This is a genomic window from Modestobacter versicolor (assembly GCF_014195485.1).
GTDB lineage: Bacteria > Actinomycetota > Actinomycetes > Mycobacteriales > Geodermatophilaceae > Modestobacter > Modestobacter versicolor.
Genome location: NZ_JACIBU010000001.1, coordinates 225668 through 341010 on the forward strand (window position 1 = coordinate 225668; position 115343 = coordinate 341010).

At 74.2% G+C, this 115343-nt stretch carries 103 protein-coding genes and 1 riboswitch (2 of these 104 running past the window's edge); of the genes, 48 read left to right on the plus strand and 55 right to left on the minus strand.

Features of this window, described 5'->3' with window-relative positions:
* The 4 genes from FHX36_RS01040 to FHX36_RS01055 form a co-directional block, all read right to left on the minus strand.
* On the minus strand, positions 1-603 hold the 5' portion of the coding sequence (locus FHX36_RS01040; protein ID WP_258372922.1) for a glycosyltransferase family 2 protein. It extends 255 nt beyond the left edge of the window; only the first 603 of its 858 coding nucleotides appear in the window; it begins with the start codon at positions 601-603; its stop codon lies off the left edge, out of view.
* A gap of 61 nt (positions 604-664) precedes the next feature.
* Complete coding sequence (locus FHX36_RS01045) at positions 665-1738, minus strand: glucosidase family protein (protein WP_183513435.1); 1074 nt, start codon at positions 1736-1738, stop codon at positions 665-667.
* Positions 1731-2570, minus strand: a complete 840-nt coding sequence (locus tag FHX36_RS01050; RefSeq protein WP_183513436.1) for a methyltransferase domain-containing protein — start codon at positions 2568-2570, stop codon at positions 1731-1733. The genes FHX36_RS01045 and FHX36_RS01050 overlap by 8 nt, the downstream gene beginning before the upstream one ends.
* On the minus strand, positions 2564-3892 hold the full coding sequence (locus FHX36_RS01055) for a glycosyltransferase family 4 protein (protein WP_246405376.1): 1329 nt from the start codon (positions 3890-3892) through the stop codon (positions 2564-2566). The genes FHX36_RS01050 and FHX36_RS01055 overlap by 7 nt, the downstream gene beginning before the upstream one ends.
* Positions 3893-4013: 121 nt before the next feature.
* Between FHX36_RS01055 and FHX36_RS01060 the strand changes: the two genes are divergently transcribed.
* From FHX36_RS01060 to FHX36_RS01070, 3 genes are all read left to right on the plus strand, one after another.
* Positions 4014-4307, plus strand: a complete 294-nt coding sequence (locus FHX36_RS01060; RefSeq protein WP_110552088.1) for a Dabb family protein — start codon at positions 4014-4016, stop codon at positions 4305-4307.
* Positions 4308-4355: 48 nt separating this feature from the next.
* Entirely contained in the window at positions 4356-5114 is a 759-nt protein-coding gene (locus FHX36_RS01065; protein ID WP_110552089.1) for a hypothetical protein, read from the plus strand.
* Positions 5115-5266: 152 nt separating this feature from the next.
* Complete coding sequence (locus FHX36_RS01070) at positions 5267-6346, plus strand: DUF4192 domain-containing protein (protein ID WP_110552090.1); 1080 nt, start codon at positions 5267-5269, stop codon at positions 6344-6346.
* 4 nt (positions 6347-6350) lie between these two features.
* Here FHX36_RS01070 and FHX36_RS01075 read toward each other — a convergent pair whose 3' ends face one another.
* Positions 6351-8432 carry a S9 family peptidase gene (locus FHX36_RS01075; protein WP_110552091.1) on the minus strand — a complete coding sequence of 694 codons (2082 nt, stop codon included), beginning with the start codon at positions 8430-8432 and terminating at the stop codon, positions 6351-6353.
* A gap of 162 nt (positions 8433-8594) precedes the next feature.
* Complete coding sequence (locus tag FHX36_RS01080; protein ID WP_110552092.1) at positions 8595-9314, minus strand: iron-dependent transcriptional repressor DtxR; 720 nt, start codon at positions 9312-9314, stop codon at positions 8595-8597.
* Between the two features lie 191 nt (positions 9315-9505).
* Here FHX36_RS01080 and FHX36_RS01085 point away from each other — a divergent pair, with 191 nt between their 5' ends.
* Positions 9506-10690, plus strand: a complete 1185-nt coding sequence (locus FHX36_RS01085; RefSeq protein ID WP_110552093.1) for an acetoin utilization protein AcuC — start codon at positions 9506-9508, stop codon at positions 10688-10690.
* A gap of 66 nt (positions 10691-10756) precedes the next feature.
* A complete protein-coding gene (locus FHX36_RS01090) occupies positions 10757-13453 on the plus strand; it encodes a bifunctional acetate--CoA ligase family protein/GNAT family N-acetyltransferase (protein WP_110552094.1) in 2697 nt (898 codons plus the stop codon).
* A 93-nt stretch (positions 13454-13546) separates the two neighbouring features.
* Here the strand turns inward: FHX36_RS01090 and sigB are convergent, their stop codons facing one another.
* Positions 13547-14530: an RNA polymerase sigma factor SigB gene (gene sigB, locus FHX36_RS01095; protein WP_181428753.1), complete on the minus strand. Its 984-nt coding sequence runs from the start codon at positions 14528-14530 to the stop codon at positions 13547-13549.
* Between the two features lie 224 nt (positions 14531-14754).
* Entirely contained in the window at positions 14755-15219 is a 465-nt protein-coding gene (gene dtd, locus FHX36_RS01100; protein ID WP_110552095.1) for a D-aminoacyl-tRNA deacylase, read from the minus strand.
* A gap of 42 nt (positions 15220-15261) precedes the next feature.
* On the opposite strand from dtd, the gene FHX36_RS01105 reads away from it, so the two are divergent.
* Positions 15262-15855 carry an HhH-GPD-type base excision DNA repair protein gene (locus FHX36_RS01105; protein WP_110552096.1) on the plus strand — a complete coding sequence of 198 codons (594 nt, stop codon included), beginning with the start codon at positions 15262-15264 and terminating at the stop codon, positions 15853-15855.
* Between the two features lie 156 nt (positions 15856-16011).
* Positions 16012-16356 (plus strand): DUF3099 domain-containing protein, encoded by a 345-nt coding sequence (locus FHX36_RS01110; RefSeq protein ID WP_110552097.1) that lies wholly within the window; start codon positions 16012-16014, stop codon positions 16354-16356.
* Positions 16357-16359: 3 nt separating this feature from the next.
* On the opposite strand, the gene FHX36_RS01115 is transcribed toward FHX36_RS01110, so the two are convergent.
* Both FHX36_RS01115 and FHX36_RS01120 read right to left on the minus strand, forming a co-directional pair.
* Positions 16360-17244: a PfkB family carbohydrate kinase gene (locus tag FHX36_RS01115; protein ID WP_183513438.1), complete on the minus strand. Its 885-nt coding sequence runs from the start codon at positions 17242-17244 to the stop codon at positions 16360-16362.
* Between the two features lies 1 nt (position 17245).
* Positions 17246-18178, minus strand: a complete 933-nt coding sequence (locus tag FHX36_RS01120; protein ID WP_110554040.1) for a pseudouridine-5'-phosphate glycosidase — start codon at positions 18176-18178, stop codon at positions 17246-17248.
* A 68-nt stretch (positions 18179-18246) separates the two neighbouring features.
* Here FHX36_RS01120 and FHX36_RS01125 point away from each other — a divergent pair, with 68 nt between their 5' ends.
* The gene (locus FHX36_RS01125; RefSeq protein ID WP_110554039.1) at positions 18247-18474 is read left to right on the plus strand and encodes a DUF3039 domain-containing protein; all 228 of its coding nucleotides are present in this window, start codon (positions 18247-18249) and stop codon (positions 18472-18474) included.
* A 75-nt stretch (positions 18475-18549) separates the two neighbouring features.
* Here the strand turns inward: FHX36_RS01125 and FHX36_RS01130 are convergent, their stop codons facing one another.
* The 5 genes from FHX36_RS01130 to ppgK all read right to left on the minus strand — a co-directional run bounded on the left by FHX36_RS01130 (position 18550) and on the right by ppgK (position 25248).
* Entirely contained in the window at positions 18550-19632 is a 1083-nt protein-coding gene (locus FHX36_RS01130; protein WP_110554038.1) for a YihY/virulence factor BrkB family protein, read from the minus strand.
* Between the two features lie 77 nt (positions 19633-19709).
* Positions 19710-22058: a VanW family protein gene (locus FHX36_RS01135; RefSeq protein WP_183513439.1), complete on the minus strand. Its 2349-nt coding sequence runs from the start codon at positions 22056-22058 to the stop codon at positions 19710-19712.
* Positions 22059-22204: 146 nt separating this feature from the next.
* On the minus strand, positions 22205-22429 hold the full coding sequence (locus tag FHX36_RS01140; RefSeq protein WP_246405378.1) for a DUF7455 domain-containing protein: 225 nt from the start codon (positions 22427-22429) through the stop codon (positions 22205-22207).
* 398 nt (positions 22430-22827) lie between these two features.
* Positions 22828-24195: an RNA polymerase sigma factor gene (locus FHX36_RS01145; RefSeq protein ID WP_220035990.1), complete on the minus strand. Its 1368-nt coding sequence runs from the start codon at positions 24193-24195 to the stop codon at positions 22828-22830.
* A gap of 309 nt (positions 24196-24504) precedes the next feature.
* Positions 24505-25248 carry a polyphosphate--glucose phosphotransferase gene (gene ppgK, locus FHX36_RS01150; RefSeq protein ID WP_110552876.1) on the minus strand — a complete coding sequence of 248 codons (744 nt, stop codon included), beginning with the start codon at positions 25246-25248 and terminating at the stop codon, positions 24505-24507.
* 63 nt (positions 25249-25311) lie between these two features.
* Here ppgK and FHX36_RS01155 point away from each other — a divergent pair, with 63 nt between their 5' ends.
* A complete protein-coding gene (locus FHX36_RS01155; RefSeq protein ID WP_181428828.1) occupies positions 25312-26139 on the plus strand; it encodes an inositol monophosphatase family protein in 828 nt (275 codons plus the stop codon).
* An 18-nt stretch (positions 26140-26157) separates the two neighbouring features.
* Here the strand turns inward: FHX36_RS01155 and FHX36_RS01160 are convergent, their stop codons facing one another.
* Both FHX36_RS01160 and FHX36_RS01165 read right to left on the minus strand, forming a co-directional pair.
* On the minus strand, positions 26158-26691 hold the full coding sequence (locus tag FHX36_RS01160) for a LytR C-terminal domain-containing protein (protein ID WP_110552878.1): 534 nt from the start codon (positions 26689-26691) through the stop codon (positions 26158-26160).
* 58 nt (positions 26692-26749) lie between these two features.
* Positions 26750-27796, minus strand: a complete 1047-nt coding sequence (locus tag FHX36_RS01165; protein ID WP_110552879.1) for a phosphotransferase family protein — start codon at positions 27794-27796, stop codon at positions 26750-26752.
* 353 nt (positions 27797-28149) lie between these two features.
* Between FHX36_RS01165 and FHX36_RS01170 the strand changes: the two genes are divergently transcribed.
* From FHX36_RS01170 to FHX36_RS01200, 7 genes are all read left to right on the plus strand, one after another.
* The gene (locus FHX36_RS01170) at positions 28150-28452 is read left to right on the plus strand and encodes a DUF4193 domain-containing protein (protein ID WP_110552880.1); all 303 of its coding nucleotides are present in this window, start codon (positions 28150-28152) and stop codon (positions 28450-28452) included.
* 94 nt (positions 28453-28546) lie between these two features.
* Entirely contained in the window at positions 28547-29467 is a 921-nt protein-coding gene (locus FHX36_RS01175; protein WP_183513440.1) for a hypothetical protein, read from the plus strand.
* A gap of 53 nt (positions 29468-29520) precedes the next feature.
* Complete coding sequence (gene dut / locus FHX36_RS01180; protein WP_181428829.1) at positions 29521-30042, plus strand: dUTP diphosphatase; 522 nt, start codon at positions 29521-29523, stop codon at positions 30040-30042.
* Positions 30043-30044: 2 nt separating this feature from the next.
* Complete coding sequence (locus FHX36_RS01185; protein WP_110552883.1) at positions 30045-30764, plus strand: DUF3710 domain-containing protein; 720 nt, start codon at positions 30045-30047, stop codon at positions 30762-30764.
* Positions 30761-31558 (plus strand): alpha/beta fold hydrolase, encoded by a 798-nt coding sequence (locus FHX36_RS01190; protein WP_183513441.1) that lies wholly within the window; start codon positions 30761-30763, stop codon positions 31556-31558. Before FHX36_RS01185 ends, FHX36_RS01190 begins: the two co-directional genes overlap by 4 nt.
* Positions 31555-31968, plus strand: a complete 414-nt coding sequence (locus FHX36_RS01195) for an OB-fold nucleic acid binding domain-containing protein (RefSeq protein ID WP_110553366.1) — start codon at positions 31555-31557, stop codon at positions 31966-31968. Before FHX36_RS01190 ends, FHX36_RS01195 begins: the two co-directional genes overlap by 4 nt.
* Before the next feature lie 37 nt (positions 31969-32005).
* Positions 32006-32779 (plus strand): DUF3159 domain-containing protein, encoded by a 774-nt coding sequence (locus FHX36_RS01200; protein WP_258372925.1) that lies wholly within the window; start codon positions 32006-32008, stop codon positions 32777-32779.
* A gap of 8 nt (positions 32780-32787) precedes the next feature.
* On the opposite strand, the gene FHX36_RS01205 is transcribed toward FHX36_RS01200, so the two are convergent.
* Both FHX36_RS01205 and FHX36_RS01210 read right to left on the minus strand, forming a co-directional pair.
* The gene (locus FHX36_RS01205) at positions 32788-33456 is read right to left on the minus strand and encodes a potassium channel family protein (protein ID WP_110553368.1); all 669 of its coding nucleotides are present in this window, start codon (positions 33454-33456) and stop codon (positions 32788-32790) included.
* Positions 33456-34124, minus strand: a complete 669-nt coding sequence (locus FHX36_RS01210) for a potassium channel family protein (RefSeq protein ID WP_110553369.1) — start codon at positions 34122-34124, stop codon at positions 33456-33458. The genes FHX36_RS01205 and FHX36_RS01210 overlap by 1 nt, the downstream gene beginning before the upstream one ends.
* Positions 34125-34387: 263 nt before the next feature.
* On the opposite strand from FHX36_RS01210, the gene FHX36_RS01215 reads away from it, so the two are divergent.
* Together FHX36_RS01215 and FHX36_RS01220 are read left to right on the plus strand one after the other, a co-directional pair.
* Entirely contained in the window at positions 34388-36352 is a 1965-nt protein-coding gene (locus FHX36_RS01215; protein WP_246405380.1) for an APC family permease, read from the plus strand.
* The gene (locus FHX36_RS01220) at positions 36345-37673 is read left to right on the plus strand and encodes a class I SAM-dependent RNA methyltransferase (RefSeq protein WP_110553371.1); all 1329 of its coding nucleotides are present in this window, start codon (positions 36345-36347) and stop codon (positions 37671-37673) included. The genes FHX36_RS01215 and FHX36_RS01220 overlap by 8 nt, the downstream gene beginning before the upstream one ends.
* Position 37674: 1 nt before the next feature.
* Here the strand turns inward: FHX36_RS01220 and FHX36_RS01225 are convergent, their stop codons facing one another.
* Positions 37675-38328, minus strand: a complete 654-nt coding sequence (locus tag FHX36_RS01225; RefSeq protein ID WP_110553372.1) for a class I SAM-dependent DNA methyltransferase — start codon at positions 38326-38328, stop codon at positions 37675-37677.
* Positions 38329-38424: 96 nt separating this feature from the next.
* On the opposite strand from FHX36_RS01225, the gene FHX36_RS01230 reads away from it, so the two are divergent.
* The 3 genes from FHX36_RS01230 (at position 38425) to FHX36_RS01240 (ending at position 41108) form a co-directional block, all read left to right on the plus strand.
* Complete coding sequence (locus FHX36_RS01230; protein ID WP_183513442.1) at positions 38425-38793, plus strand: hypothetical protein; 369 nt, start codon at positions 38425-38427, stop codon at positions 38791-38793.
* 105 nt (positions 38794-38898) lie between these two features.
* Complete coding sequence (gene dxs / locus FHX36_RS01235) at positions 38899-40821, plus strand: 1-deoxy-D-xylulose-5-phosphate synthase (RefSeq protein WP_110552185.1); 1923 nt, start codon at positions 38899-38901, stop codon at positions 40819-40821.
* A complete protein-coding gene (locus FHX36_RS01240) occupies positions 40818-41108 on the plus strand; it encodes a thiamine-binding protein (RefSeq protein WP_258372715.1) in 291 nt (96 codons plus the stop codon). Before dxs ends, FHX36_RS01240 begins: the two co-directional genes overlap by 4 nt.
* Before the next feature lie 80 nt (positions 41109-41188).
* Here FHX36_RS01240 and FHX36_RS01245 read toward each other — a convergent pair whose 3' ends face one another.
* Both FHX36_RS01245 and FHX36_RS01250 read right to left on the minus strand, forming a co-directional pair.
* Positions 41189-43273, minus strand: a complete 2085-nt coding sequence (locus FHX36_RS01245; RefSeq protein WP_110552186.1) for a 3-hydroxyacyl-CoA dehydrogenase NAD-binding domain-containing protein — start codon at positions 43271-43273, stop codon at positions 41189-41191.
* Positions 43270-44475 carry a thiolase family protein gene (locus FHX36_RS01250; RefSeq protein ID WP_110552187.1) on the minus strand — a complete coding sequence of 402 codons (1206 nt, stop codon included), beginning with the start codon at positions 44473-44475 and terminating at the stop codon, positions 43270-43272. Before FHX36_RS01250 ends, FHX36_RS01245 begins: the two co-directional genes overlap by 4 nt.
* Before the next feature lie 301 nt (positions 44476-44776).
* Here FHX36_RS01250 and FHX36_RS01255 point away from each other — a divergent pair, with 301 nt between their 5' ends.
* The 4 genes from FHX36_RS01255 (at position 44777) to FHX36_RS01270 (ending at position 48240) form a co-directional block, all read left to right on the plus strand.
* On the plus strand, positions 44777-45853 hold the full coding sequence (locus FHX36_RS01255; protein WP_246405382.1) for a sugar ABC transporter substrate-binding protein: 1077 nt from the start codon (positions 44777-44779) through the stop codon (positions 45851-45853).
* Positions 45854-45926: 73 nt separating this feature from the next.
* A complete protein-coding gene (locus tag FHX36_RS01260; RefSeq protein WP_110552189.1) occupies positions 45927-46727 on the plus strand; it encodes an ATP-binding cassette domain-containing protein in 801 nt (266 codons plus the stop codon).
* Between the two features lie 8 nt (positions 46728-46735).
* Entirely contained in the window at positions 46736-48022 is a 1287-nt protein-coding gene (locus FHX36_RS01265) for a sugar ABC transporter permease (RefSeq protein ID WP_110552190.1), read from the plus strand.
* 26 nt (positions 48023-48048) lie between these two features.
* Positions 48049-48240: a hypothetical protein gene (locus tag FHX36_RS01270; protein ID WP_110552191.1), complete on the plus strand. Its 192-nt coding sequence runs from the start codon at positions 48049-48051 to the stop codon at positions 48238-48240.
* A gap of 92 nt (positions 48241-48332) precedes the next feature.
* On the opposite strand, the gene FHX36_RS01275 is transcribed toward FHX36_RS01270, so the two are convergent.
* The 3 genes from FHX36_RS01275 to FHX36_RS01285 all read right to left on the minus strand — a co-directional run bounded on the left by FHX36_RS01275 (position 48333) and on the right by FHX36_RS01285 (position 51127).
* Positions 48333-49658, minus strand: coding sequence for a ribonuclease D (locus tag FHX36_RS01275; RefSeq protein WP_258372716.1), 1326 nt, complete (start codon positions 49656-49658; stop codon positions 48333-48335).
* Between the two features lie 20 nt (positions 49659-49678).
* Positions 49679-50386, minus strand: a complete 708-nt coding sequence (locus FHX36_RS01280) for a response regulator transcription factor (protein ID WP_110552193.1) — start codon at positions 50384-50386, stop codon at positions 49679-49681.
* A 120-nt stretch (positions 50387-50506) separates the two neighbouring features.
* Positions 50507-51127 (minus strand): DUF3000 domain-containing protein, encoded by a 621-nt coding sequence (locus tag FHX36_RS01285; protein WP_110552194.1) that lies wholly within the window; start codon positions 51125-51127, stop codon positions 50507-50509.
* A 119-nt stretch (positions 51128-51246) separates the two neighbouring features.
* Here FHX36_RS01285 and hemE point away from each other — a divergent pair, with 119 nt between their 5' ends.
* The 3 genes from hemE to hemQ all read left to right on the plus strand — a co-directional run bounded on the left by hemE (position 51247) and on the right by hemQ (position 54580).
* A complete protein-coding gene (gene hemE, locus FHX36_RS01290) occupies positions 51247-52293 on the plus strand; it encodes a uroporphyrinogen decarboxylase (RefSeq protein ID WP_110552195.1) in 1047 nt (348 codons plus the stop codon).
* Complete coding sequence (gene hemG, locus FHX36_RS01295; RefSeq protein ID WP_183513443.1) at positions 52290-53642, plus strand: protoporphyrinogen oxidase; 1353 nt, start codon at positions 52290-52292, stop codon at positions 53640-53642. The genes hemE and hemG overlap by 4 nt, the downstream gene beginning before the upstream one ends.
* A gap of 221 nt (positions 53643-53863) precedes the next feature.
* Positions 53864-54580 carry a hydrogen peroxide-dependent heme synthase gene (hemQ, locus tag FHX36_RS01300; protein WP_110552308.1) on the plus strand — a complete coding sequence of 239 codons (717 nt, stop codon included), beginning with the start codon at positions 53864-53866 and terminating at the stop codon, positions 54578-54580.
* Between the two features lie 72 nt (positions 54581-54652).
* On the opposite strand, the gene msrB is transcribed toward hemQ, so the two are convergent.
* Complete coding sequence (gene msrB / locus FHX36_RS01305) at positions 54653-55072, minus strand: peptide-methionine (R)-S-oxide reductase MsrB (protein WP_110552307.1); 420 nt, start codon at positions 55070-55072, stop codon at positions 54653-54655.
* A 114-nt stretch (positions 55073-55186) separates the two neighbouring features.
* Entirely contained in the window at positions 55187-57763 is a 2577-nt protein-coding gene (locus FHX36_RS01310; protein WP_110552306.1) for an ExeM/NucH family extracellular endonuclease, read from the minus strand.
* A 222-nt stretch (positions 57764-57985) separates the two neighbouring features.
* Between FHX36_RS01310 and FHX36_RS01315 the strand changes: the two genes are divergently transcribed.
* Complete coding sequence (locus FHX36_RS01315) at positions 57986-58444, plus strand: hypothetical protein (protein ID WP_110552305.1); 459 nt, start codon at positions 57986-57988, stop codon at positions 58442-58444.
* Between the two features lie 91 nt (positions 58445-58535).
* On the opposite strand, the gene FHX36_RS01320 is transcribed toward FHX36_RS01315, so the two are convergent.
* The 3 genes from FHX36_RS01320 to FHX36_RS01330 all read right to left on the minus strand — a co-directional run bounded on the left by FHX36_RS01320 (position 58536) and on the right by FHX36_RS01330 (position 59716).
* Positions 58536-58739 (minus strand): cold-shock protein, encoded by a 204-nt coding sequence (locus FHX36_RS01320; protein ID WP_014741881.1) that lies wholly within the window; start codon positions 58737-58739, stop codon positions 58536-58538.
* Between the two features lie 148 nt (positions 58740-58887).
* A complete protein-coding gene (locus FHX36_RS01325) occupies positions 58888-59304 on the minus strand; it encodes a hypothetical protein (RefSeq protein ID WP_110552304.1) in 417 nt (138 codons plus the stop codon).
* 139 nt (positions 59305-59443) lie between these two features.
* Positions 59444-59716, minus strand: a complete 273-nt coding sequence (locus FHX36_RS01330) for a YciI family protein (protein WP_110552303.1) — start codon at positions 59714-59716, stop codon at positions 59444-59446.
* A 176-nt stretch (positions 59717-59892) separates the two neighbouring features.
* Here FHX36_RS01330 and FHX36_RS01335 point away from each other — a divergent pair, with 176 nt between their 5' ends.
* Complete coding sequence (locus FHX36_RS01335) at positions 59893-62034, plus strand: MMPL family transporter (protein ID WP_110552302.1); 2142 nt, start codon at positions 59893-59895, stop codon at positions 62032-62034.
* Here the strand turns inward: FHX36_RS01335 and FHX36_RS01340 are convergent.
* A complete protein-coding gene (locus FHX36_RS01340; protein ID WP_258372730.1) occupies positions 62021-63448 on the minus strand; it encodes an MFS transporter in 1428 nt (475 codons plus the stop codon). The genes FHX36_RS01335 and FHX36_RS01340 overlap by 14 nt on opposite strands.
* A complete protein-coding gene (locus FHX36_RS01345) occupies positions 63445-64212 on the minus strand; it encodes an IclR family transcriptional regulator (protein WP_110552301.1) in 768 nt (255 codons plus the stop codon). The genes FHX36_RS01340 and FHX36_RS01345 overlap by 4 nt, the downstream gene beginning before the upstream one ends.
* Positions 64213-64334: 122 nt before the next feature.
* Here FHX36_RS01345 and FHX36_RS01350 point away from each other — a divergent pair, with 122 nt between their 5' ends.
* The 3 genes from FHX36_RS01350 to FHX36_RS01360 are packed head-to-tail and all read left to right on the plus strand — an operon-like array spanning position 64335 to position 67316.
* Complete coding sequence (locus FHX36_RS01350; protein WP_181428766.1) at positions 64335-65081, plus strand: SDR family NAD(P)-dependent oxidoreductase; 747 nt, start codon at positions 64335-64337, stop codon at positions 65079-65081.
* Between the two features lie 31 nt (positions 65082-65112).
* On the plus strand, positions 65113-66270 hold the full coding sequence (locus tag FHX36_RS01355) for an acyl-CoA dehydrogenase family protein (RefSeq protein WP_110552299.1): 1158 nt from the start codon (positions 65113-65115) through the stop codon (positions 66268-66270).
* Entirely contained in the window at positions 66267-67316 is a 1050-nt protein-coding gene (locus FHX36_RS01360; RefSeq protein ID WP_183513444.1) for an acyl-CoA dehydrogenase family protein, read from the plus strand. Before FHX36_RS01355 ends, FHX36_RS01360 begins: the two co-directional genes overlap by 4 nt.
* Positions 67317-67354: 38 nt before the next feature.
* On the opposite strand, the gene FHX36_RS01365 is transcribed toward FHX36_RS01360, so the two are convergent.
* The 7 genes from FHX36_RS01365 to FHX36_RS23740 all read right to left on the minus strand — a co-directional run bounded on the left by FHX36_RS01365 (position 67355) and on the right by FHX36_RS23740 (position 75309).
* A complete protein-coding gene (locus tag FHX36_RS01365) occupies positions 67355-68971 on the minus strand; it encodes a thiamine pyrophosphate-binding protein (protein WP_110550546.1) in 1617 nt (538 codons plus the stop codon).
* Positions 68972-69017: 46 nt separating this feature from the next.
* Positions 69018-69821, minus strand: a complete 804-nt coding sequence (locus FHX36_RS01370; RefSeq protein ID WP_110550547.1) for an ABC transporter ATP-binding protein — start codon at positions 69819-69821, stop codon at positions 69018-69020.
* Positions 69822-69838: 17 nt separating this feature from the next.
* Positions 69839-70765, minus strand: a complete 927-nt coding sequence (locus FHX36_RS01375) for an ABC transporter permease (protein ID WP_110550548.1) — start codon at positions 70763-70765, stop codon at positions 69839-69841.
* A 1-nt stretch (position 70766) separates the two neighbouring features.
* A complete protein-coding gene (locus FHX36_RS01380; protein ID WP_110550549.1) occupies positions 70767-71567 on the minus strand; it encodes an ABC transporter permease in 801 nt (266 codons plus the stop codon).
* Positions 71568-71661: 94 nt separating this feature from the next.
* Positions 71662-73179: an aldehyde dehydrogenase family protein gene (locus tag FHX36_RS01385; RefSeq protein ID WP_110550550.1), complete on the minus strand. Its 1518-nt coding sequence runs from the start codon at positions 73177-73179 to the stop codon at positions 71662-71664.
* Positions 73180-73292: 113 nt separating this feature from the next.
* Positions 73293-74264, minus strand: a complete 972-nt coding sequence (locus tag FHX36_RS01390) for an ABC transporter substrate-binding protein (RefSeq protein ID WP_110550551.1) — start codon at positions 74262-74264, stop codon at positions 73293-73295.
* Positions 74265-74481: 217 nt separating this feature from the next.
* On the minus strand, positions 74482-75309 hold the full coding sequence (locus FHX36_RS23740; protein WP_110550552.1) for an IclR family transcriptional regulator: 828 nt from the start codon (positions 75307-75309) through the stop codon (positions 74482-74484).
* Between the two features lie 301 nt (positions 75310-75610).
* On the opposite strand from FHX36_RS23740, the gene FHX36_RS01400 reads away from it, so the two are divergent.
* Both FHX36_RS01400 and FHX36_RS01405 read left to right on the plus strand, forming a co-directional pair.
* Positions 75611-76690, plus strand: a complete 1080-nt coding sequence (locus FHX36_RS01400) for an amidohydrolase family protein (RefSeq protein ID WP_110550553.1) — start codon at positions 75611-75613, stop codon at positions 76688-76690.
* A gap of 19 nt (positions 76691-76709) precedes the next feature.
* A complete protein-coding gene (locus FHX36_RS01405) occupies positions 76710-78296 on the plus strand; it encodes an FAD-dependent monooxygenase (RefSeq protein ID WP_110550554.1) in 1587 nt (528 codons plus the stop codon).
* A gap of 16 nt (positions 78297-78312) precedes the next feature.
* Here the strand turns inward: FHX36_RS01405 and FHX36_RS01410 are convergent, their stop codons facing one another.
* Complete coding sequence (locus tag FHX36_RS01410) at positions 78313-78951, minus strand: TetR/AcrR family transcriptional regulator (protein ID WP_110550555.1); 639 nt, start codon at positions 78949-78951, stop codon at positions 78313-78315.
* 86 nt (positions 78952-79037) lie between these two features.
* Between FHX36_RS01410 and FHX36_RS01415 the strand changes: the two genes are divergently transcribed.
* Positions 79038-80429 (plus strand): serine hydrolase domain-containing protein, encoded by a 1392-nt coding sequence (locus FHX36_RS01415; protein ID WP_146251495.1) that lies wholly within the window; start codon positions 79038-79040, stop codon positions 80427-80429.
* A gap of 36 nt (positions 80430-80465) precedes the next feature.
* On the opposite strand, the gene FHX36_RS01420 is transcribed toward FHX36_RS01415, so the two are convergent.
* The 5 genes from FHX36_RS01420 to treZ all read right to left on the minus strand — a co-directional run bounded on the left by FHX36_RS01420 (position 80466) and on the right by treZ (position 86874).
* Positions 80466-81533, minus strand: coding sequence for a DNA polymerase domain-containing protein (locus tag FHX36_RS01420; RefSeq protein ID WP_110550557.1), 1068 nt, complete (start codon positions 81531-81533; stop codon positions 80466-80468).
* A gap of 17 nt (positions 81534-81550) precedes the next feature.
* On the minus strand, positions 81551-83113 hold the full coding sequence (locus tag FHX36_RS01425; RefSeq protein WP_110550585.1) for an alpha/beta hydrolase: 1563 nt from the start codon (positions 83111-83113) through the stop codon (positions 81551-81553).
* Positions 83114-83199: 86 nt separating this feature from the next.
* Positions 83200-84273 carry an ATP-dependent DNA ligase gene (locus tag FHX36_RS01430; RefSeq protein WP_110550558.1) on the minus strand — a complete coding sequence of 358 codons (1074 nt, stop codon included), beginning with the start codon at positions 84271-84273 and terminating at the stop codon, positions 83200-83202.
* Positions 84274-84403: 130 nt separating this feature from the next.
* Positions 84404-85117: a dihydrofolate reductase family protein gene (locus tag FHX36_RS01435; RefSeq protein ID WP_258372562.1), complete on the minus strand. Its 714-nt coding sequence runs from the start codon at positions 85115-85117 to the stop codon at positions 84404-84406.
* A gap of 2 nt (positions 85118-85119) precedes the next feature.
* The gene (gene treZ, locus FHX36_RS01440; RefSeq protein WP_110550560.1) at positions 85120-86874 is read right to left on the minus strand and encodes a malto-oligosyltrehalose trehalohydrolase; all 1755 of its coding nucleotides are present in this window, start codon (positions 86872-86874) and stop codon (positions 85120-85122) included.
* Positions 86875-87099: 225 nt separating this feature from the next.
* Here treZ and FHX36_RS01445 point away from each other — a divergent pair, with 225 nt between their 5' ends.
* From FHX36_RS01445 to FHX36_RS01455, 3 genes are all read left to right on the plus strand, one after another.
* The gene (locus FHX36_RS01445; RefSeq protein WP_110550561.1) at positions 87100-88131 is read left to right on the plus strand and encodes an efflux RND transporter periplasmic adaptor subunit; all 1032 of its coding nucleotides are present in this window, start codon (positions 87100-87102) and stop codon (positions 88129-88131) included.
* Positions 88128-88856 carry an ABC transporter ATP-binding protein gene (locus FHX36_RS01450; RefSeq protein ID WP_110550562.1) on the plus strand — a complete coding sequence of 243 codons (729 nt, stop codon included), beginning with the start codon at positions 88128-88130 and terminating at the stop codon, positions 88854-88856. Before FHX36_RS01445 ends, FHX36_RS01450 begins: the two co-directional genes overlap by 4 nt.
* A 73-nt stretch (positions 88857-88929) precedes the next feature.
* Positions 88930-90141, plus strand: a complete 1212-nt coding sequence (locus tag FHX36_RS01455; RefSeq protein WP_110550563.1) for an ABC transporter permease — start codon at positions 88930-88932, stop codon at positions 90139-90141.
* Positions 90142-90185: 44 nt separating this feature from the next.
* Here the strand turns inward: FHX36_RS01455 and FHX36_RS01460 are convergent, their stop codons facing one another.
* From FHX36_RS01460 to glgX, 3 genes are all read right to left on the minus strand, one after another.
* Positions 90186-90794, minus strand: a complete 609-nt coding sequence (locus FHX36_RS01460; RefSeq protein ID WP_110550564.1) for a LysM peptidoglycan-binding domain-containing protein — start codon at positions 90792-90794, stop codon at positions 90186-90188.
* A 3-nt stretch (positions 90795-90797) separates the two neighbouring features.
* Positions 90798-90957, minus strand: a riboswitch (cyclic di-AMP (ydaO/yuaA leader).
* 201 nt (positions 90958-91158) lie between these two features.
* Positions 91159-93492: a malto-oligosyltrehalose synthase gene (gene treY, locus FHX36_RS01465; protein ID WP_181428603.1), complete on the minus strand. Its 2334-nt coding sequence runs from the start codon at positions 93490-93492 to the stop codon at positions 91159-91161.
* Positions 93489-95597, minus strand: coding sequence for a glycogen debranching protein GlgX (glgX, locus tag FHX36_RS01470; RefSeq protein WP_110550565.1), 2109 nt, complete (start codon positions 95595-95597; stop codon positions 93489-93491). The genes treY and glgX overlap by 4 nt, the downstream gene beginning before the upstream one ends.
* A 547-nt stretch (positions 95598-96144) precedes the next feature.
* Between glgX and uvrB the strand changes: the two genes are divergently transcribed.
* The 4 genes from uvrB to FHX36_RS01490 all read left to right on the plus strand — a co-directional run bounded on the left by uvrB (position 96145) and on the right by FHX36_RS01490 (position 101612).
* Positions 96145-98262, plus strand: a complete 2118-nt coding sequence (uvrB, locus tag FHX36_RS01475) for an excinuclease ABC subunit UvrB (protein WP_110550566.1) — start codon at positions 96145-96147, stop codon at positions 98260-98262.
* Positions 98263-98664: 402 nt separating this feature from the next.
* The gene (locus FHX36_RS01480) at positions 98665-99840 is read left to right on the plus strand and encodes a TerC family protein (RefSeq protein WP_246405384.1); all 1176 of its coding nucleotides are present in this window, start codon (positions 98665-98667) and stop codon (positions 99838-99840) included.
* Positions 99837-100409 carry a helix-turn-helix domain-containing protein gene (locus tag FHX36_RS01485; RefSeq protein WP_110550567.1) on the plus strand — a complete coding sequence of 191 codons (573 nt, stop codon included), beginning with the start codon at positions 99837-99839 and terminating at the stop codon, positions 100407-100409. The genes FHX36_RS01480 and FHX36_RS01485 overlap by 4 nt, the downstream gene beginning before the upstream one ends.
* Before the next feature lie 126 nt (positions 100410-100535).
* Positions 100536-101612 carry a TerC family protein gene (locus FHX36_RS01490; protein ID WP_110550568.1) on the plus strand — a complete coding sequence of 359 codons (1077 nt, stop codon included), beginning with the start codon at positions 100536-100538 and terminating at the stop codon, positions 101610-101612.
* A 52-nt stretch (positions 101613-101664) separates the two neighbouring features.
* On the opposite strand, the gene FHX36_RS01495 is transcribed toward FHX36_RS01490, so the two are convergent.
* On the minus strand, positions 101665-102909 hold the full coding sequence (locus tag FHX36_RS01495; protein WP_110550569.1) for a metal-dependent hydrolase family protein: 1245 nt from the start codon (positions 102907-102909) through the stop codon (positions 101665-101667).
* An 80-nt stretch (positions 102910-102989) separates the two neighbouring features.
* On the opposite strand from FHX36_RS01495, the gene FHX36_RS01500 reads away from it, so the two are divergent.
* Both FHX36_RS01500 and FHX36_RS01505 read left to right on the plus strand, forming a co-directional pair.
* Complete coding sequence (locus tag FHX36_RS01500) at positions 102990-104327, plus strand: MFS transporter (RefSeq protein ID WP_110550570.1); 1338 nt, start codon at positions 102990-102992, stop codon at positions 104325-104327.
* A 48-nt stretch (positions 104328-104375) separates the two neighbouring features.
* Complete coding sequence (locus tag FHX36_RS01505) at positions 104376-106445, plus strand: S9 family peptidase (RefSeq protein WP_110550587.1); 2070 nt, start codon at positions 104376-104378, stop codon at positions 106443-106445.
* A gap of 16 nt (positions 106446-106461) precedes the next feature.
* Here FHX36_RS01505 and FHX36_RS01510 read toward each other — a convergent pair whose 3' ends face one another.
* Positions 106462-106896, minus strand: a complete 435-nt coding sequence (locus FHX36_RS01510; protein WP_110550571.1) for a hypothetical protein — start codon at positions 106894-106896, stop codon at positions 106462-106464.
* Positions 106893-107141 (minus strand): hypothetical protein, encoded by a 249-nt coding sequence (locus FHX36_RS01515; RefSeq protein WP_220035789.1) that lies wholly within the window; start codon positions 107139-107141, stop codon positions 106893-106895. Before FHX36_RS01515 ends, FHX36_RS01510 begins: the two co-directional genes overlap by 4 nt.
* A 208-nt stretch (positions 107142-107349) precedes the next feature.
* Here FHX36_RS01515 and FHX36_RS01520 point away from each other — a divergent pair, with 208 nt between their 5' ends.
* The gene (locus tag FHX36_RS01520) at positions 107350-107631 is read left to right on the plus strand and encodes a hypothetical protein (RefSeq protein WP_110550572.1); all 282 of its coding nucleotides are present in this window, start codon (positions 107350-107352) and stop codon (positions 107629-107631) included.
* A 153-nt stretch (positions 107632-107784) separates the two neighbouring features.
* On the opposite strand, the gene FHX36_RS01525 is transcribed toward FHX36_RS01520, so the two are convergent.
* The 4 genes from FHX36_RS01525 to FHX36_RS01540 all read right to left on the minus strand — a co-directional run bounded on the left by FHX36_RS01525 (position 107785) and on the right by FHX36_RS01540 (position 112514).
* The gene (locus tag FHX36_RS01525) at positions 107785-108429 is read right to left on the minus strand and encodes a response regulator (RefSeq protein ID WP_110550573.1); all 645 of its coding nucleotides are present in this window, start codon (positions 108427-108429) and stop codon (positions 107785-107787) included.
* Positions 108426-109574 (minus strand): sensor histidine kinase, encoded by a 1149-nt coding sequence (locus tag FHX36_RS01530; protein ID WP_220035790.1) that lies wholly within the window; start codon positions 109572-109574, stop codon positions 108426-108428. The genes FHX36_RS01525 and FHX36_RS01530 overlap by 4 nt, the downstream gene beginning before the upstream one ends.
* Before the next feature lie 24 nt (positions 109575-109598).
* Complete coding sequence (locus FHX36_RS01535) at positions 109599-111716, minus strand: MMPL family transporter (RefSeq protein ID WP_110550589.1); 2118 nt, start codon at positions 111714-111716, stop codon at positions 109599-109601.
* Positions 111717-111845: 129 nt separating this feature from the next.
* Entirely contained in the window at positions 111846-112514 is a 669-nt protein-coding gene (locus tag FHX36_RS01540; protein WP_110550575.1) for an MBL fold metallo-hydrolase, read from the minus strand.
* Between the two features lie 96 nt (positions 112515-112610).
* Between FHX36_RS01540 and FHX36_RS01545 the strand changes: the two genes are divergently transcribed.
* Together FHX36_RS01545 and uvrA are read left to right on the plus strand one after the other, a co-directional pair.
* Positions 112611-114020, plus strand: a complete 1410-nt coding sequence (locus FHX36_RS01545) for an amidase (RefSeq protein ID WP_258372563.1) — start codon at positions 112611-112613, stop codon at positions 114018-114020.
* Between the two features lie 183 nt (positions 114021-114203).
* Positions 114204-115343, plus strand: partial view of an excinuclease ABC subunit UvrA gene (gene uvrA, locus FHX36_RS01550; RefSeq protein ID WP_110550577.1) — the beginning only. The gene runs 1794 nt beyond the window's last position; only the first 1140 of its 2934 coding nucleotides appear in the window; the start codon lies at positions 114204-114206; its stop codon lies off the right edge, out of view.

Consider the following 115343-nt stretch of genomic DNA (forward strand, 5'->3'; position numbering starts at 1 on the left):
GGTGACCTCATCGACGTAGGCCAGCCCCCAGCCGGCGGCGGCGAGGTCGAGGGCCAGCCGCTCCTCCTCGCCGGGGAAGCGGACGACCGGGTCGAAGCCGCCGACGGCGGTGAAGGCCTCAGTTCGCACCAGGGCGGCGCAGGCGACGAAGCCGAGCAGCGAGGGGCCGGGCAGGTCGGGATCGGTGCCGAGCGGGCTGGCGGCCATCTCGGTGCAGACCGGGTCGAGCTCCTCCTCGGTGCCGACCAGGATCCGGGCGGCGAGCAGGCCCAGCCGCGGGTGCGCGCGCATGATCTCCGCGGCGCGGGCCAGGTCGCCAGGCGCCCACCAGGAGTCGTCGTCGGTGAAGGCCACGAAGGGGGTGCCGGCCCGGGCGGTGCCCAGGGTGCGGGCGACGGCGCCGGCGTTGCGGTCCAGCGGGACGACGGTGACGTCGGGGTGGGCGGCGCGGACCGCCTCGACCGTGCCGTCGGTGGAGGCGTTGTCGACAAGGACGACGGGGGCCTCGTGCCGGGGCAGGCTGGCGAGCAGGTCGGCGCGGCGGTTGCGACTGGCGACCACGCAGGTCACCGCCGGGCGCGGTGGGTGGAGCTCAGTGATCACCCCTGCAGCCTGCCCCATCCGTGCTCCAGTCAACCCAGGAGCTGCCGCACACCCCAGCTGTTCACCGGCCGGCGCCGGGTTCGGCGACCGGGGCGGCCGGCCGGTCGAGCGCCGCTGGGTCGGCGAACAGCGCGGCGGCCGGGCCGGTGCCGGCGATCGCGTCGGCGGCCAGCACCACGGCGGCCGCCGTCCAGGTGGTGCGCTCGACCGGCCAGCGGGCGTCGTCGGCGTAGACCAGGCCGGTCCAGTAGGAGCCGTCGTCGGCGCGCAGGTGCTGCATGGACGCCAGCTGCTCGGTGGCGTCGTCGACCCGGCCGACGGCGGCGAGGGCCAGGGCGAGCTCGCAGGTCTCCGCCCCGGTCACCCACGGCCGGTCGGCGACGCAGCGCACGCCCAGCCCGGGGACGACGAAGGTGTCCCAGCCCGCCGCGAGCCGCTCGGTGGCCGCCGGGCCGGTGACCGCGCCGGCCAGCACCGGGTAGTACCAGTCCATCGAGTACCGCGACCGGTCGGCGAACGCGGCGGGGTCCTCGCGCAGGGTGCGGCCGAGGTCGGCGGCGGCGAGGTCCCAGTCCGGCTGCTCGTGGCCGACCAGCCCGGCGAGGGCGATGCCGGCCCGCAGCGCCTGGTACAGGCTCGCGTTGCCGGTGAGCAGCGCGGTGTCGTCGGGGGTGCCGTCGGGGCGCAGCGCCCAGCTGATCGCGCCGCTGGGCAGCTGCATGGCCGTCACCAGGTCCAGCGCGCGGCGCACGGCCGGCCAGAGCCGGTCGACCAGCTGCTCGTCGCCGGTGCACAGCCAGGAGTGCCAGACCCCGACGGCGAGGTAGCCGGCGTGGTTGCTCTCCACGGCCGGGGCGGTGACCGCGCCGTCGCGGTACTCCGCGGCCCACGAGCCGTCGGGGCGCTGCCGGCCGGCCAGCCAGGTGTAGGCGGCGCGGGCCCGATCGTGCCGGCCGCCGACGTCGAGGGCCATCGCGGCCTCGACGGAGTCCCAGGCGTCCAGCTGCCCGCCGCGGAACCAGGGCAGGGCTCCGTCGGCGGCCTGCTCGGCGGCGATCGCGGCGACGGTCTGGTTCAGCTGGTCGGCGCTGAGCACCCCCGGCACCTCGGGCAGCGCCGGGACGAGCTCAGGCACTCGCCAGGGCCTGGCCGGGGTCGGCCGGCTGCGCCGCCGTGGCCGCCGTGGCCGCCGTGGCCGCCGTGGCCGCCGTGGCCGCCGTGGCCGCCGTGGCCGCCGTGGCCGCTTGCGCCGCCGGGGTCGCCGGCTTGTCGGCGTAGATGACGAAGCTCTTGCCGAGCAACGGGTCGAGCAGCCGCTCCGCGGTGCGGGTCAGCCACGGCCGCCGGGTGAGGTCCCAGACGAGCAGCCGGTGGTAGGCGCGCACGGCAGCGGTGTCCCGGTCGACCCCCACGGCGCACTTGAGCCACCAGTACGGCGCGTGCAGGGCGTGCGCGTGGTGGGTGTCGGTGGGCTGCAGCCCGACGGTCGCGAGCCGCTCCCACAGCTGGTCGCCGCGGTAGATGCGGATGTGCCCGCCCTCGTTCGCGTGGTACGCGTCGGACAGCGCCCAGCAGATCCGCTCCGGGCCGTACCGGGGCACGGTCACCGCCACCCGGCCGCCGGGGCGGAGCACCCGGGCGATCTCGGCGAACGCGGCCCGGTCGTCGGGGATGTGCTCCAGGACCTCCGACGCGATGACCCGGTCGACGCTGGCGTCGGGCACCGGCAGCGCGCGCAGGTCGCCGCGGGCCACGGCGGCCGAGGCGCCCGCGGGTGCCTCGCCGGCTGCCGCGATGGCGCCGAGCCACTCTTGGGTGGTGGCCACCTCGTGCTGACCCCAGTCGACGGCGAGCACCGAGGCGCCGCGGCGGTAGGCCTCGAAGGCGTGCCGGCCCTCGCCGCAGCCCAGGTCCAGGACCCGCATGCCGGCCCGGACGTCGAGCAGGTCGTAGTCGACGGTCAGCACGCGGCGCTCCCGGTGGCCCGGCCCGTGCCAGGTCCGGTGCCGCCGTTCGCTTCGCCGGTGCTGCCGGTGCTGCCGGTCGCCGCCCGGCGGTCGAGGACCTCCGCGTACCACTCGGCGGTGCGCTCGGCCGTGCGCCGCCAGGTGTAGGCGCCCAGCACCCGGGCCCGGCCGGCCCGGCCCAGCTGCTCCTGCAGGGAGGGGTGGTCCAGCACCAGCTGCAGGGCCTCGGCCAACCGGCCGACGTCGCCGGCCGGCACCTGCACCCCGGCGTGCGAGCCGACGACCTCCGGCAGGGCACCGGCGTCGGTCGTCACCAGCGGGGTGCCGCACGCCATGGCCTCGACGGCGGGCAGCGAGAAGCCCTCGTAGAGCGAGGGGATCGCGACCACGGTGGCGGTCTGCAGCAGCCGCACCAGCTCGTCGGTGGGCACCGGGCCGGTGAAGCGGACGGCGTCGCCGAGCCCCAGCCGGTCCAGCGCCGTGGCCGCCGGCCCGCCCGGGCGGGCGGTGCCGACGACGGTCAGCCGGACGTCGCGCTCGGTGCGCAGCTTCGCCACCGCCTCCAGCAGGTGCACCAGCCCCTTGAGCGGCACGTCGGCGCTGGTGGTGACCACGATGGAGGCCGGCTCCCGCACGGCGTCGTCCGCCGGGGGCCGGAAGACGTCCGGGTCGATGCCCACCGGGATGACCTGCACCGCGGAGCCGGGCACGCCCATGTGCCGGGCGATGTCGCGGCGGGAGCTCTCCGAGACGGTGGTGATCCCGTCCAGCCGCTGCGCGACCCGGGCCTGCATGGCGGTGAAGGCGTACCAGCGGCGCAGCGTCAGCCGCTTGCGCAGGCCGGCGGCCGCGGCCAGCTCCAGGTCGCGGTCGATGGCGATCGGGTGGTGCACCGTCGCGACGGTCGGCAGCCCGCGGCGGCGCAGCTGCAGCAGGCCGTAGCCCAGCGACTGGTTGTCGTGGACCAGGTCGAACTCGCCGGTGCGCCGGCCGAGCAGCCGGGCCGCCCGCAGGGTGAAGGTCAGCGGCTCGGGGAACCCGGCGGTGCACATGGTCGCCCACTCTGCGACGTCGACCAGGCTCCGGAACTCGCTGGGACGCGGCGTCCGGAACGGGTCGGGCTCCCGGTAGAGGTCCAGGCTGGGCACCCGCGTCAGCGGGACGCCCTCGTCGAGCTCGGGGTAGGGCTGGCCGCTCAGCACCTCGACCCGGTGCCCCAGCTCGCGCAGCTCGCGGGACAGCGCCCGGACGTAGACGCCCTGGCCACCGCCGTGGGGCTTGCTCCGGTAGGACAGCAGTGCCACCCGCAGCGACCGTCCCATGCCCGGACTCTAACCAGCCGCGCCCGCCGCTCCCGGAGCCCTCCCGGACGCCCCGGCCGCCGCGCCGGGCCGCCGGGGACCGCGCTCGCCGGCGGCCGACCGGGCCTGGCAGGGTGCGGGCATGCTGCGTCACGTCGTGCTCTTCACCTGGACCGAGGACACCGACCACGAGACCCGGGAGGCCACGCTCGCCGCGCTGCGCCGGCTGCCCGAGGAGGTCGGCGGGATGACCGCCCTCGCCGTCGGCCCGGACGCAGGCCTGGTTGAGGGCAACGCGCACACCGCGCTGGTGGCCGACTTCCCCGACGTCGAGGCCTTCCGTGCCTACGCCGGCGACGCCCGGCACCTGGAGGTCATCGCCGAGCACGTCAAGCCGCACCTGGCCGGCCGGACCGCGGTCCAGTACGAGGTCTGAGCGGTGGTCCGCTGGCCTGACGCCAGCGGACGGAACTAGGGTCCGGGCATGATCACCACTGCTCGGCGCCGTCAGCTGGGACTGCTCTCCGCCGGCCTGCTGGGCGCCGCGGCCCTCGCCGGCTGCGGCTCCGAGGTGGCGGGTGACGCCTCGGAGGGCACCCCGTCCAGCTCGGCCGGGTCCTCGTCGGCGGGTGGGAGCACCGGCGCCCTCGACGACGTCGAGGACCTCTCGGCCGGGCTGCTGCCCGCCGACGCGTTCGGCGCCGGCGCCCAGGCGACCCCGATCACCGCCGACCAGCTCGAGGGTCAGACCCAGCTGGGGATCGGTACGGAGGACCTCACGATCACCCCGGAGAGCTGTGCCCCCGCGGTGAAGTCGGTGCAGCCGGGCCTGGAGGACATCGAGGGCCTCGGCGCGCAGACGGTGACGGTCGGCTCCGGTGCGACGGTGCAGGTCCTCGCCTCGGGCGAGGGCATCACCGAGGGGGTGGACCAGCTGGCCGGCACGGTGGACTCCTGCCCCGAGGCGACGATCAGCTCCCCGGAGATCGGCACCGCCACCGTCACCTTCGCCGCGCTGGAGGTGCCCGACGTGGGCGACGGGTCGGCCGGGCTGACCATGACCGTGTCGATCCCCGGACCCGGTGGCCAGCCGGTGACCGTGCCGGTGCTGCTCGGCATGGCGCGGGACGGTGACCGGCTGGTCAGCCTGACCTCGACCGACCCGACCGGTGCGCTCGACGCAGCCGCGTTCGCCGACCTGTTCCAGCAGGCCTACGACCACCAGGCCGATGCGCTCGACTGAGCCGGCGGGCCGGTGGCGGGGCGGGGTGCGCATGTCCCGACCCTGCCCCCACCGGCCACCCCGGTGCTGCCCGCCGTCCACAGGCGGGGGCTCCGTCCACAACCTCGGCTGAGCCCTCCCGCCGCGGCGGCCGCCGCAGCAGCGTCTCCGGCATGCCCGATGCCGACCCGCCGCTCACCGTCCGCCTCACCGACCCCGGGGACGTCGCCGCCGCGCTGCCCCACCTGCTCGGCTTCCGCCCGGAGGAGTCGCTGGTGGTGGTGAGCCTGCGCGGCGCCACCGGGCTGCGGCTCGGTCTCACCGCACGGGTCGACCTGCCCGCGCCCGAGCACCGGGAGCTCGTGCTTCGCGGGCTGGTCCGGTCCCTGGCCACCGACCGGCCCGACGCCGTGCTGCTCCTCGTGGTGAGCGAGGACGAGGACGACTCGGCCGTCCCGCCGGAGCGCCCCTGGGCCGGTCGCCTCCCCGAACTGCCGCACCGGCCACTGGTGCACGAGGCGGTGCTGGCCTTCGACGGCGCGGGGATCGCCGTGCGCGAGGCGCTGCTGGTGCGGCGGGGTCGGTGGTGGTCCTACGACTGCACCGGCGGGTGCTGCCTGCCGCACGCCGGCACACCGCTGCCGGCCGGCACCAGCGAGCTCGCCGCGGCCGCCGCGTTGACCGGTCAGGTCGTCGAGCGCGACCGGGCGGCGCTGGTCCGGCGGATCGCCCCGGTCGGCTTCCTGGCCGCCGCCGGGATGGCCCAGGCGTGCGACGAGGTCGGCGACGACCTGGCCCGCCGCGCCGCCGAGCTGGGCTGGGACGAGGTGGTCGAGGAGGGCTGGGCCGCGGTGCAGGCTGCCGTCGAGGCCGCCGGGCCCGGCTCGGTCGAGCGGTTGACCGACCGGCAGGTCGCCCGGCTGGCGTGGGCGCTGCGCGACGTCGACCTGCGCGACCGGGCCCTGGGCCTGGCGCTGAGCCGCTCGGCCGCCGCCGCCGAGGCGGTGTGGACCGAGCTGACCCGGCGGGCGCCGGCACCGCTGGACGCGGCGCCGGCGACCCTGCTGGCGGTGACCGCCTGGGTGCGCGGTGACGGGGCGCTGGCCAACGTGGCGCTGGAGCGGGCGCTGGGCAGCGAGCCCAGCTACAGCTTCGCCGTCCTCCTCCGCTCGGCGCTGGACGCGTGCCTGCGACCGGCCGAGATCCGCCGGCTCATCCGGGAGGCGGGTGCGCCCCGGGACGCCCGGCGGTGACCGGTCACAGCAGCTCGGGGCGCTGCCACTCCTCGCCGAGCACGTGCTCGGCCAGGAACGCGATGACCGTCTCGTACCAGACCTGGGCGTTCCCGGGGGTGAGCACCCAGTGGTTCTCGTCCGGGAAGTAGAGGAACTTCGACGGGACGCCGCGCTTCTGCAGGTCGTACCAGAGCCGCAGGCCCTCGCCGATCGGCACGCGGTAGTCCTTGTCGCCGTGGATGACCAGCATCGGCGTCCGGATGGCGTCGGCGTACCGGTGCGGCGAGTTCTGGTCGTACCGCTTGGGCTCGGTCAGCGGGTCGCCGAACTCGCGCTGCCAGTACCAGGCCGCGTCGGTCGTGCCGCTGAAGCCGTCCAGGTGCCAGAGGCTTGCGTGGGTCACGATCGCCTTGAACCGGTCGGTCTGGGTGGCGACCCAGTTGGCCATGTAGCCGCCGAACGACCCGCCCATCGCCGCGGTCCGGGTCTCGTCGATCTCCGGCAGCTGCTCCGCGGCGTCCACGGCGGCCATCAGGTCGGTGTAGGGCTCGGCGCCCCACTCGCCCCAGCCACGGCGCACGAAGTCCTGGCCGAACCCCTGCGACAGCCCGGGGTTGGGCAGGAGCACCGCGTACCCCCGGGCGGCGAGCACCCAGGGCGTCCAGCGCCACGACCACGAGTTCCAGCTCATCAGCGGGCCACCGTGGATCCACAGCAGCAGCGGGGCGGGCTGCTCCGCGCTGGCCCCCTCCGGCAGCACCAGCCAGGACTGCACCCGGCTGCCGTCGGCGGCGGTGGCGTCCAGCTCGCGCAACGTGCCGGGCAGGCTGCTGATCGTGCCCGGGTTGGGCAGCGGCGCCGGGTCCTGCCCGGTGGCGTGCGGGTCGAGCCGCACCGGCACCGGCGGGGTGTCGTAGCCCGAGCGCAGCGCGTACAGGGCGCTGCCGTCCCGGGCGACCTGGAGGTCGCTGTAGGCGCCCTGGTCGGTCAGCCGCACCGGGGTGCCGCCGTCGAGGTCCACCCGGAACAGCGCGTGCCGGCCGTCGTCGTCGGCCAGGAAGTACACCGCGTCGCCGTCCGCCGCGAACTGCGGAGCGCTCGGCCAGCGGTCGAAGCCCGGGGTCAGCTCACGGGTCTCCGCGCTCGCCAGGTCGACCAGCAGCAGCGTGTAGTCCGGCGGCTCGGCGAACGAGGACCGGGACTCGCGGACGCAGACGACCCGGCCCGAGTCGGGGGAGAAGGCGGCCGAGTGGACGTCGGCCTGCGGGTCGTCGACGAGCACCCGGGTGTCCCCGGTGGCGACCTCGACCACGACCAGCCGCGAGCGACGGCCGGCGGGACCGTCGGGCACGTCCTCGCTGCGGACCAGGGACCGGCCGTCGGGGGACAGCGCGACGTCGTCACCGGCGCCGAGCGGCGGCCCGGCGTCCGGGGTGAGGTCCCGCCACTCCGGGGCGTCGGCCGTCGCGCCCGGGCCCGGCTCCGCCGGCAGCTGCCCCACCCAGTAGACGTGCGGCACGGCGGGGCCCAGGTCGTGGTCCCAGAAGCGCACCGGGTAGCTCTCGTGCAGCACCGCGCTGACGCCGGCGTCCTTACGGGCGGCCCGGCGCTCCTTGTCGGCGTCCGCGTCGGCGGCGCCCGGCATCGTGGAGGCCACCACCGCGAGGTCGCCGGTGTCGGCGGCGACCGCGACCCCGCTGATGCCGTGCGGCCGCTGCAGCACCAGGCGCGCCTCGCCGCCTCCGGCGGGCAGGCTCCACAGCGACCCGGTGGGCTCGCCACCGTCCTTGCCGGCGTCGGGGTCCGGTCGGGTCGAGGTGAACAGCAGGTCCCCGTGCGGGGTGAACTGCGGGGCGGACTCGCCTGCGGCCCCGCGGGTGAGCCGGCGTGGCTCCCGCTGCCCGGCCGGGTCGACCTCCCACAGCGCCGACTGCCACTTCTTGCCCTCGGCGTCGAGGGTGGCCACCGAGGTGACCAGCCGGGTGCCGTCGGGGGAGAGGGCCAGACCGCCGAGCCGCGGCAGGGCGACGAAGTCGGCCAGCCGGTGGAAGGGGCTGGGCGGGGGCGTCTCGACGGTCTCGTCGGCAACGGGGGAGTCGCTCACCGGGGCCTTCTCTCTGCGCGTCCGGACGGGTCGGGGCCGAGCGTAGTGAGCCAGGTCGTGAGCGGTGCGAACGACCTGGCCGGAGGAGCTGCCCGGGACGACGAGAGCCGCGGTCCCGGAGGGGACCGCGGCTCTCGTGGAGCGGTGCTGGGGGGTGCTGCGTCAGCCGACCGCGGCGGTGGCCTCGGCGGCCTCGACCGGGGAGAGGTCCTCGTCGACCGCGCTGACGAACACGTGCTGGGCCACCCCGGGCTGCAGCGCGACGCCGTCGACCAGCACCGTCCCGTTGGCCAGCGTGGCGGTCACCGTGGAGCCGGGGCGGACACCCTGGTCGGACAGCGAGCGCAGCAGCGTCGCGTCCTCCTGCAGCTGCTCGCTGATCCGCCGGACGACCACCTGGCGCCCCTCGGCCGTGGCCGTCGTGGAGAGCAGGGTGAGCGCGTCGAGCACCGCGGAGGTGTCACCGCCCAGCGCGTCCAGCCCGGGGATGGGGTTGCCGAACGGGGAGACCGTCGGGTTGTTGAGCAGGCTGAGCAGCTTGCGCTCGACCGCCTCGCTCATCACGTGCTCCCAGCGGCACGCCTCCTCGTGGACGTCGGCGTAGTCCAGGCCGATGACGTCGACGAGCAGGCACTCGGCCAGCCGGTGCTTGCGCATGACCGCCGTCGCCAGCTCGCGGCCCTCGTCGGACAGCTGCAGGTGCCGGTCGCCCTGCACGGTCAGCAGCCCGTCCCGCTCCATCCGGGCGACGGTCTGGCTCACGGTCGGGCCGCTCTGGTGCAGGCGCTCGGCGATCCGGGCTCGCAGAGGGACGATGCCCTCCTCCTCGAGCTCGAAGATCGTCCGGAGGTACATCTCCGTGGTGTCGATGAGGTCGTTCACGTCCACTCCTCCGTCAGGTGCCCACGATCTTACGAGGACCGCGCCAGCTCACGGGGAGATCGAGACCGACGCGTTCCACCGGGGCGGTGCCGCCCGCCCACCGGTAGCGTCGGCGCGGTGACGGAGCCTGCCTGCTCGACGACGAGCACAGCGGCACCGGCGTCCTCCCCGGTCGCGGCGGAGGACCTCCGGTGAGCGACGCGGTGACGGTCGTCTGGGACGACAGGCTGCTGGGCTACACGATGGGTGGCGACCACCCCATGCACCCGGTCCGGCTGGACCTCACGGTCCGGCTCGCGGAGTCCCTCGGCGTGCTGGACCGGCCGCGGCTGCAGGTGGTCGCCCCGACCCCGGCCGCCCCGGAGCTGCTCGAGCTGGTGCACGACCGGGCCTACCTCGAGGCCGTCCGCCGCGCCCCGGAGGACCCCTACGGCGTCGGCCACGGGCTGGGCACCGCGGACAACCCGGTCTTCCCCGGCATGTACGACGCCGCCGCGCTGATCACCGGCGGCAGCGTGCTCGCCGCAGAGCAGGTCTCCAGCGGCCGGGCGCAGCACGCGGTGAACATCTCTGGCGGCCTGCACCACGCGATGCGGGACGCCGCCTCCGGCTTCTGCGTCTTCAACGACGCGGCCGTGGCGATCGCCTGGCTGCTCGGCCAGGGCTGGGAGCGGATCGCCTACGTCGACCTGGACGTCCACCACGGGGACGGCGTGCAGGCCGCCTTCTACGACGACCCGCGGGTGCTGACGGTCAGCGTCCACCAGACCCCGCTCACCCTCTTCCCGGGCACCGGGTTCCCCGAGGAGACCGGCGACCCGCAGAAGGCGCTGGGCAGCGCGGTGAACCTGGCCCTGCCCAACGGCACCGACGACTCCGGCTGGCTGCGCGCGTTCTCCGCGGTGGTGCCCAGCGTCGTCCGGGCGTTCCAGCCGCAGATCCTGGTCACCCAGTGCGGGTGCGACGCCCACCACGAGGACCCGCTCGCCGACCTCGCCCTCACCGTCGACGGCCAGCGGGCCTCCTACCGCGCGGTGCACGACCTGGCGCACGAGGTCTGCGAGGGCCGGTGGGTCGCCCTCGGCGGAGGTGGCTACGGGGTGGTCCGCTGCGTACCGCGGGCCTGGACGCATCTGATCGCCGAGGCCAGCGGCGACCGGCTCGCCGCGGACACCGAGATCCCGCAGAGCTGGCAGGACGACGTCCGGGCGCGGGGTCTGCGCACGCCGCCGCCGGTCAGCATGACCGAGGGCGCCTACGTCGGCTTCCACCGCTGGGACCCCTTCACCGAGAACCGTGTCGACCGGGCGATCCTGCGCACCCGGACCGCCTCCTTCCCCTACTTCGGACTCGACCCGGACGACCCCCGTGATTAAGGACCATCCAGCCCCCCACCACTCGCGAGCTCGCGGTGGGCCCCTGCTGGACGGCCGGGAGAACCTGTGACGACGAGCGATCAACCGACCGCCCCCGCCCCGCCCCCGCCGCACTGGGAGGCCGACGTCGTGGCCGCCGACGGCGGGACCGTGCACCTGCGCCCGATCACCCCCGAGGACGCCGACGGGATCGTCGGGCTGATGGACCGCAGCTCCGACCAGACCCGCTACTACCGGTTCTTCGGGCCGATGCGCCGGCTGTCGGACAAGGACCTGCACCGCTTCACCCACGTCGACCACGACGCCCGGGTCGCCTTCGTCGTGCTGCTGGGCGACCGGCTGATCGGCGTGGGCCGCTACGACCGCTACCCCGACACCGACGACGCCGAGGTCGCCTTCCTGATCGAGGACGCCCACCAGCGCCGCGGCCTGGGCTCGGTGCTCCTCGAGCACCTGGCCGCGGCCGCGCGGGAGCGGGGGATCACCCGGTTCGTCGCCGAGGTGCTCAGCCAGAACAGCCAGATGGTCCGGGTGTTCATCGACGCCGGGTACTCCGCCGAGCGCTCCTACGCCGACGGCGTGGTGCACCTGACCTTCCCCATCGCCCCCACCGAGCAGTCGCTGGCCGTCGCCCACGAGCGCGAGCAGCGCAGCGAGTCCCGGTCGATCGGCCGGCTGCTCAACCCCGGCTCGGTCGCGGTCGTCGGAGCCAGCAACGACCCGGCCAAGGTCGGCTACGCGGTGCTGCACAACCTGCTGCAGTACGGCTTCGCCGGCCCCATCTACCCGGTCAACCCCGCGGTCCGGCACGTCCGCGGGGTGCCGGCCTACGCCGACATCGAGTCGATCCCCGACGACGTCGACCTGGCCGTGCTCGCCGTCCCCGCCGACGAGGTGCCGGGCGTGGTGGAGGCCTGCCGGCGGAAGAACGTCCGCGGGCTGGTGGTCATCTCCGGCGGCTTCGGCGAGACCGGGCCCGAGGGCCGGGCCGCCGAGCGGGCGCTGGTCGCCTCCGCCCGGGCCTCCGGCATGCGGGTGGTCGGACCCAACTGCCTGGGCATCGTCAACACCGACCCGGCGGTGCGGCTCAACGCCAGCCTCGCCCCCGACGTCCCCGGCCGTGGCCGGGTGGGGTTCTTCGCCCAGTCCGGTGCCCTCGGGGTCGCGCTGCTGGAGCGGGCCCGTGGCCGCGGCATCGGGCTGTCCAGCTTCGTGTCGGCGGGCAACCGGGCCGACGTCAGCGGCAACGACCTGCTGCAGTACTGGGCCAGCGACCCGGGCACCGAGGTGGTGCTGCTGCACCTGGAGAGCTTCGGCAACCCGCGCAAGTTCGCCCGGCTGGCCCGCGGCATCGGCCGCACCAAGCCGGTCGTCGCGGTCAAGAGCGGCCGGCACGTCAGCATGACGGCGGGCCTGGCCGGCACCAGCGTCGCGGTGCCCGAGCAGTCGGTGGCGGCGCTGTTCGCCTCGGCCGGGGTCATCCGGGTCGAGACGCTCGCCCAGCTCTTCGACGTCGGCACCCTGCTCGCGCACCAGCCGCTGCCGGAGGGAGACCGGGTGGCGATCGTCGGCAACTCCACCGCGATGGGGGTGCTGGTCGCCGACGCCGTGCTGGAGCAGGGGCTGCAGCTGGCGCACGAGCGCCCGGTCGACATCGGGACCCAGGCCGGCCCGGGCGACTTCCGGGTCGCGCTGGAGGCGGCGCTGGCCGACGACGGCGTGGACGCGGTGGTCGCGGTGTTCCTGCCGCCGCTGCTGCGCGGCGAGCAGCCCTTCGGCCGGGTGCTGCGCGAGGTCTCCCGGAACTCCACCAAGCCGCTGGTCGCGAACTTCCTATCCACCGACGGCATCCCCGACGAGCTGGTCGTCCGCGACGAGCAGGGCATGCCGGGCCGCGGCTCGGTGCCCTCCTTCTCCACCCCGGAGCGCGCCGTCATCGCGCTGGCCAAGATGAGCGAGTACGCCCGCTGGCGCCGCCGCCCGCTGGGCGTGGTTCCCGAGCTGGACGGCGTCGACGAGGCGGCCGGCCGCGCGGTGGTCGAGCAGGCGCTGGCCGGGTCACCGGCGGGCCGGGAGCTCACCGACGACGAGACGATGGCGCTGCTGCGCGCCTACGGCGTCCCGATGCTCGGCACCCAGCGGGTCGAGGACCCGGACGCCGCGGTGGCCGCCGCCGAGCAGATCGGCTACCCGGTGGTGCTCAAGTCGACCGCCCCCTGGCTGCGCGACCGCCGCGACCTGGGCGGCATGCGCTTCGACCTCGCCGACGCCGACGACGTCCGGGCTGCCTACGCCGCGATCCCGGCCGGCGACCCGGTGATCGTGCAGGAGCAGGCCGCGCCCGGCGTCGGGACGGTCGTCGAGATCGTCGACGACCCGTCCTTCGGTGCGCTGGTGAGCTTCGGGGTCGGCGGCGTGGCCACCGACCTGCTCGGCGACCGGGCCTACCGCACGCTGCCGCTCACCGACCTCGACGCCCACGAGCTGGTCCGCGAGCCGCGGGCCTGGCCGATGCTCAACGGCTACCGGGGCAGCGACCCGGTCGACACCGACGCCCTGGAGGACCTGCTGCTGCGGGTCGCCCGGCTCGGCGACGACCTGCCCGAGGTGCTGTCGCTGAGCCTCGAGCCGGTCATCGTCGGACCGGCCGACGCCTGGCACGGCGGCCGGTCGCTGGTGGTGGCCGGCGCCGCTGTGCGGATCGGCCAGCCCACCGCCCGGCTCGACGCCGGCCCGCGCCGGATGTTCCGCCCCGGGACGTGACAGAGCCGGGTCGCCCTCAGGGCGGCCCGGCTCTTGGCCCCGTCCGGAGGCTTCCCCCGAGCCTGCGAGGGGTGAGAGGGACGGGGTCCTTCCTCAGCCCAGGTAGTCCCGCAGCGCGTCGGCGCGCTGGGGGTCGCGGAGCTTGGTCATCGTCTCGCGCTCGATCTGCCGGACCCGCTCGCGGGAGAGACCGAACTGCTTGCCGATCTGCTCCAGCGTCCGGGGCTGGTTGCCGTCGAGGCCGAAGCGCATGATCACGACGTCGCGCTCCCGCTCCTCGAGGGTCTCCAGGACGTTGCGGACGTCGCCCTTCATCATCTGGAAGGCGACGGCGTCCTCGGCCACCGCGGCGTCGGCGTCCTCGATGAAGTCACCGAGGCGGGACTCCTCGTCGGCACCGACGGTCTGGTCCAGGGAGACCAGGTCGCGGGAGTACTCGAGCAGCTCGGTGATCCGCTCGGGCGTCATGTCCAGCTCGAGGCCGAGCTCCTCGGGGGTGGGCTCGCGCTCCAGCTCCTGGTGGATCCGGCGGCGGGTGCGCACGACCTTGTTGACCTGCTCGGCCAGGTGGACGGGCAGCCGGATCGTGCGGCCGGAGTCGGCCATGGCGCGGGTGATCGCCTGGCGGATCCACCACGTCGCGTAGGTCGAGAACTTGAAGCCCTTGGTGTAGTCGAACTTCTCGACCGCCCGGATCAGGCCGACGTTGCCCTCCTGGATGAGGTCCAGGAACGTCATGCCGTGGCCGGTGTAGCGCTTGGCCACCGAGACGACCAGGCGCAGGTTCGCCTCGAGCAGGTGGGCCTTGGCGGCCTTGCCGTCCGCGGCGAGGGTCTTGTAGTCACGCTGCAGCGCCGGGGTCAGCTGCTTCTCGTTGAGCAGCCGCTCCGCGTACAGGCCGGCCTCGATCCGCTTGGCCAGCTCGACCTCCTGCTCGGCGGTCAGCAGCGCGGTCTTGCCGATGGTGTTCAGGTAGACGCGCACCAGGTCCGTCGACACCAGGCCACTGGTGTCCGGGGCGCGGCGCGGGGAGCGCACTCCGAGGGTGTCGGTGGGGGAGGACTGCAGCACGGTCACGATGAGTCTTCGTCCTTGCTTCGGGGTCCGGATGCGTCGGCGCCAGATGTGGCGTCCGGTGCACCCCGGTGGAGGCGGTCAGAGCGTCGACCCGGGATCGTCCGGGGGGCTCTCCAGCCGTTCTGTCCGGTGTGGTACGTCGTGTGCAACGGACCGCACCCACGGGGTGTTCCGGGGCGGCGCAACTCACAGGCAACGTCCAGGTGTGTTGCTGCAACGGCGAACTACATCGGTGTGATACCCGGACCGGCCGGGGCCGGAACCTCCAGCTGCAGGGTCATCGGGCCCTCGTTCACCGACGCCACCGACATCCGGGCACCGAAGCGGCCGGTCGCCACCTCGGTGCCGCGCCGCCGCAGCTCCGCGACCACCTCGTCGACCAGCGGCTCGGCCAGCTCACCCGGCGCTGCATCGGCCCACGAGGGACGGCGGCCCTTGCGGGTGTCGGCGTAGAGCGTGAACTGGCTGACCACCAGCACCGGCAGCCCCAGGTCGCCGATCGAGCGCGCCCCGTCGTCGGTGGGGAACACCCGCAGCTCGTGCACCTTGCGGGCCATCGCCCGGGCCCGGTCCGCGTCGTCGTCCCGGCCGACGCCCACCAGCGCGAGCAGGCCGGGCCCGATCGCGCCGACCACCTCGCCGGCCACCGTCACCGACGCCTCGCTCACCCGGGTCACCACAGCGCGCACCGGGCGATCCTGCCCGGTCCCGCGTCCGGCAGGATCTCCGGCGTGCCGAGCCTCCACATCGCCCAGGACGACGCCGCCGACGAGCTGCTGGGCCGCGACCCGCTGGCCCTGCTGATCGGCATGCTGCTGGACCAGCAGTTCCCGATGGAGCGGGCGTTCTCCGCGCCCCGGCTGCTCGCCGACCGGCTCGGTGTCCAGACGCTGTCCGCGGCGGAGCTGGCCGACTGCGATCCCGAGGTGCTGCAGCGCCACTTCCAGGGCCCGCCGGCGCTGCACCGCTACCCCGGTTCGATGGCCGCCCGCGCGCAGGACCTCGCCCGGGTGCTGGTCGAGCGCTACGACGGCCGCGCGGACGGGCTCTGGGCCGACGTCCCGGACGGCGCCACGCTGCTGCGACGGATCGGCGAGCTGCCCGGGTTCGGCGCTCAGAAGGCGAAGATCTTCGTGGCCCTGCTCGGCAAGCAGTACGGCGTCACGCCGCCGGGCTGGCGCGAGGCCGCCGGCGACTACGGCCAGGAGGGCTCCCGCCGCTCGGTCGCCGACATCACCGGGCCGGTGTCGCTGGCCGAGGTGCGCGCGTTCAAGCAGGCGGCGAAGCAGGCCGCCAAGGACGCGAAGGCCGCCGCGCAGGGCTGATCGGCAAGGTCACACCCCGGGTCCCCGGAGCCGCTGCATCGCGCACGATCGAGTGGCACGATGGGCCGCAGGAGCCGGGGGCTCCGGGGGCCGGTCGAACCATCGACGCACCGACCACCGCCGCCCTTCCCCCGGCCAGTCCAGGGAAGGGCGACCGTGGCCTCCAGCCAGTCCTCGAGCCGGTACGACCGGAGCGAGCCCCTGCTCATCACCGTGGCCGAGCCGAGCCAGGCCGACCAGCACGCGGCCCGCAAGAGGCGCTACTCGATCACCATGGCGATCCGCTGCACGAGCCTGGTCATCGCCGCGTTCACCGCGCAGTACTCGCTGTGGCTGATGGCGGTCTTCGCCGTCCTCGGCACGGTGCTGCCGTGGGTCGCCGTGGTCATGGCCAACGACCGGCCGCCGAAGAAGCAGGTCGACCCCAACCGGTACCGGCCGCCGGCACCGGACCGGATCCTCGAGTCCGGCAGCAGCAAGGCCCGCGTCATCGACATGTGATCCTCAGCGGGCCCCGGGCCGCCCCACCACGGTGGCGGCCCGGCCCAGCCCGGCCTCGAGGGCCTCGGCGGGATCGGGCCGGCCGCCGGTCGCCGTCCACACCGAGAGCACCCCGGCGGTGAAGGCGTCCCCGGCGCCGGTCGTGTCGACGACGTCGGCCGGGTGCGCCGGCCGGTGGAGCAGCAGCTCGCCGGCCGCCCACAGCGCGCCGTCGGCGCCCAGGCTCACCACCACGACCGGGTGCCGCTCGGCCAGCACCCGGGCGGCCTCCGCCGGGTCGGTGCACCCGGTCAGCAGCCGCGCCTCGTCGGCGTTGGGCAGCAGCAGCGTGGCCGCGGCGGTGTCGGCCAGCCACCGGTCGACCCCGTACCACCGCAGCGGGCCGGTCGAGGCCGGGTCGACCGAGACCGTGCAGCCCGCGTCGCGGGCCGCGGCCAGCGCGGCGAGCCCGGCCGCCCGGGGGCCGTCGTCCAGCAGCGTGTAACCGGACAGGTGCAGGTGCCCACCGCGGGCGGGGACCGGCACGTCCGCCGGCCGCAGCGCCAGGTTCGCGCCCCGGTCGGCGAGCATGCTGCGCTCCCCACCCGGCTCGACCAGGCTGATGATCGTGCCGGTCGCCGCCCCGGGCACGGTGCGCACGGCCAGCGTGACCCCGCCGTCGGCCAGGTCCCGGCTCAGCGCCTGACCGGGCACGTCGTCGCCGACGCAGCCGGCCAGCACGACCGGCGTCCTCAGCGCGGCCAGGTGCGCCGCGACGTTCGCCCCGGCGCCGCCGCCCCGGGTGGCGATCGCCGCCGGCCGGTCGGAGCCCGGGCTGGGCTCGCCGGCGAGCAGCGCGACGACGTCGGTGCAGACGTCGCCGACGACGACGACCCGCGGAGCGGTCACGTCAGCGGGGGAGCGCGGCGAGCTCGGCGGCGATCTGCCCGGCCAGCTCGGCGTTGCGCAGCACCAGCCGCACGTTGACCTCGAGCGAGGCGCCCTGGCTGGCCTCGTGCAGGTGCCCGAGGATGAAGGGGGTGACGTCCTTGCCGCGGGCCCCGGCGGCGTCGGCGGCAGCGAGCGCGTCGGCGATCACCCGGTCGTGCAGCTCGGCGTCCAGCTGCTGGTCGACCGGCAGCGGGTTGGCCACCACGACCGCACCCGGGGCGAGCTCGCGGCGGGCGGCGAAGACCCGGGCCGCCTCGGCCGGCGTCTCGACCGCCCAGTCGATCGAGGAGCCCGAGTCGGCGACGTAGAACCCCGGGAAGCGGAGCGTCCGGTAGCCGACGACCGTGACCGACAGCGACTCCAGCCGCTCCAGGGTGGCCGGGACGTCGAGGATCGACTTCACGCCGGCGCAGACCACCACCAGCGAGGTGCGGGCCAGCGCGGTCAGGTCGGCGGACTCGTCGAAGGTGTCGCTGGCGTGCCGGTGCACCCCGCCCAGCCCGCCGGTGGCGAACACGCCGATCCCGGCCCGGGCGGCCAGCAGCGCGGTGCTGGAGACCGTGGTGGCGCCGCTGCGGCCCAGCGCGGCGGCCACCGGCAGGTCGCGGACGCCGAGCTTGGCCAGCTCCGGGTCGGCGCAGACCCGGTCGACCTCCGCCGCGGTCAGGCCGACGTGCGGCACGCCGTCCAGCACGGCGATGGTCGCCGGGACGGCCCCGCCGCGGCGGACGGCGTCCTCGACCTCGTCGGCGGCCTTCCGGTTCTCCGGGCGGGGGAGCCCGTGGGCGAGCAGCGTGCTCTCCAGGGCGACGACCGGCCGGCCGGCGGCGAGCGCGTCGGCGACCTCGGGGGAGAGCACGGGAACGGAGACGGGGGAGGACGAGTTCTGCACCCTGTCATCATGGTGGGCGGTCCGCAGCCGACCGGTCACCGGTCCTGCCCCCGAGCCAGGGAGAAGACGTGAGCAGCAGCGACATCCTCGAGCGGCCCGACGTCCGCGACGCCGACACGGGCAACGCCAACGAGGTCTTCCACTACGTCAAGAAGAACAAGATCGCCGAGAGCGCGGTCATGGGCACCATGGTCGAGGCGCTCTGCGGCGAGGTCTTCCCGGTCACCAAGACCCCCAAGCCCGGCAGCCCGGTGTGCCCGGCCTGCAAGGAGGTCTACAACCAGCTCAAGAAGTAGAAGGACCCCCGTGCCCCCCCCCCGACCCTCGCTCCGCTCGGGCCGGGGCCCCTGCACGGGGGCCGATCCAGTTCGTCACCGGAGGCCGAGCTTCTGGGCCTCGAGCTCGATCTTGGCGGCGCGGCGCTGTTGGCGGCGGGCGTCGTGCCGCCGGCGCTGCGAGGGCCAGCGCGCCTCGATGGTGGCGTTGAGCTCGGCGCCGAGCAGCAGCGACATCCCGAGCAGGAAGCAGAACAGCAGCGCCGCGATCGGGGCGGCCAGCGCACCGTAGGGCAGCGCCGTGGTCAGGATGTCGGCCACGTAACCGCGCAGCACGACCGCCGCGACGACGAAGAAGACGACGGCGAACATCGCCCCCGGCAGGTGCCGGTGCCACGGGATCCGACGGGGCAGCATCACGTGGTAGAAGCTCGTCAGGAACACGATCAGCCCGACCACCACGATCGGCCAGTACACGGCGTTGACCAGCAGCGTCGCGGTGTCCTGCCAGTCCCGGGGCAGCAGCCCGACCAGGGTCTCCCGGCCCAGCACCAGCAGCGGCAGGGTGATCACCGCGGCCACCAGGCCGATGATGAACAGCCACAGCGCCATCAGCCGGGTGGCGATCGGTCCGCGCACGTCGCGCTGGCCGTAGGCGATCACCGAGGTGTTCATGAACGTCGCCGTCGCCGAGGAACCGGCCCAGAGCGAGAGCAGGAAGCCCAGGCTGACGACGTCGAGGCGCCCGGAGCCGAGGATGTCGTCGAGTGTCGGCTGCACCAGGCTCTCCACGACGCCCGGTGTCAGCGCCTCGGCCGACGCGCTGACCAGCTGCTCCTCGATCTCGGCGACCGCGTCCTCGCCGATCCAGGCGCTCAGGTAGCCCAGCGAGCCCAGCAGCCCGATGAGCAGCGGTGGGATCGAGAGGATCTGCCAGAAGGCGGCCTCGGCCGACAGCCCCAGGATCCGGTCCTGCCAGGCCTTGGCGATGCTGCTGCCCAGTACCTGCAGGGGCACCCGGATCGGCGCCGGCCACCGGCGCAGCCGGCCGGTGGGTGCCGGTCGGGGTGCAGGCTCGGCGGCACGGGTGGGGGCCTCCGGCGCGTGCGGCACCACCGGTGCACCCTCGGCGAGCTCACCGGCGGGCGCCGTTGAGCTGCGGGGGACGGCGGAGGCCACGCCCCCAGTGTGCACGGCGCCCCCCGCGGGCGGGCGCTGCTGACCTGCGGACACCCACCCCGAGGGGGGTGGCGGGGTCAGGGCCGTCGCCGGCGCACCCGCGCGCGCACGTCCTCCGCCGTCCGGGCACCGGGCCGGCGTCCGGTCGGCGTGGCCGGCGGCGTGGCCCCACCGGCGGCCGGCGGGGTCGCGGCCGGATCGGCCGGCGGGATGCACCGGATGACCGCCTCGGCCGCGTAGGTGGTGTTGAAGTTCTCCCGGCGCAGCTCCGCACCGGTCTCCAGGTCCTTGAACACCCGGGTGACGGTGATGTCGAAGCCGGTCGACCCGGACTGCGGGATGCAGCTGCCGTCGTCGACCTTCTCCTGGGTGGCGGGCTGGCGCAGGTTGCGGCGCTCGCTGCTCACCGACTCGATGTCGTAGTACCGGGTGCCCCAGAAGGTCACCGTCAGCGCCCCGGGCACCCACTCGGTCTGCACGTAGATGCCGGTCTCGGTGTCGTTGCGCCACTGCAGGTCGATGGCGCCCTCGTAGACCGTGGCCTCGCGGCCGGCGGGGTAGCGGCTGATGTAGAAGCTGTGCGGCTTGTGGTAGACGTCCTCGAGGCCGGCGAAGAAGACGGCGTTGAACATCGTGGTGGCGAACTGGCTGATCCCGCCGCCGACGGCCTGGGAGAGCTGCCCGCCGCTGATCACCGCAGCCGGCACGTAGCCCTGGGCCGTGCCGCGCGGGCCGGTGTACTCGTTGAGGCTGAAGGTCTCACCGGGCCGCACCAGCGCACCGTCGACCTCGGCGGCGACGACGCGGATGTTCGTGCCGCTGGCCGAGCTGGTGAAGTTCGTGGTGAAGGTGCTGACCTGCTCGGTGATGCCGAGGGCCTGGGCCTGCTCGGTGGTGAACTCCGCCGGCACCGGGCCGAGGGTGGCGGTCACCGACCGGGGCTCCGGGTCGTCGAGCACCGGCAGCAGCTGGGCGGCGAGGTCGGTGGGGTTGATGCCCTGGCCGTCCACCGAGGGGACGACGGCGATGGTGTCGCCGGAGACCTCGAAGCGGGCGTCCTGCGGCGGCGAGCCGAAGGCGGAGAAGTCCTCGCCCATCGCGGTCTGCAGCGCCGCCGGGTCGACCGCCACGGCCAGGGTGCCGTCGTCCTGCGGGGTGAAGGTCAGCGAGGCGGCGATGGCGGTCTCGGGGACGTCGACGGACTCGGTGCCGTCGGTGCCCACCACCGTCACCGGCGCGGCCAGCGCCGGGGTGACCGTCTCGTCGAGCACGCGCTGGGCCTCGGCGGTCTCCACCCGCACCGGGGCGATCTCGACGGGCAGCTCGATCGGGGTCGTGGGGTCGCCACCGGACGCCAGCGCCGCGGTGATCGCCTCGGCCGCGGCATCGCGGTCCAGCGTGCGCCCCTCGACGGGCTCGACCAGCGACGCGGTGGTGCCGTCGAGGGTGATCGTGGCGTCCACCGGGGCGCGGTCGACCGTGGTGGCCAGCTGCTCGATCTGGGCATCGAGCGAGGTCGCGTCCGCGGTCAGCACCGGGTCGACCGAGCGGTCGGAGAACAGCGAGGTGAGCCGGGTCCAGGGGTTGAGCGGCTGGTCGTCGACGGCGTCCACGGTGCCCGGGACGTCGAGGCTGATGCCGGCCGACGGCGGGTGCAGCACGCCCTGCACGTCCGCGGCGACCAGCGGGTGGTCGGCGGCGACGCGGGGCGCGAGCTCGCTGGTGAGCCGCTCGGACGCCGCGGCGGGGGAGAGCCCGCCGACCTCCACGCCGGCCACGACCGTCCCGCGGGGCACGTCGTCGCCGGCGGCGAGCAGGTCGACGCCGTAGACGGCGCCCAGCGCGAGCACCGCGGCGGCCGGCACCAGGACCGCGCGGCGGCGCCACCACGGCCGGCCGGCCGGGCGGTCGTCGGCCGCCGGGGGCTCACCGGGGCCGTCCCCGGAGCCGTCGCCGGCGGAGGGACCGTGAGCGGGGGAGGAGGGCGCAGCGGGGAAGGGGTCGGCGGCCGGGAGGCCGGCGTCGGTCGCCGGGCCGCTGGCGGCGGGGCCGATGACCTGGGTCTGCGAGGCGGCCGGCTCGTCGACCGGGCGGATGACCTGGGTCTCCGAGGGTGCGGGCTCCTCGACCGGCGGGATGAGCTGCGTCTCGGAGGCGGCCGGCTCCTCGACGGGGCGGATGACCTGGGTCTCGGAGACCGGCCGCTCCTCGACCGGGGCGACGGCCGGCGTGCCGGCCGGTGCGCCGTCGTCGACCGGCGGGATCAGCTGGGTGTCCGACGCGTCGGGTGCAGCGGCTGCGTCGTCCGGCGCCGGGGCGGCGGGCGCGCTCGACGGCGGGACGGACGGCGGGCCGGAGCGGCTCCGACCGAGCGTGCCGTCGGGCTCGAGGCGAACCGTGTCGTCGCGAGTGGGGTCCTGCGGCATCGGTCGTTCTCCGGCTCGGCGGGGACCGGAGCCCGGTCCCGAGGACGACGAAGCCGCCGACTCCCCGTTCCCGCGGTGCGGGTCAGGGAGGTCGGCGGCTTCGTCGGGTGAGGGCTTCATCGCTGGCGCGACGATAGTTGCCTCGCTCAGCTGGAGACGCGCGCCTCGCCGTCGGTCTCGATGATGTCGACGGCGATGTCGCGGAGCTTGCTCTCGTACTCACGGGCGTGGTGCCCGCAGAAGACGAGGTCGCTCCCACTCGGGAGGACCACTCGCACCTTGGCCAGAGCACCGCAGCGGTCGCAGTGGAAGGGAACGACGAGGTCTTCGGTGGGCGGGGTCGTCGTCAGCGTCTGGGTCATCTGGCTCATCACTCGCTCTCTACCGCACGGACCCGCGGCTGCGGATCGGCCTCCTGCACAGCGCCAGGATGGCCCCTCGTGTTCCCGTTCCGACACCTGGTGTGCACGGACTCGCCGAAAGAGATGAGCTCGTGACACGGGAGGTGCTGGTGGAGCGGTTCAGCAGGGGACGTCACTGGTTCGGAACTGGGTCCGGGTGGTGCACGTGCTGGTGGTGCTGGTCACCGGCCGGGCCGGTTGTGGGTCCGCTGCTGTTCTGACACCGCCCACGCTACGCCGTCTACCCGGCCCGTGCCGCCGTACACCGATCCGTCACCCCTTGGGAGCGAGAGGTTCCCGGAGGCCGGACAGCGCAGTGGCCGGCGACCCGGGTGGGTCGCCGGCCACTGCGGACGTTCGTGCCGCCGCTAGTCCAGGTAGTCGCGCAGGACCTGGGACCGGCTGGGGTGGCGCAGCTTGGACATCGTCTTGGACTCGATCTGCCGGATCCGCTCGCGGGTGACCCCGTAGACCTGGCCGATCTCGTCCAGCGTGCGCGGCTGGCCGTCGGTGAGCCCGAAGCGCAGCCGGACGACGCCGGCCTCCCGCTCGGAGAGGGTCTGCAGGACGCTGGTGAGCTGGTCCTGCATGAGGGTGAAGCTCACCGCGTCGACGGCGACGACCGCCTCGGAGTCCTCGATGAAGTCACCGAGCTGGCTGTCGCCCTCGTCGCCGATGGTCTGGTCGAGACTGATCGGCTCCCGGGCGTACTGCTGGATCTCCAGCACCTTGTCCGGGGTGATGTCCATCTCCTTGGCCAGCTCCTCCGGGGTGGGCTCGCGGCCCAGGTCCTGGAGCAGCTCGCGCTGGATGCGGCCGAGCTTGTTGATGACCTCGACCATGTGCACCGGGATGCGGATGGTGCGGGCCTGGTCGGCCATGGCGCGGGTGATGGCCTGCCGGATCCACCAGGTGGCGTAGGTGGAGAACTTGTAGCCCTTGGTGTAGTCGAACTTCTCGACCGCGCGGATCAGACCGAGGTTGCCCTCCTGGATCAGGTCCAGGAACGCCATGCCGCGGCCGGTGTAGCGCTTGGCCAGGGAGACCACCAGGCGGAGGTTGGCCTCCAGCAGGTGGTTCTTGGCGCGCTCGCCGTCGCGGACGATCCAGTTCAGGTCGCGGCGCATCTGCGGGGAGAGCTTCTGGCCCTCCTCCTCGACCTGGCGCAGCCGCTCGGCGCCGTAGAGCCCGGCCTCGATCCGCTTGGCGAGGTCGACCTCCTCCTCGGCGGTGAGCAGCGCGACCTTGCCGATCTGCTTGAGGTAGGCGCGGACGGAGTCGGCCGAGGCGGTGAGCTCGGCGTCCTTGCGCGCCTGGCGCAGCGCCTCGGACTCCTCCTCGTCGTCCCACTCGAAGTCGGTGCCGCCCTCGGCGTCCTTCTCGTCGGTCTCGGCGACGGCGACGCCGTCCTTGCCGGTGACGACGGTCTCGTCGAGCTTGAGACCCTCGGGGCCGCCGTCGACGACGGCGACGGTCGAGCCGTCGGAGGCGACTGCGGTCAGCACGGTGCCCTCGCCGGAGCCCGGGGAAGGGGCGATCGTCGGCTTGCGGGCTGCGGTCTTCTTGGCGGCGGCGCCGGCGGACTTCGCCGGGGCCTTCTTCGCCGGGGCCTTCTTGGCTGCCGTGGTCACCGGGGCGGTGGCGGGCGACGAGGCGCTGGAACGGGCGGCGACCGTCCTCGGGCGACTCGGGCTGCTCACCGTGGTTGCTTCCGGTCCTGGCTGGTCGGCGGGCACTCAGGTTCCTTCCCGTACTACTGCGGTGCGTTCCTCGAGGACCGTGTGGCCCGCGGGCAGCGGCCCCGGGCCGCACCCGGCAGCTGCGGCCCACCGACGCGCCCGGCGGGGTGACACACCGAAGGGCGTTTCACCGTGCTGGGAGAGGGGGATGACCTGCTGGCTGGGGGTTGACGCGGTGGGGCTCCTCCATTGTAACGGCGCGCACGCGACGGTCCACCGGTTCAGTGCCGGAAGCGGCCCGACGACCCGCGCGCTCCCCCCGCCGAGGGAGACCGGTCGGTGGCCGGCCCCCGCGGCGGAGCTGCCTCACTGCCCGATGTGCTGCTCCGCGGCGAGCGCGGCACCCACGATGCCGGCGTCGTTGAGCAGCTCGGCGGCGACCACCCGGGTGCGGGTGGACAGCAGCGGCACCCACTTCTCGGCCTTCTTGCTGACCCCGCCGCCGACGATGATCAGGTCCGGCCAGATGCTCTTCTCGAGCGTGTCCAGGTAGCGGTCGACCCGCTTGGCCCAGTGGGGGTAGCTGAGCTCCTCGCGCTCCCGGGCCGAGGCCGACGCGCGCTTCTCGCCGTCCTGGCCGTCGACCTCGATGTGCCCGAACTCGGTGTTGGGCACCAGCCGGCCGTCGATGAACAGCGCGCTGCCGATGCCGGTGCCGAAGGTCAGCATCAGCACCAGGCCGCGCTCGCCCTTGCCCGCGCCGTAGGCCATCTCGGCGATCCCGGCCGCGTCGGCGTCGTTCAGCGTCTGCACGGTGCCGGGGATGACCGCCTCGAGACCGGCGGCCATGTCGGTGCCGATCCACGACTTGTCCATGTTCGCGGCCGTGAAGGTCACGCCGTGCTTCATGACGCCGGGGTAGGTGACGCCGATCCGCCCCTCCCAGCCGAACTGGCCGACGATGTCGGCCACCACCCCGTAGACCGGGTCGGGGAGGGCTGGTTGCGGCGTGGGGATGCGCACCCGCTCACCGACCAGCTCGCCCTTGTCCAGGTCGACCACGCAGCCCTTGATGCCGCTGCCACCGATGTCCACTCCGAAGCCCTGCACGCGGCAGAGGCTAGCGACCGGCGACGGCGGTGGCGCGGAGGTCCGGCAGGATCCCTCTCCGTGATGACCTCCGGCACCGCCCAGCCCGACCTGCCGACCGAGCTGCTCGAGCTCGCCCGGGCCACCGCGGAGGAGGCCGCGCTGCTCGTCGGTGCCGGTCGCAGCACCGCCGCGGACCAGGTCGACACCAAGTCCAGCCCGGTCGACGTGGTCACCGCCGTCGACACCGCCAGCGAGGCGCTGATCGTGCGCCGGCTGACCGAGGCCCGGCCGGACGACGGGGTGCTGGGGGAGGAGGGCGCCGCCCGCGAGGGCACCAGCGGCGTCCGCTGGGTGGTCGACCCGATCGACGGCACGGTGAACTTCCTCTACGGGCTGCCCGCCTACGCCGTCTCGATCGCCGCGGAGGTCGACGGCGAGACCGTGGCCGGGGTGGTGCTCAACGTGGCGACGGGGGAGCTGTTCACCGCCGTCCGGGGACGGGGCGCCTGGCTCACCGCCCCGGGTGCCGCCGCGATGCAGTTGCACGGCAGCGCGCCGGTGTCCCTGGAGCAGACCCTGGTGGCCACCGGGTTCGGGTACCGGGTCGAGCAGCGCCGGGCGCAGGGCGCCGTGGTCGCCCAGCTGCTGACCGAGGTGCGCGACATCCGCCGCAACGGGTGCGCCTCGCTGGACCTGTGCGCCGCCGCCGCCGGCCGGGTCGACGCCTACTACGAGCTGGACCTCAAGCCCTGGGACCACGCGGCCGGTGCGCTGGTGGCCGCCGAGGCGGGGCTGGTGGTCACCGGGCTGGCCGGCCGGCCGTTCGCCGAGCCGATGGCGGTGGCCGCCGCGCCGAGCGTCGCCCAGCCCCTCCTGGAGCTGCTCGAGCGGCTGCACGCAGCCGGCTGAGCCGGACGCCGGAGGGCGTCAGCAGGCCCCTTCGGCGTCGGCGATCGGCACGAGCGCCGCGTCGACCTGCTCCTGCGAGGCCAGGCCGGCGAAGTCGGGGCCCAGGACGACGTCGACGACGGCGGTGGCCCGGGTGTCGGGGCGGCTGGTCGCGCCCGGCAGGTACAGCGCCATGAACTCCGCGGTGCTGGCGCCGCGCGGACCGAACCGCAGCTCGCCCACGCCGACCACCTCGTTGCCGCTGGCGTCGTTCGCGATCTCCTCCACGACGAACCCGCGGCTCTGCAGCGTGGTGGCGACCTCGCCGGCCCGGCCGGCCACGTCGCTGGCGTTGAGCACCCGCAGCGTCACCGTCGCGGGGTCCAGCGCCGAGGGGGCGGCGCTCGCGCTGCTGCAGGCCGCGGCCTGCGCCTGGTCGCGGGCGTTCTCGTCGCTGAGCACGTTCCACCACACCGCCAGTGCGGCGAGGGCGAGCACCAGCAGGAAGATCAGCGCCGGGAGCGGACGACGCCGGCGGCTGCCCGCGGGGCGCCGCTCGGCGGTCTCGCTCACGGTTCGCTCACGTCGGCGAGACTGCACACGGGGCAGACCCTAGCGGCGTGCGGGACTGCTACAGCGCACCGTCCTCGAGCGCGGCGCGTCCCAGTTCGACGCACGGATCGATCTTGTCGGCGTAGCCCGTCGTGTCCTTGCCGGCCATCGCCCCGGCGGCGGAGCGGGCGACGATCCCGGCCACGATCGCGGCGAACTTGAAGTAGGCGAAGCCGACGTACCAGCTGAGGTCGGCGAGGTCGGCGCCGCTGCGGACGGCGTACCGCTCGGCCAGCTCCCGCCGGGTCGGGAACCCGGGCAGCGTGGTCACCGAGGACACCGACACGTCGCGGTCCTCACCGGCCTGCGGCCAGTAGACGAAGAGCATGCCGAGGTCGGTGAGCGGGTCGCCGAGGGTCGACATCTCCCAGTCGAGCACCGCCCGGACCCGGCCCGGCGTGGCCGGGTCGAGCAGGCAGTTGTCCAGCCGGTAGTCGCCGTGGGTGATCCCCGAGCGCGCGGAGGCGGGCACGGTCGCGGCCAGCCGGGCCGCCAGCGCGTCCAGCGCCGGGCGGTCGGTGTCGCGGGTGGCGTCCCACTGCTTGGTCCAGCGGCGCACCTGCCGCTCCAGGAAGCCCTCGGGGCGGCCGAAGTCGGCCAGGCCCACGCCCGCCGGGTCGACGGCGTGCAGGTCGGCGAGGGTGTCCATCAGGCCGTCGGCCACGGCCCGGCGCTGGCCGGGCTCGTCGGCGTAGCCCGGGGGCAGCTCGCCCACCACGTGCACGCCGACGACCCGCTCCATCACGTAGAAGGGGGCGCCGAGCACCGAGGTGTCGGTGGCCAGGTGCAGCGTGCGGGGGACCGGGACCGGGGTGCCGGCCAGCGCGGAGATGACCCGGTGCTCGCGCACCATGTCGTGCGCGGTGGCCAGCACGGCGCCGGTCGGCGGCCGGCGGAGGATGACCGCGTCGTCGGCCGGACCGCCCGCCGGGGTGACCACGTAGGTCAGGTTGGACATCCCCGCGGCGATGAGCTCGACGCTCACCGAGCGCCACTTCTCGTCGCCCAGAGCGGTCGCGAGGTAGGGCCCGACGACCCCCGGATCAGCACCCACGGTGGTCGCCACGGCGGCAGGGTAGCCTCTGGCGCTCCCACCCTCGGCCGGCCTCCCGGCAACCCTGATGTGTCGCCTTCGGGGAGGCGGGCACAAACGGGGGCCTGGCGACGTTGGGCGGCTGGCCGGAGCGCGCACAGGAGCGCGCCAGGGCGGTTCTGGAGGTGCACGTACCGACGGAGCGGCCCCGGATGCGTCCGGTGCACGACCGTGCGAGACCGGCCGGGAGACCCACCACTGGGCCACCGGGCCGGGGACAGACCACCGGCCGCTGCGGCGGCCGGCACCACCGGCCGAGGCGCTCCGGCGCCGGCGGCGAACGAGCGGGCCGCGAGCCCGCGCTGAGAGAAGAGAAGGGGCACACCATGGCCACCGACTACGACGCCCCCCGACGCAACGAGGCCGACGAGCTCGGCGAGGACTCCCTCGAGGAGCTCAAGGCCCGCCGGGCCGAGGCGCAGAGCTCCTCGGTCGACGTCGACGAGACCGACTTCAACGAGAACCTCGAGCTCCCCGGGGCCGACCTCTCCAACGAGGAGCTCACCGTCCGGGTGCTGCCCAAGCAGGAGGACGAGTTCACCTGCTCGCGCTGCTTCCTGGTGCACCACCGCAGCCGGCTGGCGACGACCCGCAACGGTCAGCCCGTCTGCCGCGACTGCGCAGCCTGAACAAGGACCCCCTCGCCCCCCACCGCTTGCGAGCTGGCGGTGGGCCCCTGCGAGGGGGCCGTTCCAGCACCTCACCTCGAGGGGAAGGCCTCTGATGACCTCGAAGCAGCCGCGGGACGTGCCTCCGCCGCGGCCGGTGCAGGAGCCGGTCGAGGGCGAGGTCGTCGGGGGCGAGTCCGGGCTCGGTCCCGCTGCCCGGGCGCTGGCCGACGCCGTCGCCGGGCTGCTGGGCCGGGACACCCCGGCCGGGCAGTCGGCGACGGGGCAGCGCGCCGCTGCGGGGGCGAAGGCCGCCACCGGTGTGCTCACCGACGTCATCGCCGCGGTGGCCGCCGCGGCGCGGTCGGCCGGCAACCCCAGCGGCTCCGGCAGCGGGTCGGGCAGCGGGTCGGGCTCCGCGGGCAGCTCCGGTCGGGGCTTCGCGCCGGGTGGGCTGCTCGGCGACCTGCTCGACGCCGCGGCACCCCGGTTGCCGATCCGGGACCGCGACCGGCTCCGCCGGGCCCACCCCGGGCTGACCGACGCCGAGATCGCCGACGCGCTGGTGGCCCGGGCCACCCGGCTCACCGGCGGGATCGGCGCGGCCACCGGCGGCCTGGCCGCTGCGCAGTGGTTCGCCCCGCCGTCGATGGTCGCCGTCCCGCTGGAGCTCGGCGCCCAGACCGTGCTGGTCGCGGCGGTCGAGGTCGTGCTGGTGGGCGAGCTGCACGAGCTGGCCGGCCGGCGGGCACCCGGCGACGCCCGGGCGCGGGCCGGCGCCTACCTGAGCAGCTGGACCACCCAGCGCCCGGTCGGCAGCACGCGCTCGGCCGGCCTGTTCTCCGTCATCAGCACCGCCGGCGCGACGGCCCTCCGCCGCCGGATCACCCAACGGCTGGCCCGCAGCACGACGTCCATGGCGCCGCTGCTGGTGGGCGCCACGCTGGCCGCCCGCGGGAACCGCAAGGCGACCGCCGCGCTCGCCGACCGCCTCCGGTCCGAGCTGGGGATCGGGCCGGCCGACCGGTCGTCCTGACCGCGGTCGGCCCGCCCCCCGTGCGCCGGTCCGCCGCGGCTAGCCTCGCCGCCGTGCCCGTACCCCGCTCCGACCCCGCGCCGCCGGTGCCGGACGTCGAGGTGCCCGTCCTGCTCACCGCGCCGGACGGCGTCCTCCCCGCCTACGCCCTGCCCGGCGACGCCGGCGCCGACCTCTGCCTGGCCGAGGACGTCGTGCTCGCCCCGCACCAGCGCGCGCTCGTCGGCACCGGGGTCGCGGTCGCCATCCCCGACGGGTTCGCCGGCTTCGTGCACCCGCGCTCCGGGTTGGCGCACCGGCTCGGGCTGAGCCTGGTCAACGCGCCGGGCACCATCGACGCGGGCTACCGCGGCGAGATCAAGGTCAACCTGGTCAACCTGGACCCGAGCGCGACGATCACGCTGCACCGCGGCGACCGCGTCGCCCAGCTGGTGGTGCAGCCGGTCGTGCGGGCGCGGTTCGTGCCGGTGGCCGAGCTGCCGGCCAGCGAGCGGGGCAGCGGCGGGCACGGTTCCACCGGTGGGGCCGCGGCGCTCGCCGCCCCCACCTCCTCATCCCTGGAAGGACGGGCCTGACGATGCCGCTGGGACGCCGGCGCAACCGGATCGACCGCAGCCTGCGCGAGCGCGGGGTGCCCCCCGAGCCGCAGCTGCGGGAGCGCGAGGAGACCGGCACCACCGGTCCCTGGGACGACGCCGACGCACCCGACGACGGCGTCACCCGGATCGACCTGGGCTCGCTGCGGGTGCCCGCGGTCAGCGGCATGGAGCTGCGGGTCGACGTCAACGCGTCGCAGCAGGTGGTCGGCGCGAGCCTGCGGTCGGGCGACTCGCTGCTGCAGCTGTCGGTGTTCGCCGCCCCGCGCGCCGGGGGCCTGTGGGACGACGTCCGGGCCGAGCTCGCCCGCGGCGCCAGCGGCCAGGGCGCCTCGCTGCAGGAGGTCGAGGGCCCGTTCGGTCCCGAGCTCGCCGGCACCGTGCTGATGCCGGTGGCACCCCAGCCGGGCCAGTCCGGCACGCCCAAGCCGGTGCGCCGGCCGGCCCGCTTCCTCGGCGTCGACGGGCCGCGGTGGTTCCTGCGCGGCATGCTCACCGGCCCGGCGGCCGCCGACCCGGCCGGGGCGGCCGCGCTGGAGGCGGCGTTCCGCGCGGTCGTCGTCGTCCGCGGCTCCGGCCCGATGCCGGTGCGTGACCAGCTGCCGCTGACCCTGCCACCGCAGGCCGCCGAGCAGATCGCCCGGCAGCAGGCCGCCAACCGGGCCGCGGGCCCGGGGCCCACGCCCGGCGCGGCCGGGTGACCGGCCCGGTCGCCACCGCCTACGGGCCGGGGCCCGACCAGTTCCTCGAGGTCACCCTGCCGGACGGCGACGGGCCGGCGCCGGTCGTCGTGGTGCTGCACGGTGGGTTCTGGCGGGCCCGCTACGGCATCGAGCTGGCCCGGCCGCTGGCGGCGGACCTGGCTGCCCGCGGCTGGGCGGCGGTGGCCGTGGAGTACCGCCGGGTCGGCGCCGGCGGCGGCTGGCCGACGACCCTGGAGGACGTCGCCGCGGCGCTGGACGCGCTGCCCGACGTGCCCGGTGCCGCCCGGATGGACCTGGCCGACGTCACCGTGGTCGGCCACTCCGCCGGTGGGCACCTGGCCGCCTGGGCGGCTGCGCGGCACCGGCTCCCCGCAGGCGCCCCCGGTGCCGCGCCCCGGGTCTCCGTCACCGCCGCGGTGCTGCAGGCCGGCGTGCTCGACCTGGCCGCCGCGGTCGCCGCCGACCTGGGCGCCGGGGCGACCGTCGAGTTCCTCGGCGGGACACCCGAGCAGCTGCCCGAGCGCTACGCCGCGGCGGACCCGGTGCGGCTGCTGCCCACCGGTGCGGCCGTCCTGTGCGTGCACGGCGCCGACGACACCACCGTGCCGCTGGTGCAGAGCGAGCGCTACGCGGCCGCCGCGGGAGCCGCCGGCGACCGGGTGGAGGTGAGCGTCGTGCCCGGTGACCACATGGTGGTGCTGGACCTCACGCACGAGGCGTGGCGCCGCACGGTGGACTGGCTGGGCGCACGACGGACAGCCGGCCGAGACCGCACTACGCTGGGATCGTGACCGAGACCAGGGCCGACTCCGCGGCGGGGCAGGGCGCGCAGCCCGGCGCCCGCGGCTGGCTCTCCCGCACCCTGCAGAAGCTCACCGCCGACGACCAGACGGTCGACGCGCGCGAGCTGCAGTCCGACGTCGTCTCCTCCGGCTGCGCGCCGGTGAGCGCCTGCCGCAAGGGCGAGGTGGTCACCGTCACCGGCCGGCTGAAGTCGGTGGTCTACACCCCGCGCGAGACCGTGCCGACGCTGGAGGCCGAGCTCTTCGACGGCTCCGGTTCGGTCACCCTGGTCTGGCTGGGCCGCCGGCGCATCCCCGGCATCGAGCCCGGCCGCCGGCTGACCGCCCGTGGCCGGTTCGCGGCCTTCGAGGGCCGCCAGGTGATCTACAACCCCTGGTACGAGCTGAGCGCCGGGTGACCTCGGGCGCACCGACCCGGCCCGGGGGGAGCCGGCGGTGAGTGGCTCGTCGCACGGCGGGGGGATGACGTTCGACCGGCACATGGTGCTGGACCAGCTCGGTGGCTGGCGCGGGATGGTCGACGCCTCGCTGCCCACCATCGCCTTCATCGTCGCCAACGGCATCGGCGGGCTGACCGTCGGCATCTGGGCGGCGGTCGCCGCGGCCGTGGTCGTCTTCCTGCTGCGCCTGGTCCGCCGGGAGAGCATCCAGCAGGCGATCAGCGGGCTGTTCGCGGTCGCGGTGGCGGTGGTGATCGCCGCCCGCACCGGGGAGGCCCGCGACTTCTTCGTCCTGGGCATCATCCGCAACGCCGGCATCGGCGTCCTGCTGCTCGGCTCGCTGCTGTTCCGCTGGCCGCTGGTCGGGGTGGTCGCCGAGTTCCTCGCGCCCAGCCACCTCGGCACGATGTCCGGCCACCGGCTGCCGTCGCTGCGCAGCCGGCTGAGGCGCGGGCCCGAGGACCAGGCCGAGGTCGAGCTGCCCGACCGCACCCCGGATGCCCCCGCCGAGCGGCACTGGCGGCAGGACCGCCGCATGCTGCGCGCCTACAGCTGGCTGACCGTGCTGTGGGGCGGGGTGTTCCTGCTGCGCGCCGTGGTGCAGTTCGTGCTCTACCGCCAGGACGAGGTGGAGCTGCTCGGGACGTCGTCCCTGGTGCTCGGCCTGCCGCTCACCGCGGTCGAGCTGGTGATCACCCTCTGGGTGGTCGCCCGCCTGCACCGGCACCGCGCCGACGACGCGCCGGCGCAGGAGCAGCCGCCCGCCTGATCGGCGGGTCAGCAGCTCCCGTCCGGGCACATGATCTTCTGCAGCTGCTCCTCGATGTCGCCGTGGGTGACGAACAGCAGCTCGTCGCCGGCCTCGAGGGGCTCGTCGGGGTCGGGGCTGATCACCCGCTCGCCGCGCAGGATCGTGGTGAGCACGGTCTCCCGCGGCAGCGGCACGTCCCGCACCGGCCGGCCCACCCACGGGGTGTCCTCGGCCAGGGTGATCTCGACCAGGTTCGCCGCGCCCTTGCGGAAGCTCATCAGCCGGACGACGTCGCCGACGGTCACCGCCTCCTCGACCAGGGCGGCCAGCACGCGCGGGGTGGAGACGGCGACGTCGACCCCCCACGCCTCGGTGTAGAGCCACTCGTTGCGCGGGTCCTTGACCCGGGCGACGACGCGGTTGACCGCGAACTCGGTCTTGGCCAGCAGCGACACGACCAGGTTGGCCTTGTCGTCGCCGGTGGCGGCGATGACCACGTCGCAGGTGGCCAGCTGGGCCTCCTCCAGCGAGGTCACCTCGCACGCGTCGGCCTGCACCCACTCGGCGCCGGGCACCGACCGGGGTTTCACCCGGGAGCCGTTCTTCTCGATGAGCATCACGCTGTGCCCGTTGCCGAGCAGCTCGGTCGCGATCGACCGGCCGACCGCACCGGCGCCGACGATGGCCACGCGCATCAGTGCTTCCCTCCGGAGGGGCCCTGCTCGACGGCCTGGTGCACCCGGCCGGTGAACTCGTCGGTGGTGGCCACGACGAGGTGGTCGCCGGTCTGCAGCACGGTGCTGGTGGTGGGCAGCTGCGCCTCGCCGAAGCGGACCAGCCACGCCACCCGGGCGCCGGAGACCGCCTCGAGCTCGGTGAGCGGCCGGCCGACCCAGCCGTCGGTCACGGTGACCCGCATCAGCAGGACCTTGCCGGTCGGCTCCCGCCAGAGCTCGCTGACCTTGACCGACAGCAGCTCGCGCAGCAGCCGGCTGACCGTCCACGGCACGGTGGCGACGCTGGGGATGCCCATCCGCTCGTAGACCTCGGCCCGCTTGGAGTCGTAGATCCGGGCGACGACGTGCTCCACGCCGAAGGTCTCCCGGGCGACCCGGGCGCTGATGATGTTGGAGTTGTCGCCGCTGCTGACCGCGGCGAAGGCGCCCGCGGTGTCGATGCCGGCGTCCAGCAGGGTCTGCCGGTCGAAGCCGAGCCCGGTGATCTGGCGGCCGGCGAACTCCGGGCCGAGGCGGCGGAAGGCCTCCGGGTCCTGGTCGATCACCGCGACGCTGTGCCCGATGGCCTCGAGCCGCCGGGCGATCGCCGAGCCGACGCGGCCGCAGCCCATCACGACCACGTGCACCTTGTCCCACCCTGTCTGCTCGCCAGTCCTGCAAGCGCTCGCCGTCCCCGCGGACGGCGGGGGCGTACAGCGCGCGAACGTACACCCGACGGGTGGCGCCGGGGCGTCGTCCCACCCCGTCCGGGGGCCCCGGCGGGTGAGGTCGCCCCGGGGCGGCGCACCGGGGCCTCCGACGTCCGTACGATCGCCGCGTGCCGACCCTGTCCGACCTCGGACAACTCCCGAAAAGGCTCGTCCTCGGACGGCCGGTCCGCAGCGACCGCATGGGCGAGTCGTTGCTGCCCAAGCACCTCGCGCTGCCGATCTTCGCCAGCGACCCGCTCTCCTCCGTCGCCTACGCGACCCAGGAGATCCTCATCTTCCTGACCCTGGCCGGGACGTCGTTCCTGTTCCTGACGCCGTGGCTGGCCGCGGTCGTGGTCCTCCTGCTCACCGTGGTGGTGCTGTCCTACCGCCAGGTGGTGCACGCCTACCCCTCGGGCGGCGGCGACTACGAGGTCGCGATGAAGAACCACGGGCAGTTCGCCGGCCTGGTCGTGGCCAGCGCGCTGCTCACCGACTACGTGCTCACCGTGGCCGTGTCGGTCAGCTCCGGCACCGACAACATCATCTCGGCGTTCCCCGGTCTCGACGAGCACCGGGTGCTGATCTCCGTCGTGCTGGTCGCCGTCCTGGTGGCGATGAACCTGCGCGGGGTGCGGGAGTCGGGCCGGACCTTCGCCGTCCCGACGTACGCGTTCATCGCCTGCATCATGGTGATGATCGTCACCGGGCTGATCCGGGAGCTGGTCGTCGACAGCCCGGTGGTCGCCGAGAGCGCGCAGTACGGCATCACCCCCGAACCGGGGTACGAGAACGTCACCGGGCTCGCGCTGATCTTCTTCGTGCTCCGCGCGTTCGCCTCCGGGTGCACCGCGCTGACCGGCGTGGAGGCCATCGCCAACGGCGTCCCGGCGTTCCGGCCGCCGAAGAGCAAGAACGCGGCCACCACGCTGGCGCTGATGGGCGGCATCGCCGCCACCATGTTCGCCGGGGTCACCGCGCTGGCCCTGATGTCGGACGTCAAGTACGTGGAGAACACCTGCGACCTCGAGGGCTTCGCCAACTGCGAGACCGAACCGCAGCGCACCGTCATCGCCCAGGTGGCCGCGGCGGTCTTCGGCGGGTCGGACTCGCTGGGCTTCTTCTTCGTGCAGGCCGCGACGGCCCTCGTGCTGATCCTGGCCGCCAACACCGCCTTCAACGGCTTCCCGCTGCTGGGCTCGGTGCTGGCCCAGGACCGGTACATGCCCCGCCAGCTGCACACCCGCGGCGACAAGCTGGTCTACAGCAACGGCATCCTGCTGCTCGCCGGCTTCGCCATCCTGCTGCTGGTCGTCTTCGACGCCGACTCGACCCAGCTGATCCAGATGTACATCGTCGGCGTCTTCACCAGCTTCTCGATCGGCCAGTGGGGCATGGTGCGGCACTGGAACCGCGAGCTGCGGACCCAGACCGATCCCGCGGTGCGCGGCCGGATGCAGCGGTCCCGGGTGATCAACGCGATCGGCGGCACGCTCACCACCGTCGTCCTGGCCATCGTGGTGGTCACCAAGTTCACCGGCGGTGCCTGGATCGTCATCGCCGCCATGCCGGTGATCTTCCTGCTGATGCGCTCGATCAACCGGCACTACTCCAACGTCGCCCGCCAGCTGGTGCCCGACAGCGACGTGCGGATGAAGCCCAGCAAGGTGCACGCGGTCGTGCTGGTCTCCAAGGTGCACAAGCCCACGCTGCGGGCGCTGGCGTTCGCCCGGGCCACCCGGCCCGACGTGCTGACCGCGCTGACGGTCAGCGTGGACGACGATGAGACCCGCGCGCTGCAGGCCGACTGGGAGCGCTACGACATCCCGGTGCCGCTGACCGTGGTCGAGTCGCCCTACCGGGAGATCACCCGCCCGGTGCTGGACTTCGTCCGGGACATCCGCCGCTCCAGCCCGCGCGAGCTGGTCGTCGTCTTCGTGCCGCAGTACGTCGTCGGGCACTGGTGGGAGAACCTGCTGCACAACCAGAGCGCCCTGCGGCTGCGCACCCGGCTGCAGTTCCAGCCCGGCGTGATGATCACCAGCGTGCCGTGGCAGCTGGAGAGCTCGCTGGACCGCGAGCCCAAGCTGGACGGCGCGGGCCCGGCCCCGGGCGACCTGCGCCGCGGCCTGACCGACGACGTCGAGCAGACGCCGTATGGATGAAGGACCTCGCCGCCCCCCACCACTCGCAGGCTCGCGGCGGGACCCTGCGGCGAGGCCGAGGAGCCGACGGCGACCGCAGGCGGACAAGGGTGCGGGTTGGGAGGGTCGGCGGTTCGAGGTGACCGTCGGGCCGGTGGCCCACGGCGGGCACTGCGTCGCGCGGCACGAGGGCCGGGTGGTCTTCGTCCGGCACGCGCTGCCCGGCGAGCGCGTGGTCGTGCAGGTGACCGAGGACAGGCACGCGCGGTTCTGCCGCGCGGACGCCGTCGAGGTGCTCGAGGCTGCCGCGGACCGGGTCGAGCGGCCCTGCCCGTACAGCGGCCCGGGCCGGTGCGGCGGCTGCGACTGGCAGCACGTCAGCCACGAGGGGCAGCTGGCGCTCAAGGCCGACGTCGTCCGGGAGCAGCTGTCCCGGCTGGCCGGGCTGGACCTGCCGGTGGAGGTCGAGGCGCTGCCCGGCGGGCCGCTGCGCTGGCGGTCGCGGGGCCGGTTCGCCGTCGAGCGCACCGGGGAGCCGGGGCTGCGCCGGCACCGCTCGCACGACGTCGTGGTGCTCGACGACTGCCCGATCACCGTCGAGCCCGCCGCGCAGGCGGTGCTGGCCCGCCGCTGGCTGGACGCCGGTGCCGTGGACGTCGCGATCGACTCCGCCGGCGTCGTGACGACGACGGCGCTCGACCGCAGGGGCCGCGCCCAGGAGACCCAGGTGCTGCGGCCGGGCGCCGACGTGCCGGAGGAACCGGCCGGCCGGGCGCTGCGCTCGGCCGGCGGCCGCGACTGGGAGGTCGAGGGCACCGGGTTCTGGCAGGTGCACCCGGCCGCCGCCGACGCACTGGTGGGCGCGGTCGCCGCGTTCGCGGCCGTGCAGCCGGGGGAGACGGTGCTCGACCTCTACGCCGGGGCCGGCCTGTTCGGCGGTGCGCTCGCCCCCGGGGTGGGTGCCGGCGGCCGGGTGGTCTGCGTGGAGTCCGACGCCGCGGCGTGCGCCGCCGCGGACGCCAACCTGGCCGACCTGCCGCAGGCCGAGGTCTGGCAGGGCGACGTCGACGCACCGGGGCTCACCGAGCTGCTCGGCGACCTGGGCCGCCCGGACGTCGTCGTGCTCGACCCGCCGCGGGCCGGGGCCGGCCCGGAGGCGAGCCGGGTGATCGCCGGCGCCGCGCCGCGGGCGGTGGTCTACGTGGCCTGCGACCCGGCGTCGCTGGCCCGCGACGTCGCGGCGTTCGCCCAGGCCGGCTACCGGCTGGCGGAGCTGCGGGCCTTCGACTGCTTCCCGATGACCGCCCACGTGGAGTGCGTCGCGCTGCTCGTGCCCGCCTGACCTACCGCCGGACGGCGAGCAGGTAGGCCTGGCGGCTCTTCTCGTACGGGCTGCCGTCGGGCTCGCGCAGCACCCGGACCTGCACGCCGAACCCGGCCCTGGCGAGCTGCCGCTCCACCCGGTCGGGGTCCAGCCGCCACGTGCGCAGCGAGATCTCGTGGCCGTAGCCCTGCCGGTGGTGCACCGGGACGTCGTCGCCGGCCTGGAACGCGGTGAGCAGCGGTGCCCCGGGCCGCAGCACCCGGGCCAGCTCGGCGATCACGGCCGGCTGGTGCTCGGGCGGGGTGTGGATCAGCGAGTACCAGGCGAGCGCCCCGGCCAGCCCGGCGTCGGGCAGGTCCAGCGCGGTCAGCGACCCGACCTGGAACCGCAGCCGCGGGTGGCGCTGCCGCGCGACCTCGACCATGCCGGGGGAGAGGTCCACGCCGAACGCGTCCAGCCCGAGGCCGGCGAGGTGGGTGGTGAGCCGGCCCGGCCCGCAGCCCAGGTCGCCGACCGGACCTCCCGCGCCGGCCAGCACCTGCTCGGCGAAGACGCCCAGCAGCGCCCGGTCCATCGGGCTCGCCGCGAGGGCGGGTTCGACGAGCTCGGCGTAGGAGGCGGCCACCGTGTCGTAGGCGGCCCGGGTCTCGGTGAGGTGGTCGGGGTCGGTCACCCGCGGCAGGCTACGGCCGGGCACCGACAGGTCACGCTTCGAACACACGTGCGATCCGAGGTCGAGGTGTCGCGCACCGGGCCGCACACTGACCGGGTGGACGTCGCACTGCCGCCGGGCTGGCCGGACGAGGTGGCACCGCCCGGCGCCCCCGACTGGGAGCGCACGGCGGTCGCGTGGCTGTACGACCTGGTGCCGCACGACTACCGGGCGCACGAGGTGCTGCGGCGGTACCCGGTGCTGCTGGCCCGGTTCGCCGCCGACCACGTCGCCGCCGGCCTCGAGGCGGCGCGCGCCGGCTGGCGCACGGTGCGCGTCGAGCTCGCCGACCAGCTGCCCGCCGACGCCATGGAGGCGGCCATCAACGCCTACGAGCGCGAGGGTGCCCGGCTGACCCGGGCGGCCCGCGGGGTCGAGGTCGTCGCCGGGGCGCTGCGCGGCGAGCGGTGGGTGCCCCGGCTCTGAGGTGCTCCCGCTCACCGGGCGGCTCGCCGGTTCGCAGTTACAGTGGGACCCCCACCGGTTGCGCCCCACCGGACGCCGCCGACGTCGAGAGGACCCTGCCCCGTCGTGTCGTTGCTCCGCTCGCTGACCGGGCCCGATGACCTCCGGGCGCTGCGGCCCGACCAGCTCCCCGTGCTGGCCGCGGAGATCCGCGACGCCCTGGTCACCAGCGTCGCCAAGACCGGTGGCCACCTCGGGCCGAACCTGGGCGCGGTCGAGCTGACCATCGCGCTGCACCGGGTCTTCCACTCCCCGCGCGAGCCCATCGTGTTCGACACCGGCCACCAGGCCTACGTGCACAAGCTGCTCACCGGCCGGCTGGAGGGCTTCACCCAGCTCCGCCAGCGCGGTGGCCTGTCCGGCTACCCCAGCCGCACCGAGAGCGAGCACGACTGGGTCGAGAACAGCCACGCGTCCACCTCGCTGTCCTACGCCGACGGGCTGGCCAAGGCCTTCGCCGTCCGCGGCGACTCCCGCCCGGTGGTCGCGGTCATCGGCGACGGTGCGCTCACCGGCGGCATGGCCTGGGAGGCGCTGAACAACATCGCCGCCGCCCAGGACCGCCCCGTGGTGATCGTCGTCAACGACAACGGCCGCTCGTACTCGCCGACCATCGGCGGGGTCGCCGACGCGCTGGCCACCCTGCGGCTGCGCCCGGGCTACGAGGAGGCGCTGGCCGCCGTCCGGCAGGCGCTGCACAAGGCGCCCGTCGTCGGCACCAAGCTCTACGACGCGCTGCACGCCATCAAGAAGGGCCTCAAGGACGTCCTGGCGCCGCAGGGCATGTTCGAGGACCTCGGCATGAAGTACGTCGGCCCGGTCGACGGCCACGACGTCGAGATGATGGAGTCCGCGCTCCGCCGGGCCCGCTCGTTCGGCGGCCCGGTGATCGTGCACGCCGTCACCACCAAGGGCTTCGGCTACCCGCCGGCGGAGACCGACACCATCGACGCCTGGCACTCCACCGGCGTCTTCGAGCCCGACAGCGGGCTCTCCTCGGCGGCCGCCGGGCCCGAGTGGACCGACGTCTTCTCCGACGAGCTGGTGCGGATCGGCACCGAGCGGTCCGACGTCGTGGCCATCACCGCGGCGATGCTGCACCCGACCGGCCTGGCCTCCTTCGCCGAGCGCTTCCCGGAGCGCACCTACGACGTCGGCATCGCCGAGCAGCACGCGCTGACCTCCGCGGCCGGTCTGGCGATGGCCGGGCTGCACCCCGTCGTCGCCGTCTACTCGACCTTCCTCAACCGCGCCTTCGACCAGCTGCTGATGGACGTCGCGCTGCACCGCCAGCCGGTCACCGTGGTGCTCGACCGTGCGGGGGTCACCGGCTCCGACGGCGCCTCGCACAACGGCATGTGGGACATGTCCATCTGCTCCGTCGTCCCCGGCCTGCAGCTGGCCGCGCCGCGCGACGAGCCGACGCTGCGCGAGGCGCTGCGCGAGGCCGTCGCGGTCACCGACGGCCCCACCGTCGTCCGCTTCCCCAAGGGCGCGCTGCCGGTCGAGGTGCCCGCCCTGGAGCGGCGCGGGCCGGTCGACGTGCTGCGCCGCGGGGCCACCCCGGAGGTCCTGCTCGTCGCCGTCGGCTCGCTGGTGCCGCTGTGCCTGGCGGTCGCCGAGCGGGCGGCCGACCACGGCATCGAGGTCACCGTCGTCGACCCGCGCTGGGTGCTGCCCGTCTCGCCCGAGCTGGTCGCGATGGCGGCCGAGCACCGGCTGGTGGTCACCGTCGAGGACGGCGGCCGGGCCGGGGGCGTCGGGACGACGCTCTCCCAGGCGCTGCAGGACACCGACTGCGACGTGCCGGTGCGCACCCTCGGGCTGCCGCAGCGGTTCTTCGACCACGGCAGCCGCGGTCAGGTGCTCGCCGACGCCGGCCTCACCGAGCAGGACGTCGCCCGCCGGATCGTCGAGTGGGCGGCCCGGGTCGCCGACCGCGCACCCGAGCCGGCGGAGGCACCCGAGCGGGCCGAAGGTCAGCAGTGAGCGGCACGGTGATCGCCGAGATCCAGGTCGCGCCGTCACCGCCGGGTACGCCCGAGGACCCGCACGCCTTCGTCGAGGCCGCGATCGCGGTCATCCAGGCGTCGGGGCTGCGCTACGAGGTCGGCGCCCTCGGCACGACGCTGGAGGGCGACGCGGACGCCGTGTGGGCCACCCTGCGCGCCGCGCACGAGGCGATGGTGGCCGCGGGTGCCACCGGCGGCATCTCGCACGTGAAGATCGCGACGGTCGCCCGGACGATGGACAGCCTCACCCGCAAGTTCCGCTGAACCCGGCCGCCCCCACCGCCCGGCCGCCGACCTCGCGCTGAGGTGCGAGGTCGGCGGCCGGTGGGTGAGGTCGGCGGCCGTCAGGCCGGCAGGGACGCCACCCCGCGGGGCAGGAACCGCGTGCCGCGGACGGCCTCGGAGACGCCGGCCCGGTCGAGGTGGGCGGAGATGCCACCCAGCCAGAACGGCCAGCCCGCGCCCAGCAGCATCGCCAGGTCGACGTCCTGCACCGCCTGCACGACCCCCTCGTCGAGCATCAGCCCGATCTCCTCGGCCAGCGCCCGCTCGGCGTTCGCCCGCAGCTGCTCGGCGGTGAGCGGCGAGTCGCCGCTGTCGATGCCGGCCAGGTCCGGGTCGACGACGCCGGGCTCGGAGAACACCGACGTCCTGCCCAGCTCGACCATCCGCCGCAGCCCCTCGCCGACGCCGAACCGGTCGGGGAAGGCCTCGTGCATCCGCTCGGCGACGTGCAGCGCGACCGGCGGCCCGACGAGGGAGAGCAGCTCGAACGGGGTCATCGGCAGGCCCAGCGGGTCGAGCGCCCGCTCGGCCACGGCGACCGGCGTGCCGGCGTCGACCGCGGCGGTGACCTCGCCCAGGAAGCGGGTGAGCAGCCGGTTCACCACGAACGCCGGGGCGTCGGCGACCAGCACGCAGGACTTCCCCAGCGCCTTGCCGACCGCGAACCCGGTGGCCAGCGTGGCGTCGTCGGTCTGCCCGGCGCGCACCACCTCCAGCAGCGGCAGGACGGCGACCGGGTTGAAGAAGTGCAGGCCGACGACCCGTTCCGGGTGCCGCAGCCCCGCCGCCATCTCGGTCACCGAGAGCGCGGAGGTGTTGGTGGCCAGCACGCACTGGTCGGAGACCACCGCCTCCACCTCGGCGAAGACCTGCTGCTTGACCGACAGCTCCTCGAACACCGCCTCGATGACCAGGTCGGCGTCGGCGAAGGCGTCCTTGGTGAGCGAGCCGGTGACCAGCCCGGTGAGCCGGTTCAGCGCGTCGGGGGAGAGGCGCCCCCGGCCGGCCAGCTTCTGCAGCTCGCCGTGCACGTAGCCGACTCCCTTGTCCACCCGCGCCTGGTCGACGTCGGTGAGCACGACGGGCACCTCGAGCCTGCGCACGAAGAGCAGCGCCAGCTGGGAGGCCATCAGCCCGGCGCCCACGACGCCGACCTTGGTCACCTTTCGGGCGAGCTTCCGGTCGGGCGCGCCGGCGGGGCGCTTGGCCCGCCGGTTGACCAGGTCGAAGGAGTAGAGCCCGGCCCGCAGCTCGTCGCTCATCAGCAGCTCGGCCAGCGCGTCGTCCTCGGCCGCCGTCCCGGCGGTGAAGGCCTCGTCGCCCACCCCGGCCCGGGCCAGGTCGAGCAGCTCGACGGCGCGGAGCGCACCCGGGGAGGCGTTGCGGGTGCGCGCCGCCACGATCCCGCGGGCCCGGGCGATCGCGTCGTCCCAGCCCGAGCGGTCGACGTCGGGACGGCGGACCGTGACCTCGCCGGCCAGCACGCCGACCGCCCACTCCAGCGACCGTTCCAGGAAGTCGGCCGGCTCGAACACCGCGTCCGCGATGCCCAGCTTCGCCGCTCGCGGTCCCGGCGTGATCTTGTTCTGCGCCAACGCGTTCTCGACGATCACGCCGACCGCGGCGTCGATGCCGATCAGGTCGGGCAGCAGCTGCGTGCCGCCCCAGCCGGGCACCAGGCCGAGGAACACCTCGGGGAAGGCGACGACCGCGGTGCTGGCGATCGTGCGGTGCTGGCAGTGCAGCGCCAGCTCCAGGCCGCCGCCGAGCGCCGCGCCGTTGACGAAGGCGAACGTCGGGATGGTCGAGTCCTTGAGCCGGCGGAACACCCGGTGGCCGGTCTCGGCGATCTCCCGGGCGTCCTCGGCCGAGGCGATCTGCGGGACGCCGGAGAGGTCGGCACCGACGGCGAAGACGAACGGCTTGCCGGTGACCGCGATGGCTGCCGGCGCCGGGGTGCGCGCCTGGATCTCGTCCAGGGCGGCGTCCAGCGAGGCCAGCCCGCCGGGGCCGAACGTGGACGGCCGGGTGTGGTCGTGCCCGTTGTCCAGGGTGACCAGGGCCAGCTCACCGGCCAGCCCCGGCACCCGCAGGTACCGCACCTTGGCCTCGCTCACGACCTCGTCGGTGAAGACGGCGCTCACGCCCGTGCCCCTTCCCAGTTCGGGTTCTCCCAGATCACGGTGCCGCCCATGCCGATGCCGATGCACATCGCGGTGAGCCCGTAGCGCACGTCCGGACGCTGGGCGAACTGGCGGGACAGCTGGGTCATCAGCCGGACGCCGGAGGAGGCCAGCGGGTGACCGACGGCGATGGCGCCGCCCCAGGGGTTGACCCGCTCGTCGTCGTCGGCGATGCCGTAGTGGTCCAGGAAGGCCAGCACCTGGACGGCGAAGGCCTCGTTGAGCTCGAACAGCCCGATGTCGGAGATGGACAGGCCGGTGCTGGCCAGCGCCTTCTCCGTCGACGGGATGGGCCCGGTGCCCATGACCTCGGGCTCGACCCCGGCGAAGCCGTAGCCGACCAGTCGCATGCCGATCGCCAGGCCCAGCTCGACGGCGACGTCCTCGGCGGCGAGCAGGCAGCCGGTGGCGCCGTCGTTGAGGCCGGCGGCGTTGCCCGCGGTCACGTGCCCGTGCGGGCGGAACGGCGTCTTGAGCGTGGCCAGCCCCTCGAGGGTGGTGCCCGGCCGCGGTGGCTCGTCGGCGGTGGCGAGCCCCCAGCCGGCCTCGGCCGACCGGGTGGCGACCGGCACCAGCTCCGGGCCGATGTGCCCCTCGGCCGCGGCCTTCGCGTACTTCTGCTGGCTGGCCACCGCGAACGCGTCGGCGCGCTCCTTGGTCAGGTGCGGGAAGCGGTCGTGCAGGTTCTCCGCCGTCGAGCCCATCACCAGGGCGGAGCCGTCGACGATCTTCTCGCTGACGAAGCGCGGGTTGGGGTCCACGCCCTCGCCCATCGGGTGGTGGCCCATGTGCTCGACCCCGCCGGCGATGGCGACGTCGTAGGCGCCGAAGGCGATGCCGCTGGCCGTGGTGGTCACCGCGGTCATCGCGCCGGCGCACATCCGGTCGATGGCGTACCCGGGCACCGACTTCGGCAGACCGGCGAGCAGCGCGGCGGTGCGGCCGATGGTCAGCCCCTGGTCGCCGATCTGGGTGGTGGCGGCGATCGCCACCTCGTCGACGCGCTCCGGCGGCAGCGACGGGTTGCGGCGCAGCAGCTCCCGGATGCACCGGACGACGAGGTCGTCGGCGCGCGTCTCGGCGTAGATGCCCGTCGGGCCGGCCTTGCCGAAGGGGGTGCGCACGCCGTCGACGAAGACGACCTCGCGCAGCTGGCGGGACATGGGACCTCCGCGATGAGTCGAGGTGCCGGCCGGGCGGGTCGGCACGCGGTCAAGTTACTCGCTGGTAATGGGAAGCCGCGAGACCTGCCGGGAGGGTCGGTGCAGAGCTCTCCGGAGCGGCGTCGCAGGTGAACGCGCTGGTGGCAGACGTCTGGGACGTCTCCGGAACTTCTCGGTCACGGGCTGGTAACGGTGATCAGATGTGCTTGCCGCCACAGTCGTGACGCGCGCAACATCACGCCCGGCACTCTGTCCCCACTCCAAGAAACGGCAGGACCTGATGGCGCGACGGCGCACCCTCATGACGGCTCTCGCAGCCACGCTCGTGTTCGGGCTGGCTGCCTGCGGCAGCGACGACGACGGTGGCAGCGGCGGCGGTGGTGGTGGCGGTGAGGAGGCCGCCGGCAAGGTCGGCGTGATCCTGCCCGACACCGAGTCCTCGACCCGGTGGGAGTCCTTCGACCGTCCGCTGCTCGAGCAGGCCTTCGAGGACGCCGGCATCGAGTACGACATCCAGAACGCCGAGGGCGACGCCCAGCGGATGGCGACGATCGCCGAGCAGATGATCACCGAGGGCGTCACCGTCCTGGCGATCGTCAACCTGGACAACGCCTCCGGCGCGCAGATCCAGCAGCAGGCCGCGCAGCAGGGGGTGCAGACGATCGACTACGACCGGCTCACCCTGGGCGGCTCGGCGGAGTACTACGTCTCCTTCGACAACACCGAGGTCGGCCGGCTGCAGGGCCAGGGCCTGGCCGACTGCCTCGGCCCGGAGGCCGCGAACATCGCCTTCCTCAACGGCTCGCCCGACGACAGCAACGCCACGCTGTTCGCCGCCGGCGCGCACGAGGTGCTCGACGAGATGACCCAGTACACCCAGGTCGCCGAGCAGGCCGTGCCCGGCTGGGAGCCGGAGCAGGCGGCGACGATCTTCGAGCAGATGTACACCCAGGCCGGCGGCAACATCCAGGGCGTGCTCGCGGCGAACGACCAGCTCGGCAACGCCGCGATCCAGACCCTGGTGCGCAACGGCCAGGCCGGCCAGGTGCCGGTGACCGGCCAGGACGCCTCGGTCGAGGGCCTGCAGAACATCCTCGCCGAGCGCCAGTGCATGACGGTCTACAAGCCGGCCGCCGAGGAGGCGGGCGCGCTGGCCGAGCTGGCCATCTCGCTGATCAACGGGGAGGACGCGCCGGACATCATCAACGGCGAGTCCGAGGACTCCGAGGGTGACCGCCAGGTCCCGTCGGTGCTGCTGGACCCGGTGTCCATCAACCGCGACAACGTCAAGCAGGTCGTCGACGACGGTCAGGTGACGGCAGCGGAGCTGTGCACCGGCGAGTACGCCGCCGCCTGCACCGAGCTCGGCATCCAGTAACCCCATCCACACCCTCGGGGCGTCCTCCAGACGGAGGGCGCCCCGAGGCTCGTCGCAGGCAGGAAGGCCAACCATGAGCGTTCCGCAGTCCGGGGACGGCACGCCCGTCCTCGAACTCCGTGGCGTGAACAAGAGCTTCGGTGCGGTCCAGGTCCTCCACGGCGTCGACCTGAAGGTCTACACCGGCAAGGTCACCGCACTCGTCGGCGACAACGGAGCCGGCAAGAGCACCCTGATCAAGTCCATCGCCGGCATCCACCCCATCGACAGCGGCGAGATCCTCTTCGAGGGCCGCCCGGTCCAGGTCGCCGGTCCTCGTGACTCCGCGGCCCTCGGCATCGAGGTCGTCTACCAGGACCTCGCGCTCGCCGACAACCTCGACGTCGTGCAGAACATGTTCCTCGGGCGCGAGCGCACCAAGGGCATCCTGCTCGACGAGGCGTCCATGGAGCAGGCCGCCCGGGACACCCTGGCCCGGCTCTCGGTGCGGACGCTGAAGTCCGTCCGCCAGCTGGTGTCCAGCCTGTCCGGTGGCCAGCGGCAGACCGTGGCCATCGCCAAGGCCGTGCTCTGGGAGTCCAAGGTCGTCATCCTCGACGAGCCCACCGCGGCCCTCGGGGTGGCGCAGACCCGCCAGGTCCTGGACCTGGTGCGCCGGCTGGCCGACACCGGGCACGCCGTCGTGTTCATCTCGCACAACATGGTCGACGTCTTCGAGGTCGCCGACCGGGTCGCCGCCCTCTACCTGGGCCGCGTCGCCGCCGACGTGCCCATCTCCACGGTCGACCGCAGCCAGGTCATCGAGCTGATCACCGCCGGCCGGTCCGGTGACCTCGGCATGGCGCCCGCCGCCGCAGCAGAAGTTGGGATCTGAGGACACCGATGTCGACGAGCACCACCCCCACCAGCAACGTCGAGCCCGGCGGAGCCGCGCCGGCCGGCTTCGAGGGCGACCGCACCGACGACTCCCTCGGCGGCGTCGTCCGCGGGTACCTCAACCGCATCCGCGGCGGTGACCTGGGCGCGCTCCCCGCCGTCCTGGGCATCGTCGCGCTGACCCTGCTCTTCTACGCGCTCCGGCCCAACACCTTCCTGACCCCGCTCAACCTGACCAACCTGCTGGTCCAGGCCGCGCCGATCACGCTGCTGGCGATGGGGCTGGTCTTCGTCCTGCTGCTGGGCGACATCGACCTGTCCGCGGGTGTGGTCAGCGGTGTCTGCGCCGCGGTCTGCGCCCAGCTGCTGGCCGACGCCGGGTCGCCCTGGTACGTCGCGGTGCTGGGCGCGCTGGTCACCGGCGCGGTCATCGGGCTCTTCACCGGCACGGTGGTCTCGCTGATCGGGATCCCGTCGTTCGTCGTCACCCTGGCGCTGTTCCTCGGCTTCCAGGGCGTGACGCTGCGGCTGATCGGCCAGGGCGGCACCGTCCCGATCCGGGACGAGACGGTCCGGGCGATCACCAACAGCAACCTGCCCGTCGGGCTGGGCTGGGCGCTCACCGCGGTCGCGATCGTGCTGTACGCGCTGCTGCAGCTGAACCGGTGGCGGCTGGCGAACGCCCGCGGCCTGTCCAACCAGCCGCTGGTGGTCGTGGTGGCCCGGATCGTCGTGATCGGCGCCGTCCTGGTCGGCATCACCGCGGTGCTCAGCGTCGACCGGGCGCTGTCGGCCGCCGTCGACCTCAAGGGCATCCCGTACGCGGTGCCGCTGGTGGTCGTCCTGCTGCTGGCGCTCACCTTCCTCGCCGGGCGCACGACCTTCGGCCGGCACGTCTACGCCGTGGGCGGCAACACCGAGGCCGCCCGCCGCGCCGGCATCAACGTCACCAAGATCCGGGTGCTGGTCTTCGTGCTCTCGTCGTCGATGGCGGCGGTGAGCGGGCTGGTCGCGGCCTCCCGGCTGAGCTCGGTGACGCCGGGGTCCGGTGGCGGCAACACGCTGCTGTACGCGGTGGGCGCCGCGGTCATCGGCGGCACGAGCCTCTTCGGTGGTCGTGGCCGGGTGCGGGACGCCGTCCTCGGCGGTCTGGTCGTGGCGATCATCGCCAACGGGCTCGGGCTGCTGGGCGTCGACGCGTACCTGAACTTCATCATCACCGGTGCCGTGCTGCTGCTGGCCGCCAGCGTCGACGCGCTGGCCCGCCGCCGGGCAGCCGCGACAGGGCACTGAGGCCCGGCCGTCCGGGGTGCCTGCGGGTGCCCCGGACGGCCGGGCTGCGGCAGCGCCCGCACGTCCCGGGGCCGACGGAGCTGCGGCTGCGGTTGCGGCCCGGGGCGGTGGTCGGCCTGGACGGCCGGCCGGTGGAGGCCGAACGGCTGCGCTCCTTCGCCGACGACCCGCGCCGCCGTCCGCGAGCTGCGGGCACGCCAGGCCACCGGGTGACCTGAGCGCTCTCTGCGGGGAGTCGAGCTCTGCCCACCACGGTGGGCAGAGCTCGACTCCGCCGACCCCCACCCGCCGGTCGGCCGGCGGGGCGCGGTCAGCCGGCGGCGATCGCGTCGGTGAGCGGGTCGCGGGTCAGCTCGACCTGCCACTCCCGGGCACCGCCGGCCCGCAGCGCGTCGGCCACCGCGTCCGCGGTCGCCGGCGTCGGCGGGGTCCACATCAGCCGGCGGACCAGGTCGGGGGAGAGCAGGTTCTCCACCGGCACCGACCACTGCTCGGAGAGCGCGGCCAGCGACGCCCGGGCCGCCTTGAGCCGCACGGCGGCGGCCGGGTCGCGGTCGGCCCAGCGGTTCACCGGAGGCGGCCCGTCTCCCGGCTTGCTGTGCAGCGGCAGCTCGGCCTCGGGCAGCGCCCGGCCGCGGACGATCGCGCCGAACCAGGTGCTCACCAGCTTGCGGTTGGCCCGGCCGCGGAACACCGGCAGATCGAGCAGCGCGCCCTCGTCCTTGGGATCGGCCTGCACGGCCGACACGATCGCGGCGTCGGGCAGCACCCGGCCGGGGGCGATGTCGCGCCGGCGGGCGAGCTCGTCGCGGGCCTGCCACAGCGCCCGCAGCACACCGAGCTGGCGGCGGCTGCGCAGCCCGTGCATCCCCGACGTCTTCCGCCACGGGTCGACCTTCGGCGCCGGCGGCCCCGCGGCGAGGATCGCCTCGAACTCCTGCCGGGCCCACTCGGTCTTGCCCTGCTCCTCGAGGATCGCGGCCAGCGCGTCGCGCAGGTCGACCAGCACCTCGACGTCCAGCGCCGCGTAGACCAGCCAGTCCTCGGGCAGCGGCCGGGTGCTCCAGTCGGCGGCCGAGTGGCCCTTCTGCAGCGAGAAGCCGAGCAGCGACTCGACGACGGCGCCCAGGCCGACCCGGGGGAGGCCGGCCAGCCGGGCGGCCAGCTCGGTGTCGAACAGCTTGCGGGGGACCAGGCCGATCTCGGCCAGGCACGGCAGGTCCTGGTTGGCCGCGTGCAGCACCCACTCGGCGTCGCCGATGGCGGCCTGCACCGCGGAGAGGTCGGGGAGCGGGACGGGGTCGATCAGCCCGGTGCCGGCGCCGGCCCGGCGCATCTGCACCAGGTAGGCGCTCTGCCCGTAGCGGTAGCCGGAGGCCCGCTCGGCGTCCACCGCGACCGGGCCGCTGCCGGCGGCCAGCGCGTCGGCGTAGGCGACCAGGGCCGTCGAGGTCTCGATCACCGGCGGCAGGCCGTCGCGGGGCGCCAGCAGCGGGATCGCGGTCGGCGCGTCCTCGGCAGCCGGGGCGACCTCGCCGGCCGGGGCCTCGCCCGTACGGGCCTCGGGAGCGGGCGCCGGGACGGCGGCAGGCGCCTCCGCCGGGGGCGTGGGCTCGGTGAACTCGACCGGGTGCACGGCACGAGTCTGCTCGGTGCTCAGTTGATGACCCCCGAGCGGATGCCCAGCGCCACCATGTGCGCCCGGTCGCCGGTGCCCAGCTTCCGCGCGATGCGCGCCAGGTGGCTCTTCACGGTCAGTGCTGACAGGTCCACCTTCTCGCCGATCTCCTTGTTCGTGTGCCCGTCGGCGACCAGCCGCAGGATGTCGCGCTCGCGGGCGGACAGCTCCCCGACAGCCTCCTCCACCCCGGTCTGGGTCAGCCCCTGGGCCAGGCTGCTGGCGATCCCCGGGTCGGCGAAGACCTCCCCGGACAGCGCCGCCCGCAGGCCCTCGGTGAGGACGGCGAGCGGGCTGGTCTTCAGCACGTACCCCTGCACCCCCGCCAGGAACGCCGCGCGGACGACGGCGGGGTCGGTGACCGAGGTGAGGACGACGGTCACCGGCCAGCCCTCGGTGCGCAGCGTCGGCAGCAGGTCCAGCCCCCGCCCGGGGTCGCCCCCGCGCCCGGCGTCCGGGCCGGCCTCGGGCAGGTCGACCTCCAGCACGCACAGCGCCCGGGGACCGGAGACGTGGGCGCGCACCCGGGCCTCCTCCAGCGAGGCGGCCTCCTCGACGTCACGGGCACCGAGCGACCGCAGCCGCCCGGCGAGGGCCTCGCGCACCAGCGGGGACGGGTCGACGACCAGGGCACCGGCGTGCGGGCCGAACAGCACGCCGTCGGACCAGAGACGGCCCAGGGACATCCAGCCTCCCGTCGTCGGACCGGTCGACGGAAGCGGTCGGGCTGACCACTCGACGGATGACCGGCGTGTCCGAGCACTCGGCCCACGTCCCGTTACGCCGAGTGGAGTACGGCGAGAAGTCTAGGCGCCGCTGTCGGCGGGCTGCCCGTTCGAGCTGAGCAGGTGGATCCCGGGCGGCGGCAGCCCCGCGGCGTTGCCCAGCACCTCGAGGAAGGCGGTGAGGTGCTTGTCCAGGTCGGTGCCCTCCGCCGTCCAGGACGCCCGGATCTCGACGTCGACGGAGTGCTCGGGAGCGGCGATGGAGCCGAAGCGGGTGGAGGCGGTGCGGGTGACGGTGCCGCCGACCGAGTGGTGGACGGCGCCGTGCTCGACCAGCGCATCGGTCAGCCAGCTCCAGGCGACCTCGGAGAACATGCTGTCGTCGACCATCTCGGAGTCGGTCTCGGCCGAGACGTAGCCGACGCAGCGGGTCGTGCCCTGCCAGGCCTCGTGGCCCTCCGGGTCGAACAGCACGATGAACCGGCCGCTGGCGATCTCCTCGTCGTCGTCCAGCGGGTCGCCGACCCGGATGCCCACCGCGTGCGACCACGGCGCCAGCCGCTGCGGCGCCGGGATGTGCTCGACGACGACCTCCGGCCGCGGGTGTACGGTCGCCAGCGCCTCGAGGGCGGCCTGGAACTCCGCGGGCGCCTGCGCCGGCGGCGGAGTGGCGTCGTCCGGGCGAGTGCGCTGCTGGGCCACGTGCGCAGGGTAGGTCGCCGGGCCCGGGATGCGGCGTCCCGACGCGCCGCCGTGACCGGGCTGTGCGCCCGGCGGGCGTCCTCAGCCGCCGTCGGGGACGTCTGGGAGGATCGGCGGTCGTGGGAACAGCAGCAGGACCGGCCGCCGACTCCGACCTGGTCCGGGCGGCCCGAGGCCTCCCGGTCAGCCGCACCCCCGTGTGGTTCATGCGCCAGGCGGGCCGCTCGCTGCCCGAGTACCGCGCGCTGCGCGCCGGCACCGCGATGCTGCAGGCCTGCCAGGACCCCGACCTGGTCACCGAGATCACCCTGCAGCCGGTGCGGCGGCACGGGGTGGACGCCGCCATCCTCTTCTCCGACATCGTGCTGCCGCTGGTGGTGGCCGGCGTCGACATCGAGATCAAGCCCGGCATCGGCCCGGTGGTCGCCTCCCCGGTGCGCACGGTCGCCGACGTCGACGCCCTCCCGCCGCTGGAGCCCGACCGGCTGGACTTCCTGGCCACCGCCGTCCGCCGGCTCGTCGGCGAGCTGGGGGCCACCCCGCTCATCGGCTTCGCCGGCGCCCCGTTCACCCTCGCCACGTACCTGATCGAGGGCGGGCCCTCCAAGGAGCACGCCCGCACCAAGGCCTTCATGTACGCCGAGCCGGAGGCCTGGCAGCGGCTGCTCGAGCGGCTCGCGGTCAGCGCCGCGACCTTCCTGCGGGTGCAGGTCGACGCCGGGGCGAGCGCCGTGCAGCTGTTCGACTCCTGGGCCGGCGTGCTCTCGGCCACCGACTACGCCGCCCGGGTGCTGCCGCACTCGCGCGCGGTCTTCGACGGGCTCGCCGCCCCGGAGGTGCCGAAGGTGCACTTCGGCGTGGGCACCGGTGAGCTGCTGCCGCTGATCGGCGAGGCCGGCGTGGACGTCGTCGGCGTCGACTGGCGGGTGCCGCTCGACGAGGCCGCCCGCCGGGTCGGGCCCGGGTACTCGCTGCAGGGGAACCTCGACCCCGCCGTGCTGCTCGCCGACCGGGCGACCGTCGACCGCGAGGTGCGCCGGGTGGTCGAGCAGGGCCGGGCCGCCCGCGGGCACGTGTTCAACCTCGGCCACGGCGTCCTCCCCGACACCGACCCGGGCGTCCTCACGCACGTGGTCGAGCTGGTGCACGAGCTGTCGGCCAGGTGAGCCGCCTCGTCGTCGTCGGCGCCGGCATCACCGGGCTGACCGCCGCCTGGGAGTGGCGCCGCACGCACCCCGACGACGAGGTGCTGGTGCTGGAGGCCGGCTCGCGCATCGGCGGCAAGCTGGACCGGGTCGACCTCGCCGGCCGCTGGTACGACACCGGGCCGGAGGCGGTGCTCGCCCGGGTGCCCGAGGCGGTCGAGCTGATCGAGGCGCTCGGCCTGGCCGACCAGCTGGTGCCCGCGCAGACCACCCAGGCCTCGATCGTGCTGCCCGAGGGCCGCTTCCCGCTGCCCGCCGGCACGCTGCAGGGGGTGCCGACGTCCGCCGACGGCCTGGACGGCGTGCTCACCCCCGCCGGCGTGGCCCGGGTGCGCGCCGAGGCCGACCTGCCCCCGCTGCGGCTGGACGGCGACGTCTCCGTCGGCGGCCTGCTCCGGGAGCGGCTCGGCGACGAGGTCGTCGACCGGCTGGTCGAGCCGCTGCTCGGCGGGGTCTACGCCGGCCGCCCCGACGACCTCTCGCTCGCCGCCACCATGCCCGCGCTCGCCGCCCAGCTGCCGGCGGCCACGTCGCTGCTGGGCGCTGCGATGGCCGCGCGGGACGCCGGTGCCCGCAGCCGGGGCGACGTCGACGGACCGGTCTTCGTCACCGTCCGCGACGGCATCGGGTCGCTCCCGCAGGCCCTGGTCGACGGTGCGCGGGCGGACGTCCGGCTGGACACCGCGGTGGCCGCGCTGCGTCGGGTCGCCGGCGGCTTCGAGCTGGAGCTCGAGGGCGGAACGACGCTCACCGCCGACGCCGTCGTGCTGGCCACCCCGGCGAGCCCCACCGCCCGGCTGCTGGCCGACGTGGCGCCGGATGCCGTCGAGCCGCTGCAGGGCATCCCGTACGCGTCGATGGCCGTGGTCGCGATGGCGTTCCCCGAGCAACAGGTGGCCGCGGGCTCCGGGCTGCTGGTGCCGCCGGTCACCGGCCGGCTGGTCAAGGGCGTGACGGTCTCCTCCTCGAAGTGGCCGCACCTGGGCGGCGCGCTGCGGGTCCGGTCGTCGGTCGGCCGGTTCGGCGACGACGCCGCCCTGCAGCGCGCGGACGACGACCTCACCGCCGCGGTGGTCGCCGACGTCGCCGAGCTGCTGGACCTGGAGCGGCCCGAGCCGGTGCAGACCGAGCTGGTGCGCTGGGTCGACGGGCTGCCGCAGTACCTGGTCGGGCACCCGCAGCGGGTCGCCGCGGTGCGGGCGGCGGTCGCTGCCGTGCCGGGGCTGGCGGTCGCCGGTGCCGCCTACGGCGGGGTCGGGGTGCCCGCGTGCATCCGGGACGCCCGCCGGGCCGTCGCCGCGCTGGGCTGAGGCGCAGCGGGCTGGTCAGCGCGGCGGTGATCACCTCCCGTCCAGTGCCGCCTCCGCGGCGTGGAGACCGCCCTCAGCGGGAGGTGATCACCGCGCGCTCAGCGGCCGCGTCGCTCGGCCAGCGCCACCACCGTGGGGCGCCGCGGCAGCTCGTCGTCCACCCGGTCAGTGTCACAGCCGCCCGGTGTCAACTGACAAGTCTGACGCGTGACAATGGGGGCATGAGCGAGCAGACCGAAGAGCGCAGCATCGGCAAGCGGGCCAACGAGCTCAACGCGATGATCCGCTACACGATGTGGTCGGTGTTCAAGCTGGCCCGCCCGCTGGGCGACGACCAGCGGTCCGCGGCGGCTGACGAGGTCACCGCGCTGTTCGACGAGCTCGCCGGCAAGGACGTCGTCGTCCGCGGTGTCTACGACGTCGCCGGCCTGCGCGCCGACGCGGACCTGATGATCTGGTGGCACGCCGAGACCCCGGAGGCGCTGCAGGAGGCCTACGGCCGGTTCCGCCGCACCACGCTGGGCCGCCAGCTGGACCCGGTGTGGTCGCAGATGGCCCTGCACCGGCCGGCCGAGTTCAACCGCAGCCACGTGCCGGCGTTCCTCGCCGACGAGGAGCCGCGCCGCTACGTCTGCGTGTACCCCTTCGTCCGCTCCTACGAGTGGTACCTGCTGCCCGAGGAGGAGCGGCGGGACATGCTCAAGGAGCACGGCATGCAGGCCCGCCCCTACCCGGACGTGCGGGCCAACACCGTCTCCAGTTTCGGGCTCGGCGACTACGAGTGGATGCTCGCCTTCGAGGCCGACGAGCTGCACCGCATCGTCGACCTGATGCGCGACCTGCGGGCCAGCCGCGCGCGGCGGCACGTCCGCGAGGAGGTGCCGTTCTACACCGGCACCCGCAAGCAGGTCGCGGAGCTCGTCGCCGACCTGCCATGACGATCGAGCCCTGAACGCCAGTGGCCCAGGACCCGACGGGTCCTGGGCCACTGGCGTTCAGGGCTGCGTAGCTCAGGCCTCGCTGGGCGCGAGGGTGATGCTCACCGAGTTGATGCAGTAGCGGTCGCCGGTGGGCGTCTGCGGGGCGTCGGCGAAGACGTGCCCGAGGTGGCTGTGGCAGGTGCCGCAGAGCGCCTCGGTGCGCAGCATCCCGTGGCTGGTGTCGTCGCGGAGGACGACGTTGTCGCTGGTGGAGGGTGCGTAGAACGACGGCCAGCCGCAGTGCGAGTCGAACTTGGTCTCGGAACGGAAGAGCTCGGCGCCGCACGCCCGGCAGGAGTAGACGCCGACGGTCTTGGTGTCGACGTACTCACCGGTCCACGGCCGCTCGGTCCCGGCCTCGCGGAGGACGGCGTACTCCTCCGGCGACAGCTGGGCGCGCCACTCCTCGTCGCTCTTGACGACCTGGGGCTGGTGGGCGGATGTGGTCATGCCCCCACGGTACGGCGCGCCCGCCACCGGTGCCGCGCACGGGACGGCCCCGCCACCCGAGTGGGCGACGGGGCCGTCCTGCCTGCTCAGCGGCTCGTCACCGCGGTCTGCCGATCAGCCGCGGAACAGCCGGAGCAGCAGGTCGCGGAGCTCCTGCAGCGCCGTGCGCAGCGCGAAACCGGTGCTCGCCGTCTCACCCGAGGTGCCGGTGAGGCGGACCTCCTGGTCCCCCGGGGGCAGCGCCACCGGGACGGTGAACCGGACCGAGACCCGGCCCTCGGCGTCGGCGGTCGCGGAACCCAGCTGACCCCGCACGCGGGACGGCAGCGAGGCGGTGACCCGCTCGCCGGGCGCGAAGCCGGTGCCGGTCACCGTGATCCGCTCGCCGCGGAACGGCCGCGGGTCGCTGATCGTGGCCGTCGCCGGCACGTCCGGTGCCACCGTGGCCAGGCCGACCAGCGTGGGGTTGTGGTCGCTGGCGCGGTACGGGTACGGGGCGAAGAGCGGCTCGTAGCCGTCGTACTCGTAGGCGAAGGACTCCACGGCGTTGATGTCCCAGACGCCCAGACCGGTCAGCTTGGGCACCATCGACCCCGAGGCGAAGACGTGGTCCAGCGAGCCGGAGCCACCGTCGAACACGTAGCTGTACTGGTCGGGCGCGAGCACCGGGCCCATGTCGGTGTAGCCGGCGGCCACGACGACGTCGATCGGGTCCTCGTAGCGGTAGGCGTTGAAGTCACCGGTCAGCAGGACGTCGGGGTCACCGGCGGCCGCGGCGACCCGGGCGGCGAAGTCGACCAGCACGGTGGCCTGCTCGACCCGGTCGGGGTTGGACGCGCCCTGGCCGTCACCGGCGTCGGCGTTCTCGCCGGTGCCGCTGCCCTTGGACTTCAGGTGGTTGGCGATGATCGTGAAGACCTCGCCGTCCGCGTCGAAGGTCTGGGCGATCGGCGTGCGGGCGTTGGCGAAGGCCGCGAGCTCGGCGTCGGTCGGCACGGCCGGGCCGCCGACCGCGGTGACCCGGTCGGTGCGGTAGACGATCGCGTTGGTGATCACGTCGGTGTCCTCGCGGGCCCGCACGTAGTCCCAGTCGTGGCCGTCCTCGGCCTCGATCGCCGCGAGCAGCGTCTCGACCGCGCGGTACGGCGTCTCCGGGGTGAGCACCGCGGAGTTCTCGATCTCGTGCAGGGTGAGGACGTCGGCGTCCAGCGCGGTGATCGCCGTGACGATCTTCGCCTGCTGCTGGGCGAGCTCGGCGGCGTTCGCCGCACCCCGGGCCCGGTCCCCGAACTCGCTGGGGAAGTCGACGAAGTAGTTGAGCACGTTGAAGTCGCCGATGGTCAGGTCGCCGCCCACGGCCGGGGGTGCGGCCGGACGCGGGTTGGTCGCCGGGAACGTCGTCCCCTCGGCCGTGCCGTCGGCGGGCTGCAGCCGCCAGGCCCCGAAGCTGTAGCTCAGCACCACCGGCTGGTCGAAGCTGGCGGTGTCGCCGACGCGCACCGGGTCCTCGAGGGTGAGGAACGGCGGTGCCTCGCCGGCGGTGGAGAGGTTGGTGCTCCGGCCGTCGTCCAGGGTGAGCGAGCGCGCTGCGTTCTCGGCCTGCACGGCCTGGGCGGCGGCGCCGGGCTCGGCCGCCTCGGTCGGCGCGAGCAGCCGGCCGCCCTCGGCGAGCAGGATCTCGCCGTAGCGGTTGAGGTCGTAGACCTCGGTGACGGTGAGCGTCTGCGCCGGGGTGACGAGCATGCCCTCGAGCACCTCGCGCTGCTCGTCGGTGGCGGGCAGCGAGAGCGGCGCCGCCTCGGGCAGCGGGCCGGAGCCGCACACGGAGACCGTGACGTCGGTGATCTCGGTCAGCCCGTTGAACTCGGCGACGGTGCCGGAGACGACGACCTGGTCGCCGAGCTCGACGGCGGGGGCGTCGGTGTCGTAGACGAAGACGCCGTCGGAGGTCGCCGGGAGGCCGTCGCCGGCGTCCTGGACGTGGAACCCGCCGAGGCCACCGCTCTGCAGGTCGGCGACGACCGTGCCGCCCACGGTGACGACCTCGCCGGCGAGCGGGCTGGCCGCGCCGGGGCCCTGCACCGACCCGATGGTCACGGTGGCGACGTCGCAGCCCGGGCCCGGCTCGGGCTCGGGGTCCGGGTCGGTCGGGGTGTTGACGGCGCCGAACGTGGCGGCCAGCGGACCGGTCCAGTCGTCGGTGCCCGGCGTGCGCTGCAGCGACAGCCCGGCCGCCTCGGAGCCCGCCTCGGCCACGCCGATGTCGGTGCTGGTGCGGCCGTCGGCCGGCCCGCCCACGGCGGTCAGCGTGCCCTCGTAGCTGAGGAACTCGATGACGGCGCCGTCCGGGCCGACCAGGGCCACCCCGTCGGGGGCGCCGTTCTGGATGCCGGCGTAGCTGACCACGGCGATGCCGTCGCCGTCGGCGACCACCGGCAGGGTCGCGTAGCGGACCCCGCCGGTGCCGTTGTAGAGGACGAGGGAGAGGCCGGTCAGGTCAGCGGTCGAGGGGGCGGTCACCTCGATCGCCTCACCGGTGTCGGCGCCGCCGTTGTCGTAGTGGATCTCGGTGATCCGGGCGTCGGCGGGAGCGGCGAGCGCGGGGGCTGCCACGGTCACCAGACCACCGGCGGCGAGGGCCCCGACGGTCAGGCCGAGGACGGCGGAGCGGGGGGTTCTGCGGAGGGACACGTGACTCCTCGGCGGCCAGGCGCGGGCCGGTCAGGGCGGAGGGACCACCCGATCCTGTCAGTGCCCTGAGCGACGGCCGATGAACTTCCGGTAACGAACTTAGCCGCGCTGATGAACTGGCGGGAGAGGTCCGGCGCCGTCCGCGCGACGGTGCCGGGCGGGGTGCTCGTACCGTGGCCCTGGCGCCGCGCCCGGTGGCGCCGCCGTCCGCCGAGAGGACCCATGAGCACCCCGCAGCCCCTGGCAGACACCTGGTTCACCCGCGACCTCCCCGTGCTCCGGGCGGTCGTCCGGCTGATCGACGAACCCCCGCACGGCAGTGCCCCCTACCTGGGCGCGGTGGTGCCGGCGAGCGGCCTGCCCAAGCCGCAGGTGGTCTCGGCGGCCAACGCGCTGGTCACCGCCGGCTACGCCGAGGCGCTCACCAACCACGCCGGCGAGATCGTCCGGTTCACCGCCGTCTCGGCCGAGGCGCGCCGGCTCACCGGGCTCTGGCCGACGCCGCAGGGGGAGTGGGACCGGCTGCTCGAGCAGCTCGAGGCCCGCGCCACCGGCGCGCTCACCGACGTCGAGCGGGCCCGCTGGCGGGCGTTCGCCGACGCGGCGGCCGCGGTGGGCCCGGAGAACGGGGCGTTGCTGATGGCGGCGCTGATCGGCGGGTACGTGCCGCGCGGCCGCTGACGGGCGGGAACGCGACAGCGCCCCCGCCCGGTGTCCCGGGCGGAGGCGCTGTCGGTGGTTCGAGGGCTGCGTTCAGCTCCTCGGTCTGGGATCAGACCGGGTTGACGTTCGCCGCCTGCGGGCCCTTCTGGCCCTGCTCGATGTCGAACGAGATGCGCTGGCCCTCATCGAGCGAGCGGTACCCGCTGGTCTGGATGGCCGAGTAGTGGACGAAGACGTCCGGGCCGCCGCCATCGGGGGTGGCGAAGCCGAACCCCTTCTCGGCGTTGAACCACTTCACTGTTCCTTCGGGCATTGCTCGCTCCTAGCTGAGGTCGTGCGTCGGGGTCCTGCCAGAGCGCAGGGCCTTCCCGACGAACTGAACCCTAGCGGCTCACGGGCCTCCGTGGGAGACCAGGGCGCAGAAGATCCTCGGCGAGCCGTGCGGCGGGGGCGGCCGACGGTCAGAGGAGCCGTCGCGACCGGTCCGTCCCGGCGTCCTCGGGCCAGGCCTGGCGGGCGTAGGCGTTGTCGGCCTGGGCCCTCGCGGCCGGCGGCGGTCCGGCCGGGAGCGCGCGCGGCTGGGGGAGCGGTCCGGGGCGCCACGAGGGGACGGTGATCGGGCCGGGGCCGGCCCACTCCTCGGCGGCGAGGCGGGCCTCCTCCAGGCGGACGGCCTGCAGGTGGCGGCGCCAGCGGTGGCCGAGCACGTCGACGGCGACCAGCACCGCGACCAGCACGGCCACGGTGAGGAAGGCGTTGGTCAGGGCGGTCGCCACGTCGAGGGGGGTGATCTCCGGCCAGCTGACCTGCTCCAGCTGGTACCCCACGACCTCGATGACGACGTACAGCACGCCGTACACCAGGAACGCGACCCTCATGACCTGCCTCTCGTGCCGTGGACGACCTGACGTGGACGACCTGCCGTGGACGACCTGCCCCCTCCAACGACACGAGGTGACCGTGACGGGAGCCCGGGAGCCGTCTGCGCGGCCCGCCGTCACCCGTCCGGGTGAGCGATCAGGGGGCGAGGACCTCGTCCCAGGCCCGCACGCCCCACTCGGCGACCACGCCGTGGAGCACGAACGGGTCGCCGGCGATGAACTCCTCGGCGGCCTCCCGGCTGGTGAACACGCCCATGGCCTCGCCGTCCACCGGCTCGGCCATCGTCCCGACCATCAGCAGCACGCCGCGGTCGTGGAACTCGTGCAGCCGGGCGACGTGGGCCGCCCCGTGCTGCTGGGCCAGCGGCAGGAAGTCCTCGACGGCGCGGTAGGTCATCACGTACTTCATGCGCCCGCATCCTGGCCCGGCGCGCGGGCGGGCGACAGACCCGCGCCCCCGATCCCGAAGCGATCGGAACCGGGCGGTCCAGGAACCCCCGCTGGCGCCCGGACGCCGCTAGCGTCGCCGCCGACCCGGATGCGCCGCCTCTGTCCATCACGCACGGCTGCCCCAGGGAGCACGTTGTGGAGTCCCTCGCTCGATTCGTCCTGCGCCATCGCCTGCTCGTCGTCCTCGGTTGGGCGGTCCTGCTCGTGGCCGGTGGCGTCGCCGCCGGACCGGTCGCCGACCGGCTGACCTTCGACTTCTCGCTGCCCGGCCAGCCCGGTTACGAGGCGGAGGAGGAGCTGATCGCCACCTTCGGCGCGAGCACCGCCGACACCCTCGTCCCGGTGCTGACCGTGCCGGCGGGCAGCACGGTGGCCGACCGCGCCACCGAGATCGCCGGGGTCTTCGACGCCGTGCGCGCCGCCGTCCCGCAGGCCCGGGTCGTCGACCTGGCGAGCACCGGCGACGACCGCTTCGTCACCGACGACGGCCGGAGCACCTTCGCCCTGGTCCAGGGGCCGATGCCGGAGGGCTTCGGCCCCGGGCTGGAGGCCGCCCTGCTGCCCGCCGTGGAGCAGGCCGCCGCCGCGGCCGGGCTGGAGGCGGGGCTCACCTCGTACGTGACGCTCGCGGCCGGCGGGGAGACCGAGGGCCCGAGCGTGCTGGTCGAGACGCTGTTCGGCGCCGTCGGGGCGCTGGCGGTGCTGCTGTTCGTCTTCGCGTCGTTCCTGGCGTTCGTGCCGCTGCTCATCGCCGCGGTGTCGATCCTGACCACGTTCCTGCTCGTCCTGGGGCTCACCTATCTGACCGACGTGAGCTTCGTGGTGCAGTTCCTCATCGCCCTGGTCGGCCTGGGTGTGGCGATCGACTACTCGTTGCTGCTGGTCTCCCGCTGGCGGGAGGAACGCGCGCACGGGCAGTCCAACGACGAGGCCGTCGTCACCGCCATGCGGACCGCCGGCCACGCGGTGGTCGCCTCGGGCGTCACCGTCGCGATCAGCCTGCTGGCGCTGATCATCGTGCCCGTCCCGTTCCTGCGGAGCATGGGCCTGGGCGGGATGCTCATCCCGCTGGTCAGCGTCGCGGTGGTGCTGACCCTGCTGCCGGCGCTGCTGTCGAAGATCGGCCCCCGGGTCGACTGGCCGCGGATCCGGCACGACGCCGTCGCGGCCCGGGGCTGGACGGCGTGGGCGCGGCTGGTCGTGCGCCGGCGCTGGATCGCCACCGGCGTCGCCGTCCTGGTGCTGACCGTGATCATCGTCCCGGTCTTCGGGCTCAAGATCGGCCAGGCCGACACCGAGTCGCTGACCCGGAGCGGGCCCGCCTTCGACTCGCTGCAGACGCTGGAGGACGGCGGGGTGGGCAACGGGGTGCTGACCCCGATCGCGCTGCTGGTGCCCGACGGCGAGGCCGACGCAGCGGTCGCCGCGGCCCGCGACGTCGACGGCGTCCGGATGGCGGTGGTCGGCGGCAGCAACGACGGGACCACGGTCATCGACGTCGTCCCGGACCAGGAGACGGTCGACAGCGCGAGCAACGAGGTCGTGGACGACGTCCGGGCGGCGGTGGAGGGCGCGGTCGACGGCGACGTGGGCGTGGCCGGCACCGGCGCGATCGTGCAGGACTACTTCCGGGCGGTGTACGACAACTTCCCCTACGTGCTGGCCCTGATCGCGGTCATCACCTTCGTCCTGCTGGTGCGCACGTTCCGCTCGCTGCTGCTGCCGATCAAGGCGGTGCTGCTGAACCTGGTCTCGCTGGCCGCGGTGTTCGGCGCCGTCACCTGGTTCTGGCAGGAGGGCAACGGCTCGGACGCGCTGTTCGGCGTCTCGCCCACCGGCGCCATCACGTTCTGGCTGCCGGTGATCATCTTCGCGTTCCTGTTCGGGCTGTCGATGGACTACGAGGTGTTCATCCTCGCCCGGATGCGGGAGGAGTACGACGACACCGGCAACACCCCGGACGCGGTGATCACCGGGCTGGGCCGCACCGGCCGGCTGGTCACCTCCGCCGCGCTGATCCTGTTCTTCTCCTTCGCCGCGCTGGCGTCCTCGCCGGGCGTCGACATCAAGGTGCTCGGGACGGCGCTGGGCGTCGGGATCCTGATCGACGCGACGCTGATCCGGGCCCTGCTGGTGCCGGCGCTGGTGAGCCTGCTGGGGAAGTGGAACTGGTGGCTGCCGGCCGGGCTGGCGAGGGTGCTGCGGGTGGAGCCCTCACCGCTGCGCGACGAGCGCCCGCTGGAGGTGCCCGAGGAGCGGGAGCTCAGCCAGACCTGACGGTGTCCCGGCTCGTGGGCGCCCGGCCGGTCAGCAGCCAGGTGAGCCCCGCGGCGGTCAGCCCGACCGCGCAGGTGGCCAGCCCGATGACCGGGCCGGTGCTCGCCCCGACGTCCCCGGCCGCCGGGGAGGTCAGGTCGAGGACGACCGCCGTCAGCGCGCTGCCGAGCGCGAACCCGGCGTAGCGCAGCACCTGGTTGAGGGCCATGGCGCTGCTGCTCTCCGAGGCGGGGACGGCGGCGATCACCAGCCCCGGGACGGTGGCGAACGCCCCGCCGACGCCCACCCCCAGGACGGCCATGGCCAGGAACAGGTGCCACAGCTCGGTGTCCAGCACGGCGAAGCAGGCGCCGGCCACGGCGACCACGAGCGCGCTGCCGGACACGACGCCGCGCCCGCCCAGGCGCTCGGCGAGCCGCCGGGCCACCTGCCCGGCGGCCATCGTGGCCAGCGAGTACGGCACCAGCAGCAGCCCGGCGACCAGCACCGACGTCGCCAGCCCTCGGGGCTGGGGTGCCTGCGCCAGCACGGTCACGCAGCCGATCAGCAGGTAGTTGGCCACGGAGACCAGCAGGATCGCCAGGTGCCCGCCGGCGGCCCGGCGGCCCCGGGCCAGCCGGACGTCGACGAGCGGGGCGGGGGAGCGGGTCGCCGAGACCACCCAGCCGGTGAGCGCGACGAGGCAGGTCGCGACCGTGCCGAGGAACAGCGGCGAGCTCCAGCCCCAGTCGCCGCCCTCGCTCAGCGCGAGCAGCAGCGCCGCCAGGCCGGTGCCCAGCAGCACGGCGCCCGGCCAGTCGAAGGGACGCCGCGGTGCCGCGGCCGGTGCCGGGAGCACGACGGCGGCCGCCACCAGCGCCGCTCCGCAGACCGCGGCAGCCGCCCAGAACGCGGCCCGCAGGCCACCGAGCTCGGCGACCAGTCCGGCCAGCGGGTAGCCCAGGCCGACACCGGAGACGACGGTCACCGACAGGACGGCGATGGTCGGCCCGGACCTGCCCGGCGGCAGGGCCTCCCGGGCCACGGCCATCAGCAGGGGCATCAGCGACAGGCCGAAGCCCTGCAGCGCGCGCCCGGCGAGGAACGCCGGCAGCGGCAGCGGCAGCGCGGTCAGCACGCCGCCCAGCACGACGAGGGTCAGCGCGCCGAGGACGACCACCCGCCGGTACGGGCCGTCACCGAGCCGGCCGAGGACCGGCGTCGCGACGGTGCCGACGAGGAACGGCAGGGTCAGCGACCACTGCGCGAGCGCCAGGGGGGCGTCGTACAGCTCGGCGACCGCGGGGATGAACGGGACGCCGACGCTGCTCGTCACCGCCACCACGGCGGCCAGCAGGACCAGCACCGGCGCCAGCAGGCGAGGGGCCCGGCCGCCCCTCACCGGCGCGTCGCGACCGGCCGAGGCGGTGCTCACCCGGTGCTGATCAGGCGCGCCGTCCGCAGCGCCTGCTCGCCCCACCGCCGGGTAAGCTCGGGGGTGAGCCGGCTGGCCGGTGCGGCGATCGCCAGCGCGGCGCGGGCCGTGCCGAGGCCCTCGGGGACGGCCACCCCGATGGCCCCGATCTCGACGTCGGTCTCGGTGTAGGCGACCGCGTAGCCGGTCTGCCGCACCTCGGCGAGGACCTCGTCGAGCTCGGCCGCCGTCGGGGCGCGGCTGCCGGAACGCCCGCTGGGAGCCGGGTCGGGGTACAGCTCGCGGACCTGGGCGGGCGGCATCGCGGCGAGGATCGCCAGCCCGGCGGAGGTGCTGTGCGCGGGCAGGGCCAGACCCACCCGGCCACCGACGCGCAGCGCCTTGGTGGTCTCGACGGCATCGACGAAGCGGACGTCGCGGCCCTCCTGCACGACCAGGACGACGGTCTCGTCCACCTCGTCGCGCAGCGCCTCCATGAACGGCCGGGCCCGGGCCCGGACGTCGAGCCCGCGGACGGCCGCCAGCCCGAGCGACAGCAGTGCCTCGCCGGCGCGGTAGGTGCGGTGGGCCGGGTCGCGCCGGAGGAACCGGTGGTGCTCGAGCATCGCCAGGAGCCGGTGCGCCGTGGACCGGGCGACGCCCAGCTCGGCGGCGCACTCGGAGACCCGCAGCTGGGGGCGGTCCTGGAGCAGCAGCAGCAGCCGCAGGGCGTTGCCGACCGACTCGATCGGATAGGCGGGGGGCGCCTTCTCCGCGCTGGTCATGCCGCCGCCTTCCTTGCCGGGGGGACTGACCTCATGACACTGTTATGGATAGCAGGACGGTGTTCTGCTGTAAAGAACATGTCGTTCGACAGAGCCGTCGACACCACGGGAGACACCACCGCATGAACCGCCTGGAGAACGTCACCGTCGTCGTCACCGGTGGGGGCCGGGGGATCGGCCGGGCCGGCGCCGTGGCCATGGCCGCCGAGGGTGCCCACGTCGCCGTCCTCGACCTGGACGGCGACGCCGCCGCCGAGGTCGTCGCCCAGATCGAGGCCGCCGGTGGCCGCGCCCGCGCCTGGCGGACCGACATCACGTCGCCGGAGCAGGTCGGCTCCGCGGTGGCCGAGGTCGTCGAGTGGAGCGGTGCGGTCGACGTCCTGGTCCACTCGGCCGGGATCGTCGCCCCGGCGATGCTCAAGGACATGACGCTCGAGTCGTTCGAGCGGGTGGTCGCGGTCAACCTCACCGGCACCTTCGTCTGCCTCCAGGCCGTCCTCCCGCACTGGATGGAGACCAAGCGGGGCAAGTTCATCGCGCTGACCTCGCCCGCGGCGCTGCGCGGGCAGGTGGGCGGCGGCAACTACGCCGCCGCCAAGGCCGGCGTCGTCGCCCTGGTCAAGACCGCCGCGGTGGAGCTCGCCCGCTACGGCGTCACCGCGAACGCGCTGCTGCCGATCGCCGCCACCGAGATGTCGGCGAAGGTCCGCGAGGACCCGAAGCTGGAGGAGAAGTTCCTCAGCCTCATCCCGCTGCGCCGGTGGGCCACGGCCGAGGACATCGCGCCCAGCCTGGTCTACCTGGCCTCGTCGGACTCGGACTACATGACCGGCAGCGTCCTGTCCATCGACGGCGGCCGCACGATCTGACCCGCGGCGAGCGCTGAGGAGGGGACGCGACATGGTGGAGACGGTCTCCGGGATGCGGATCGCGCTGCCGCCGGCCCACCGCGAGTTCCAGGAGCGGCTGCGGACCTGGCTCGCCGAGCACGTCCCGCCCGGCGGGCTGCCCGACGCGGACACCGACGAGGGCTTCCGCGCGCACCGGGCGTGGGAGCGGACGCTGCACGACGCCGGGTACGCCGGCCTGTCCTGGCCGCGGGAGCACGGCGGAGCGGGCGGGGACCTGCTGCACGAGGCCCTCTTCGCGGAGGAGTACGAGCGGGCCCGCGGTCCGGTGCGGATCACCCGGCCGGCCCTGCGGTTCCTCGGCCCGACGATCATGCGGTTCGGCACACCGGCCCAGCAGCAGCGCTGGCTGCCGCGGATGCTGCGCGCGGAGGACATCTGGTCGCAGGGCTTCTCCGAGCCCGAGGCGGGCAGCGACCTGGCCGGCATCCGGACCCGCGCCGAGCTGCGCGACGGCCGGTACGTCGTCGACGGGCAGAAGACCTGGACCACCTACGGCCGGTTCGCCGACTGGGTGTTCGCGCTGGTCCGCACCGGCCCGGCCGGCGGTCGGCACCGCGGGCTCACCTGCCTGGCGATCGACCTGCGCAGCCCGGGCGTGCAGGTGCGCCCGGTCCGTCAGGCGCACGGCCGCACCGGCTTCGCCGAGGTCTTCCTTACCGGCGTCGAGGTGCCCGCCGACCAGCGCATCGGCGACCACGACGACGGCTGGGCGGTGGCGATGGCGCTGCTGTCCTCCGAGCGCGGCCCCGACGCCGGTGGACCGGTGCGCACCGAGCAGCGGTTGCTCGCGCTCGCCGGGCAGGTCGCGCGGGAGCTGCCGGCCGACCAGGTCGCCGCGGCGACCCGCGAGCTCGGCGCCGCTGCGGCCCGGCTGCACGCCTACCGCGCGCACACCCACCGCCGGGTCGCGGCGGGGTGGCAGGGAGAACCGGCCGGCGTCGAGTCCAGCGTGGTCAAGCTCTACTCCTCCGAGCTCGACCTGGACCTGGTCGAGCTCGGGGTGGACCTGTTCGGTGACCGCCGGCTGGCCGAGGGCAGCGCGGAGTACCTGGACTTCTGGCACTCGCGGGCGGGCCGCGTGTACGGCGGCACCGCCGAGGTCCAGCACAACGTCGTCGCCGACCGGGTGCTCGGGCTGCCGCGGTGAGGGCGGAGGAGATGCTGCTGTTCCGGCCCACCGCCGACCAGCTCGAGCTGGCGTCCTCCGCGGGGGCCGTCTTCGCGGCCGCGGCGCGGGCCTCGACGTCGGCCGGCGGCGACCCGGGCCCGGACGCCGGCTGGCGGCTGCTCGGCGAGTCCGGCTTCCTCGGTGCCGGCGTCCCCGAGCAGCAGGGCGGGCTGGGGCTGCCGCCCTCGGACCTCGCGCTGCTCTGCGAGGAGGCCGGTTCCGCCCTGGTCCCGGGCCCGGTGGTCGAGACGCTCTGGGTGGTCGCCCCGGCCCTGGCCGCGCTCGGCCCGGCGGGGGCGGACCAGCTGGCGTCGGTGCTGGCCGGCAACACCTGGGGCACGGTCGTGGACGAGGCGCTGCGGGGGCCGGAGCTGGACTCCGCTGCCGTGGTCGTCGTCCCGACCGCCTCGGGCGACGTCGTCGTGCCGGCCGGCGCGGTCACCGGGCGCGCGCCGGTGCCGACCGCCGACCTGCTGGAGCGCTCGTCCCAGGGCACGTCCGTCGACCTCGCGGCCGGCCGGCCGGTGCCGGCCCTCGCCGGGGTCGGCGCGCTGACCCTGGGCCGGCTCGGGGGCGCTGCGGTGCTGGTCGGCACCACCCGCCGCCTGCTCGAGCTCGCGGTCGCGCACGCCACCGACCGCACCCAGTTCGGCGTGCCGATCGGGAGCTTCCAGGCGGTGCGGCACCGGCTGGTCGACGTCCACGTGGAGCTGGAGTTCGCGCGGAGCGCCGTGTGGAGCGCCGCCTGCGAGGTGGAGGCGGGCCTGCCCTCGGCGGCGACCTCCGTGCTCTGCGCGGCCGTCACCGCCCGGCGCGCCTTCGCCCTCGCCGACCGGCACTGCCTGCAGGTGCACGGCGGCATCGGCTTCACCTGGGAGCACCCGCTGCACGTCCACCTCAAGCGGGGGCACACGTTCGCCGCGAGGTCGGGCACCCGCCGGTCGCTGGAGGCGCTCCTCGGCGAGCAGCTGCTCGCCTCCGTGGCGGGCACGCCCCCGGGGGCACCGCCCCGACCGGCCATCTGAGCCGCCGGGCCCGGACGCCGTCCGGGCCCGGCGGGCGGTCAGGGGCCGAACTGCGCGGGGTCGGTCATCACCTCGACCAGCGTCGGGTGGTCGGCCCGGCGGGACCGCTCCAGGCACTCGCGGAGGTCGGCGAGGGTGTCCACCCGCTGGCCCGGCACGCCGAAGGCCGTGCTGATGTCGGCGATGTGCGGGCCGGCGATGTCGACGCCCGGGTAGTGCTGCCGCTCGACCGCCACCCCGCCGAAGCGGCGCAGCGCCGCCCCGACCGCGGCGTAGCTCTGGTTGTTCATGACCACGTAGGTCACAGGCAGACCGGTGCGGGCCGCCGACCACAGGGCGGGCATGCCGAACTGGAACACCCCGTCACCGAGCACCGCGGCGACCTGCCGGTCGGGCATGCCCATCGCGATGCCGAGCGCGGCGCCCATGCCCCAGCCCAGCGAGCCCGACGTGGAGACGAAGTAGTCGTCGCCGGTGTGCTGGTGGGCCTGCTGCTGCAGGATGCCGCCGGCGGTCGTCGCGTCGCCGACCAGCGCCGCGCCGCGCAGCGACCCGGTGACCACCTCGACGACGTCGGCCGGGTGCAGCGGCGCCCCGGCGGCCGTCCTCGGCCGGCGCTCCACCGGGGGAGCGGGCGGCACCTCCCGGGAGGTGCTGGCCGGGAGGGCCGCGGCGAGCGCCTGGAGGACCAGCCGCTGGTCACCGACGAGCGCGGCGTCGACGCCGTGGACCATCGCGATGTGCTTGGGATCGGTGTGGCTGTGCACCAGGGGCACGCCCGCGGGCAGCGGCGGGGCCTTGGCCGGCTCGAACTCGTTGAACACCCGGGCGCCGAGGAAGACCAGCAGGTCGGCCTGCTGGACGAGCGGGTGCCCGATCTCGTACTGGCCGCGGAAGTGCGGGTGGTCGGTGGGGAAGCCCGGCCGCTCGAACCCGCGCCGGTCCTCGTGCACCACCGGTGCGCCCAGCTGCTCGGCGAGCGCCACGAGGTCCTCGACCGCGCCGACCCGGGCCAGCTCGCTGCCCGCGACGAGCAGCGGCCGCTCGGCCGCGGCGATGAGCTCCGCCGCCCGCTGGACGGCGTCCGGGGAGGGCGCCGTCCGGGAGTCGAACCGGAAGCGGTCGACGGTCGGCGCCGAGACCGGTGCACCGCTCTCCAGCAGGTCCTGGGCCAGGGCGACCCAGACCGGGCCGGCGGGTTCGGTCACCGCCGTGCGGAAGGCCCGGTTCACGTCCTCCGGGATCGCCTCGGTGGTGAGCGACTGCCAGTCCGACTTCACGTACTGGTGGACGAGGTCGCGCATCCGCCGCCCGGTGGTGAAGCCCTCCCGGGCCTGGATCGAGCTCGCCTTGACCCCGTTGAGCACGACCACCGGCGAGTAGGCCAGCTGGGCGGCGTACAGGTGGCTCAGACCGTTGGTCAGCCCGACGTTCGCGTGCAGGTAGGCCACGCTCGGCGACCGGGTCACCCGCGCCAGGCCGTCGGCCATCGAGACCGCGACGCCCTCGTGGGTGGTGAGCACCAGCTCGACGTCCGTGCGGGTGACCAGCGCGTCGAGGACGGCGGCCTCGGTGCTCCCCGGGCAGGTGAACAGCTTGTCCGCCCCCCAGTCGCGGATCACGTCGAGCAACGCCTCGGCGGCAGGTCGGGACATGCGGGGGCTCCTCGGGTGGGGCGGTCCTGGCGGGCGGTCGCGGGGCTCAGTGGTGAGCGGTGACCAGCTCCATCAGGTGCCGGCGCAGCTTCCCGAAGGTCTCGCTGGAGCGGGTGGACAGCTGGTTGCGGGGCCGGTCCAGGGGCACCTGGACGATCTCCTCGACCGTGCTCGGCGCACCGCTCAGCACGACGACCCGGTCGGCCAGGTAGACGGCCTCGTCGATGTCGTGGGTGACCAGGACGACGGTGATGTCCAGCTGGGCGCGGACCTCGAGGATGAGGTCCTCGAGGTCGAACCGGGTCTGCGCGTCGACCGAGGCGAACGGCTCGTCCATGAGCAGCATGTCGGGCTGGTGGGCCAGGGCGCGGGCGATCGCGACGCGCTGCTGCATGCCACCGGAGAGCTGCCACGGGTAGTTCTTGCCGACGTCGCCCAGGCCCACGGCGCGCAGCACCTCGGCGATGCGCTGCTCTCGCTGCTCCTTGCCCACGCCGGCGACCTTGAGCGGCACCGCGACGTTCCGGTTGATGGTGAGCCAGGGGAACAGCGACCGGCTGTAGTCCTGGAACACGACGCTGAGCCGGTCGGGCACGGACACCAGCGGCGTGCCCTCGAACCGCACGTCGCCCGAGGTGGGCCGGAGCAGGCCGCTGAGGCAGCGCAGCAGCGTCGTCTTGCCGGCGCCGCTGGGGCCGACCACGCAGACGAACTCGCCCTTGGCGACGTCGAAGGTGACGTCCTCGATGGCCAGGCGCTCGTCGGGCTTGCCGACGTTGTAGGCCTTGCGGAGGTTGCGGACCGACAGCACCGGCTCGTCGCCGATCACGGGCGGGGTGGAGGTGGGCATGGGCTCGGACAACGGGATCAACCCTTCTGCTCGACGGCGCGGGCGCCGATGTACCAGGCCAGGACGACGCGCTCGACGGCGATGAACAGGAAGGTCAGCACGCTGCCGACCAGGGCCAGGACGATGATCCCGGTCCACATGGTGGTGATGGCGAAGCGCTGCTGGGCCTCGAGGATGAAGAAGCCGATGCCCTCGGTGGAGGCGATGAGCTCGCTGACCACCATCATGATCACGGCGATCTGCAGGCTGTGCCGCAGGCCGGCCATGATCTGCGGCATCGCCCCGGGCAGCACCACGGTGCGCACGGTGGTCAGCGAGGACATGTGCAGGACCTTGGCGGTGTCCAGCTTGATGGGGTCGATGCCGCGCATCCCGTCCAGCGTGTTCAGCATGGTCGGCCAGATGGCCGCGAGGACGACGATCGTGATCTTCATCGGCGACCCGATGCCCATGATCGCCACGATCGCGGGCAGCAGCGCCGCGGTGGGGATGACGTAGACGAAGTACAGCACCGGGCTGACCGCGTGCCCCACCCGCTGGAACTTCCAGAGCAGGGCACCGATCCCGACGCCGAGGATGCCGGCGATCGTGTAGCCGATGGCGAAGTGCCGCAGGCTCGAGTACAGGTCGCTGCGGGCCTCCCCGACGATCCAGGTGTCGTACAGGCTCTGCACGATGTTCTGCAGCGGCGGGAAGAACGTCGACGTGCTGTCCGCCGACAGCACCCACCACAGCACCAGGACCAGCGCGAAGAACCACAACCGCCAGATGCCGGCCAGCTTCTGCAGCGGTTTGCGCGAGCGCCGCGCCGACCGGGCGGCGAACTGCTGGGACGGGGTGGTGCCGGCCGCCACGACGGCGTCGGACGTCGACGGGACGTCCGCGGAGCCGGTGAGCCCCGCCGTCGTGCGGGTGGGGGCTTCGGAGCCCGTGGGCGTGGTCATGTCAGGCCGCCTTCGACGCCACGTTGCGCTGGCTCTCGTGCCAGTGCAGGAGGCGCTGCTCGAGGTAGGCGAACGCACTGGTCACCAGCACCCCGGCGACGCCGGTGAGCAGGATGAACGCGTACGTCGCCGGGAGCCGGTCGGGGCCGGCGTTCACGGACGTCAGGATGCTGAGGCCCAGGCCGCGTGCGCCGCCGATGAGCTCCGCGATGATGGTGAGGATCAGGCCGACCGCCGCCGCCACGCGCACGCCGGTCGCGATGAACGGGGCGGCGCTGGGCAGCGTGACGGTGGTGAACTTCCGCAGGCCGCGCAGCCGCAGGACGGCGGCGGTGTCCCGCACGACCGGGTCCACCGCGCGGACGCCGTAGATGGTCTGGATCGTCAGCGGCCAGAAGACGCCGAAGGCGACCAGGAAGACCTTCATCTCCAGGGTGGCGCCCCACACGACGATGGCCAGCGGCAGGATCGCGATGACCGGCACCGTCTTGAGGAACTCGACGACCGGGATGACGCTGAGGTAGGCGAAGCGGTTCAGCCCGAGCAGCGTGCCGACCACGATGGCCAGGGACCCGCCGATCAGCACCCCCAGCCCCCAGCCGCGGACGGTCTCCCAGACCGCCTCCCACAGGTCGGGGCGGGTCAACTGGCGGCCGAGCTCGGCCATGGTGTCGGTCATGCTGGGGAAGGACGAGGCGTCCAGCACGCCCGCGACGCTGAGGTACTGCCAGCCCGCGAGCACCGCTGCGATCACCCCGACCCGGGCGAGCAGGCGGAACCAGCCGGTGTCGACGACCTTCACGGTCGACCTCCGGGGACGTCCAGGGAGCCGTGCACGCGCATCCGGACTCCGTCCTCTCTGTGGTCGGGGTGGTCGGGGCTGGTCGGCGGTCGGCTCACCGGTTCGGGCCGGGGAACCCCGAGACGTCGACGTGGTCGGCGATGGTCTGCAGCTCGGTGCAGGCCTCCAGCGCGGTGATGCCGTGGCCGCGCCCGATGCCGCTGCCCTTGAAGCCGCCGAAGGGCATGGACACGTCCGAGGCGCCGATGCGGTGGACGTTGAGGAAGACGCTGCCGCACTCCAGCCGGCGGGCGACCCGCAGCGCGTGCTCCCGGTCCTGGCTCCACACCGAGGCGGCGAGCCCGAACTCGCTGTCGTTGGCCAGCGCGACGGCCTCGTCGTCGGTGTCGAAGGGGAGCACCGGGACCACCGGGCCGAACTGCTCGCAGGTGACCAGCTCGGCGCCGGGCTCGACGTCGGTGACCACGGTGGGCTGCAGGAAGTACCCGTCGTCCCAGGTGTCCGGGTCGAGCCGGCGCCCGAGGGTGGTCACCGTCGCGCCGGCGGCGCGGGTGCGCTCGAGCAGGCCCTTGACCCGCTCGAACTGCGGGCGGTTGTTGACCGGCCCCATGGTGCTGCGGGGGTCCAGGCCGTCGCCGACCACCAGCCGGTCGACGGCGGCGGTGTAGCGCTCGACGAACTCGTCGTGGTGCGACCGGTGGACGTAGATCCGCTTGACGTTGAAGCAGATCTGGCCGCTGGCGGTGAAGACGCTCTGCACCAGCTCGTCGACGAGCCGGTCGTCGACCACCGCGCTCTCCAGCACGATGGCCGGGTCGTTGCCGCCGAGCTCGAGGCTGATGTTCTTGAGGTTGCCGGCCGCCGCGCGCATGACCTGCTGGCCGGTGGCGGTGCTGCCGGTGAAGAAGACCTTGCGGATGCCGTGGTGGGCGGCGATCGCCGCACCGGCCTCGCCACCACCGGGCACCACGCCGACCACGCCCTCGGGCAGGGCGTCGGCGAGGACCCGGAGCACCGCGCTCAGCGTGAGCGGGGCCAGCTCGGAGGGCTTGACCACGACGGTGTTGCCGGCCAGCAGGGCCGGGGCGATCCCGAGGAAGGCCAGGTAGACCGGGCTGTTCCACGGGACGATCACGCCGGTGACGCCCATCGGGCGGCGGCCGGACCAGATCGTGCCGCGGGCGTCGGAGCGGAACACCTCGTCCTCGGCCAGCCGGTCGGCCAGCCCGGTGTAGTACCCGAGGATGTGCGCCGCGCCGCCGACGTCCACCCGGGACTCCCACAGGACCTTGCCCTGCTCGCGGGTGAGCAGTTCGGCGAGCGGGCCGGCGGCGGCGGTGATCGCGGCGGCCGCGTCGCCGAGCCGGGCGGCGCGCTCGTGCGGGCTCAGCTGCGACCAGGCCGGGAAGGCGGCGGCTGCGGCCGCCACGGCCTGGTCGACGTGCTCGGCGGTGCCCAGGGCCACCCGGCCGATGACCTCGGAGAGCCGGGCGGGGTTGACGACGGGCTGGAAGTCGGAGGCGAGCCGCTGCCCGGCGACCAGGACGGCCGCCTCGTGCGGTACGGCGTCGTCCGGTGCGGTCAGGACGGTGCCGGCGGGCGTCTGCTCCATGGTGGGGGTCCCTGTGCTCTCGACGGGCGGGGTGCTGCGGGGTTCACGCGGTGGTGGGCGGTGCGGTGGGGCGGGCCCTGGAAGACCCGCCCCACCTCACCGGTGGGTGCCGGTCAGGGCTTCCAGACCAGGTCCGCCGGGTCGACGGTGCTGTCGATGGAGCCCTGCTCCTCCATGAGGTCCTGGATCTCGCCGATGGACTCCAGGTTGATCTCCGGGTCGAAGTTCGACGGGAGGATCTGCGCCTGGGCCTGCTCCTCGGTCAGCTCCAGGTTCTCCACGAGCGTGGCCTTCGCCTCGTCCTCGTGGTCCTTCGTGTAGAGGATCGCCTCCTCCATGGCGGCCGCGAAGCCCTCGGCGACCTCGGCGTTCTCCTCCAGGTAGGAGGCGGTGGCGGCGTAGCAGTAGATGGTCCCGCCGGGGAACAGGTCCGAGCTGGGGTTGGCCAGCGTCACGGCGCCGGCCTCGACGGCCTGCTCGACGTACGGCGAGGTGATCACCGCGGCGTCGACCCGGCCGTCGGCGAGCGCCTGGGGCATCTGCGGGAACGGCAGGGCGACGTACTCGGTGCCGGTCGCACCGGCGTCCTCGATGAGCTTCTTCGCACCGATGAGGTTGATGCTGGCGAGCTGGACGACGGCCACGCTCTTGCCCTCGAGGTCGTCGAGGGAGTCGATGCCGCTGTCCTTCGCCGCGACCAGGGCGCTGGAGTCGCGGTCCGGGCTGACCTGCCCGTCGATCGCGGACACGCACTTGATCGCGGTGCCCTCGCGGTTGGCGTTGATCAGCACCGGCGTGGTGACGAAGCCGAACTGGGCCTGGTCGGCGACGAGCGAGGCGACGACCGGGATCGGCGAGGCGGCCCGCTCGAGGTTCACCTTGATGCCGCGCTCCTCGAACATGCCCTTCTCCATCGCCAGGAACAGCACGGCGTTGGGGCTGAACGGGACGATGTTGACGGTGACCTCGGTCAGCTCGCCGTCGCTGCCACCCCCGGACGCCGTGGAGTCGCCGTCGTCGCTGCCGCAAGCGGCAGCCATGGCCACGACCGCGGCCAGCGCGGTGACCTTCAGACCTGTACGCACTCAGTCCTCCGTTGGGTGTCGTGCGGACGCCGTGGGCTGCGGCCAGAGGTTCCGGGACTGCTGCCACGGACAGCTCGTCGATGAGCTCCCGCGTGGTGACGCGCCGAGCGAGACGCAGCTCACACACTATGGCGCAGATTTCGCCCGTGTCCACGCATGTGGACGAATCGACGATAGAATTCCGCAGAGAAGAACGATGAGGCCTGAAGATGGCGGATCAGGCCGGGACGCGGAGGCGCTCCTCGATCACCGCCGCCCCGCGCAGCACCGCCGGCGCCAGGGCGGCGATCCCTTCCCGGCTGCTCACCCGGCTGGTCGGGGCGACCACGCCGAGCCCGGCCAGCGGCTGCCCCACGGTGTCCCGCAGGGCCACGGCGACGGCGCAGATGCCGTCGGTGCTCTCCTCCCAGTTCAGCGCGTAGCCCCGGACGCGGATGTCGGCCAGCTCCTCGTGCAGCAGCCCGAAGTCGGTGATGGCTGCGGCGGTGGCCCCGGAGGGCAGGTCCCCGCCCGGGTAGCGGCGGCCCAGCTCCGCCTCGGAGAGGCTGGCCAGGATCGCCTTGCCCACGGCCGAGGCGTGCGCCGGCCGGACCACCCCGGTCCGGTTGCCGACGCGCACCGAGCGCTGGCTCTCCGCGCAGTCGAGGAACCGCACGGTCGTGCCCTCGAGCACCGCGAGGCTGACGGTCTCCTCGGTCTCCGCGCGGATCTGCTCCAGCACCGGCCGGGCGACCTGGCGGATGTCGATCCGGCTCACGGCGGCCAGCGCGATCTCGTAGAGCGCGGGCCCCGAGCGGTAGGCGCCGTTGGGGCGGTCCTGCAGCACGAAGCCCCGGCGGCGGAGCGCGGTGAGCAGCCGGTGCGCGGTCGAGCGCGCCACCCCCAGCAGCTCGGCGGCCTCGGCGACGCGGAGCACCTGGTGCTCGCCGATGAGCTGGAGGAGGAGCAGGGCCCGGTCCACGGACGTGCCGGCCGGCTCGGCAGGGGACGTCCCGTCGTCCGCGGCGGTCGACGGCGGGGTGGTCGGTGAGGAGTAATTCTGCACCGCGAAATGGTAGGCCGTTCGACGTCCGAGCGGTGGCCGTGGCGGCTGACTCCTGTAGCGCCGGGCGGACGATCTGCGCCGATCATTCCGTGGTGCGAAACGAACAGGTGACCCGGACCGGTCGGCTGTTGTAGCGTGCGGAACGTCCGCGTCGGTGAGCTGGATCACGTGCCCAGGTCGGGCTGACGTGCCACCGGGCGCGGGCCCGGCTCGTGTCGAGCGGCTCGCCCCTGGGTGCGCTCGGCCACCGGTGCCGGACGTGGAGCGCCACCCGCCCGTCTCTCCCCGAGGAGCAACCCGTATGAGCACCGACCCCGCCACCCCCCGGACCGGCGGCCAGCAGGGCTACCTCCGGATCGCGACCGAGGAGGCGTTCGCCACCCAGGACCTGTTCGACGCCTGGGCCCGGACGATGGACAGCCCCGACGTCGACCCCGGGTTCGCCGGGCTGGCGGGCTTCTACACGACCAGCCAGGCCGAGCGGCCGCGGGCGATCAAGCGGCGGCTGCTCGACATCGGCGAGCAGCGGATCGCCGACATGGACGCCGCCGGCATCGACCGGGCGCTGCTGCTGCTGACCGCGCCGGGTGTGCAGTGGCTGGACCGGGCCGAGGGCGTGGCGCTGGCCGCCGGGGCCAACGACGAGCTCGCCGACGCCTGCCGCCGGTTCCCCGACCGCTTCAGCGGCCTGGCCGCGGTGGCTCCGCAGGACCCCGCGGCCGCCGCCGACGAGCTGCGCCGGGGCGTGACCCAGCTCGGCCTGCACGGCGGGGTCATCAACGGCCACACCCAGGGCCGGTACCTCTCCGAGCCGGAGTTCTGGCCGATCTTCGAGGCCGCCGAGGACCTCGACGTCCCGATCTACATCCACCCGACCGGTCTCCCGAAGACGATGCTGCCGCCGTTCCAGGAGGCCGGGCTCGACGGCGCGATCTACGGCTTCGCCGTCGACACCGGGCTGCACCTGCTCCGGATCATGACCGCCGGGGTCTTCGACCGGTTCCCGCGGCTGAAGATCGTCGTCGGCCACGCGGGGGAGGGGCTGCCGTTCTGGCTGTTCCGGCTGGACCACATGCACGCCGCGACCGTCCGAGCGCAGCGGTACGAGTCGATGAAGCCGACCCAGCGCACCATCAGCGAGTACATGCGGGAGAACGTCTACGTCACCACCAGCGGGATGGCGTGGGGCCCGGCAGTGCAGTTCTGCCAGCAGGTGCTCGGGGCCGACCGCGTCATGTACGCGATGGACTACCCGTACGAGTACGAGGTCGAGGAGGTCCTCACCTACGACCGGCTCGACGTCGACGACGAGACCAAGCGGATGCTCTTCCAGACCAACGCCGAGCGGGTCTTCGGCCTGCCCGTCGCCGCGCGGGCGTGACCCGGACCCCGGCGGCCCGGTGACCGGCGGGCAGGTCCGGTCCCAGGTCGTCGTCGTGGGCGGCGGGCCGGTGGGGACGGGGCTGGCCATCGGGCTCGGCCAGCTGGGCGTCCGCTGCGCCGTGGTGGAGCGCCGGGCCGAGCCGCAGCCCGTGCCCAAGGGGCAGAACCTGACCCAGCGCACGATGGAGCTGATGCGCGCCTGGGGCGTGGAGGACCGCGTCCGTGCCGGCCGGACCATCCCGGTCGAGCACGGCTCGCGGGGCCTCACCGCCTACGGCACGCTGCTCGGGGAGCACACCCACGAGTGGTTGCGCCGCAGCGCCGTCCGCCGGTTCTACGCGACCGACAACGAGCGCCTCCCGCAGTACGCCACCGAGCGGGCGCTGCGCGAGCGGGTCGCCGAGCTGCCGGAGGTCGCGGTGCACCACGGCTGGCGGGTGGAGGACGTGCAGCAGGACGACGCCGGTGTCCGGGTCCGCGCCCGGGACGCCGCCGGTGAGGTGCTGGAGGTCGACGCCGAGTACGCGGTGGGCTGCGACGGCAGCCGCTCCGTGGTCCGCGAGGCGGCCGGCATCACCCAGCACGGGACCGACCACGAGCAGCTCATGGTCCTGCTGGTGTTCCGGTCCAGCCGGTTGGAGGACCTGGTCGCCCGCCACCCGGGCACGTCGTTCTTCAACGTCCTGCACCCCGACCTGGCGGGGTACTGGCAGTTCCTCGGCCGCGTCGACGCCGGCGGGACGTGGTTCTTCCACGCCCCGGTGGCGCCGGGCACCGACGACCGCTCGACGGACTTCCGGCCGTTGCTGTGGGCGGCGGTCGGGGCGGAGTTCGACGTCGACGTCGAGCACGTCGGCTTCTGGGACATGCGGTTCAGCCTCGCCGACCGGTACCGGCAGGGCCGCCTGCTCCTGGCCGGCGACGCGGCGCACAGCCACCCGCCCTACGGCGGCTACGGCATCAACACCGGGTTCGAGGACGCCGCGAACCTCGCCTGGAAGCTCGCCGGCACGCTGCAGGGCTGGGGTGGGCCGGGGCTGCTGGACTCCTACGACGCGGAACGCCGGCCGGTCTTCGCCTCGACCAGGGACGACTTCATCGCCCGCTCCATCGAGGTCGACGGGGAGTTCCTGGCCACCTACGACCCCGTCGCCGACCCGGCGGCCTTCGAGGCCGCGTGGGCGGCGCGCGCGCCGGCTGCTGCCGCCGAGGTCGCCACCTACGAGCCGCACTACGAGGGCTCGCCGGTCGTCGTCGGCGGCGGTCCGGGCCGTCCCGGTGCCCGCGGCCGGCACGAGGTGCGCGCCCGCCCGGGCCACCACCTGGCGCCGCAACCGGAGGGCACCGACGTCGACCTGTTCGACCAGCTGACCGGCGGTGGGTTCGTGCTGCTGCGCGCCGGGACGGCGGGCGGCGAGCTCGTGGCCGCGGCGGGGCGGGCGTCGGTCCCGCTGCGGGTGGTGGACGTCCCCGCCGAGGTCCGGGAGGCCTACGGTGCCGACCTCGTGCTCGTCCGCCCCGACCAGTTCGTCGCCTGGGTGGGGGACGCCTGCCCGGACGCCGACGCGGTCGTCGCCACCGCCACCGGCCGCGCCCGGTGCTGACCGGCAGTGCGGTGGCTCAGCCGGTCGGGCCGGCCGCGCCGGCCAGCCGGTCGACCTGCACCCGCAGCCCGGCCACCAGCGTCTCGAGGCTGAAGGACCAGGCGGCCTCGGGGTCGTCGGGCTCGTCGAGGTCGCGCAGGCCGTGGAAGCGGGGGAACCCCTCGCGCGGCAGCGCCTCGATCGCCGTCGCGGGCAGCGGGCCCCGGGTCGACATGCTCCGCTCCAGGCCCACCACCAGCGCGGTCAGGGCGGTCGCCTTCACCGCGTTGTAGGCGTCCAGGTCACCGAGGCCGGCGTCGGCGAACGCGCCGAGCGCGACCTCGAAGGACGCCGCGGCGCGCGGCCCCTGGACGGGGCGGCGCTGCAGGGCGGCGTAGGCCCCGGGGTGGGCGGCGGCGAGCGTCCCCATCGCGGTGAAGAAGGCGCGCACCCACTCCTCCCAGCCGACCGCGTCGGCCGGCAGCCCGGCCTCCTCCAGGAGGGTCTCCACGATGCCGTCGGTCACGGCGTCCCGGGTGGGCACGTGGTTGTACAGCGAGGTGACGTGGACGCCGAGCTCCGCGGCGATGCGCCGCAGGGTCACCGCGTCCAGCCCGTCCTGGTCGGCCATCGCGACGGCGGTGCGCAGGATCCGCTCGCGGGTGAGGGGCGGCACCGGCGCAGCGTATCCGCCGTTGACCGTACCTACAGTGTAGGTCCATGCTACCTACACTGTAGGTCACCCGCTGGGAGGAGAGCCCGTTGCTGACAGCCGACATGCTCCAGGAGAAGCTCGCCGAACTCGTCCACCGGCACGGCGTCCCGGGCGCCCAGCTCGCGGTCGTGGACGGCGACGAGATCACCGAGGTGGCGGCCGGGGTGCTCAGCCTGCGCACCGGCTGGCCCGCGACGCCGGACGCCCTGTTCCTGCCCGGCTCGATCGGGAAGCTCTACACCGCGACCCTGGTGATGATGCTGGTCGACGAGGGGCTGCTCGACCTGGACCTGCCGGTCCGCAGCTACCTGCCGGGCTTCGAGGTCCGGGACCCGCGGGCCCGCGACGTCGTCACCGCCCGCGACCTGCTCAGCCACACCAGCGGCTTCGACGGCGACCACTTCACCGACACCGGGCGGGGCGACGACGCCCTGGCGCGGTACGTCGACGGCTGCGCGGACCTCCCGCAGATCGCCGCCCCCGGCACGATCTGGAGCTACAGCAACAGCGGCTACTCGATCCTGGGCCGCATCGTGGAGGTGCTGCTGGGCACGACCTTCGAGGAGGCGCTGCGCGACCGGATCACCACCCCGCTGCGGCTGGCGCACACCGTCTCCTTCGCCGAGGAGGCGATCGTCCACCCGACGGCGGTGGGCCACGTCCCCGACCCCGAGGACCCGGCCCGCCTGGTGGTCAGCCCGACCTGGGCGCTGTGGCGGGCGTTCGGGCCGATGGGCAGCGCGGTGGTCTGCAGCGCCGGTGACGTGCTGCGGTTCGTCCGGCTGCACCTGGACGGCGGGGTGGCCCCCGACGGCGCCCGGCTGCTGGACGCCGGCCTCGCCGCGAGCATGCTCGAGCAGCAGGTGGCCCTGGTCGACGACTCGGTGCTCGGGCAGGCCTGGGGGCTGGGCTGGATCCTCGACCACTGGGGCGACGTCGCCGTCATCGGCCACGACGGCAACTCGATCGGGCAGAACGCCTTCATGCGGGTGGCCCCGCAGGAGCGCTTCGGCTTCTGCCTGCAGACCAACACCGAGAGCGCGCTGAACCTGTACCGCGAGCTCGCGGGCTGGCTGTTCGGCGAGCGCCTGGGCGTCGGCCCGCGACCGGACCCGGCGGCCCTGGACGACGAGGCGGTGGCCGACCCGGCGCGGTACACCGGCACCTACGAGCGGGAAGGCCTCACCTTCCAGGTCCGGGCGGACGACGACGGCCGGCTGCTGGCGACGGTGACCCCGACGCACGCGGTCGCCGAGAGCCAGGGCTGGCCGCCGATGGTCGACCTGCCGCTGCGGCCGGTGGCCCGGGACGACTCGTTCCTGCTGAAGCTGCCGGTCGCCGACGCGGACCTGCTGGCGGTCTTCTTCGACCCCGAGGACGCCGGGGGCCGGCCCAGCCACCTGCACTACGGCGCCCGGGCGCACCGGCGCATCGGCTGACGCAGGCCGGCCCGTCCCCGGCGGGCGGGCCGGCGCTCAGGCCTCCGCGGCCGGGACCTTCTTCGCGCGGCTGGGTTGCACGCGCATCGGCTCGCCGGGCATCTTGGGGTAGTCCGGCGGATAGGGCATCTCGCCCAGCCCGAGGTCGCGCTCCTGCTTGTCGGCCAGCTCGACCAGTGGGGTGATGTCGAAGGCGTGGTCGGCCAGCCCGGCGTGCTTGTCGCCCACCTCCCGGAACCGCGCCGGCATGGTGAGCACGTCGAAGTCGAACGGCGTGACGTCGGGCAGCTCGTCCCAGTCGAGCGGGGCGGAGACCGGCGCGTGGGGCTTCGCCCGGATGGAGTAGGCGCTGGCGATCGTCCGGTCCCTGGCCATCTGGTTGTAGTCGATGAAGATCTTCTCGCCGCGCTCCTCCTTCCACCAGTTCATCGTCACGCGGTCGGGGATGCGCCGCTCCAGCTCTCGGCCGAAGGCGATGACGGCGCGGCGGACCTCCGGGAAGGTCCAGCGCGGCTGGATGGGCACGTAGACGTGCACCCCGCGGCCGCCGGAGGTCTTCGGCCAGCCCTCCATGCCGAACTCGTGCAGCAGCTCGCGGACGTGCGGCGCGACCCAGACGGCGTCGGAGAAGTCGGTGCCGGGCTGGGGGTCGAGGTCGATCCGGATCTGGTCCGGGGACTCGACGTCGCCCTTGGAGACCGGCCACGGGTGGAACGTCAGCGTGCCCAGGTTCGCGCACCACGCGACGACGGCGACCGAGTCCGGCGCGATCTCGTCGGCCGTCCGCCCGCTGGGGAAGGTGATGTGCGCCGTCGGCACCCACTCGGGGGCGTTCTTGGGGACCCGCTTCTGGTAGAACGCGTCGCCGGTGTTGTCCATCCGGGTGGAGAGCCGGGCGCCCTCGAACACCCCGCCGGGCCAGCGCTCCAGCGTGGTCGGCCGGTCCCGCAGCGCGAAGAGGATGCCCTCGCCGACGGCGACGAAGTACTCGACGACGTCGATCTTCCGGATGCCCTTGTCCCCGAAGTACGGCTTCTCCGGGCTGCTCACCCGCACCTCGTGCCCGTCGACGTCCAGCACCACGGCGTCCTTGCTGCTGGCCATCTCGGGGCTCCTTCGGGTCAGGCCGGGCAGGTCAGCCCGTCTTGGGGTGCGGTCAGGTCGATCAGGTACGCGTTCACGGCCGCCGTCACGCAGTCGGTCTTGGGGTAGGCAGTGTGCCCGTAGCCCTGCCAGGTGAGCAGCACCCCGCTCACGAGGTCCTCGGCCATGTCCACCGCGCCGGGCAGCGGCGTCACCGGGTCGCCCTGCGTGCCGATCACCAGGATCGGCGCGCTGCCCTCGGCGTCCCGCTCGGGCAGCGGGGTGCGCGGGGCGTCCCAGGCGGAGCAGGTGTAGAGGCCCAGCGCGGCGTCGGCGCCGAACAGCGGGTACTTCGCGTTCCAGTCCGCGATCAGCCCGCTGACCTGCGCCCGGGTGAACTCCTCGTCGGTGTCCGCGCAGTTCACCGCCACGTTGGCGTCCACGACGTTGCTGTAGGTGCCGTCGTCGTTCCGGCCGGTGTAGGTGTCGGCCAGGGTGAGGATGCCGGCGGCGTCGCCGTTGCGGGCGTTGGTGAGCGACTGGGCCAGCTGCGGCCAGGCGGTGGGCTGGTAGAGGGCCGAGCGCACCGCGTTGAGCACCAGCCCGGGCGTCGCCTGGCGGGTCTCGCCCTGCCGGCTGCTCGGGATCGGGGTGGCGGCCGACTGGGCGAGCACGTCGTTGACGTAGGACCGCGGGTCCGGGCCCAGCGGGCAACCGCTGATCAGCCCGGTGCAGTTCTGCGCGAAGTTCTCGAACGCGGCCTCGAACCCCTGCGCCTGCGCCTCGGCCGACTCCTGCTGGCCGGCGTCGGGGTCGACGGCGCCGTCGAGCACGAGCGCCCGCACGTTCTCGGGGAACAGCTCGGCGTAGGTGGAGCCCAGCGTGGTGCCGTAGGAGTAGCCGAGGTAGGTCAGCTGCTCGTCGCCGAGGGCCTGCCGCACCAGGTCCATGTCCCGAGCGCTGTCGACGGTGTCGAAGGCACCCAGCGCCGCCTTGTACTTCTCCGCGCAGGCCTCGGCCACCTCGTCGACCCGCCCGAAGGAGGCCTCCAGGGCGGCCGCGTCGGTGGCGCGCGGGTCGGCGGCGAACAGCTCGTCCTTCTGCTCGTCGGAGATGCACTCCACCGGCGTGGACAGGCCGACCCCGCGCGGGTCGACGCCGACGATGTCGAAGCGCCCCAGCACGTCCGGCGGCAGGGTCAGCGCCGACTGGATCGCCGCGTCGGTGGCCGACTGGCCCGGGCCGCCGGGGTTGACCACCAGCGAGCCGATCCGGTTGGCCTGCCCGGCCAGCGTCGCCTTGACCAGGAACAGCTGCAGCGTGCCGCCGTCGGGGTCGTCGTAGCTCACCGGCACCGACGTCGTCCCGCACTCGAAGGAGAGGTCGCGGTCGGAACCGGGGCGCCCGGCGATGATCGGGTCGATGTCGGTGCTGCAGTCGTCCCACTCGATCGGCTCGGCCTCCGGAGCGGCCGAGCTGGCGGGGGCCGAGCTGCTGGACGCCGCCTCGTCGTCGTCGCCCGACGACGTGCAGCCGGCGAGGGCGAGGGCGAGGGCGAGGAGGGCGCTGGCGGAGGCGGCCAGACGGCGGTGCGCAGTCATGATCATCCAGAGTAGGTGGGTCGGCGGTGCGCGGCAGCCCGCGGGGGCGTGAGGAACGGCTCAGCCGAGTCGGGAACCCCACGGTCTCAGCCGCCGAGCACCTCCGCCAGGTCGTACCTCACCGGCACCTCCAGCTGGTCGTAGGTGCAGGACCGGGCGTCCCGGTCGGTGCGCCACCGCTGGAACTGGCCGGTGTGCCGCAGCCGGCTGCCCTCGAGCTGGTCGTAGCGGATCTCCACCACCAGCTCCGGGCGCAGCGGCACCCAGGAGAGGTCCTTGCCGGCGTTCCAGCGGCTGGTCGCCCCGGGCATCCGGTGCTCGCCGTCCTCACCGGTCTGCGCGTTGGCCCAGTCCTGCCAGGGGTGGCCGTCGAGGGCCTCGGCGCGGTACGGCGCCAGCTCCTCGACCAGCTCGGCCCGGCGCTTCATCGGGAAGGACGCCGCGACGCCGATGTGCTGCAGCGAGCCGGTGCCGTCGTAGAGCCCGAGCAGCAGCGAGCCGACGACCGGGCCGCTCTTGTGCCAGCGGAACCCGGCGACCACGCAGTCCGCCGTCCGGACGTGCTTGACCTTGGTCATCAGCCGCTGGTCGGGGGCGTAGGCCTGGTCGCCGCGCTTGGCGATGACGCCGTCCAGCCCGGCGCCCTCGAACTGGTCGAACCAGCGCCGGCCCACCTCGGCGTCCTCGGTGACCGTGGAGACGTACACCGGCGCCTGCACCCCGGCCAGCGCCTCGCGCAGCCGCGCCTGGCGTTCGGCGTAGGGGGTGTCCAGCAGCGACTCGTCGCCGAGGGCCAGCAGGTCGAAGGCGACGAAGGACGCCGGGGTCTCGGCGGCCAGCTTGGCCACCCGGGACGCCGCCGGGTGGATCCGCTGCAGCAGGAAACCGAAGTCCAGCCGGTCGCCGCGGGGGACGACGATCTCCCCGTCGACGACGCACCGCTCGGGCAGGTGGGCCCGGACCGCCTCGGCCACGTCGGGGAAGTAGCGGGTCAGCGGGCGCTCGTTGCGGCTGCCCAGCTCGACCTCGTCGCCGTCCCGGAAGACGATGCAGCGGAACCCGTCCCACTTGGGCTCGTAGAACCAGCCCTCGCCGGTGGGCAGCGCCGCGGCGGGCTTGGCGAGCATCGGCTTGACCGGGGGGTTCACGGGCAGGTCCATGGCCGTAGTCAAGCAGCCGGGCGGTCCCCGTGCTCGCCCTCGACGATCATGGAGCAGGAGCGGCGACACCCCGACGACTGCGGGCGGGTCGTCGTCCTCGCGCCATGATCGTCGGCGCGCGCGGCGGCTCTCAGGAGCGGAGCGCGTAGCGGGTGAAGAGGACGCTGTCCTCCTCGAGCAGCTGCGTCAGCTGCGCGGCGGCCGGGGTGGGCAGTCCGTGCGGCAGCAGGGCCGGGCCCCCGCCGACCAGCAGCGGGGCGATCGTCAGGTCCAGCTCGTCGACCAGCCCGGCGGCCAGCGCGGCCTGGAACAGCGCCGGCCCGCCCTCGCACAGCACCTGCTGGTGGCCGCGGTCGGCGAGCTCGTCGCACGCGGCGACCAGGTCGACCTCGTCGTCCCCGCACACCAGCACCTCCACCCCGGCGGCGCCGAGCGCTGCCCGGCGGTCGGCGTCGGACGCGCCGCAGGTCACCAGCAGCGTCGGGGTGACGGCGCCGGTGACGAGTTGGTGGTCCGGCGACAGCGACGCCCGCCGGGAGACCACGACCACCGGCATCGTCGCCGGCCGGTCCAGCACGGTGCGCAACCGCCCGACCTCCGAGTCGGCCAGCACCGGCCGGTACCCCTCGGCCGCCGCCGTCCCCGCGCCGACCAGGACGGCGTCGGCCAGCGCCCGCAGCACCCGGAACACCCGGCGGTCACCGGGGGAGCCGAGCCCGCCGCTGCGGCCCTCGACGCTGATCGCGCCGTCCAGCGAGGCGACGAAGTTGACCCGCAGGTGCCGGCCCGGCGCGACGCGGTAGGCGTCGGCCAGACCGGCGGGGTCCCGGGGGAGCGGGAGCACGGTCAGCGGGTGCTGACCACGGCGGCGCTCTCGGCCGGCAGGGTCACCGTCGCGCCGTCGAGCCGCGGTGCGTCGCCGGTGCTGAACAGCACCCCGGTGGCCGGCACGTCGAGGTCGATCTCGCGCGGCTGCTCGGCCAGGTTGGCCACCACCCGCAGCGAGCCGCGGTGCACGACCAGCCAGCGCTCGTCGTCGTCCCAGCTGACCGCGACCCCGGACAGGTCCGGGTCGACCAGCTCGGGCTGCGCGCGGCGCAGCGCGAGCAGCGCCCGGTGCACCGCGAGCACGTGCGCGTGCGGCTCGGTGGTGAGCTCCGACCAGTCCAGCTTGGACCGGGTGAAGGTCTCCGGGTCCTGCGGGTCGGGGACGACGTCGGCGTCCCAGCCGTGCTCGGCGAACTCACCGATGCGGCCCTCGGCGGTGGCCCGGCCGAGCTCGGGCTCCGGGTGGCTGGTGAAGAACTGCCACGGGGTGGACGCGCCCCACTCCTCGCCCATGAACAGCATCGGGGTGAACGGGCTGGTCAGCACCAGGGTCGCGCCGACGCCGAGCAGCCCGGGGGAGACGGACGCGGAGATCCGGTCGCCGACCGCGCGGTTGCCGATCTGGTCGTGGTCCTGCAGGTAGGCCAGGAACTTCCAGCCCGGCAGCGCGGCGGTGTCGACCGGCCGGCCGTGGTGCCGCTTGCGGAAGCTGGACCAGTCGCCGGCGTGGAAGTAGGCGCCGGTGAGCACCTTGGCCAGCCCGCCGAGGCCGGCCGCCTCGAAGTCGGCGTAGTAGCCCTGCCCCTCGCCGGTCAGCTGGGTGTGCAGCGAGTGGTGGAAGTCGTCGCTCCACTGCGCGTCCAGCCCGGTGCCGCCGGCCACCCGCGGGGTGACCAGCCGCGGGTCGTTGAGGTCGCTCTCGGCGATGAGCGTGAGCGGGCGGCCCTCGGCGACGGAGAGCTTCTCCACCTCCACGGCCATCTCCTCGAGCACGTGGGTGGCCCGCTCGTCGACGAGCGCGTGCACGGCGTCCAGCCGCAGGCCGTCGGCGTGCATGTCGCGCAGCCACATCAGCGCGTTGTCGATGATGTAGCGGCGCACCTCGTCGGAGTCCGGGCCGGAGAGGTTGACCGAGTTGCCCCAGGTGTTCGCCCCGCCCTCGGCGAAGACCGGGAAGAACTCCGGGAGGTAGTTCCCCGACGGGCCCAGGTGGTTGTAGACGACGTCCTGGATGACGCCGAGCCCGCGCTGGTGGCAGGCGTCGACGAAGCGCTGGTAGCCGGCCGGCCCACCGTAGGTCTCCTGCACCGCGTACCAGGCCACGCCGTCGTAGCCCCAGTTGTGCGTGCCGTTGAAGGCGTTGACCGGCAGCAGCTCGACGAAGTCGACGCCCAGGGAGACCAGGTGCTCCAGCCGGCCGATCGCGGCGTCGAAGGTGCCCTCGGGGGTGAACGTGCCGACGTGCAGCTCGTAGACGACGCCGCCGGCCAGCGGGCGCCCGGTCCACGCGCCGTCGCCCCAGCCGTGGGCGGCCGGGTCGAAGCGGCGGGACAACCCGTGCACGCCGTCGGGCTGCCGGCGGGAGCGCGGGTCCGGGCGCGGGGTCTCCGTGTCGTCGAGCAGGAAGCCGTAGTCGGCCTCGGCGGACGCCGGGACGGAGGCGCGCCACCAGCCGGCGTCGTCCCGCTGCATCTCGTGGACCTCGCCGTCGACCTGCAGGCGGACCCGCTCGGGCAGCGGCGCCCAGACGGAGAAGTCGACGGGCTCGGACATGCGGGGTCCTCCAGTGGCGTGGTGCGGTGCGCGGGTCCGCTGATCATGCCCGCGCACCCGCGGGTCAACCGTGCCGCGCCGCGAGGCCCGCACAGCCGGCCACGACCGGCGTCCACCCGGGGGATGACCTGCGTCTTCGGCGTTTCCGCCGCCAGGATGACCACAGCGGCACCTCGGCGCCGCTACGTTCCTGTCGCTTCCGTTCCGCCGACGAGGAGAAGTGCCATGAGCGTGGTCCGGACCTGGGTGTTCCCGGTGCTGAGGTTGGTCATCTGGGCCGTGATCGCCGTCGCGCTCGTCGTCCTCGCCTTCCGGGGCGGCACCGGGGGGTCGGTCGACCCGGCCGGGGCCACCGGCGCGCCCGGCGTCGACCTCGGCTCGCCGGAGATCCCGGTCGCCCGCGGCACGGTGACCAACACCGTCTCCGTGCAGGGCTCCGTCGTCGCCGACACCGCCGTGCTGGTCAAGGCCACCGCGGCCGGGACGGTCAGCCGGCTGCACGTCGCCGCCGGGGCCACGGTCGCCGCGGGCGACAAGCTGCTCGACGTCCGGTACGAGGAGGAGCGCCCGCCGGTCGTCGGCAAGGACGCCGAGGGCAACCCGACGTCGACGCCGCGCGACCCGCTGGTCAAGGTCGTCACCGTGACCGCCCCGGTCGCCGGCCGGCTCGCCACCCTCGACGTGCTCAAGGACCAGGTCGTCGCCGTCGGCGACAAGGTGGGCACCGTGTCCGCCGGCACGCTGTCGGTCACCGCGCCGCTCACCCAGGCCGAGCAGTTCCGGCTGCTGAGCCCGCCGAGCACCGCGCAGGTCACCGTCACCGGCGGGCCGGCGCCGTTCACCTGCACCGGCCTCACGCTCGGCGTGCCGGAGGGCCAGGCGGACGCCGGCAGCGCGGGCACCGACCCGATGACCGGTGCGCCGATCAGCGCGACCACGACCGCCCGCTGCGCCGTCCCGGCCGGCACCACCGTCTTCTCCGGGATGGCCGCCACCGTGGCGATCCAGGCCGGCGAGGCCACCGACGTGCTGGTGGTGCCGGTGACCGCGGTGCAGGGCTCGGTGCAGACCGGCCGGGTCTGGGTGCCCGGCGCGGACGGCACCCCCGAGGAGCGGCCGGTGACCCTCGGGCTCACCGACGGCGAGCAGGTGGAGATCACCGGCGGGCTCACCGAGGGCGAGCCGGTGCTGCAGTTCGTGCCGGTGCCCGACGACTCCGCCGCCGGCCCGGCCGGGATGGGCGGGCCGTACGGGTGAGCCTGCTGGGGCTGGAGGGCATCGGCCGGGACGTCCGGCTCCCCGACGGCAGCCTGCTGCCGGTCCTCGCCGGCGTCGACCTCAGCGTGGAGGCGGGCGAGCACGTCTCGATCGTCGGCCGGTCCGGGTCGGGCAAGTCGACCCTGCTCAACGTGCTCGGCCTGCTCGACAGCCCGACCGCCGGCACCTACCTGCTGGACGGCGAGCCGACCGACGGCCTCGGCGGGCGCCGGCGCTCGCGGCTGCGCGGGGAGACCTTCGGCTTCGTCTTCCAGCAGTTCAACCTGCTGCCCCGGCGCTCGGCGGAGGAGAACGTCGCCGCCCCGCTGCTCTACGCCCGCGGCCGCGAGTTCTTCACCCGCAACCGGGCGGCCCGGGTGATGCTCGACCGGGTGGGCCTGGGGGCGCGCGCCCAGCAGGTGCCCGAGCGGCTCTCCGGCGGTGAGCAGCAGCGGGTGGCGATCGCCCGTGCCCTGGTCCGCCGCCCGCGGGTGGTGCTGGCCGACGAGCCCACCGGCGCGCTGGACGTCGAGACCGGCGCGTCGGTGATGGCGCTGCTGGCCGAGGTGACCGCGGAGAGCGGTGCCGCCCTGATCACCATCACCCACGACCTGTCGGTGGCCGCGCTGGCCGGCCGGCGGTTCCGGCTGGACGCCGGCCGGCTCACCCCGGTGGCCGCGGGCAGCGCGCTGGCGGCGGCGACGAGCGACCGGACCGACACGTGACCGAGCTCGCGAGGGCACACGGGGGCAGGGCATCGGCGAGCACGGTCCCGACGAGCGCCAGCGAGGAGGGGCTGTGATCGGCCTGCTGGGCAGCGTGACCGAGGCCTGGGGCGAGGTCCGGGTGCACAAGGCCCGGGTGCTGCTCTCGCTGGTCGGGGTGTTCCTCGCCGTGCTGGCGATGACGACGGTGACCGCGCTGGGGGAGATGGCCGCCCAGGTGCAGCAGGAGCAGGCCGAGGCCAGCGGCGGCCGCACCGCGACGATCTCGGTGCAGGCCTACGACCCGATGACCGGCACCCTGCCCCAGGCCGAGTGGGAGGCGGGGGTGGACGCACTGGTCGCCCGGTACGGCATGCCGGCGGAGGCGGTCGCCACCACGGCCTACGGCCAGGCGCTGTACCGGATGCCCGGCGGCACCCAGACGATCGACACCATCCGCGTCTCGCCCTCCTACGGGCCGCTGCACCGGATCCAGCCGGTCGAGGGGCGCTGGTTCCGGGCCGGCGACCGGGAGAGCATGTCGCCGGCGCTGGTGGTGAACGAGGACTTCCTCGGCATGCTCGGCGTGGCCGACCTGAGCAGCCGGCCGACCGTGGTGATCGGCGGGCCGCAGCCGGTGCTGGCCACCATCGTCGGGGTGGCGAGGTGGAACTCCGGCTACCCGACCGCCTACCGGATCGACGAGTCGGCCGGGGACGGCGCCGCGGCGACCGGCTCGGCGGGGTACTGGTCACCGCCCAGCCTCGAGCTGTGGGTGCCCTCGGCGCAGGCCGACGCGGTCACCGAGGCGGTGCAGACCGACCTGGCCCGGCTGCTGCCCGGCGCGGAGGTGCAGGCCTTCCGGGCCGACCCGGAGAACCTGGAGAGCACCATCGCCAAGCTGCGGATGGCGGTGCGAGCGGCCGGGCTGGTGGTGCTGGCCCTCGGCGGGCTCGGCGTGCTGAACATCGGCCTGGTCACGGTGCGCCAGCGGATCCGGGAGATCGGCGTCCGGCGCTCGTTCGGGGCGACGTCGGCGCGGGTGTTCTCCGCGGTGGTGCTGGAGAGCGTCGTCGCGACGGCGCTGGCCGGCCTGGCGGCGGTCGCGCTGTCGGTGGCGGTGGTGCGGAACCTGCCGCTGGAGCGGTGGCTGGCCGGCGGGATCCCGCTGGTCGACGCCCCGGGCTTCCCGGTGTCCGCGGCGGTGGAGGGGCTGATCGCGGCGACCGCGGTCGGTGCGCTCGCCGGGCTGGTGCCGGCGCTGATCGCCGTCCGGGTCAAGGTCATCGACGCGATCCGGTTCTGAGCGGAGCGGCCGGGGAGGACGTCCCCGGCCGCTCGCTCAGTGCGTCACAGCGCCAGGCGCTGCCCGACGTAGATCGTGTTCGGGTTCTTCACCGTCGACCGGTTCTGCGCGTACAGCTCACGCCAGGTCATGCCGTGGGCCTTGGCGATCTTGGCGAGGGTGTCGCCGCGGCGGACGGTGTACGTGCCGCCGGACGACTGGCCCGACGACGCCGGTGCCGCGGCCGCCGGAGCGGGTGCGGGAGCCGGTGCCGGTGCCGGTGCCGCGGCGGCCGGTGCGGACGCCGCGGGCGTGCTGCCCCCGGTCAGGTACTTGCCGCAGGTCGGCCAGGCACCGATGCCCTGGCCGACCAGGACCGCCTCGGCGATCTCGATCTGCTGGGCCGGTGTGGCCAGGTCGGCCCGCGGCGCGTACGCGCCGCCGCCGAAGCCCAACCAGGTCGACGAGCTGAACTGCAGCCCGCCGTAGTAGCCGTTGCCGGTGTTGATGCTCCAGTTGCCACCGGACTCGCACTGGGCGACGCCGCTCCAGTCGTGCTCCGCGGCCGACGCCGGTGCGGCGAGGACGCTGATGCCGACGGCGGCTGCGCCGAGGGTGACGGCGCCGCCGCGCAGCAGGGTGCGGGCGCGCGTCATCGAGGTGTGCTCGGACATGGGTGATCCTCCGATCACCGCCGGCGAGGTGAGCTGTCGGGTTCGGGCTGATCGTGCCCGGCCCGCCGTGCGTGGAGCGCACGGCGCGGCTTCACCCCGAGACGCGCGGACGCGTCGGAGAAGTGGTTCCCCCGCCCCCGTCCTGGTTCGACTCGGGAGTCAGGCGACCGGCGGACGGGGTTGGGCGGTCCGGTGCCTCGTGCCCGTCCGGTGTGGCCCGGGCACGCGCACCACTGTCAACGAGACCGCCCGGTTCCGCAGCCGCTGCGCGAGCGGGCTCGGGCATACCCGCAGGACGGCCGCCGACAGGCCGGGCCGGGAACGCCGCAGCGTCCCCGGCCCGTGACCGTCCGTGTGCCGTTCCTCAGTGCTCCCGGACGAGCAGGGCGACCGGCAGCTGGGCGAGCACCTCCGCCAGCGGGGCCCCGCCGGCCGTCGAGACGACCCGGCCGCCGGTGAGCAGGTCCTGCCACGCACCGGTCGGCAGGTGCAGGGCCGTCTCGCCCCACCCGGCCTCGGCCAGGTGCACCGGGCGCCGGGTGGCGACGGTGACCACCTCGCCGCGGTCGAAGGCGACCACGCAGTCGGCGGCCGCGCCGGTGGCCTCGACCGGGGTGTAGCCGGTGAACGCCTCCGGGTGGTCGCGCCGGTGCCGCAACGCGCGGGAGACCACCAGCAGCTTGGCCGCCCCGGTCTCGTCGACCGGCGGCACCCAGCCCTCGTCCAGCCGGGCCAGCAGGCTGCGCCGCTGGTCGTAGTCGACCGGGCGGCGGTTGTCCGGGTCGACCAGCGAGAAGTCCCAGAGCTCGGTGCCCTGGTAGACGTCCGGGACGCCGGGCATCGTCAGCTGCAGCAGCTTCTGCGACAGCGAGTTCGAGTACCCGAACGGCGCGATCCGGGCGACGAACTGCTCGATCTCCGCGTGCGTCGTCGCGTCGTCGAACGCGGCGTCGACCAGGGCGTGCAGCTGGTCCTCGAACTCCTGCACCGGGTTGGTCCAGGTGGTCGAGGTGCCGGCCTCGCGGGCCGCCTTCTCCACGTAGGCGTGCGCCCGCTCCCGGGACAGCGGCCAGGCGCCGACCAGGTTCTGCCACACCAGGTGCGCCAGCGACCGGTCGGCCAGCGGGTGCCGGCCGGTCCAGCCGCGCACCAGGCCGGCCCACTCGGTGGGCAGCTCGGCCAGCACGGCCAGCCGCGACCGGACGTCCTCGCTGCGCTTGGTGTCGTGGGTGGACAGCGTCGTCATCGACGCCGGCTTGACCTCCTGGCGGTGCTGCTGCGCGGCGTGGAACGCCTCGACCGTCGTCCCGAACCGTGCCGGGTCGCCGCCCACCTCGTTGAGCGCCACGAACCGCGACCACCGGTAGTAGGCGCTGTCCTCGACGCCCTTGGCCATCACCGGCCCGGAGGTCTGCTCGAACCGGGTGGCCAGCTCGGTGCCGGCCGTGCCCAGCAGCGGGTGCAGCGCGTCGACGGCGGCGGTGAGGTCGGGACGGCGGAGCTTGACCGCGGCCACCGTCTCGTCCAGGTGCTCGCGGCCGTCGGGCAGGTAGCTGCGGTAGACCGGGAAGCTGGCGAGCAGCTCGGCCAGCCCCTCGGTGACCTGCTCGGCCGGCACGCCCGGCAGCTCGCCGACGATGCGGTGCAGCCGGGCCACCTCCGAGCCGAGCATGCCGTCGGTGACCTCGCGCTTGCAGTCGTGCACCAGCTGCGCGTAGTCGACCCGGTGGCCGGCCAGCTCGGTGTCCAGCGCGGTGATCGGGGCCTCGCCCGCGGGGTCGACGAGCACGCCGTCGACCTCGGTGAGCGCGTCGTAGCCCGTCGTCCCGGCCGTCCGCCAGCTGCCCGGCAGCTCCTCGCCCGGCTCGAGGATCTTCTCCACCACGGTCCACCGGTCGCCGGTGGCCTCGGCGAGCCGGTCCAGGTAGCCCTTCGGGTCGGCCAGCCCGTCCGGGTGGTCGATCCGCAGCGCGTCGACCGCGCCGGACCCCACCAGCTCCACGACCAGCGCGTGGGTGGCCCGGAAGACCTCGGGGTCCTCCACCCGCAGCCCGGCGAGGGTGTTGATCGCGAAGAACCGGCGGTAGTTGAGCTGGTCGTCGGCGCGGCGCCAGTCGACCAGCTCGTAGTGCTGGCGGTCGTGCACCTCCTGCGGGGTGCCGTCGCCGGTGCCCGGCGCGATCGGGAACCGGTTGTCGTAGTAGCGCAGCTCGCCGTCGACGACCTCGAGCTTCGAGACGTCGTCCGCGCTGCCCAGCACCGGGACGCGGACCCTCCCGCCACCGAAGTCCCAGTCGACGTCGAACGCGTCGGCGTGCGCGCTGCCCCGGCCGTGCTGGAGCAGGTCCCACCACCAGCTCGACTCCGCCGGGTCGCTGACGCCCATGTGGTTGGGCACCAGGTCCAGCACCAGGCCGAGACCCCGCTCGTGCAGCGCGGCGACGAACCGGTCGAGGCCGGCCCGCCCGCCGCGCGGCTCGTCGACGTGCTCGTGGTCGACGGTGTCGTACCCGTGCGTGCTGCCCGCGGCGGACCGCAGCAGCGGCGAGGAGTAGGCGTGGGTCACCCCGAGGTCGGCGAGGTAGCCGGCCACCGACGCCGCGTCGTCCAGGGTGAACTCCGCCGTCACCTGCAGCCGGTAGGTGCCGGCCGGCACCTCCCGACGGCGGCCGTGCTGCTCGGGAGCCTGCTCGGTCACGGCGCCGCCTGGAGGACCACGGTGGCGCGGGCGGCGACGGTCAGCGTCTCGCCGGCCTTGACCTGCAGCGGCTCGACCTCGCCGAGCTCGGCGGTGTCGACGACGACCGTCCAGCCCTCGGCGTAGTCACTGCTGGGCAGGGTGAAGTCGATCGGCTCGTGGTGGGCGTTGAAGGCCAGGTAGAAGCAGTCGTCGACGACGTCCTCGCCGCGCTCGTCGGTCTCCCGGATGCCGTGGCCGTTGAGGTACATGGCCAGCGACTTGGCGAAGCCGACGTCCCAGTCGTCGTCGTCCATCACGTCACCGCCGGGGGTGAGCCAGGCGATGTCCTGCACCGGGTCGCCCTCCTCGCGCCGCACCGGGCGGCCGTGGAAGAACCGGCGGCGGCGGAAGGTCGGGTGGTCGGTGCGCAGCTTGGTGACCAGCTTGGTGAACTCCAGCAGGCCCTCGTCGACGTCCTCCCAGTTGATCCAGGTGATCTCGTCGTCCTGGCAGTAGCCGTTGTTGTTGCCGCGCTGGGTGCGGCCCAGCTCGTCACCGTGCAGCAGCATCGGCACGCCCTGGCTGAGCATCAGCGAGGCGATGAAGTTCCGCCGCTGCTGCGCGCGCAGCGCCAGGATCTCCGGGTCGTCGGTGTCGCCCTCGACGCCGCAGTTCCAGCTGCGGTTGTGGCTCTCGCCGTCGTTGTTGTCCTCGCCGTTGGCCTCGTTGTGCTTCTCGTTGTAGGAGACCAGGTCGTTGAGGGTGAAGCCGTCGTGCGCGGTGACGAAGTTGATGCTGGCCACCGGGCGCCGGCCGGAGTGCTGGTACAGGTCGGCCGAGCCGGAGATGCGGCTGGCGAACTCGCCGATGGTGGCGTCCTCGCCGCGCCAGAAGTCGCGGACCGTGTCGCGGTACTTGCCGTTCCACTCGGTCCACAGCGCCGGGAAGTTGCCGACCTGGTAACCGCCGTCGCCGATGTCCCACGGCTCGGCGATCAGCTTGACCTGGCTGACGATCGGGTCCTGGTGGACCAGGTCGAAGAACGCCGACAGCCGGTCGACCTCGTGGAACTGGCGGGCCAGCGACGACGCGAGGTCGAAGCGGAAGCCGTCGACGTGCATCTCGGTCACCCAGTAGCGCAGCGAGTCCATGATCAGCTGCAGCGACTGCGGGGTCGCGACGTTCAGCGAGTTCCCGGTGCCGGTGGTGTCCATGTAGTACTGCTCGTCGCCCTCGACCAGCCGGTAGTAGGCCTTGTTGTCGATGCCGCGGAACGACAGCGTCGGGCCCATGTGGTTGCCCTCGGCGGTGTGGTTGTAGACCACGTCGAGGATGACCTCGATGCCCGCCTCGTGCAGGGCGCGGACCATGCCCTTGAACTCCTGCACCTGCTGGCCGTCGGTGTCCTGCGCGTACTCGTTGTGCGGCGCGAAGAAGCCGATCGTGTTGTAGCCCCAGTAGTTGCGCAGGCCCTTCTGCAGCAGCGTGTCGTCCTGCACGAACTGGTGCACCGGCATGAGCTCGATGGCGGTGATGCCCAGTTCCTGCAGGTGCTCGATGATCGCGGGGTGCGCGACGCCGGCGTAGGTGCCGCGCAGGTCCTCGGGCACGCGCGGGTGGGTCATGGTCAGGCCCTTGACGTGGGCCTCGTAGATGACCGTCTTGTTGTAGGGCGTCTTCGGCGGGCGGTCGACGCCCCAGTCGAAGTAGGGGTTGATGACGACGGACTTCGGCATGTGCGCCGCCGAGTCGTCGTCGTTCCGCTCGCCGGACTCGAAGCGGTAGCCGAAGACCGACTCGTCCCAGTCGATCTGGCCGTCGATGGCCTTGGCGTAGGGGTCGAGCAGCAGCTTGTTCGGGTTGCACCGCAGCCCCTGGGCGGGGTCGTGCGGGCCGTGCACCCGGAAGCCGTAGCGCTGGCCGGGCTGGATGCCGGGGAGGAAGGCGTGCCAGACGTACGCGTCCATCTCCGGGAGCCGGATGCGCTCCTCGTTGCCCTGCTCGTCGAACAGGCACAGCTCGATCTTCTCGGCCACCTCGCTGAAGATGGCGAAGTTGGTGCCGGTGCCGTCGTAGGTCGCTCCGAGGGGGTAGGCGGAACCGGGCCACACCTGGGTGGTCATGAAGAGGTCGTCCTCCTGAAGCAGTGCGTGCCTGCGCGGGGGGCAGGCACGGGTCGTGGCGGCTGGACCCCAGGGGGTCCGAGGTCAGATGCCCGCAGCTCGGGCTCCGCACACCTGTTCATGAGGCAGGACACGTGCGCGGGGGCGCCGGGTGGGGGCGGATCTCCGACCGGAGTCTGCCAAGACGTCGCCCGGCGTGGCGGGGAGCGGGTCGCGACGGTGTCCGCGCAGGTGGGCCCGGGGACGACGACGCCCTCCGCGGTGGACCGCGGAGGGCGTCGTGCGTGGCCCGGTGGACCCCGGACCGGGCGGCAGCGGCCGGGCCCACCGACCTCGCCCGGGGTCCGGGTGGCGCTGGTGGGGGAGCGGTGCTGCGCGCGCTGGTGCGGGGAGGACGGTAGGGCCCCGGCGGGGTCGGGGCAAGGGCCCGGGCCGGGCCGGTCGCGCCCCGGGCACCACCAGTCCCACCAGTCGCGCGCCCCGGCTCCGGGGCCGGGGGACGGCGACGGGTGCCGTTCTGTCGCACCCCCGTCGTACCGTCGTCCCCGTGCCCACCTCCACCGACATCCGGCCCACCCGCGGGCGGTTCCGTGTCGTCAGCGAGTTCGAGCCCGCCGGTGACCAGCCGGCGGCGATCAAGGCCCTCGCCGAGCGGGTCAACGCCGGCGAGACCGACACCGTCCTGCTGGGCGCCACCGGCACCGGCAAGTCGGCGACGACCGCCTGGCTGGTCGAGCAGGTGCAGCGCCCGACGCTGGTCATGGCGCCGAACAAGACGCTGGCCGCGCAGCTGGCCAACGAGTTCCGCGAGCTCATGCCCGATGCCGCGGTGGAGTACTTCGTCTCCTACTACGACTACTACCAGCCCGAGGCCTACGTCCCCCAGACGGACACCTACATCGAGAAGGACTCCTCGATCAACGAGGAGGTGGAGCGGCTGCGGCACTCGGCGACCAACAGCCTGCTCACCCGGCGCGACGTCATCGTCGTCTCGACCGTCTCCTGCATCTACGGCCTGGGCACCCCGCAGGAGTACGTGGAGCGCGCGCTCAAGGTGAAGGTGGGGGAGCAGCGCTCGCAGGAGGAGCTGCTGCGCACCCTGGTCACCGAGCAGTACACCCGCAACGACCTGTCGTTCACCCGCGGCACGTTCCGGGTGCGCGGCGACACGATCGAGGTCTTCCCGGTCTACGAGGAGCTCGCCTGCCGGATCGAGATGTTCGGCGACGAGATCGAGCGGCTGTACTACCTGCACCCGCTCACCGGCGAGGTCATCCGCGAGGTCGACGAGCTGTTCGTCTTCCCGGCCACCCACTACGTCGCCGGCCCCGACCGGATGGAGCGGGCGATCGCCGGCATCGAGGCCGAGCTGGAGCAGCGGCTGGCCGAGCTCGACCGGCAGGGCAAGCTGCTGGAGTCCCAGCGGCTGCGCATGCGCACCACCTACGACATCGAGATGATGCGCCAGGTCGGGTTCTGCTCGGGCATCGAGAACTACTCGCGGCACATCGACGGCCGGGCACCTGGCAGCGCCGGCGCCTGCCTCATCGACTACTTCCCCGACGACTTCCTCCTGGTCATCGACGAGTCGCACGTGACCGTGCCGCAGATCGGCGGCATGTACGAGGGCGACATGAGCCGCAAGCGCACCCTGGTGGAGCACGGCTTCCGGCTGCCCTCGGCGATGGACAACCGCCCGCTGAAGTGGGAGGAGTTCACCGACCGGATCCACCAGACGGTGTACCTGTCGGCGACGCCGGGGCACTACGAGCTCGGCAAGGTCCAGGGTGACGTCGTCGAGCAGGTGATCCGCCCGACCGGCCTGATCGACCCCGAGGTCGTGGTGAAGCCGACCAAGGGCCAGATCGACGACCTGGTCCACGAGATCCGGCTGCGCACCGAGAAGGACGAGCGGGTCCTGGTCACCACGCTGACCAAGAAGATGTCCGAGGACCTCACCGACTACCTGCTCGAGCTGGGCATCAAGGTGCGGTACCTGCACTCCGAGGTCGACACGCTGCGCCGGGTGGAGCTGCTGCGCGAGCTGCGGCAGGGCGAGTACGACGTGCTCGTCGGCATCAACCTGCTGCGCGAGGGCCTCGACCTGCCCGAGGTGTCGCTGGTCGCGATCCTCGACGCGGACAAGGAGGGCTTCCTCCGCTCCGGCACCTCGCTGATCCAGACCATCGGCCGCGCGGCGCGCAACGTCTCCGGCCAGGTGCACATGTACGCCGACAAGATCACCCCGTCGATGGCCCAGGCCATCGAGGAGACCAACCGGCGCCGCGAGAAGCAGATCGCCTACAACACCGAGCGGGGCATCGACCCCCAGCCGCTGCGGAAGAAGATCGTCGACATCCTCGACGGCATCTACAAGACCGCCGAGGACACCGAGGCGGCCACCGAGCTGCTCGGTGGCTCCGGCCGGCAGCAGTCGCGCGGGAAGTCGCCGGTCCCGGGGCTGTCGTCGAAGGGCAAGGCCAAGGCCGGGTCCATCGACGTTCAGGGGCTGCCGCGCAACGAGCTGGCCGACCTCATCACCCAGATGAACGACCAGATGCTGGCCGCCGCCCGCGAGCTGCAGTTCGAGGTCGCGGCCCGGCTGCGCGACGAGCTGAACGAGCTGAAGCGGGAGCTCCGGCAGTTCGACGCCGCGCACGCCTGATCAGGGGCGCCTGGCGCCCCACCGCTCGCACGCTCGCCGCAGGCCCCTGCGAGGGGGCCGGGCGAGCAGCTGGCCGACGGTCACGGTGTGCGCTCCGGCGGGGTGATCGAGCCTCCGGGTCGGCCTCCTCGCACACCGTCGCCGGGCGGAGCTGAGGGCCGAGCAGAAAAGATCTCGGCGGCGGGAACCCTGGCCGGCGGTTGAGCGTTCACCCAGAGACGAACCGGGGCCGCTGGGCGATGCCGCCTGCTCGGAGCCGGTTCGACGTGGAGGGGAGTACCCCGCCCACAGCACCGTCGTCAACACGAGGTCCCACGACCTCCGGCGCTGCTGGCCGACAACGTCCGTCGGTGGGGGAGACCTCCGGTACTGACACACGTCTGTCTACCGGAGGCACCCTGTATGGACGTCCCGTTCTGGATCTGGGCGATCACGATCGCCGCGATCGTCGGCATGCTCGTCTTCGACTTCGTCGGCCACGTGCGCACCCCGCACGCCCCCTCGCTGAAGGAGGCCGCGACCTGGTCGGCGGTCTACGTCGGCATCGCCGTGCTGTTCGGTCTCGGCGTCTTCTGGTTCGGCGGGGCCACCCCGGGCGGTGAGTACTTCGCCGGCTACATCACCGAGAAGAGCCTCTCGGTCGACAACCTCTTCGTCTTCGTGCTGATCATGGCCAGCTTCGGCGTCCCCCGGATCGCCCAGCAGAAGGTGCTGCTCTTCGGCATCACCTTCGCGCTGGTGCTCCGCACGATCTTCATCCTCATCGGCGCGGCGGCGATCGAGAACTACAGCTGGGTGTTCTGGATCTTCGGCGGCATCCTGATCTACACCGCCGTCGTCCAGGCCCGCAGTGGTGGCCACAACGGTGACGAGGAGTTCAAGGAGAACGCCGTCCTCCGGCTGGTGCGCCGGGTCGTGCCGACCACCGAGGAGCACCACGGCGACAAGATGACGGTGAAGCTGCAGGGCAAGCGGTACATCACGCCCCTGGCCATCGCGCTCATCGCCATCGGCAGCGCCGACATCATCTTCGCCGTCGACTCGATCCCGGCGATCTTCGGTCTGACCCAGGACACCTACCTGGTGTTCGCCGCCAACGCCTTCTCCCTGCTGGGCTTGCGGCAGCTGTTCTTCCTCATCGACGGCCTGCTCGACCGGCTGGTCTACCTGGCCTACGGGCTCGCGGTGATCCTCACCTTCATCGGCGCCAAGCTGGTCATCCACGCCATGCACACCAACGAGCTGTCCTGGATCAACGGCGGCGAGCACATCACCGTGATCCCGGAGATCCCGACCTGGCTCTCGCTGGCGGTCATCCTGGTGACCCTGCTGGTGACGACGGTGACCAGCCTCCGGCACGACCGGAAGGTGCGCGAGCGCCGTCAGGCCCGGGACGCCGCCGCCGGCACCGCGACCCCGGCCACCGGCACGGCGACCCCCACCACCGGCATCGAGGGCACGGATACCCGGACCGCCACCGACGACCGCACCAGCCACGACGCCGACGGCACCGACGACGTCGACCGGATCAGCGACGACCCGGACGCCGAGCGCGTCGGCCCGGCGGCCGGGCGATGACCACCGCCCCGTCCGTCGTGGACCGGTGCCTCGACCGCGTCGACGTCGGCGAGCTGCTCCGGGCCCCGGCCCAGCCGGTCGACGGGCTGGCCGACGTGCTCGGCCTGCTCGACGACCTCTCCGCGCTCGGCCGGGTCGTCGACGGCGTGGCCCGCCGGCTGGACGTGGTCTCCGGGCTGCGGTCCGGCGAGCTGCAGGCGCTGGCCGCGGTCGCCGAGGGTGCGGTGCACCCCCGCGCCGTCGCCCGGCGCACCGGCCAGGTCGACGAGGCAGGTGCGGCGACGGTCGAGTCGCTGGTGCAGCGCGGGCTGCTCGGCCGGCACCGCCACCCGGCGTCCCCGGCCACCGAGGCCTCGCTGGTCCACCTGACCGAGGCGGGCCGGGTCGTCCTCGCCCAGGTGCAGGGCCTGCAGATCAGGGCGCTGGCCGCCGTGGTGCAGCAGCTCGGCGATGCCGGGGCGGCCAGCCTGCGCAGCACGGTGTCGGCGCTCGGGACGGCGCTCGCGGCGGACCGGCCGGTCGTCGGGGTTCCCGCAGCGCAGCGGACGGTGCAGCCGCTCGGTACCTGACCAGGTCACCGGCGGGGGAGGCGGTGTGCGTCCCCCGCCGGGGTCCGGGCCGGCCGAGCGGGGCCGCAGCCGGCCGCGGAGAAGTTGGCCGGTGCACCTCACAGCCGCCCCGTAGAGTTCGCGCTCGTGGAGCTCCCCGTCTGGTTCGAGATCGCGACGTTCGTGGGGCTCACCGTCCTGCTCCTCGCAGACCTCGCCCTCGTCGTCCGCCGCCCGCACGAGCCCTCCGTGAAGGAGGCGAGCATCTGGGTCACGTTCTACGTGGTGCTGGCCCTGCTCTTCGGCGTGGTCGTCCTGGCGGTGACCAACGGGCAGTTCGCCACCGAGTTCTACGCCGGGTGGCTGACCGAGTACTCGCTCTCGGTCGACAACCTCTTCGTCTTCGTGATCATCATGGCCCGCTTCCAGGTGCCCAGGAAGCTGCAGCAAGAGGTCCTGATGGTCGGGATCATCATCGCCCTGGTCCTCCGCGGGATCTTCATCCTGCTCGGCGCCGAGCTGATCGAGCGCTTCACCTGGGTCTTCTACATCTTCGGCGCCTTCCTCGTGTACACCGCGATCAACCTCGTCCGGCACCGCGACGAGGACGAGGACTACGAGGAGAACGCCTTCATCCGGCGGATGCGCAAGGTCCTGCCGATGACCCCGGACTTCCACGAGAGCAAGATCCGCGTCGTCCAGAACGGCAAGAAGCTGTGGACGCCGATGATCGTGGTGTTCCTGGCGCTGGGCACGACCGACCTGCTCTTCGCGCTGGACAGCATCCCGGCGATCTTCGGGCTCACCCGCGAGCCGTTCATCGTCTTCACCGCGAACATCTTCGCGCTGATGGGCCTGCGCCAGCTGTACTTCCTGCTCGGCGGCCTGCTCAAGCGGCTCGTCTACCTGTCGATCGGCCTGGCCGTCATCCTCGCGTTCATCGGCGTGAAGCTGATCATGGAGGCGCTGCACACCAACGAGCTGCCGTTCATCAACGGCGGTGAGCACATCGAGGCGGTGCCGGAGATCCCGATCTGGCTGTCGCTGTCGATCATCCTCGGCGTCCTGCTGGTGGCGACCGTGGCGAGCCTGCTCAAGACGCGTGGCGAGACGACCGAGGACGCCCCGGCCGAGGTCGCCGAGGGCGAGTCCCCGGTGGGCACCGAGACCACCGGCCGGCCCGCTCCGGCGCCGGAGACCGCCGAGGAGCCCCGGCACACCTGAGCCGCAGCCACCTCCGCCGCCCGCGGGCAGCGGAGGTGGTCGAGCAGCCCGCTCAGCGCGGCGGGATCGTCCCTGCGTCGACGGTGGCGCCGCCGGCGGCGACCAGCTCGCCGTCCCGCCAGACCTCGCGCACCCGGCCGGGCAGCCCGGTGAGGTCGCCGGCGTCGCCGTCCAGGACGACGACGTCCGCGCGCTTGCCCGGCTCCAGGCTGCCCAGCTCGTCGGCCACGCCCAGCAGCTCGGCCGCGGACAGGGTGGCGGCGTGCCAGGCCTGCTCGGGGCTCATCCCGCAGCCGGCCATCAGGCCCAGCTCGGAGAGGTTGTCGCCGTGCGGGCCGACGCCGCTGTCGGTGCCCATGGCGACCTTGACCCCGGCCTCGACGGCCCGGGCGACGGACGCGTCGTGCACCGACTGCACCGACCGCGCCTTCTCGACCACCGCGTCCGGGAGCGAGGCGCCGTTGGCCACCGCGGTCAGCACCGCGCGGGGAGCGGCGAGGGTCGGCACCAGCCAGGTGCCCCGCGTCAGCATCAGCTCGATCGCCTCGTCGTCCAGGTAGATGCCGTGCTCGATGGAGCGGATGCCGGCCCGCACGGCGGCCTTGATGCCCTCCGCACCCTGCGCGTGGGCCATGACGAAGGCACCGGCCGCCTCGGCCTCCTCGACCAGGACGTCGAGCTCGGCCGGGCGGAAGTGCGGGTGCCGCGGGTCGTCCCGGGCGGAGAGAACGCCGCCGCTGGTGGCGACCTTGATGACGTCGGCGCCGGCGCGGAACAGCTCGCGCACGGTGCGGCGCATCTCGTCGGGTCCGTCGACGACGGTGTCCGGGCGCCCCGGGTGCGGGCCCATCAGCGGCACCTCGGCGCCGCAGACGTGCCAGCCGTCGCCGTGCCCGCCGGTCTGGGACAGCATGCTGATCGCGATCTGCATCCGCGGGCCGGCGATGAGGCCGTTGCGCACCGCCTCCGCGACCCCGAGGTCCGCGCCGCCGGCGTCGCGCACGTTCGTGATGCCCAGGGCCAGGGTGCGGCGCAGGTTGTGCACCGCCTCGTAGAACCCGTAGCTGAACGGGGTCTGCAGGTGCCGCAGGGTGTCGACGCCGCTCAGCATCACGTGCACGTGGCAGTCGAACAGGCCCGGCAGCACGGTGGCCCCGGTGCAGTCGACGACCTCGTCGCCGTCCAGCCCGGTGCCGACCTCGACGACCCGGCCGTCCTCCACCGCCACGTCACCTGGTGCTGGGGGGCTGCCCGTGCCGTCGAGGACCTGCCCACCGGAGAACACGCGTCGCGTCATACCGCACCCTAGCGCCTCGTTAGCGGTGCTCAGGATCATCCGGCCGGGCACGGTGGACGGGCGCCTGGTTGGCTGCGGGCATGGGCCCCCCGACCGACGCCGGACGGATCGCCGGTCTGGTCGGCCTGCTGTTCGGCCTGGCCGGCATGGGCAGCGCGGCGGTCGCGGTCACGCTCCCGGCGATCGCCGCCGACCTCGACCTGACCACCGGTGGCGTCTCCTGGGTGATCAGCCTCTACGCGCTGATGCTCGCCGTGGCCACCGCCGTCTACGGCCGGGTCGCCGACCTCGCCGGCATCCGGCTGCCGCTGGTCGTCGGCGTCGGCCTGATGGCCGCCGGCGCGGTGCTCGGCGGCCTGGCACCGAGCTACCCGGTGCTGCTGGGTGCCCGCCTGCTCCAGGGCATGGGCGCGGCCGCGGTGCCGGTGCTCGGCATGGCCATCGTCAGCGCCCGCTACGAGGGCACGGTGCGCACCACGGCGCTCGGCCAGGTCGCCGGCACGGCCGCGGCGGTCAGCGCGCTGGGCCCGCTGACCGGCGGGCTCGTCGCCGACTGGGCGGGCTGGCGGGCGGTCGTGGTGCTTCCGGCGCTCGGGTTGCTGCTGGTGCCGGTGCTGTGGCGCTCGGTCCCCACCGCGGGGACCGGGGCCCGGCTGGACCTGCTGGGTGCGGTCCTGGTCGCCGGCACCGCCGCCGGCCTGGTGCTCCTCGTGCAGTCCCCGGCGTCGGGCGCGGTGATCGCCGCGGTCGGTGCCGCCCTGCTCGGGCTGGGCATCCCGGCGGTCGCCGCGCAGGTGCGTCGCCGGCCGGAGGGCTTCCTGCCCACGGCCGTCCTGCGCGAGCCGGTGGTGGTCCGCAGCGCGCTGGCCGCCTCCGCCGTCCCGGCCGCCTGGTTCGCCCTGCTGATCGCCGTCCCGGCCGTGCTGGCCGGCGAGGGGTGGACGCCGCTGCACATCGGCCTGGCGCTGCTGCCCAGCGCGCTCACCGGGTTCCTCGCCCCGCGGCTGGCCGGCCCGCTGCTGGCCCGGCTGCGCCCCGCGCGGTCGCTGGCCGTCTCCGGGGTCACCGCGACCGTCGCGCTGCTGGTCGCCGCTCTCGGCGCCGCCACCGGGTCGGCGCCCGGGCTGGTGGCGGCCGTCGTCCTGGTGACCTTCGCCTTCGGGCTGGGCCAGCCGGCGCTGATGGCCGCGGTCGGCGGCGCCGTCCCGGTCGAGGTGCGCGGCGTCGCCCTCGGCATCGCCACCCTGGTCTTCCTGGTCGGCGGTGGCGTGGGGTCGGCGGTGGTCGGCGGTGCGGGGGAGGTGCTGGGGCTGGACCGCAGCCTGCTGCTCCTCGCCGTGCTGCCGCTGCTCGGCGCGCTGGGGCTGGTCCCCGGCATCCGGGCGGACCGCCGCGACCCGGGAGCGCTCACCCCTTAGCGGTGCTCACCACCTGGATGGCGACGTCGCTGGGCTAGCGTGCCGGTCATGCGGCCGACCGACCTCTCCCTGCTGCGCACGCCCGGCGTCCCCACCGTGTCCCCGGACGGGACGACCGCCGTCGTCGCCGTCTCCCGGCTCGACCTGGACGCCGACGAGTACCGCAGCCAGCTGTGGACCGTGCCCACCGACGGCTCGGCGCCGGCCCGCCCGCTGACCCACGGCCACCGCGACCAGGCCCCGGTGTTCTCGCCCGACGGCCGCTGGCTGGCCTTCCTGTCGGCCGAGCCGAAGGGCCGCCCGCAGCTGCACGTGCTGCCGACCGCCGGGGGAGCGGCGCGGAGGCTCACCGACCACCACCTGGGCGCGGGGGTGCCGGTGTGGTCACCGGACTCCCGCCGGCTGGCCTACACCGCCCGGGTGCCCGAGGCCGGTCGCTACGGCACCGACGAGGACGTCCCGCCGGCGGCCGAGGCGCCGCGGCTGATCACCACGCTGAAGTACCGGCAGGACGACCTGGGCTTCACCAACGACCGGCGCAGCCACGTCTTCGTCGTGGGCCTGCCCGCCGACGCGGACGACGACGGCGTGGCCCTGGCCGAGCCGTTCCAGGTGACCGGCGGGGACGTCGACGACGCCGACGTGGCGTGGAGCCCGGACGGCACCGAGCTGGCGTTCGTCTCCGCGCGGCACGAGGGGGCCGACCTCGACCGGGTCAGCGACGTCTACGTCGTCCGGCCCGACGGCACTGGCCTGCGCAGGGTCACCGAGTCGCGGTCGGCGTGCGCGCACCCGGCGTACGACCCGCAGGACCCGGCCGGCAGCACCATCTACCTCACCGCCCAGCCCGACCTCGGCCCGCTGGGCCGGGACTTCGTCGGGCGGAACACGACGCTGTGCCGGGTCGCCGCGGCCGGCGGACCGGTGGAGCCGCTGCTCGACCCCGAGGAGCACGACCGCGGCGACGAGACCCCGGCGACGGTCGTCGCCGACGGGGCGGCGTTCGTCGGCGTCCAGCGGCGCGGGGCGGTCGAGCTGCTGCGGGTGCCGCTGTCCGGCGGTGCGCCCGAGCCGCTGGTCGACGGGCCGTACACGGTGCGCGGCATCGGGGTCGGCGGCGGCGTCGTCGTGGCCACCGTCGCCCACGACCGGTCGGCCGGCGAGCTGATCGCCATCACCCCGGGCCGCCGCCGGCTGATCACCGGGTTCGGCGCCCAGCTGCAGGCCACCGGGCGGCTGCACCGGATGCGCGAGCGGACCGCGACCGCACCGGACGGCTACCCGGTGCACGGCTGGGTCACCACGCCGCCCGGCCCCGGCCCGCACCCGGTGCTCCTCACCGTGCACGGCGGCCCCTTCGCCCAGTACGGCTGGACGCTGTTCGACGAGACCCAGGCCTACGTCGAGGCGGGGTACGCCGTCGTGCAGTGCAACCCGCGCGGCTCCTCCGGCTACGGCCAGGCGCACGGCCGGGTCATCAAGGAGCACATGGGCGAGCTGGACGCCGACGACGTCGTCGCCTTCCTGGACGACGCCCTGCAGGACCCGGCGCTGGACTCCTCGCGGGTCGGCATCATGGGCGGCTCCTACGGCGGCTTCATGACGACGCTGCTGCTCGGCCGCACCGACCGGTTCGCCGCGGGGATCAGCGAGCGGGCGTTCAACGACCCGGTGAGCTTCGTCGGCTCCTCGGACATCGGGTTCTTCTTCCCCGACGAGTACGTGGGCACCGACCCGGAGCGGATCGCGGCGCAGTCGCCGATGGCCACGGCGCACCGGATCACCACGCCGACGATGGTGATCCACTCGGAGGAGGACTGGCGCTGCCCGCTGGAGCAGGGGACCCGGCTCTACGTCGAGCTGAAGCGCCGCGGCGTGCCCACCGAGCTGCTGCTGTTCCCGGGGGAGGGGCACGAGCTCTCCCGCACCGGCCGGCCGCAGCACCGGCGGGCCCGGCTGGAGCACGTGCTGCGCTGGTGGGGGCGCTGGCTGCCCACCCCGCAGAACAGCTCGGCGATGGGCGCGCTGCCCGCCGGGTCCACCGCGGCCACGGCCCCGCCGCCGGTCGAGCGCCGGACGGCGGAGCCGCTGACCGTGCAGGCCACGCGGGTCGGTTGATCGTGCCGCCGCCGGTTCAGCGCCGGCGGCGGACCACCGCGTAGCCGAGGGCGAGCAGGCCGGCGACCAGCGCGGTCCCGGTGGTGCGGGCACGGAGGCTGGCCCGCACGATGCCGAGGGGGTCCGGCTGCGCCAGCCGGGTGCCCAGCAGCGCGCCGCCGAGCGGGGAGTCGACGCCCGACCCGACGGTGACGATGTGCTGCGAGGGGGAGTCGAGTCGGGCGGTGAGCCCGGCGTCGGCGAGCGCGCCGGCCAGCTCAGCGAGGTCGGCGCGGCCGGGCCGCGTGCCGTTGCGGGCGGTTGCCGCGGCCCGCAGGCCGAGCACGAAACCGCGGACGTCGTCGGCGACCACGTGCAGGTCACCGCCCCCTGCGGTGACCCGCACGGGCGCGCCGTCGACCTCGATCGACAGGTCGGCGGTCACGTCGAGGCGGGCCGCCTCCGGGTTCATCCCTGGCTGGCGTTCTCGGTGGTGGTGATGCGGAGCGTGCCGTTCAGCCGCCAGGTGGCGCGCGGCGCGTCCGGGCCGGTCTCCCGGGGGACCTCGACGATCATGTCGACGAACTGGTAGTTGATCGCCGCGCCCTTGCCGGTCAGGTAGGTCCACATCTCCTTGCCGAGGTCGGCGAAGCTGGTGGCCTCGTGGGACTTGATGTCGCGCTCGCCGGTCGCTGCGTCGCTGTTCGCCATGCTCATGGGGATCTCCTCGATCGGTCGGTGTTCGCGGGGGTGCGGCTCTTCCAGAGGCGCCGGCGACGCGTTCGTCGACGGCTTCGGTTGTGCACTACCCGGTTCGGCTGCGGCGAACCGGTGACCGACCAGGTGATCGCCGTCCGGACGCGCCGCCCACCGCTCCGGCGCCGACGCGGGCTGCCCGGTGCCCGTGCCGGGCTAGCGTGCTCCCATGGCGCTCATCTACCCCGTCCACGCCGACCTCCCCGAGCCCGACGAGGACAGCGAGCCGGACTTCGCCGAGCTGGCGGCCGACCTGTCCGACAACTGGCTGGTCGAGATCGCCGTGGGGGAGGACGGCGACGACGCGTGCTTCGGCCCGCTCACCGCCCGGGCCGCCTGGGACCTGGCGATCGACCTCGACGACCGGCGTCCCGACTGGTCGATCTCGGTGGTGCCGCTGCACGTCGCCGGGACGGCGGACGAGCTGGTCGAGCTCTTCGACGAGGAGTAGCGGCCGACGCGGTCACGACGGCGGGTGCTCGGCGGCAGAGAGCTCGTCGACGTTCCCGCGGGAACGTCACCGCCCCGTGAGATCAGTCGTCCAGCCCCCACTCGCCGAGGTGCGGACCTCCGATGCCCTGCGTCGAGTCGTCGCCATGACGGGCTAGGTCAGCCCGGCTTCGTACGCGGCGATCACGAGGTGGACCCGGTCGCGAGCGCCCATCTTCGCGAGGATGCGGCCCACGTGGGTCTTGGCGGTCAGCGGGCTGACGACCAGCTCGTCCGCGATCTCCTGGTTGCTCCTGCCCGCGGCGACCAGCCGGAGCACCTCGCGTTCGCGCGCCGTCAGGCTGGCCAGCCGCTCGGGCGCCGGCGCGTCCGGGCGACTCAGCGCACGGGTGATGACCGCCCTCGTCGCGCCGGGCGACAGCAGCGCCTCGCCCGCCGCGACGGTGCGGATGGCGTCCAGCAGTGCAGCCGGGCGGGTGTCCTTGGGCAGGAAGCCGCACGCCCCCGCGCGGAGGCCGCGCAGCACGTTCGTGTCCGTCTCGAACGTGGTCAGGATCAGCACCTTGCTGCCGCTCGATCCCTCGTCGGCGACGATCTGCCGGGTCGCCTCGATGCCGTCGGTGCTCGGCATCCTGATGTCCATCAGGACGACGTCGGGGCGCAGCTCCAGGGTCAGCGTCACCGCGTCGTCGCCGGTGCCGGCCTCCCCGACGACCTCCATGTCACCAGCGGAGCCGACCAGCAGCGCGAAGGCGCCGCGCACCAAGGCCTGGTCGTCGGCGAGCAGGACCCGGATCATGACGGCACCCGCCAGGACTCCGGCAGCGGCAGGCTGGCCCGCACCTCGAACCCCCCGGACTCGCCGGGCCCGGCGGACAGCTCGCCGCCGACGGCCTGCGCCCGGCCGGTCATCCCGACGATCCCGAAGCCGGCCGGTGTCACGGTCGAGCCCGGTCGCGCGGGCCCGCGGTCGACGACCGCGATCTGCAGCCGGTCGCCGTCCTGGCTGAGCCGGACGGTGGCGTGCTCGGCCGTCGAGTGCCGGATCACGTTGGTCAGCGACTCCTGGATGATCCGGTAGGCCACGACGGACACCGTCGACGCCACCTCGTCCGGCAGCCCGGCAGCCTCCACGTCGACCCGGACACCGGCGGCCTCGGCCATGTCCACCAGACGCTGCAGCTCACCGAGCTGGGGCACCGGCTCGGTCGGCTCGGCGTCGCCACCGTGCAGGACGTCCAGGATGGCACGCAGCTCGTGGAGCGTGGCCCGGCTCGTGTCCGACAGGTCGTGCAGCGTGCTGGACAGCTCCCGCAGCGGCACGTCGTCCCGCCCCGGCAGCTGGTCGATCAGGTGCGCAGCGACCGACGCCTGGACGTTCGCGACCGCGAGGCCGTGTGCCAGGACGTCGTGCAGTTCGGCAGCGATCAGCACCCGCTCTCCGGCGACCCGCCGCTCGACCTCGTCGGCACGCTCCTGCTCGAGCCGCGCGGTGACGGCGGCCTTCCAGTTCTCGCGGAAGCGGACCGCGAGCCCGGCGAAGAAGGCCATGAGCAGCCAACCGACGCCGAGGAGCGCGTTGCCCAGTGCCCCCGACGCGGCGACGACCGGCAGTGCCACCGCGCCCACCGCCACCAGGGCGGCGTAGCCCGGTCGTGGTGGCTCGCTGTAGCGCGCCGCCGTGAACGCCGCCACGACCAAGGCCGGCATCGTGGCTTCGTGGGGGTAGTCGAGGAGGTGGTACGGCGTCGACACGGCGAGGACCGCGAGGACGACGGGGATCGGCCAGCGCCGGCGGACCAGCAACGGCGACGACATCGCGGCCAGGAGCGCGATCGCCCAGAGGTCCACGCGTCGCTCGTCCCCGGCACTGACCGCCTGGAGCGTGATCGCGCCGACGACGCCGAGCGCGAACGACCCCGCCGCCAGCAGCCGGTCGGCCACTGGCGGACGGAGTGCTCTCATCGTTCACACACGGTCGTCGACACTGTCCTCACTCGTCCGGGAGAGCCTGCTGGGCCACCAGATCCTCGACCCCAGCGACATCGTCAGTGCGGGGACCACGACGGACCGCACCAGCAAGGTGTCGATGAGCACGCCGACGGCGACCAGCACCCCGATCTCGACGAGCATGACGAGCGGCAGCGAGGCGAGCACCGCGAACGTCGCCGCCAGCACGACGCCGGCCGAGGTGATCACGCCACCTGTCACCGCGAGGCCCCGCTTCGTGCCCTCGGCAGTCCCGTGCCGGACGGCTTCCTCGCGTACCCGGGTCATCAGGAAGATGTTGTAGTCGACACCGAGCGCGACCAGGAAGAGGAACCCGATCAGGGGCACCGACGACTCCAGCCCGGCGAACCCGAGCACGTGGTCGAACAACAGGTTGCTGAGCCCGAGGGCTCCGAAGTACGACACCACGACGGTGGCGACCAGCACCAGCGGAGCCACGATCGCCCGCAGCAGCAGCCCGAGGATGCTGAGCACCACCAGCAGGATCAGCGGCATCACCAGGTTGCGGTCGGTCCGGTTGGTCTCGGCCTCGTCGAGCCTCTCGGCACTCGGACCGCCGACCAGCGCACCCTCCTCCCCGGCGACCTCGCGCACGTTCTCCCGCAGCCGCTCGATCGTCGCCGTCTCACCCGTGGTGTCCGGGGCGTCGACCGGGATCACGGAGATCTCCACCCAGTCGTCGCTGGACCGACGGAGCTCGGCCTGGGCGACCCCCGGTGTGCCCTCGACGGCGGTCAGGACCTCGAGGCTCTGGCCCGGCCGGCTCATCACGGTGAGCGGCTGACCGCTCTGGTCGGGGTAGCGGGCCTCGATCAGCTTCGCCCCGACCACCGAGTCCGGCGTCGAACGGGCGAACTGGTCCAGCTGCGGGAGCGTGCCGCTGGCACCCAGCGTGCCCAGCGCGAGACCGCCCAGGACCACCAGCGGGACCACCCAGCTGACGACGCGGCGGCGCGAGACCAGCTCGCCGAGCCGGGCCCACCCAGACCGGGGCTTGTGCGACTCGCCCCCGAGTCGCGGGACGAAGGGCCAGAAGACCCGTCGCCCGAGCACCACCAGCAGCGCCGGGAAGAGCGTCAGCATGACCAGCATCGCGGCCACGATGCCCGCTGCACCCACCGGGCCGAGACTGCTGATGCTGTTCAGGTCCGCGGCCAGCAGGCACAACAGGCCGGCGACCACCGTCGCCGCCGAGGCGAGGATGGCCGGGCCGGCCCCACGCAGCGCCTGCAGCATCGCGTCGATCGGCCGTTCGTGGCGGTGCAGCTCCTCGCGGTAGCGGGACACCAGGAGCAGGGCGTAGTCGGTGCCCGCGCCGAAGACCAGCACGATCAGCAGCGCCGAGCTCATGCTCGTGATGGTGAAGTCGAAGACCTGGGTGAGCGCGTAGACGGTGGCCATCGCAGCGATCGCCGCGACCCCGACCGAGGCGAGCGGGACCAGCCACAGCAGCGGGCTGCGGTACGTGATGATCAGCAGGAGCGCCACCACCACGGCCGTGGCGAGCATCAACGTCGCGTCGACGGCGTCGAAGACCTCGTCCATGTCGGCCCCCAGCGCGGTCGGACCGGTGACGTGTGCGTCCAGGCCGCTGGGCCGGTCGGCGAGGAGGGCACGCGCGTCCGCGGTGGCGGCGGCGTCCTCGGCGACCGCATCGCGGTCGAGCGGGAACGCGTACATCAGGGCCGTGCCGTCGGCGGAGTCGACGATGTCGGGCAGTGCGTCGGTGCCGTTGCCGAATCGCTCCGCCAGCTCGGACCGGCCGCGTTCGACCGCCTCCCGATCGCCCGGCTGGAGGCCACCCGGTCGTTCGTAGACGACCACGAGCAGGCCGTTCTCGCCACCGGGCAGGTCGGCCTCGGCCTGGAGCACCTTGGTCGACTGGGCGCTGGCCGGCAGGTAGTCGACCTGCCCGTCGCGGGTCACCGAGTCGAGCTTGCCGGAGAGCGAGTAGCCGCCCACCATCAACCCGACCCACACGGCCAGCACGAGCCAGGGCAGCAGCGTCTTGGTCCGTGATCGCTTCGGTCTCTCATCGGCACCGGTGTGGTCGGGCGCCGCCAGTTGAGTGGTCATGGCGATCACGCTGTCAACCACGCGGGGCTGACGCGTCCGGCCACGGCACGCACTCCGCCGTACTCCGTGCGGAGTACGGCAGGCGGCCGGGTCAGGCGACCAGGGCCTGCCTCCCGAGGTGAGCGGGTGTCACCAGCCGCGCTCGCGCCACTCCGCCAGCTGGGGGCGCTCGGTGCCGATGGTGGTGTCCTTGCCGTGGCCCGGGTACACCCACGCCTCGTCGGGCAGCTCGCCGAACAGCCGGGCCTCGACGTCGTCGATGAGGCTGGCGAACCGGGTGGCGTCCTGCTGGGTGTTGCCCACGCCGCCGGGGAACAGGCTGTCGCCGGTGAAGACGTGCGTGCCGGCGTCGCCCGGGCCGCGCCACACCAGCGCGATCGAGCCGGGCGTGTGCCCGCGCAGGTGCACCACCTCCAGCACCTGGTCGCCCACCGCCACCGTGTCCCCGTGCTCCACCGGCCGGGTCACCTGCACCGGGAGGTCGGCGGCGTCGGCCGGGTGCGCCACCGTCTGCGCCCCGGTCGCCTCGACGACCTGGGGGAGCGCGCGGTGGTGGTCCCAGTGCCCGTGGGTGGTGACGACGGTGCGCAGGTCCGCGCCGCCGACCAGGGCGAGCAGCGCCTCCGGTTCGGCAGCGGCGTCCACGAGCAGCGCCTCGCCGGTCGAGGTGGCGGTCAGCAGGTAGGCGTTGTTCGCCATCTCGCCCACGGCCAGCTTCGCGATGGTCAGCCCCGGCAGTTCCCGGACGTCGGCCGTGCCGCCGACCTGCACGTCGCCGGTGTACGTCTGCCCGCTCATCCCGCTCCGATCTGAGAACTGTCGGTGCCCCCGGATAGGTTCGACCGCATGGACGCTAGTGCAGGTTCCGCGCGCCCTGACCCGTCGACCGGGTCGGTGACCGACCGCGCTGCGGAGGGCACCGGCATCGTGGGGGCACCAGCCACCGAGCTGGCCGCCCGGGTCCGCTCCGGCGAGCTGTCCGCCGTCGAGGTGGTCCGCGCGCACCTGGCCCACCTGACCGAGGTGGAGGCCCGGATCGGCGCCTTCCGCGTCGTGCGCGCCGAGGCCGCCCTGGCCGAGGCCGCCGCCGTCGACGCGTCCACCCGGCGCGCCGAGCTGCCGCTGGCGGGGGTGCCGATCGCGGTGAAGGACAACGTCGCGGTCGCCGGCGAGGTCGCCACCGACGGCTCGCTGGCGCACCGCCCGGCCCCGGCGACGGCCGACCACCCGGTCGTCGCGCGGCTGCGGGCCGCCGGTGCCGTGGTGGTCGGCATCAGCCGGGTGCCCGAGCTCTGCCTCTACTCCGCCACCGACGCGCCGGGCACCGTCACCCGCAACCCCTGGGACACCGCGCGCTCGTCCGCCGGCTCCAGCGGGGGCAGCGCGGCCGCGGTCGCCGCCGGCGTCGTGCCGCTGGCCCAGGGCAACGACGGCATGGGCTCGCTGCGGCTGCCGGCCGCAGCCTGCGGCCTGGTCACCCTCAAGCCCGGCTCGGGCGTCGTCCCGGCGCAGATCGGCGCCGACGACTGGTCCGGGATGGCGGAGAACGGCGTGCTCGCCACCACCGTCGCCGACCTCGCCACCGGCTTCGCGGTGCTGGCCGGCACCCCGGTGGTCCCGCCGGCGGCCCCTGCGGCGCCGCTGCGGGTCGCCGTCTCCACCCGCTCACCCGTCCTCGGGGTCCGGCTCGACGATGCCGGGCGCGCGGCGGTCGACGCGGTGGTCGCCGAGCTGCGAGCGGCCGGGCACACCGTCGTCCGCAAGGACCCGGTGGTCACCCCGGCCGCCGCGCTGGGCACGGTCGCCCGGTGGCTGGCCGGCGCCGACGCCGATGCCGAGGCGCTCGACCTGGACCGGCCGGCTATGGAGCCGCGCAGCCGCACGCACGCCCGGCTGGGCCGCTGGGTGCGCCGGGCCGGGCTGGTCCGGCCGCGCACCGCGGCGGCGTTCCGGCAGCGGATGGCCGGCTTCTTCACCGACGTCGACGTGCTGCTGACCCCGGTGGTCACCGGCCCACCGCTGGCCGCGCGGCCGTGGCACGAGCGCGGCTTCCTGGCCAACATCACCGCCAACGCCCGCTGGGCGCCCTGGACGTCGGCCTGGAACCTGGCCGGTCTGCCGGCGCTGGTCCTGCCCGCCGGCCCGGGCCGCGAGGGCCTGCCCACCTCGGTCCAGCTGGTCGGCCCGGCCGGGTCCGAGACGCGTCTACTCTGGCTGGCCGGAGAGCTGGAACGCCGGCTGCCCTGGCGGCGGCACGCGCCGGTCTTCGACCCCGTTCAGCCGGCCGGCACCGGTACCGGCTGATCCGCGCCCGTCGCCCGGCCGGACGGTGGGGGAGACCGAGCCCACACGTGGGTGTCGGGAAGCCGCTCTCCCGGCACACCGTTCGACCAGGTGATGGACCAGCCACGGCCCCAGCTCCGCCCCGCACCACCCGTCCCCGCCCACCGGGGACAGCACCGAACCACTGCGACCGACAGGGATCACATGGACCGGCTCGTCGTCAGCGGCGCCCGAGAGCACAACCTCAAGGACGTCCACCTCGACCTGCCCCGCGACGCGATGATCGTGTTCACGGGGCTCTCCGGCTCGGGCAAGTCCAGCCTGGCCTTCGACACGATCTTCGCCGAGGGCCAGCGCCGGTACGTCGAGTCGCTGTCGGCCTACGCCCGCCAGTTCCTCGGTCAGATGGACAAGCCGGACGTCGACTTCATCGAGGGCCTGTCGCCGGCGGTGTCCATCGACCAGAAGGCGACCAACCGGAACCCGCGGTCGACCGTCGGCACGATCACCGAGGTCTACGACTACCTGCGCCTCCTCTACGCCCGCGCCGGTCAGCCGCACTGCCCCAACTGCGGCAAGCCGATCTCCCGGCAGACGCCGCAGCAGATCGTCGACCAGGTGCTGGCGATGGAGGAGGGCACCCGGTTCCAGGTGCTCGCCCCGGTCGTCCGGGCCCGCAAGGGCGAGTACGTCGACCTGTTCAGCTCGCTGCAGACCCAGGGCTTCTCCCGGGTGCGGGTCGACGGCACCGTCCACCCGCTGACCGAGCCGCCGAAGCTCAAGAAGCAGGAGAAGCACACGATCGAGGTGATCGTCGACCGGCTGACGGTCAAGGAGAGCGCCAAGCGCCGGCTCACCGACTCGGTCGAGACCGCCCTCGGCCTGGCCGGCGGCCTGGTCGTCCTCGACTTCGTCGACCTCCCCGAGAACGACCCGCAGCGCGAGCGCACCTTCTCCGAGCACCTCGCCTGCATCGACGACGGGCTGTCGTTCGAGGCGCTGGAGCCGCGGTCGTTCTCGTTCAACTCCCCGTTCGGCGCCTGCCCGGAGTGCACCGGCATCGGCACCCGCAAGGAGGTCGACCCCGACCTCGTGGTGCCCGACCCGCAGAAGAGCCTCGGCGAGGGCGCGATCGCGCCGTGGGCCGGCTCGATGAGCAACGAGTACTTCCAGCGGCTGCTGGGCGGGCTCGGCGACATGCTCGGCTTCTCGATGAAGACCCCGTGGGAGCAGCTGCCCGCCAAGGTGCAGAAGGCGGTGCTGCACGGGTCCCCGGACCAGGTGCACGTCCGCTACAAGAACCGCTACGGCCGCGAGCGCAGCTACTACGCCGCGTTCGAGGGC

Bases quoted from the DNA above. Each gene is read 5' to 3' on its own strand.
- FHX36_RS01055 (WP_246405376.1), bottom strand. From the start codon at position 3,892: ATGGGACGGTCGCTGCGGGTGGCACTGCTGTCCTACCGGAGCAAGCCC.
- FHX36_RS01060 (WP_110552088.1), top strand. From the start codon at position 4,014: ATGCTGCGTCACGTCGTGCTCTTCACCTGGACCGAGGACACCGACCAC.
- FHX36_RS01065 (WP_110552089.1), top strand. From the start codon at position 4,356: ATGATCACCACTGCTCGGCGCCGTCAGCTGGGACTGCTCTCCGCCGGC.
- FHX36_RS01070 (WP_110552090.1), top strand. From the start codon at position 5,267: ATGCCCGATGCCGACCCGCCGCTCACCGTCCGCCTCACCGACCCCGGG.
- FHX36_RS01135 (WP_183513439.1), bottom strand. From the start codon at position 22,058: ATGCCGCAGGACCCCACTCGCGACGACACGGTTCGCCTCGAGCCCGAC.
- FHX36_RS01140 (WP_246405378.1), bottom strand. From the start codon at position 22,429: ATGAGCCAGATGACCCAGACGCTGACGACGACCCCGCCCACCGAAGAC.
- FHX36_RS01155 (WP_181428828.1), top strand. From the start codon at position 25,312: ATGACCTCCGGCACCGCCCAGCCCGACCTGCCGACCGAGCTGCTCGAG.
- FHX36_RS01170 (WP_110552880.1), top strand. From the start codon at position 28,150: ATGGCCACCGACTACGACGCCCCCCGACGCAACGAGGCCGACGAGCTC.
- FHX36_RS01175 (WP_183513440.1), top strand. From the start codon at position 28,547: ATGACCTCGAAGCAGCCGCGGGACGTGCCTCCGCCGCGGCCGGTGCAG.
- FHX36_RS01185 (WP_110552883.1), top strand. From the start codon at position 30,045: ATGCCGCTGGGACGCCGGCGCAACCGGATCGACCGCAGCCTGCGCGAG.
- FHX36_RS01205 (WP_110553368.1), bottom strand. From the start codon at position 33,456: ATGCGCGTGGCCATCGTCGGCGCCGGTGCGGTCGGCCGGTCGATCGCG.
- FHX36_RS01215 (WP_246405380.1), top strand. From the start codon at position 34,388: ATGGGCGAGTCGTTGCTGCCCAAGCACCTCGCGCTGCCGATCTTCGCC.
- FHX36_RS01220 (WP_110553371.1), top strand. From the start codon at position 36,345: ATGGATGAAGGACCTCGCCGCCCCCCACCACTCGCAGGCTCGCGGCGG.
- FHX36_RS01250 (WP_110552187.1), bottom strand. From the start codon at position 44,475: ATGTCCCGCCAGCTGCGCGAGGTCGTCTTCGTCGACGGCGTGCGCACC.
- FHX36_RS01255 (WP_246405382.1), top strand. From the start codon at position 44,777: ATGACGGCTCTCGCAGCCACGCTCGTGTTCGGGCTGGCTGCCTGCGGC.
- FHX36_RS01260 (WP_110552189.1), top strand. From the start codon at position 45,927: ATGAGCGTTCCGCAGTCCGGGGACGGCACGCCCGTCCTCGAACTCCGT.
- FHX36_RS01265 (WP_110552190.1), top strand. From the start codon at position 46,736: ATGTCGACGAGCACCACCCCCACCAGCAACGTCGAGCCCGGCGGAGCC.
- FHX36_RS01280 (WP_110552193.1), bottom strand. From the start codon at position 50,386: ATGTCCCTGGGCCGTCTCTGGTCCGACGGCGTGCTGTTCGGCCCGCAC.
- hemQ (WP_110552308.1), top strand. From the start codon at position 53,864: ATGAGCGAGCAGACCGAAGAGCGCAGCATCGGCAAGCGGGCCAACGAG.
- msrB (WP_110552307.1), bottom strand. From the start codon at position 55,072: ATGACCACATCCGCCCACCAGCCCCAGGTCGTCAAGAGCGACGAGGAG.
- FHX36_RS01315 (WP_110552305.1), top strand. From the start codon at position 57,986: ATGAGCACCCCGCAGCCCCTGGCAGACACCTGGTTCACCCGCGACCTC.
- FHX36_RS01320 (WP_014741881.1), bottom strand. From the start codon at position 58,739: ATGCCCGAAGGAACAGTGAAGTGGTTCAACGCCGAGAAGGGGTTCGGC.
- FHX36_RS01325 (WP_110552304.1), bottom strand. From the start codon at position 59,304: ATGAGGGTCGCGTTCCTGGTGTACGGCGTGCTGTACGTCGTCATCGAG.
- FHX36_RS01330 (WP_110552303.1), bottom strand. From the start codon at position 59,716: ATGAAGTACGTGATGACCTACCGCGCCGTCGAGGACTTCCTGCCGCTG.
- FHX36_RS01345 (WP_110552301.1), bottom strand. From the start codon at position 64,212: ATGACCAGCGCGGAGAAGGCGCCCCCCGCCTATCCGATCGAGTCGGTC.
- FHX36_RS01350 (WP_181428766.1), top strand. From the start codon at position 64,335: ATGAACCGCCTGGAGAACGTCACCGTCGTCGTCACCGGTGGGGGCCGG.
- FHX36_RS01355 (WP_110552299.1), top strand. From the start codon at position 65,113: ATGGTGGAGACGGTCTCCGGGATGCGGATCGCGCTGCCGCCGGCCCAC.
- FHX36_RS01365 (WP_110550546.1), bottom strand. From the start codon at position 68,971: ATGTCCCGACCTGCCGCCGAGGCGTTGCTCGACGTGATCCGCGACTGG.
- FHX36_RS01370 (WP_110550547.1), bottom strand. From the start codon at position 69,821: ATGCCCACCTCCACCCCGCCCGTGATCGGCGACGAGCCGGTGCTGTCG.
- FHX36_RS01375 (WP_110550548.1), bottom strand. From the start codon at position 70,765: ATGACCACGCCCACGGGCTCCGAAGCCCCCACCCGCACGACGGCGGGG.
- FHX36_RS01385 (WP_110550550.1), bottom strand. From the start codon at position 73,179: ATGGAGCAGACGCCCGCCGGCACCGTCCTGACCGCACCGGACGACGCC.
- FHX36_RS01400 (WP_110550553.1), top strand. From the start codon at position 75,611: ATGAGCACCGACCCCGCCACCCCCCGGACCGGCGGCCAGCAGGGCTAC.
- FHX36_RS01420 (WP_110550557.1), bottom strand. From the start codon at position 81,533: ATGGCCAGCAGCAAGGACGCCGTGGTGCTGGACGTCGACGGGCACGAG.
- FHX36_RS01425 (WP_110550585.1), bottom strand. From the start codon at position 83,113: ATGACTGCGCACCGCCGTCTGGCCGCCTCCGCCAGCGCCCTCCTCGCC.
- FHX36_RS01430 (WP_110550558.1), bottom strand. From the start codon at position 84,273: ATGGACCTGCCCGTGAACCCCCCGGTCAAGCCGATGCTCGCCAAGCCC.
- treZ (WP_110550560.1), bottom strand. From the start codon at position 86,874: ATGTCCGAGCCCGTCGACTTCTCCGTCTGGGCGCCGCTGCCCGAGCGG.
- FHX36_RS01445 (WP_110550561.1), top strand. From the start codon at position 87,100: ATGAGCGTGGTCCGGACCTGGGTGTTCCCGGTGCTGAGGTTGGTCATC.
- FHX36_RS01460 (WP_110550564.1), bottom strand. From the start codon at position 90,794: ATGTCCGAGCACACCTCGATGACGCGCGCCCGCACCCTGCTGCGCGGC.
- glgX (WP_110550565.1), bottom strand. From the start codon at position 95,597: ATGACCACCCAGGTGTGGCCCGGTTCCGCCTACCCCCTCGGAGCGACC.
- FHX36_RS01480 (WP_246405384.1), top strand. From the start codon at position 98,665: ATGGACGTCCCGTTCTGGATCTGGGCGATCACGATCGCCGCGATCGTC.
- FHX36_RS01485 (WP_110550567.1), top strand. From the start codon at position 99,837: ATGACCACCGCCCCGTCCGTCGTGGACCGGTGCCTCGACCGCGTCGAC.
- FHX36_RS01495 (WP_110550569.1), bottom strand. From the start codon at position 102,909: ATGACGCGACGCGTGTTCTCCGGTGGGCAGGTCCTCGACGGCACGGGC.
- FHX36_RS01500 (WP_110550570.1), top strand. From the start codon at position 102,990: ATGGGCCCCCCGACCGACGCCGGACGGATCGCCGGTCTGGTCGGCCTG.
- FHX36_RS01505 (WP_110550587.1), top strand. From the start codon at position 104,376: ATGCGGCCGACCGACCTCTCCCTGCTGCGCACGCCCGGCGTCCCCACC.
- FHX36_RS01510 (WP_110550571.1), bottom strand. From the start codon at position 106,896: ATGAACCCGGAGGCGGCCCGCCTCGACGTGACCGCCGACCTGTCGATC.
- FHX36_RS01515 (WP_220035789.1), bottom strand. From the start codon at position 107,141: ATGAGCATGGCGAACAGCGACGCAGCGACCGGCGAGCGCGACATCAAG.
- FHX36_RS01520 (WP_110550572.1), top strand. From the start codon at position 107,350: ATGGCGCTCATCTACCCCGTCCACGCCGACCTCCCCGAGCCCGACGAG.
- FHX36_RS01525 (WP_110550573.1), bottom strand. From the start codon at position 108,429: ATGATCCGGGTCCTGCTCGCCGACGACCAGGCCTTGGTGCGCGGCGCC.
- FHX36_RS01535 (WP_110550589.1), bottom strand. From the start codon at position 111,716: ATGACCACTCAACTGGCGGCGCCCGACCACACCGGTGCCGATGAGAGA.
- FHX36_RS01540 (WP_110550575.1), bottom strand. From the start codon at position 112,514: ATGAGCGGGCAGACGTACACCGGCGACGTGCAGGTCGGCGGCACGGCC.